The organism is Geobacillus proteiniphilus (genome assembly GCF_001908025.1).
In the GTDB taxonomy this organism is placed as follows: Bacteria; Bacillota; Bacilli; order Bacillales; family Anoxybacillaceae; genus Geobacillus; species Geobacillus proteiniphilus.
Map to the genome: position 1 here is coordinate 54845 of NZ_MQMG01000001.1, position 115343 is coordinate 170187.

Consider the following 115343-nt stretch of genomic DNA (forward strand, 5'->3'; position numbering starts at 1 on the left):
ACGTCTTGCAAAATCGAACACATCCGCTCTAAACCCATGCCGGTGTCGATGTTTTTCTTCGGCAGCGGCGTGTACGTGCCGTCCGGGTTATGGTTGAACTGCGAAAACACAAGGTTCCATACTTCCAAATAGCGGTCGTTTTCCCCACCCGGGTACAGCTCCGGGTCGTTCGGGTCGTTGCCGAACGCTTCGCCGCGGTCGTAAAAAATTTCCGTATTCGGACCGCTCGGGCCTTCGCCGATATCCCAGAAGTTTCCTTCGAGGCGAATGATCCGCTCTTCCGGCAAGCCGATTTCGTTGCGCCAAATGTTGTACGCTTCCTCATCCTCCGGATGGACAGTGACGGACAGCCGTTCCGGATCAAAGCCAATCCATTTGTCGCTTGTTAAAAACTCCCATGCCCAATGAATCGCCTCACGCTTGAAGTAATCGCCGATCGAAAAGTTGCCGAGCATTTCAAAAAACGTATGGTGGCGCGCCGTTTTCCCGACGTTTTCGATGTCGTTGGTGCGGATCGACTTTTGCGCATTGCAAATGCGCGGATTTTCTGGAATGATGCGCCCGTCAAAATATTTTTTCAACGTCGCGACGCCGCTGTTGATCCATAACAACGACGGGTCGTCGACCGGAATGAGCGATGCGCTCGGCTCGACCGTATGTCCTTTTTCTTGGAAAAACTGTAAAAACATGCGCCGCACCTCGGCAGATGTCAGCTTTTTCATGATGATCCTCCCCTTTCGTCTTTTATATAAAAAAACTCCCATCCCCTGCAGGGACGAGAGTCGTGCTCGCGGTACCACCCTGTTTATGGGCCAAAAACGCCCATCACCTCTTTGGCCGTAACGCAGCCTTGCGTCAGGTTTTGCCTGCGCTCCGGATTAGCCTTCTGTTGCCCTTCATCTGGAATTTCTTTCAGCCGCGGAAATTCCTCTCTGTGCGCGAGCTCGCGCGTTAAGATGGACTGCAACATACTCGATCCGTCATCGCGTTATGTATTCGCTTTTTTCATTGAAAGATTATAGACAAGCAGCAGCTGTTTGTCAATGTGGGGCGTAATGCTCTTTCCAATGAGCGATGGCCACTTTCAGCACCGCCGCCGTCGGAACGGCGAGAATGAGGCCGGGCACGCCGGCGAGCTCACCGCCGGCAAAGAGGGCGAGCATAATGACCAGCGGATGCATATGCACACTTTTGCCGACGATAAGCGGCGACAAGACGTTCCCTTCTAAAAACTGCAAGGCAAAAATGATGACAAGCACGATCACGACCATTTTCAGCGAGACGGTGGCAGCCAAAATGACCGCTGGAACGGCGCCGATCAGCGGGCCAAAATACGGGATGATGTTCGTCACGCCAATGACAAAGCCGAGCAACAGCGGATAATCCATGCCGGCAAGCCACAGGCCGAGCGCCGCTGCCAGACCGATCGCTGCACAGACGAACAGCTGGCCGCGGATGTAGCCGCCGAGCGACTCATCGACATCTTTTAAAAACGCCATCCCTGGTTCGCGCCATCGCTTCGGGGTCATATACCAGACCGCCTTTTTTAGCACGTCGATATCCTTCAACATATAAAAGACGATAAACGGAATCAAAAGAAATGTTGCCGCCGAACCGATCAACGCCTTGGCGGCATTGATCGCCATCGTGACGGCGGCGGCGGCCGCCTGCTCAAACTGCGCAAACATCGCTTCGATGCGCGTGTGCACCTCAAGCGGCCAATTCGACGTCTCGTCGTGGATGTGGCGCACCCATTGGCGGTATGTATTCATCAAAGACGGCAGCTGTTCATCCAGTTCACGCAACTGGGCGATGAATAGCGGCACGCCGCGGTACAAGCCGTAGCCGACCGAACCGAAAAACAACAAATAAATCAACAAAATGGCAAGGGCGCGCGGCATTCCTTTGCGATGGATGGATTCCACAAGCGGGTAGAGCAAATACGTAATAAACGACGCCAGCAAAAACGGCGTCAACACCGTTGCGATCAAATCGATGACCGGCCACCAAACGTCTTTCATCCGAACGATCAAATAGATGATTGCCGTCGTGAGCAACCATTTTCCGATGCGAAAGAACGACAGCCATTGTTGCTCGCCCATCGCCACACCTCCTACCGTTTAGTGTAGGAGATGCGGCGGGAAATATGCCTTCACCGCTTTTAGCACTATTTGACAACCACAAGGCGCCGCCCCCGCGCAAAGGCGAGGGCGGCAGCGTCGTCAGCGGATCGCTTGCATCAAGCGGCGGCGCATCCTCCGCATCGTGCGACCGTTCATCCAATCGTTTCGTTGGGCGAGCTGATAAGCGGCGACGCCTAATCCGACTGCTAACAGCGACGTCATCGTCCGGTTCATGCGTGTCCCCCCTAAAATTGGATCGTGCGTTCGTGGTCGTCAAACAAGTCGTCAAGAGAACTCAACGTTCCGTCTTCTTCCACTTGATGGGCGTGGATCATTCCTTTCGAGACGGACAGCTCAATAAAGCAATCCCAGCAGTAGTACTGGTTGACACCGATTTTCCCTAAATTTTTTCGTTTGCAATTCGGGCAAATGAGCATGGACAGCCACTCTCCTTACATCGTTGTTTCCACGGTGACCACGCCTTCTCTGGCGGTGAACGGAGCGAGCTCCATTCGTTTCTTTCCTTCGGTCAAATCGGAAAAAAATCCCTCGCTGATCTCGTATCCGTCAATTTTGCCCAATTGCCCGTCAAAATATACGTCCTCCAACAGTCCGATCGTTGTTCCGTCCGCGGCGACAACCATGCTGCCGGCGAGGCCGCGTTCGCCGTAAAGAGAGTGGCCGCTGTCAGGAGAAGGAAACGGCTGGAAGCTGTCTGCATCACAGATGATGACTCGGTCGTTTTCGAACGACTGCACGGCTGAAAGCGGCAAATAGCGGCGGCGGCCGAACAAGCCGCCCCGTTCCGCGACAAGCCCTTTGACCGCGCCGTGGCTGGTAAACCAAATGTCAGCGATCGTTCCGACCATTTTTCCCGTCGTTTGCTCATAAATGGGAAGTCCCTTGATGTCGGAAAACGTCCGCATCGTTCTCCCACCTTTCCAGCCACCTTTAGCTTGGCTCATCGCCCATAAAGTCATACGGCGTAACGTTTTCCATCCCCATGTTCGCCTCTTCAAGCGGCAGTTCGACCTCGACAAACGGTGCCACCGCCTCCGCCAGCTTCTCAGCGAGCGTCGTCTGACGCGCTCCGTCGCTTTGTTTTGCGACGCCGAATCGAAACGCCTCCTCTTCGCCGCATAAAATGAGAAACTGTTTGCTTCTTGTCACCGCGGTATACAACAAATTCCGTTTCAACATCCGGTAATAGCTTTTGACGACGGGCAAAATGACGATCGGGAACTCGCTTCCTTGCGCCTTATGAACCGAACAGCAGTACGCATGGGTGATTTGCCCTAAATCTTGCCGTGTGTACGTCACTTCAATGCCGTCAAACGAGACGACGAGCAAGTCTTGCTTTTCCGTATTTTCTTTGGCGTAAAAAATGGCGACGACTTCGCCCATGTCGCCGTTAAAAACGTTGTCTTCCGGCTGATTGACAAGCTGAAGCACCTTATCGCCGACGCGGTAGACGACCTCACCGACCGACAGCTCCCGCTTTCCCTCAGCCGGCGGGTTGAACAGCTCTTGAAGCGCTTTGTTCAATTGGTCAATGCCCGCTGGACCGCGGTACATCGGGGCGAGCACTTGAATATCTTTGACGGAAAACCCTTTTTTGCGCGCGTTGTCAGCGATTTGCCGCACGACATCGACGATTTGGCTCGCACGGCAGCGAATGAAGGAGCGATCCGCCTTTGGAGCGGTCAAATCGGCCGGCACGACGCCGCGCTTCATCTCATGAGCAAGCTCGATGATCGATGATCCTTCCGCCTGACGGTACACCTCGGTCAACCGAGCGAACGGAATAACGCCTGAGCGGAGCAAGTCTTTCAGCACTTGCCCCGGCCCGACGGATGGCAATTGATCCTCATCGCCGACGAAAATGACTTGCATGCTGTTTGGCACGGCTTTTAACAGCTGGTTGGCGAGCCACGTGTCGACCATCGACATCTCATCGATGACAAGCAGCTTGCCGGAAATCGGTTCGTTCTCGTCGCGGCTGAACCCTTCCGCCCCATTCCAGCCGAGCAAGCGGTGGATCGTCGCCGCTGGCAGCCCAGTCGCCTCGCTCATCCGCTTCGCCGCCCGGCCGGTCGGCGCGGCCAGCAGCACCGGAAACGGCTCGCCCTGTTTGTAGTCAGCCGGGTCAAGCGACAGACCGTTTAGGGCGGCGAACAGCTCGACGATGCCTTTGATGACCGTCGTTTTCCCCGTTCCCGGGCCGCCGGTCAAAATAAACAGCGGCGAAGAAAGCGCCTGTTGGATCGCTTCCCTTTGCTGGGGGGCATATTGCATGCCGAGCCGTTCCTCAAGCTCCCCAAGCGCCAACAAAAACTCCGACTCGGCAAACGCCGACGGCGGCGTCTGCCCGAGCAGCCGCTTAATGTTTGAGACGATCCCTTTCTCGGCGAAGTAAAGCGAAGGGAGATAATAGCGTCCTTGCTCGGCAATCAGCTTCCCTTCCTCGCTTAACATAAGAAGCGTCTGGCCGATCGCTTGTCCATCCACCGCACCGCTCGGCCTTCCGTCAAGCAGCCCCCCGATGCGGTCCATCAGCTCTTCCTCGCGCAAATAAACGTGCCCTTCCTGCAAGCACGCCTGCTCAAGGACAAACAACGAGGCGGCGCGCAGCCGGGCCGGATGGCTGCCGGAAATGCCGAGCTGGCGCCCGATTTCATCGGCGCGGCCGAAGCCGATCCCTTCGATATCCTCAACGAGCTGGTACGGGTTCTCGTGGATGATGTCAATCGCTTCTTCGCCATACGCTTGGTAAATTTTCATGGCCAGCTGCGGGCCGAAACCGAGCTGGGCGAGGGCGATCATCGTTTGCTCAAGCCCTTCGTGGGCGCGAAGCGCATCGTACAGCTGCTTCGCCTTTTTTTTCGTCAGCTTCGGCACACGCTCTAGCGCCTTGGGGTCGCGCAAAATCGCGGCGATCGCGTTTTCGCCGAGCGCCTCGACAATCGCGGCGGCCGTTTTTTTGCCGATTCCTTTAAACAAACCGCTCGATAAATAATGAATGACTCCTTCTTTCGTGTTCGGAAGCTGTTTACGGAACTGACTAGCCGCATATTGGCGGCCAAAACGCGGATGTTGGCGGAATTGTCCGTAAAAGACGTAGACGTCCCCTTCGTTTAAACGCGGGAAATAGCCGGTGACGACGACTTCCTCCTCAACGGGCGCTTCGTTCGTTTCCTCAACGCGCACGCGGACGACCGTGTACAACGTTTCCTCATTATGGAAAATAACAGCCAAGCACACTCCTTTAATGAACGTGCGTCCGTCAAGGGCGAGGATTTGTTGCTCTTGCAACAGCCATCTCCTGCCTTTTTACGGCGCAAGCCGCTTTTCCATCAGTTTCTTTCCGTATCCGGCAAGCACGTGATCTGGCTTAGCGTCCAAGGCGGCGGCAAACATGGCGCGGGCGGCATCAAGGTCATCTTTGTATGCATAAATGACGCCTAAATTGTAGTACGCATCAGCGTGGCGCGGATGGAGTTCCAACGTTTTTTCGAAATAGCGCTTCGCCTCATCGACATAATCGAGAGTGGCGAGGCAAAGGCCAAGCTGAAACAGCGCTTCGGCGTCCGTCTCGTTCAGCTCGGCCGCGCGCTGCAAATACGGCAGCGCCAGCCGCGGCATCTCGAGCCGCCATAGCGACATGCCGAGCATAAAATGCGTATCGGCATCGTCAAGACCAAGCCCCAACGCGCGCTCAAACATATCTTTCGCTTTCGCGAACTGCTCACGCTTATAATACACTGTACCCATGCCGTAATACGCGGCCGCCGCCCGCTCGTCAATTTTCAGCGCCTGTCGGAAACAGTCAAGCGCCTTCTCGTCTTCACCGGCAGCAACGAGAACCGTGCCGATGTTAATGTACCCGGCCGGATCGTCCGGATGCTGTTCGACCGCAGCGGAAAAACAGCGGATGGCTTCCTCATACTTCCCCTCGCGCATATACGCCAAGCCTTGTTCGTTGAAATTGGCCACCGCCCATCCCCCCTGATTCAACGTGATTTTCAAGCAACGGCCCCCAGCCTAAAGCCTGATTGAAGATCGTGCGCACCGGCACATCCGTCAACCAACATACCAAAGCTTTTCGCCGTTGCGGAACACTTCGTCGATCGTGCCGCCGCCGAGGCATTCCTCGCCGTTGTAAAAAACAACCGCCTGCCCCGGCGTCACCGCCCGCGCCGGCGCATCAAACACGACTTCCACCCCGCCGTCCGGAAGCGGGTGGACCGTTACGCCGACATCGGGCTGGCGATAGCGAAATTTCGCCGTGCAGCGGAACGGCGCTTCCGGCTTGCGGTCAGACACCCAGTTGACATCGACCGCTTTTAGCGAGGTGGAATACAAATATTCGTTTTCAAACCCTTGGGCGACATACAGCACATTTTCGCGCACATCTTTGCCGACGACAAACCATGGTTCACCGTTGCCGCCGATGCCAAGGCCGTGGCGCTGGCCGATCGTGTAATACATGACGCCGTCATGCCGCCCTTTCACTTCGCCATCGAGCGTTTTCATCACTCCCGGCTGGGCCGGCAAATAATGGCTCAAAAATTCTTTGAAATCACGTTCGCCGATAAAACAAATGCCGGTGCTGTCTTTTTTTCCAGCGGTGGCGAGCCCGGCTTCTTTCGCAATCCGGCGCACGTCCGCTTTCTGCAAATGGCCGATCGGAAACATCACTTTCGACAGCTGGGCTTGACCGAGCTGGTTTAAAAAGTATGTCTGGTCTTTGTTCGGGTCGGCTCCGCGCAGCATTTTATATTCGCCATCGCGAAACTCGACGCGGGCGTAATGGCCGGTTGCGATGTAATCGGCGCCGATCGACATGGCGTGCTCTAAAAACGCCTTGAACTTAATTTCTTTATTGCACATCACATCCGGGTTCGGCGTGCGCCCGGCTTTGTACTCGTCCAAAAAGTACGTAAACACTTTGTCCCAATACTGCTTTTCAAAGTTGACCGCATAATACGGGATGCCGATTTGGTTGCAGACGCGCACGACGTCTTCGTAGTCCTCGGTCGCCGTGCAAACGCCGTTTTCATCAGTGTCATCCCAGTTTTTCATAAAAATGCCGATCACATCATACCCTTGTTCTTTCAACAGCAGCGCGGCGACCGACGAGTCGACCCCGCCGGACATGCCGACGACCACGCGCGTTTCGTGCGGCGCTTTGTTCATACTGTTTCACCCCCTTAGCAGTTTGTAAGCCGCTTGACGATCTTCACCGTTTCTTCCGCGGCGCGCTCGATTTGTTCCATCGTATTGCCGAGCCCGAAGCTGAAGCGCACAGACGAACGGATGCGCTCCGACTGCCTTCCGCACATCGCGACAAGCACGTGCGACGGGTCGATCGACCCGGCGGTGCATGCTGACCCGCTCGAGGCAGCGATGCCGGCTAAATCCAAGTTCACGAGCAGCGATTCGACATTCGTTCCCGGGAAGGCAACATTCAAAATATGCGGCAGGCCATCCGGGCGGCCGTTGACCGCATAGTCGATCCCTGAGGAGCGGAAAATCGCAAGCATCGCCTCGCGCCACGCCGCATATTGCCGACGTTTCTCTTCTCTTGTTCGCTCAGCGATTTCCGCCGCCTGCGCCAAGCCGATGATGCCGGGGACGTTTTCCGTGCCGGCGCGCCGCTTCCGCTCTTGTTCGCCGCCGAAAAGGAGCGGAGTGATGCGGACCGTTTCCCGAACGTACAAGGCCCCGCTTCCTTTCGGGCCGTTGATTTTATGAGCTGAAAGCGACAGCAAATCGATCCCGTATTCATTCACATCGATCGGAAGAAGCCCGTACGCCTGGACGGCGTCGGTATGGAAATAGGCCGGGTGATCGCGAAGCAGCGCCCCGATTTCGCGAATCGGCTGGATCGTGCCGACTTCGTTGTTGGCAAACATGACCGACACCAAAATTGTCTCATCGCGCAGCGCGGCCTTGACATCCTCGACCGATACCGTCCCTTGTTCGTCAACTGGCAAATACGTAACCTCAAACCCTTGCGTCTCTAAATATTCACAAGCGCGCAGCACCGCATGATGCTCGATGGCGGTTGTAATGATATGGTTGCCGCGGCCGCGGTTCGCTATGGCCGTTCCGATGACCGCAAAGTTATCCGCTTCCGTGCCGCCGCTTGTAAACACGATCTCCGTCTCTTTCGCCCCAATCGAACGGGCGACAACGGCCCTCGCCTCATCGACCGCGCGGCGGCTCTGCCGGCCAAAATGATGGATGCTTGACGGGTTGCCGAACTGTTCCGTCATCCACTGGACCATACCGGCCGCCACGTCCGGATGGACCGGGGAGGTTGCCGCATGGTCCAAATAAATCCGTTCCAACGGTCATTCTCCTTTCCTTTCCTTTCCTTTCTGTTGCTTAAATATAAAACATATATGCCCCTTCATCCCCATCGCTATACTTCGCCAAGTCCTCGAGCGTCGTGCTGTCGAGCACTTCCTCGACCGCATCACGGATGCGAATCCATAGCTCGCGCTTCGCCGGCTCTTCCTCCTCGAGCTCCTCGACCGGGGTCAGCGGCCCCTCCAACACGCGCAAAATGTCGCCGGCGGTGATTTTCGTCGGATGTTCAGCGAGCACATAGCCGCCATACGCTCCGCGGATGCTTTTGACGAGCCCGGCGTTGCGCAGCGGCGTGACAAGCTGCTCCAAATAATGTTCCGATAAATTGTTCGCCTTGGCGATCGAGCGAAGCGAGATCGGACGATCGCCGTACTTTTTCGCCAATTCAATCATAATGGTCAGCCCATACCGGCCTTTCGTCGAAATCTTCATTCATATCCCTCCTAACGGCTTAACCATTGCACGCGAACGCTGGTCGTCCCAAGCAAGCGGCCCGTCATTTTCCGGCATTGCGGCAGCGCCAAACCGACAATCGAACCGATCGTCACACAAAAAAAGAGCGTGCTTTCGTTGCAGCCCGATATGAAGAACATCCCACGGCGCGCAGCCAACATCGGCCTTAATCGTCAAGACAATGCCCAACGACATGACGAGCGAACCGGCAAAATCAATGCCCCAGCGCAGCCATGGGAAACAAGCGCCTCCTCTGTTCAGTCAATCACTTGTGTTATTATACCATAAAAGCCTCTTGCGTTCACGGCCCAACCTTGCCCTCTTGTTTCAATTGCTCAAGCCGCCGGTACACCTTGGCGTAATATTTTTCCTCGCCATGCTCTTTCGGCTGGTAGTACCGGACGCCTTGAAGGCCATCGGGCAAATAAGACTGCGCCACCCAGCCGTTTGGGTAGTCGTGCGGATACAAGTAGCCTTGTCCATGCCCGAGCGCGGCCGCCCCTTTATAATGGGCATCTTTTAAGTGGGCAGGAATATCGCCGAGCTTGCCGGAACGGACATCGGCAATAGCAGCGTCCAGCGCCTTGTAAGCGCTGTTGGATTTCGGGCTTAAACAAAGTTCGATCGTCACTACCGCAAGCGGAATGCGCGCTTCCGGCAGCCCGAGACGTTCCGCCGCTTCGACCGCCGCCTGCACTTTCACGCCCATCATCGGATTGGCAAGTCCGATGTCTTCATAAGCCATCACAAGCAGTCTCCGGCAGACAGCCGCCAAGTCTCCGCCTTCAAGCAGACGGGCCAAATAATGAAGCGCGGCATCGGCATCGCTGCCGCGCACGCTTTTTTGAAACGCGGACAACAACGAATAATAATGATCGCCATATTTGTCATGGGTGAACCCGCGGTTTGCGGTGCATGAAGCCACGATGCCCTCATCAATATACAAGCGGCCGTGGCGTTCATCGGCCGCCGCCACCGCCGCCTCCAGAAGCGAAAGCGCGACGCGTGCATCCCCGCCGGCTGCCTCCGCAATGCGCCATAACAACGGCTCATCAATGACAACCGGTGGCTCGCCGACCCCTCGCTCCGGATCAGCGAGCGCCCGTTTCAGAATGATCATGAGGTCGTCCGTCTTGAGCGGTTTCAGTTGCTGGATTTGCCCGCAGCGGCTGCGGATGGCGGGATTGACCTCGTGAAACGGGTTTTCCGTTGTGGCGCCAATCAAGGTCACGAGCCCGGATTCCAGATGCGGCAATAACACGTCTTGCTGCGCTTTATTCAGCCGATGGATTTCATCGATAAATAATATGACATTGCCTGACCAACGCGCCGCTTCGGCTGCTTCTTCGATCTCCTTTTTGCCGGCGGCCGTCGCATTGAGGGCGACCCATTCGCGCCCGGCGGTGCGGGCAATGGCGTAAGCGAGCGATGTCTTCCCGGTTCCTGGTCCGCCATACAACAGCATGGACGGGACATACCCTTTTTTGATCATCTTATAAAGCGGCGTCCCCGGGCCGATCATGTGCTGCTGCCCGACGATTTCATCGATCGTCCGCGGCCGCATTCGCAGCGCGAGCGGCTCCGTCGTTTTGGGCATGCCGATCCCTCCTTAAGCTGGATGCTCTGTTTAGCAGACACCATTCAAGGCTAGTGATCCATTGGGCTTGAATGGGCGGTTGCGGCTGGAATGAGAGGAACGCTCCCAGCCATCGGCGCCTCCCCGCGGGGAAAGCGGGTTGCTTTACTCAAAATAGCGTTCAATGGCCTCCTTCAACTCATTGTACAGCGGAAGCGAGTGTTTCGCCAAATAGAGCAAGAGCGCTTCCACCATAAACGGCCTAGCCGCCTCCCCTTTCTCGATCTCTTCCTTCAATAAGTGCAGCGAGCGAAGAATGTCGTCTTCAACCGGATGCATCGCCGCCATGCGCTCTAAACAGCTGATGGCTCGTTCTTTCCATTGATTCCGCTCTTGGGTCGCCGCAGCAATGTAATCCGCCATCATCGTTTCATCGAGCAACCCCGTCTTGCCGTCAAGCAGGCTGGCAACGATGGCATCAAGCCGATCGAGCAAGAATGGGGCAAGCTTCTCAGGAAGCAGCGGCTTTCGGTCTACCGCCAAGTAAATCAGATACTCTTTCAGCATTCCGTTGAGCATCGCCGCGCAATCAAACGAAACCGGACGCACTTGTTCGCCGTATATGTCTTCAATCGCCCGGCGATACCAGTGGAGCGTATGGGCGCGGATGCGAAACACCAGATGCTTCACCTCATGGCTCACCTTCACGGCTTGTTCGCCCAACTGCATTTGCACCAGCTCTTTATGTTCGTCAAACAGCTGGATTTGTACAGTCAACTGGCGGCAAAACCGCTCGCGCGCGGTTAAGGCGGGATCAGTCTCGATTTGTTTAAGCTGCTGAAACAGCATTTCATAATGATAGCGGAAAATCGATACGGCCAACTCTTCTTTTGATTTGAAATAATTGTAAATCGAACCTTTGGCTACACCGCTCCGCTCGGCAATTTCCTGCATGGAGGTGGCGTGATAGCCTTTTTCGGCGAATAATTTCATCGCAGTTGCAATAATATCCTCTTTCCGTCCCAATGTTTTCTCCTTCCTTACCCCATCATTTATTGTCCATTATAGTCGATCGTACAATGAAAAAAAATGCCGGACGGCCCGTTATCCGGCCATCCAGCCCTGTCATTTCGCCATCGGTTCGCCTTTTGCCGTCCGGAAGAAAAACGCCTCATACATCGCAGGAATGAACACAAGCGTCAATAACGTCGACGACGTCAGGCCGCCGATGACCGTGATTGCCAGACCTTTGGAAATCAAGGTGCCGGCTTCATTCGTCAGCGCAAGCGGAATGAGCGCTGTCACGGTCGCAAAGGCCGTCATTAAAATCGGCCGCAGCCGCGTTTTGCCGGCTTCAATGATGGCGCTTCGCACCGTCATCCGTTTTTGTTCGCGGTTTTGCCCGATTCGGTCCACCAACACGATCGCATTGGTCGTCACAATGCCGATCAGCATCAACAAGCCGATCATGACGCTGATGGAAAGCGGCTCATCGGTCACATACAAAGCGAACAGCGAACCGATGGGAACAAACAAAAGCGAAGATAAAATGATCAGCGGCACCCGCACTTTGCCAAATGTAATCAGCATCGTCAAATACACAAGTCCGATGGCAGCCGCCATGGCCACGCCGAGCTCGCGGAACGTCTGCACCGTCTCGTCGCTTCCGCCGCCCGTTTTCACTGTGACATCGGATGGAAGCTTCAAATCGTTTACATGTTTGGTAACATCATTCGTTACTTTCTGGATGTTGTCACCGACAATTTGGGCGGATACGCGGGCAAACACTTTTCCGTCCAGCTTTTGAATGGATGTATACACTTGCGCCTCTTTCACTTCGGCGACAGCCGAAAGTGGAATCACTCCATTTCTCGTCACAATAGGAAGCTCTTTCAACTCATCGATCGATCCCAACGTTTTATCATACGAAAGTTCGACTTGCTCATCCTTGCCGCCGAGTTTCAGCGTCCCCACATCGACCGGTTTGGTCGCATCGGCCACCGCCCCGAGCAATTGCATGCCCGAAACGCCATAAGTTGCCGCCTTTTCCGGATCAATGGCGACAATCACTTGTTTTTGCTTTTCCGTCAAGTTATTCGTCACATCTTTGACATCATCGCGCTGTTTTAAATACGTCTCGACCTGTTTGGCTGCTGTTTGGAGCGCCTCCAAATCATTGGAGTATAAATCAATATTCACGTTATTATTCGTTGGCGGCCCTCCGCTCGACATCTCTTGCACGCCCACTTTGGCTCCTGGCGCGAGTTGATTCGCGATGCGGCGCATTTCTTTTTCGAAAACGGCCACGGTTTTCGCGGTGTCAGCGCTGTCCTTTAATAGAATATAATAGCTGGCTTGATTGGGCCGTTTCAATCCTGTGCGGAAATCGCGGCTTCCCACCGCGGCGGTGACGCTCTTGACATCGCTTCGTTTTAAAAACATCTTTTCCATCTCCAGCGACACATCATTCGTTTTGGCCACCGATGTGGAAGCTGGCAGTTCGATGCTCGCCACCAGCGTTTTCTGCTCTTCGTTCGGCAAAAACGTAAATCCAAGTTTCGGCACGAGCGCCAATGAACCAACCAATAGCACAACCGACAACACAAAGACAATCGCTTTATGGTTGAGCGCCCATTCAATGATTCGGCCATACAGACGCTGAAGCGCTCCTTCCTTTTCCTCGGGCGGAACACGACGAAACGAAAATTTGGCTAAAATGGGCACAAGCGTCACGGCCACCAACAGAGAGGCCAGCAGGGCAAACGTAATCGTCAAGGCAAATGGAAGGAAAAATTCCCCTGTAATGCCCCCAACAAGCCCGAGAGGCAAAAAGACGACAACCGTTGTTATGGTCGAGGACACAATCGCTTTGACAATTTCTTTCGTTGATTGCTCGACTAAATCATCGCTCATGCCTGTTTTCTCCCGGCGGACGCGGCGGAAAATATTTTCGATCACGACAATGCTGTCATCCACAACGCGGCCGACGGCGACGGCCATGCCGCCAAGCGTCATGACATTGAGGGTAATGTCCATCCGGTTGAGAAAAATGGCCGATACAAGCAGCGAGAGCGGAATCGAGACGATTGCAATCACGGTCGCCCGAACGTTGCGCAAAAAGAGCAATACGGCCAACGAAGCGAACAGCGCCCCGAGCAGCCCTTCACGGACAAGCGATTCGACGGATTGTTTAATGCCAGCTGACGAATCAAACCCGATGGAATAATCAAACTGATTTTTGTAGGAATTCAGCACTTTTATGACTTGGTCTGCCACTTCAATCGTATTGGCATCTTGTTTTTTCGTCACCGCCATCGACAGCGATGGCTTCAAATTATAGCGGGTGAATTCGCTTTGCTCGTTGACTTCCTCAATCGTCGCAATATCCCCCAACTTGACGGGCGCAACGCGCTGCAATCCATTTGCCGCCATAGGAACAGCCGTCGGCACGAGTTTCAGATTTTTCAACTCATGGATGGTACTCAATTTTTCTTCGACGCGAACCGGAATTTGCCATGTATCCGTTCGCAGTGTTCCAGCCGGGAACACCAACACCTTTTCGTTGATTTGGTTTTTAATCTCTGACAAGGTCAATCCCGCCTGAGCGGCCTTTTTCCGGTCGACTGTGATCCGGATGAGGCGCTCGCTGTCTCCGCCGATCGAAACGGAGTTCACCCCGTCGATTTTATTCAGTTCTGGAATCACTTCGGTTTCCAGCAACGTTTGCAGATCGGTTCCGTTTTTGGCGAACAAGGAAATGTTGAAAATCGGGATGGAACCAAATGAAAACCGATTGACTTCAGTTTGTACATTGTCGGGCAATCCTGCCTTATCAATGAGCGATTCGACCTGCCGCTCCATTTTCTCCATATCCGTCCGAAACGGAAATTCAAGATTAATAACGGCCATTCCTTCATAGGAAGAACTCTGCATTTGCTTAAGCCCGTCAAGGGACTTCAGTTTTTCCTCGAGCTTAGTCGTCACTTCCTCATTCATGTCTTGCGGAGAAGCCCCAGGATAGACCGCTTCAATCGACAACTGGGGAAATTCAATGTTCGGCAGCAAATCAACCTTTAAGGAGGAAAAGGAATACAGCCCTAAGAGCAACAACAAAAACGAACACACAAACACGGCTGCCGCATTTTTCAAACTGAACCTAGTCAAAAACGTCATCGTGCCACCTCTCATCCTACGATTTTGACCAATCAGTCTAATTATTTTGAACTGACCGGTCATACAAAACTACTTCTATAATACATGAAAATGGGAAAAATGAAAAGGGAGAAGTTTAAAGTGGAAATCAAACGGAAAAACTATGACCATATCAATATTACCATTTGATGGGGTGGACAACATGAAAACAAGACAGGATGCCTGGTCACACGAAGAAGATGTACTGTTGGCTGAAACGGTGCTGCAATATATACGCGAAGGAAAAACGCAACTTGCCGCTTTTGAAGACGTTGGGAGACAACTGCACCGCACAGCGGCAGCATGCGGATTCCGTTGGAACGCCGAGGTGCGCAAACGGTACCTTGAGGCGATTGAACAGGCAAAAAAGCAGCGGAAAGAACGGAAACGGGCGCTCGAAATGATGAAAAAGTGGCAAAAAGACAACACGGTTGCTGCTTGGAGTCCTTCTGGAGAACGGGACAACGCCGAAGGGTCATCGCCTTTTCTCCCGGCGGCCCCATTGACACTGGAGCAGTGCATTTCATTTTTGCAAACATTGCGGCGCGGCATCGAGGAGATGGAAGCGATCCGCCAGGACAACGAGCGCCTGAAACGCGAGCGGGCGGAATGGCAGGCGCGGAACGAACAGCTTGCTCAAAAACTCGAACGCCTTGAAACGAGGCAGACCACCGTGCAAGAAGATTATGAGGCGCTCGTGAAAATTATGGCCCGCGCCCGCCAGCTCGCTTCCGAAGAAGGCGACCGCTTCTCTCTTGCCCAGCTGTTTGCCACCGAGGCGAACGGATCGAACGAATCGCTCGCCCATTCATAAAAAAAGAAGGTGCCCCAACAAGCATCGGGACACGTTTTCACCGCTGGAACGACGGACAACGCCCGCTAACAAACCGGTGAATGCACCGATGTTCACAGGAATCTCCACCTTCCCATTTTGTTCGAAATGAAGGTGGAGTAGTTCAATCGTCGCCAACGCGCCTTATGGGAATTCCCTCTAATAGACGATGAATCACGTAGGAAGCCATAATGAGCCCGGCAACCGATGGAACGAAAGCATTCGAAGACGGCGGCATTTTCGCCTTGCGGATCGGCGAAGCGTCATTGCCGACGACCTGGCGGACATCTTCGCGGATTTTCACCGGCTTCTCGTCGGAAAAGACGACCGGAATGCCGCGGCGGATCCCTTCTTTGCGCAACTTGGCGCGGATGACTTTCGCGATCGGATCGGTGTGTGTTTTCGAAATATCGGCAATGCGGAACCGGGTCGGATCCATTTTGTTCGCCGCACCCATGCTGGAGATGATCGGAATGCCGCGCTTGAGGCATTGTTTCATCAAATGCACTTTGTACACAATCGTGTCGGACGCATCGATGACAAAATCCAGATCATAGGCGAAAAACTGCTCATACGTCTCTTCCGTATAAAACATTTGCAAAGCGATCACCTCGCACGCCGGGTTGATGTCGGCGATGCGCTCTTTCATGAGCTCCACTTTCGGACGCCCAATGGTCGAGAGCAACGCATGAATTTGCCGGTTGATGTTGGTGATATCGACGTTATCGCGATCAACAAGCACCAATCGGCCAATGCCGGAACGGGCGAGCGCCTCGACGGCGAACGACCCAACGCCGCCGACGCCAAGGACAGCGACGGTGGCGTTTTTTAAGCGTTCCAACCCTTCAGGGCCAATCGCGAGTTCATTGCGGGAAAATTGGTGCAGCATCGTTCTCCTCTCCGTTTGCTTCAAAATTGTTGTTTATGCCGCTTTTTATCCTACCATCAAGACAGCAAAAGAGGCAACGGCATTTTGCTGGCAAAACAAAACCCCTACACGGCCATCCGCATAGGGGAAATGTTGTTGACTCCTTGATGTATGCCAGTCCCAATCGTGCCGTCGATGCCTTCGTTTTGAACCCGCTCTCCCATAGGTGGGTGCCCTGTTCCAAGGTTTGCGCTTCCCCTGTGACGAAGAGGCGTGCACGCCGCTTGGAAACCCCGAGCTCCCGGATCATTAACTGTTCGGTCAAAACGATCGGTGATTCGACGAACACATTAGGACGGTTTGTTGCTTTGATTGTATCATATTTTTGAGAGTTTGTGAACACTTGCCGCCGATCTTTCCAGCAGCGCCATTATTCTTTTTCCGGAAGCACAACCGCCAAGTGCAACTCCTCGAGCTGCTTGGCGCTGACCGGCCCCGGCGCTTTGGTAAGCAAGCAGCTCGCGCTCGCCGTTTTCGGAAACGCGATCGTATCGCGCAAGTTCGTGCGCCCAGCGAGCAACATCACCAGCCGGTCGAGGCCAAGAGCGATGCCGCCGTGCGGCGGGGTGCCGTATTCAAACGCCTCAAGCAAGAATCCGAACTGGCGGCGCGCCTCTTCCTCGCTGAACCCTAAAGCGCGGAACATTTTTTCTTGCACGTCGCGCTCAAAAATGCGGAGCGAACCGCCGCCGAGCTCATAGCCGTTTAAGACGAGGTCGTACGCCTGCGCGCGGACGGCGCTTGGGTTTGTCTCTAACAGCGGAATGTCGTCGCGCACCGGCATCGTAAACGGATGGTGGGCGGCGTAATAGCGCCCTTCTTCTTCGTCATATTCCAAAAGCGGCCAATCGGTCACCCACAAAAACGCGAACTTCGCTTCGTCGATCAAGCCGAGCTCCTTGCCAAGCTTCAGCCGCAACGCGCCGAGCGCCGCGGCGACGACCGCTTTTTCGTCGGCGACAAACAAAAGCAAATCTCCGTCTTCGACAGCGAGCACTCGACGCAGCGCCGCCTGTTCCTCATCGGTGAAAAACTTGGCGATCGGTCCTTTCAGCTCTTCGCCTTCGGCTTTGAGCCAAGCGAGCCCTTTCGCCCCGTAGCGGCCGGCAAATTCGCCTAAGGCGTCAATATCTTTACGCGAATAGCAGGGGGCAGCGCCTTTCGCGTTGATCGCCTTCACTTGGCCTCCTTCTTTGACGGCGCGTGCGAACACTTGAAACGCTGAATCACGGACGATTTCCGACACGTCAACAAGTTCCAGGCCAAAGCGCACATCCGGTTTGTCCGAGCCGTAGCGGCTCATCGCCTCGTCATACGTGATGCGCGGAAACGGGCGCGGGATGTCGATCCCTTTTGCCGCTTTCACGACCGCGGCCATCATCCGTTCGGTTAAATCGATAATATCCTCTTGTTCGATAAACGACATTTCGATGTCGATTTGCGTAAATTCCGGCTGGCGGTCAGCGCGCAAATCCTCGTCACGGAAGCAACGGGCGATTTGGTAATACCGTTCCACGCCGCCGACCATGAGCAGCTGCTTAAAAATTTGCGGCGACTGCGGCAAGGCGTAAAATTCGCCCGGATGGACGCGGCTTGGCACTAAATAGTCGCGCGCCCCTTCCGGCGTGCTTTTCGTCAACATCGGCGTTTCAATTTCCAAAAAGCGTTCGCTATCCAAAAAGTCGCGCACCGTCTTTGTGATTTTGTGCCGAAGCGCCAATGTTTGAAACATCACTGGGCGGCGCAAATCCAAATACCGATATTTTAAGCGCACGTCTTCCGCCGCATCCGTGTCATCGGAAATCGCAAACGGCGGTGTTTTTGCCTCGTTGATGATCTCGATTCGTTCCGCCTGGATTTCAATGCGGCCGGTCGCGATGTTCGGATTGACCGTCTCCGGCGCGCGGGCGACGACCGTTCCTTCGACGCTTAAAACATATTCGCTCCGCACGCGCTCCGCTGCCGCCAGCGCTTCAGCCGACACGTCCGGGCTGGCGACAACTTGGACGATGCCCGTTCGGTCGCGCAAGTCAATGAAAATGAGGCCGCCTAAGTCGCGGCGCTTTTGCACCCAGCCTTTGAGCACGACACGCTCGCCGACGGCCGTTTCCGGCACTTCCCCGCAATAATACGTCCGTTCCATTCGCTCACTCCTCCTTCCCGATCCGTTCAAGCAAAAAGTGCGGCAATTCGCTAAGCGGCACGTTCGTTTGCTCGCCGCTCGCCATATGCTTCACCGCCGCCGCCTGTTTTTCAAGCTCTTCATCGCCGATGATGGCGACAAACGATGCCCCAAGCCGGTCGGCTGCCTTCAGCTGCGCCTTCAGCTTCCGATCCAAATAATCTTGATCGACCCTCAATCCGGAGCGGCGCAATGCATAGACGAGGCGAACCGCTTCATCTTTCGCCCGTTCGCCGACGGCGACGACATAGCAGTCAAGCCCTTTTTCCACCGGCAATTCCACTCCTTCGGCGTCAAGGGCGGCCAATAGCCGCTCGATGCTCAAGGCAAAGCCGATGCCCGGCGTCTCCGGACCGCCGATTTCTTGGACAAGCCCGTTGTAACGCCCGCCGCCGCACAGCGTCGCCGCCGCGCCGAATCCTTCGGCCTCGCTCATAATTTCAAACGTCGTGTGGTTGTAATAGTCAAGCCCGCGCACGAGCCGCGCATCGATGACAAACGGGATGCCGAGCGCTGTCAAGTATTGTTTCACTTTCTCAAAATAGGCGCGCGATTCGTCATTTAAATAGTCTAAAATCGATGGCGCCGTCGCCATCAGTTCGTGGTCGCGGTCTTTTTTGCAGTCGAGAATGCGAAGAGGATTCATATGAAGCCGCGTCTGGCAGTCCGGGCACAGCTCGTGGATGCGGTTTGAAAAATGGCGAACAAGCGCCTCGCGGTGCGCCCGGCGGCTGTCAAGATCGCCCAAGCTGTTAATGACAAGCCGAATCCGTTTTAATCCGAGCGCTTCGTAAATATGCATCGCTAACGCCATCACCTCGGCGTCAATCGCCGGGTCGCTGCTGCCGAGCGCCTCGACGCCGAACTGGACGAACTGGCGGAACCGTCCCGCTTCCGGCCGCTCGTAGCGAAACATCGGCCCGCTGTAATACAATTTCAGCGGCTGGTTTGGGCTGCCGTACAGCTTATGCTCGACAAACGCTCTGACAACCGGCGCCGTTCCTTCCGGGCGGAGCGTCAGCGCGCGGCCCCCTTTGTCTTCAAACGTGTACATCTCTTTTTGCACGATGTCGGTCGTATCGCCGACGCCGCGCAAAAAAAGCTCCGTATGCTCAAAAATCGGCGTCCGAATTTCCTGATACCCATACCGGCTGCAGAGGCTGCGGGCAATGTGCTCGACATATTGCCATTTTTCCGAGTCACCCGGCAGCACATCTTGTGTCCCTCTTGGAATTTGAAAAGCCATGCTCATCCTCCTTTGCCCAAAATAAAACGCCCTTGTCCCTGTGATCGATAGGGACGAGAGCGTCATTCCCGCGGTGCCACCCTAATTGAAGCCGATCCGGCTTCCGCTTGTCGCCATTAACGCATGGCACACGTTCCCCTTTACTGGCGCAAAGCGCGTTCAAAGGGAAACCTACGGAGTGTCTTTCGTTAAGCCATCATGGAGAAGCGCTCGCAGCCTTGGGCGCTTCCTCTCTGGCCATGTGGGCCTTAACTACTTTTCTCCATCATCGGTTGTTCCGTATGAGAAAGATGTAATTTTATATTACGGACAATCTCGCCCGTTTGTCAAGTTGTCCTAGCGGCTGCGATCCATGGTTTTTCGCAAAGAGAAAAACCTTGATGTCTTTTTTCACCTTGTAAAAAAGAGAGCCGATTCGTTGAACCGCCCCTCCATGGGATCGAAGAGGCGGTTCACCTTCGGCCCTCTTAATGGCGAATCAAATAATCGAACGCGCTTAACGCTGCGGTTGCACCCGAGCCCATCGAAATAATGATTTGCTTATAGGCGCTGTCCGTGCAATCGCCCGCGGCAAAGACGCCTTCAATGTTCGTCGCGCCGCGTTTATCGACGATGATTTCGCCGAAACGATTCCGTTCCACTGTTCCTTCGAGCCATTCGGTGTTTGGGACAAGGCCGATTTGCACGAACACGCCTTGCAATTCGATATGGTGTTCTTCCCCTGTTTCCCGGTCGATGTACGTCAAGCCGTTGACTTTGTCCGTGCCGGTAATTTCCGTCGTTTGCGCGTTTTTGATCACCGTTACGTTCGGCAAGCTGTACAAACGGTCTTGCAAAACAGCATCCGCCTTGAGTTCAGGGGCGAACTCAAGCAGCGTCACATGGCTGGCGATGCCAGCCAGGTCAATCGCCGCTTCGACGCCGGAGTTCCCGCCGCCGATGACCGCCACGTGTTTTCCTTCAAACAGCGGGCCGTCGCAATGCGGGCAATAGGCAACTCCTTTGTTTTTGAACTCTTCCTCGCCCGGCACGCCAAGGTTGCGCCAACGGGCGCCTGTCGCGATTACAACCGTTTTGCTTTTCAACACAGCGCCGTTTTCCAACTCGACTTCAATCAAGTCTTTTTTCTCGAGCCGTTTTGCCCGCTGCGAGCTCATGATGTCGACGTTGTATTGCTTCACATGTTCTTCAATGCTAGCCGCAAGCTTCGGCCCTTCCGTATATTTGACGCTGATAAAGTTTTCAATGCCGAGCGTATCTAAAATTTGTCCGCCGAAGCGCTCCGCGACAATGCCGGTGCGAATGCCTTTGCGCGCTGCGTAAATGGCTGCTGTCGCACCCGCAGGGCCGCCGCCGATCACCAACACGTCGAACGGCTCTTTGTCGGCGAAGGAAGAAGCATCCGGCGCGCTCCCTAATTTGGCGAGAATGTCTTCAATCGACATGCGGCCGCTCGCGAACAGCTTGCCGTTTAAAAATACCGTCGGTACGGCCATAATCCCTTTTTGCTCGGCTTCTTCTTTAAACGCCGCCCCGTCGATCATCGTATGCGAAATGTTCGGGTTTAACACGCTCATGATGTTGAGCGCTTGCACGACGTCCGGGCAGTTATGGCATGTCAGGCTGACGTACGTTTCAAAATGGTGCTTGCCCTTGATTTGCTGGATGCGGTCAATCACATCTTGATCGACTTTCGGCGGTCTTCCGCTGACTTGAAGCAGCGCAAGCACCAAGGACGTAAACTCATGGCCTAGCGGGACGCCGGCGAAGGTGATCCCCGTGTTTTCGCCGACCCGGTTGACGCTGAAGCTTGGCGTTCGTTCCAGCTTCGCTTTTTCGACTTTGATTTTCGGCGACATCGCCGTTAATTCATCGATTAAAGCAAGCATATCGCGGGAAACGTTGTCGTCTCCCGCGCTTACCGTCAAGACAATATCATTTTCAAGCAATTGCAAATACTGGGCTAGTTGCGCTTTAATGTCGGCATCTAACAGCATCGCCTAAGCCTCCTTAAATTTTGCCGACAAGGTCAAGGCTTGGCTTCAGCGTTTCCGCCCCTTCTTTCCATTTCGCCGGGCAGACTTCACCCGGATGGTTGCGCACGTATTGGGCCGCTTTAATTTTATCAATCAGTGTGCTGGCGTTGCGGCCGATGCCGTCCGCGTTGATTTCGACCGCTTGGATGACGCCGTCCGGATCGATGATGAACGTGCCGCGCTGCGCCAACCCTTGTTCTTCGTCAAGCACATCAAACATGCGCGACAATTGATGCGAAGGATCGCCGATCATCACGTATTCGATTTTGCTGATGGCTGGCGATGTATCGTGCCATGCTTTATGAGTATAATGTGTATCGGTCGAAACCGAGTACACTTCCACGCCAAGTTCTTTAAACGTCGCGTAGTGATCTTGCAAATCTTCGAGCTCCGTCGGGCAGACGAACGTAAAGTCCGCCGGATAGAAGCAAACGATGCTCCATTTCCCCATGAAGTCTTGCTCTGTCACTTCGATGAATTCACCGTTGTGATACGCTTGGGCACGGAATGGTTGTACTTTTTTCCCAACCAAAGACATTGTTTCATCTACCTCCTGTGACTGTTAGTTTATAATAATTTTAAACCAATACTTATTATCATATAGCGGCATATGTTTGTCAATACATATGCAATTGAATTTTTTCCTCTACCGAGCCGGATCGGTGTTGAGCGGAATGCGCAGCGCTCGCAGGGATGGGCATTTTTATTCGCAACTGTTTCGTCTGAACGGCCACACCGCCTCGGCCCATGAAACATCCGCACGCCGCGTGCGCTCCTTCCAACTCGCCATGTTTACGGACGGAGCTGCTGTTTTTTCAACATTTGTACGTCTTTCGGCGCCACACCGAATTCAGTTGCCAACTCAAACGCGCTATATTGGGCCTCGAGCCGCACCCATTCGTAAAAGTCGGCGGACAGCACATCATTTGTCCGGTGCGCCTGCTCGCCTCTTTTTGTTTGCCGCATCGCGCTCCTCCTTTCTCTATCGCCGCACTTGTTTTCATCTTTCCCATTTTTCGCCGAAAATAAAAAAGAAACCGGGAAACTTCATCTGTTTCCCGGTTTCTCGCTGCTGTCGATGATCAAGGTGACTGGCCCGTCGTTTGTGAGCGATACGTCCATCATCGCACCGAATACGCCGGTTTCTACATGAACGCCTCTTTCGCGCAAAGCTGCGTTGAACGCTTCATACAGCGGCAAGGCATGGTCGGGTTTTGCCGCCCCCATAAAGTTCGGGCGCCGCCCTTTCCGGCAGTCGCCATAAAGGGTGAACTGCGACACCGACAGCACCGCCCCGCCGACGTCGAGCAAGGAGCGGTTCATTTTTCCGTTTTCATCTTCAAAAACGCGCAAATGAGCAATTTTTTCAGCCAAATAGGCAGCATCGTCCTCCGTGTCCTCGTGCGTGATGCCAAGAAGGACGACAAAACCCGCATCAATGGCACCAACGACTTCGCCGCCGACGGTGACTTTTGCCTCTTTCGCCCGCTGGATGACCGCTCTCACTCGCCTTCCTCCTTTCGCCGCCCTTAGTTGTTCATCAAGCGCTGGACGGAATAAATGTCGGGAATTTGCTTGATTCGTTCGACGACTTTTTGCAAGTGGCTCAAATTATGAATGGCGATCGTCATATGGATCGTCGCAATTTTATGTCGGTGGTCTGAGCGTCCCGAGACGGCGGAAATATCGGTGCGCGTTTCATTCACCGCCTGCAGCACCTCATTCAGCAGCCCGCGACGGTCAAAGCCGGTGATTTCAATATCGACATTGTACTCACGCTCGCCGTTTGCTCCGCTCTCCCATTCAACGGCAATCAATCGATCGGCCGCTTCTTCGGTCTTGACGTTCGGGCAATCAGCGCGGTGGACGGAAATGCCGCGGCCGCGGGTGATAAAGCCGATGATTTCGTCCCCCGGCACCGGGTTGCAGCAGCGCGACAGACGGATGAGCAAATTGTCAACCCCTTGGACGCGGATGCCGCAGTCGCGTTTTTTTCCAGCCGGCAGCTTCGCTTCGGAGACCGCTTCCGCCAACTTGCGCTGCTGCTCCTCAAGGTCGCGCTGCTTCCGCCATTTTTCCGTCAGCCGGTGAGCGATTTGCGCGGCCGTAATCCCATGGTAGCCGACAGCAGCGTACATATCCTCTTCATTGGAAAAGTTGAATTTTTCCGCGACGCGCTTTACGTTGTCGGCCGTCATCACTTCTTTCGGCTCAAAGCCGAGGCTGCGCACCTCTTTTTCGACCATCTCTTTGCCTTTTTCGATGTTTTCTTCGCGCCGCTGCTTTTTGAAAAACTGGCGGATTTTGTTGCGCGCCTGCGACGTTTTCGCCAGTTTCAGCCAGTCTTGGCTCGGACCGTACGAATGTTTTGACGTTAAAATTTCGACGATGTCGCCCGTTTGCAGCTTGTAGTCAAGCGGCACCATTTTGCCGTTGACTTTCGCACCGATCGTTTTGTTGCCGATTTCCGAATGGATGCGGTAGGCGAAGTCAATCGGCACCGATCCGGCCGGCAGCTCGATGACATCGCCTTTGGGCGTAAAAACGAACACCATGTCGGAAAACAAGTCCATCTTGAGCGATTCCATGAACTCTTCGGCATTGCTGGCGTCATGTTGCCACTCCAAAATTTCCCGGAACCAAGACAGTTTTTCTTCAAATGAGTTGGGTTTGATCGTCTTTCCTTCTTTGTACGCCCAATGGGCGGCGATCCCGAACTCGGCGATTTGATGCATTTCAAACGTGCGGATTTGCACCTCAAGCGGTTCGCCTTTTGGGCCGATCACCGTCGTATGGAGCGATTGGTACATGTTCGGCTTCGGCATGGCGATGTAGTCTTTGAAGCGGCCTGGCATTGGCTTCCAGCACGTATGAATAATGCCGAGCACAGCATAGCAGTCTTTGATGCTGTTGACGATGATGCGGACAGCGAGCAAATCGTAAATTTCGTTGAACTGTTTGTTTTGCATCACCATTTTTCGGTAAATGCTGTAAATATGTTTCGGGCGCCCGGAAATTTCGCAAGGAATATGCACTTCGTTGAGCCGTTCGCGCACTTCTTGAATGACTTCCTCCAAATATTGCTCGCGCTCAGCCCGCTTTTTCTTCATTAAATTGACGATGCGGTAGTATTGCTGCGGGTTTAAATAGCGAAGCGCCGTATCCTCAAGCTCCCATTTGATTTTCGAAATGCCGAGCCGATGCGCGAGCGGAGCGAAAATTTCGAGCGTCTCATTGGCGATGCGCCGTTGCTTTTCCACCGGCAAATGTTTTAACGTCCGCATATTGTGCAGCCGGTCGGCGAGCTTGATCAAGATGACGCGAATATCTTGCGCCATGGCCAAAAACATTTTTCGATGATTTTCCGCCTGCTGTTCTTCCTGCGATTTATATTTAATTTTCCCGAGCTTCGTCACCCCGTCGACAAGCATCGCCACTTCCGCGCCGAACTCGCGCTCGAGGTCTTCTTTTGTCGCCTCGGTGTCTTCGATGACATCATGCAAAAACCCGGCGGCGATCGTCGTCGCGTCCATCTTTAAGTCAGCCAAAATGCCGGCGACTTGAATCGGATGGATGATGTATGGTTCGCCCGATTTCCGAAATTGATCGCGGTGGGCGTGCTTGGCAAACTCATACGCCTTTTTCAAAAAGGCGACGTCTTGTTCCGACAAATAACAGCTCGCTCGTTCAAACACTTGCTCCGCTGTCAGCACTTGTTCATTGGCCATAGGGTTGAATCACCTTTTTAATCGATTAAAATTGAAGCTGCAAAGCACAGAGGTCCGTTGCGTTCATACGGTTAATAAGAAAGAGCACTCATGTGTGAGTGCCCCTTTTTTCTTTATTGTATCCGAAGATGCGAACAATGTCGACTGTTTAAAACTGCATCAGCGTCAAAATGTCGTAGCCTTCCAACTTTTTGCGGCCGCCAAGCTCGGTGAGCTCAATCAAAAACGCCAATCCGGCCACCACTCCGCCGAGCTGTTCCACCAAATCGATGGTTGCCCGCATCGTCCCGCCCGTCGCCAGCAAGTCGTCGGTGATCAACACGCGCTGTCCTGGCTTAATGGCATCTTTATGCATCGTCAAGACATCGGTTCCATATTCGAGGCCATACTCAACGCGGACGACTTCGCGCGGCAGCTTCCCTTCCTTGCGCACCGGCGCAAATCCGACGCCAAGCGCATAGGCGACCGGGCAACCGATGATAAAGCCGCGCGCTTCCGGACCAACGACGATGTCGATTTGTTTTTCGCGCGCATATTGAACAATTTGGTCGGTCGCGTATTTGTACGCCGGACCGTTGTCCATCAGCGTTGTAATATCTTTAAACATGATGCCCGGCTTCGGGAAATCGGGCACAATCGTAATGTATTGTTTTAAGTCCATGATACGTTTGCCTCCTCGTGCGTTTGCGAACGTGTCATTTCCGCCAAACAGCGTTTCAATTGCTCGTAAGTGGAATAGACTAACTGATGCTCCGCCTCGAGCTCGTCCCGCCGCCGGCGGTACGTCGGCGATTCGTGCAAATCGCGCTTCGCCGGCTGATGAACGAGCGAAATGACGCCGTTTTGTTCGCTGATAAAGTCAAGCTCTAAAAATACTTTCGCCATAAAATGAACCGTCTCTTCCGTCCAACCGCGGGCGCGGGCCAGCTCACCGCCGCGCTTGGCGAGCGGAAACGAACGGTGTCGATGCAAAAAGGCGTAAAACCATTTAAAATGGTCGCGCGTCGGAAACGTGCGGAAAAATTGCGCCTCGGGCTGAGCAAACACCGCGTAAATGCGCGCCGGCCGCCCGTTGCTAAGAAGCGCCGACAACAAGGCCAGCCGCGGCGGCACGTCAAGCAGCACGACATAGCGGTCGTCAATCGATAAGGCGCCCGCCTCTTCTTCGGTCGGCACGCAATGAAGCTCCCTGCGAAATGGCGCCACGTCCGGGCGCTGCCCGGTTTCGCAGCGAAAGGAGACGACTAGCCACTTCTCTTTTGGCAGCCGCTCAAGAAGCGGACGGACGTCGCGGCAGCCGCGGACGTCAAACAGCTGGCAGTCGCTGACCGCCAGATCACACAACGACAGCTGCGGCTTGGCGAACCCGTTCCATTCGTTCACCGACAGCTCCCCGACCGCCGAAATGCGCGCATCCGGAGCGATTTCTTCGCATAACGGCCCGAGGCCGAAGCCGATGGCATCGATCGCGGCCCCGTCTTGGGAAAAGACGGCTTTCATATGGGCTCCGTTCGCCCCGACGCGCCGCATGGTTTCAACCGACGCCCCTTCAATGAGAACAAGCGGCCGCGGATTGCCGACGCCAAACGGAGCGAACCGCTCAAGGCCGCGGGCGGCCGACAGCGTCAACTCAGCAATCGAACAGGAAGCATCAATGAACGTCGGCGGCGTAAAATCGCCCTCAGACAACGTTTCGGCGGCGATGGCGTTCAGCCGTTGCCGCAATTCTTCGACATCATCAAGCGCCAATGTCATCCCCGCCGCCATCGGGTGGCCGCCAAAGTGCGGCAACAAGTCGCGGCATTGCGACAGGCTGGCGAATAAGTCAAACCCATGAATGCTGCGGGCTGACCCTTTGGCGATCCCTTTTTCCCGGTCGATCGAAAGCACGACCGCCGGGCGGTAAAACTGCTCGACAAGCTTGGAAGCGACAATGCCGACCACTCCGGCATTCCATCCTTCGCCTGCCACAACCAAGACGCGATGTTCCTCAGGAGGGAATTGGCGGCGCACCATGTCCACCGCTTCTTCAGCGATTTGTGCCACAAGCTGCTGACGTTCGCGGTTTAACTCGTCCATCTCCGCCGCCAGCTGCACCGCTTCGTTCTCATCGTCCGTCATTAAGAGCGCCACCGCCGGATCGGCGCCGCCTAGGCGCCCCGCCGCGTTCAAGCGCGGAGCGATGACAAATCCGACCGTCTGTTCGTTGATGACCGCCGCATCGACGCGGCATTGCCGAAAAAGGGCGCGCAACCCGATGCGATCCGTCGCCCGCAGCGCTTCAAGCCCTTGTGCGGCAAAGAGGCGGTTTTCCCCAACAAGCGGAACCAAATCGGCGATCGTGCCGATCGCGACCAAATCAAGCAAATGGCGCGGCACCCGCCCAAGCAAGGCATGAGCTACTTTAAACGCAACGCCGACGCCGGCTAAATCGCGAAACGGATATGTACTTCCCGGCTGCTTCGGATGAATGATCGCATACGCCTTCGGCAGCACCGGACCTGGTTCGTGGTGATCCGTTACGATGACATCCATCCCCCACTCGTTGGCGGCCGCAATTTCCTTGACCGCCGCAATCCCATTGTCGACGGTCACAATGACGGAAACGCCGCGCTCTTTCGCGGCGCGAAACGCCGCCATGTTCGGCCCGTATCCTTCCGTAAATCGGTTCGGAATGTAGAACTCGACCGACGCCCCCGCCTCCTTGAGAGCACTCACCATCACCGACGTGCTGCAAACGCCATCGGCATCGTAATCGCCGTATACCAACACGCGTTCACCCGCGTCGATCGCCCGCTTTAGACGCCGAATCGCTCGCTCCATCCCGTCAAGCAAAAACGGATCATGAAACGGTTGTTCAAGCGGATTGAGAAACGCCGCCGCCTCCGAGGCCGTCCGCACCCCGCGGCGGACGAGAAGCCTTGCCAATAAGGGCGTGACGCCGGCTTCCTCAGCCAGCCGCCTCACCGCCTGCTCATCGAGGCGCTCCACCTCCCAACGCGTTTTCGCTTTCAACATGTCTCCCACCTCAACTCTCCTTATTATACAAAAAGGAGAAAAGGGCAGGCAACGACATTACGGTTTTTTTTCCGGGTTGTACGGGTTGATGTGAACCATGACATTGCGGACGCGCGGCAGCGTCAGCAGTTTTTCTTTCACTTTCTTTCCGATCCGGTGCCCCTCTTCGACCGTCAATTGCGGATCGACGGCGATTTTCAAATCGACGATGACGTAATGGCCGTGCTCGCGCGCATGCAGCTCATTGATTTGCCGCACATCGGGAATGGACAAGACCGCCTCGCGCAAATAGCCGGCCTCTTCCTCGTGAAGCACATGGTCGATCGCCGTATGGACCGACTGTCGGCCAAGGTTCCATGCCATTTTCAGAACAAGCAGCGAGACGAACAATCCGGCGAGCGGGTCGGCGTATACAAGCCAGTCAATCTCCCATTTTCCACCGACAATGGCGGCGCCGACGCCGATGAGCGCAGCAAACGACGAAAACACATCCGATCGGTGCTCATAGGCGTTGATAATCAGCGCATCGCTGTTTAGCTTTTTCCCGAGCCGGTATTTATAGCGAAACATCGCTTCTTTGACAGCAATCGACAACAACAAGACGTAAATGGCGGCCGCCCCGGGCGGCGACAGTGGGGCGAAAAATGACAGAAACGCCGAGCGCCCGATCTCGATCCCAACGAGAAATAGAAGAACCGCCACAATAATGGCGGCGATTGATTCCGCTTTCCCATGCCCGTACGGATGATCCTCATCCGGCGGGCGCGCAGCGGCCCGCAGTCCGACCCAAACGGCGAACGAGCCGGCAACATCGGACGCTGAATGGGCGGCATCAGCGATCAACGCTTGGCTTTGGCTCCACACGCCGACCGCCGCCTTGACAGCAGCAAGCGCCATATTTCCAGCGATCCCGACGATCGCTGCCGTTTTCGCCTGCCTGAACCGCTGTTCGTGTTCCATGGCCATCTCCCCCACCTTTGCATTCAGCAGCCTCACGCGCTGCCTATGTTGCATCTGACGGTTAGTGTATCCATTTTCCGCCCTAAGCATTGCACCGAACAAAAAGGCGCCGGAAAAGCACATTCGCTTTTCCGGCGCGCTGTTACACTTGCGGTTCGGCCTCGGCCGCCGCTTTTTTGGCTCCTTTCCCTTTTTTGAGCTCCTGTCCTTTCCAAACCACCCAAAGCTGAGAAGCGATGCAAAGCGACGAATAGACGCCGCACACAAGTCCAACGAGCAAGGCGAGGTTGAAATTGCGGATCGCTTCGCTGCCAAAGATGAGCAACGCGATGACCGTAAACAAGACGGTCAAGACGGTATTGACCGAGCGCGTAAATGTTTGCTGCAACGCCCGGTTGACGATATGCTTCAAGTCGTCGACCGTTTTCACTTTCCGCTTTTTCATCAAATCCCGGATGCGGTCAAACGTGACGATCGTATCGTTGATCGAGTACCCGATGATCGTCAGCACCGCGGCGATGAATGTCAAATCGACTTCAAGACGCGTCAAGCTGAACACGGTAATGATAAAAAACGCATCGTGCAATAAGGCGACAATGGCTGCGAGCGCCATTCGCCACTCAAAGCGAATCGTCACGTAAAGAATGATGCCGATGGATGAAATAAACACAGCAATGAGCGCGTTGCGAGCCAGCTGCTTGCCGACGACCGGAGAGACGGTGCTGATGTTTGGTTCGTTGCCATACGCTTGCTTCAATTCATTTTTCAGCTTGGCAATTTCTTGCTTATCGAGCACGCCAATCAAGCGGACGACGCCTGTTTTCCCATCCGTGCCGGACAGGACGACATCTTCCGGCTTGTAGCCGAGCCGCTCGAAATAGCCGCTCAACTCTTTAGCATCGATCGGCTGGCTGCTCGTCACCTCAACGCGCGTTCCGCTCGTGAAGTCAATGCCAAGATTCAGCCCCAGGGCAAACAACGAGATGACGCCGGCGATCGTCAATGCGCCAGAGAAAATGAAAAACTTTTTGCTATGTTTGACAAAATCCCAGCGGTCAAACTTCGTCGGCACTTCCGTTTCCTCGGTCGTTTCGGCAATGTTTAAGATTTCCGACTTTTTGACGCCAAACCACTCCGGCTTTTTATCGAGCCAGCGGCTTGACACAAGCAGTCCGAGCAACAGCCGCGTGCCGTAAACGGCGGTGAGAAAGCTGACGACGATGCTGATGATGAGCGTCGTCGCAAACCCTTTCACCGAGCTTGTCCCGTAAATAAAAAGAACAGCGCCGGCGATGATCGTCGTAAGGTTGGCGTCAAAAATCGTCGCAAACGACCCGCGGTTGCCAGCACGGAACGCCGACAGCATCGACTTGCCGAGCTTCAGCTCCTCTTTGATCCGTTCGTACGTAATAATGTTGGCATCGACCGCCATCCCAACCCCCAAAATCAGGGCGGCAATGCCCGGCAGCGTCATAACGACGTTCATCCAATCAAACAAAAGCAAAATCAAATAAATGTATACCGACAGCGTAATGACGGCGATGATCCCGGGAAGCCGGTAAAACCAAATCATGAACAAGAAGATCGCCGCCACACCGATGATGCCGGCCAACACCGTTTTTTGCAGGGCGTTTTTCCCAAACTGAGCGCCGACGGACGTGGAGTAAATTTCATGCAGCTCGACCGGCAGCGCGCCGGCATTGAGCAAATCGGCCAGCTGTTGCGCTTCTTTGACCGTAAAATTGCCGACGATCGACACATCCGTCTGATTGAACACTTGGTTGACTGAAGCGGCGGAAATAAATTTCGGATCAGCTTTGCCCGCTTCTTTCCGGTAGGAGTCCACCCCTTCTTTAAAATCGAGCCAAATGACTAAAATGTTGTTTGGCGGCCCCATTTTATATACTTTTTCCGTCACCTGGCGGAACTTGTCGGCGTCTTTCAATTTCAGAGCGACGCTCGGCCGGCCGTTTTCATCAAACGACAGCTTCGCTCCGCCTTGGACGAGGTCGCTTCCGTCCATAAGCACGTTGTCATTGACATCGCGGAACGTCAATTTCGCCTGCGTGGACAAAATTTCGCGCGCCTCATTTTGGTCTTTCACCCCGGCGAGCTGGACGCGGATGCGGTTTCCTCCCTCGATGTCAACGCGCGGCTCGCTGACGCCAAGGACGTTGATCCGTTTATTCAGCGCGCTGACGGTGCTTTGCAGCGTCTCTTGGTCAATCTTATCGCCTTTTTTGGCCGGCTTCACTTCATACAGCACTTCAAAACCGCCTTGCAAGTCAAGGCCCAGTTTGATGTTATGTACAATTCCTTGAATCGTCGGCCCCATCACTCCGGCGAACAAAAGCAGGAGCAGAAAAAAGGCGACGATGCGGCTTCGTTTTACCATTCTCCTTAAGATCCTCCTTCAACTTGCCTCGGCGCCGTCCGCCGCAGCGCCAAGCAAAACATTGGCCTCGCCTTCCATTATGAAACAGCAGCCGGCAAGTGTCAATTTTCCACTATAACAATTCCTTTAAAACCCGCTCCAACTCATCATCGCCGGCCGCCTGCTGCTTATACGAACGCATCGTCAAAAACATCATATACTCGCTCGGCGAAAGAGAGAAAATGTCGCTGACCAACTCATGCAGTTTTTTTTCCGCCGGCCGATGCTTCCACTTGCGGGAACATAAACATTCCCACAGCCCGTCCATCGTCACTTGCGTATAGCCGAGAAGACGAAACTCATCGCACTTCGACTCGAGCGCCGGCATGAGCTGTTCGCGCAGCTTCCGGTTTTCATCCATCCCCCATACCCCCTTGTATCCATTGCCGCCTGCCAATCTTGTCATGCTTGGCCATGGGCCTTGCATATATTGTATAAAAGACGGAGGCATTTGAGAAGGCAGGGGGAGAAAATGTCTAAATTTTTACAAGGTACGGTCATTTTAATCGCCGCTGGCTTTATTACAAAAATTCTCGGCTTCATCAACCGAATTGTCGTCGCCCGCATGATCGGCGATGAAGGAGTCGGGCTGTACATGATGGCCGTGCCGACGCTCGTTTTAGCGATTACCGCGACGCAGATCGGGCTGCCGGTCGCCATTTCCAAACTCGTCGCCGAAGCAGAGGCGGCCGGCGACCGGCAGCGGGTGAAACAAATTCTCGTCGTGTCGCTGGCCACCACCGGCGCGCTAAGCATCGTGCTTCTGCCGGCGTTGATCGCTGCTGCGCCATGGCTCTCCCGGACGATGTTCACCGACCCGCGCACGTACTATCCGCTTCTTGCCATCGCTCCAATTGTGCCGATCGTCGCCATCTCTTCGGTGCTGCGCGGCTACTTTCAAGGACGCCAGCAAATGAAACCGTACGCCTACTCGCTCTTGATGGAACAAATCGTCCGCATCAGCTTGATCGCTTTATGCACACAGCCGCTTTTGCCGTACGGCGTCGAGTATGCCGCCGCCGGCGCCATGGCGTCTTCCGTTCTCGGCGAGCTGGCAGCATTATTGTATTTGCTGTTTTTATTTAAGGTTAAAAAATCGATTCGCCTGCGGACAAAGTTTTTTCACTACGTCCAAGCCGGCAAAGAGACGTTCGTCCGCCTCATGCGCATTGCCTTGCCGACGACCGGCGGCCGTTTGATCGGCTCGCTTTCTTGGTTTTTTGAGCCAATCGTCGTCGCCAACAGCTTGGCATTGGCCGGCATCGCCGCCTCCACTGCCACAAGGCAATACGGACAGCTTGTCGGCTACGCGCTGCCGTTGTTGACGTTGCCGTCGTTTATTACGTACGCGCTTTCGACCGCCCTGGTGCCGGCCATCAGCGAAGCAATGGCGCAACGCAAGCTGCTTTTGGTCGAATACCGGATCGCCCAGGCGATGCGCTTGTCGCTTGTCACCGGCGGCCTTTCCACCGTCGTTCTTTACTTGTTCGCCGAGCCGCTCATGCGCTGGATGTACGGCACAAGTGAAGCCGCGATCTTTATTCAAGTGATGGCGCCGTTTTTCTTATTGTATTATTTCCAAGGCCCGCTGCAGGCGGTCTTGCAAGGACTGGACTTGGCGAACGCCGCCATGACGAACAGCTTGATCGGAGCAGTGGTGAAGCTCGTGTGCATCTTCGTCCTTGCTTCCCGTCCAAGTTTGGGCATTATGGGCGCGGCGCTGGCGACTGCAGTCAGCACCGTTCTTGTGACGTTGCTTCACTTTGCCACGGTCGTCAAGGTGGTGTCTTTTTCCATCGATGCGCGCGAGTACATCAAAGCGCTTGGCGCCATCATCGCTGCGGGCGCAATCGGCTATGCGCTCTCCCGCCATCCGCTTTTGGCGGTGCCCGCACCGCTTTGGACGCTGCTTGCCATGGCCGCGACAGCCGCCCTATATGCCGCCTGCCTCGTTCTGTTCCGGCTCATCCGGCGCGAAGAGCTCGTCTACCTTCCGGGGCTGCACTGGCTGGCCGGCAAAAACAAGCGAAAATAAACGTCTAAACCTGTCCGGCGGTGAATATATTGTGGTAAAAAGCGTTTGGGCCAAGGAGGGATCGCGGTGTCACGGCTTGGCAGCGCACTGGTGTATGGAATCGCCACAGTTTTTGTGTTGGCGGCGCTCGTCAGCTTCATTTTTTCGTTGTTGCTCAAATGGACGGACATTCACGAATCGTCGCTCACCTGGATCGTGTTTGCCGCCTCGGTTGTCTCGCTGTTTATCGGCGGCGTTGTCGCCGGCGGAAAAAGCCAAGAAAAAGGATGGCTCGCCGGCGGGCTGACCGGCCTCTTATTTACGGCGATCATCTTTTTGTTTCAATTTCTTGGCATGGAAAAATCGTTTACCGTCGAACAATGGCTGTACCACCTTGCCTTTTTCGCCGCTGCTTCCTTAGGCGGCATCGTCGGCGTCAACTTGTCGCCGGCGCGCCGTGAGCGGGCGTAGACGGCAAGTCAGCAAAAGAGGGTGTCCCAAAAGGATCGGGACACCCTTTCTGATTATCGTATCACAATCTCTAAGATATGTTTTTTTAGAAAACACAACCTTTTGAGATAGCCTCTTTTTTGCTTCAGGCGCCACCGGCCGCGCTTTCGCTACGCCTTGCTTTCCGCCACCACTTCTCTCACCGCGGAGCGGTCGAACGTCAGACGCGTGCCATCGCCGGCGCGAACGATGATTTTGTCCTCATCGACCGAGTCGATGATGCCGTGCAATCCGCCGATCGTGATGATTTTATCGCCTTTTTTCAAATTCGCCTGCATTTGCTGGATGGCGCGTTGCCGCTTTTGCTGCGGACGAATGAGCAAAAAGTAGAAAATAATGAAAAACAGCACGATCGGCAGCAAGTTGGCGATCGTTGCGTTCATGCAATCCCCCTCCTTTCCGGCCGTCAAAAGTTTTTTGCATTCGGTTTATTGAAGCCGTAGCGTTCGAAAAATTCCTCGCGGAAATCGGCGAGCCGATCTTCGCGGATCGCTTGTCTCACCTGCTCCATCAATTTTATCAAAAAATAGACATTATGGTAAGACGTGAGCCGGATGCCAAATGTTTCATCGCATTTGATGAGATGGCGGATGTACGCGCGCGTATAGTTCCGGCACGTGTAGCAGTCGCAGTGCGGGTCCAGCGGCGAGAAGTCGCGGGCGTACTGGGCGTTTTTGATCACCACCCGCCCTTCGCTCGTCATCACCGTCCCGTTGCGGCCGATGCGCGTCGGCAAAACGCAGTCAAACATGTCGATGCCGCGGATCGCCCCGTCGATGAGCGAATCCGGCGAACCGACGCCCATTAAATAGCGGGGCTTGTCCGCCGGCAGAAGCGGCGTCGTAAACTCAAGCACCCGGTTCATGACCTCTTTCGGCTCGCCGACCGACAACCCGCCGACCGCATAGCCCGGGAAATCGAGCGACACTAAATCGCGGGCGCTCTGCCGGCGCAACTCCTCATACTCGCCGCCTTGGACGATGCCAAACAGCCCTTGCTCATTCGGGCGGCGGTGCGCCTTCAAGCAGCGCTCCGCCCAACGGCTCGTCCGCTCGATGGACTGTTTCATGTATTCATACGTCGCCGGATACGGCGGGCACTCATCAAACGCCATGATGATGTCGGCGCCAAGCGCATTTTGAATTTCGACTGCTTTTTCCGGCGATAAAAACAGCTTGTCGCCGTTTAAATGGTTGCGGAAATAGACGCCTTCTTCCTCGATGCGGCGGAATTCGCTGAGGCTGAACACCTGGAAGCCGCCGGAATCAGTCAAAATGCCGCGATCCCAGTTCATAAACGCATGCAACCCGCCCGCTTCCGCGACAATGTCATGCCCCGGGCGCAGCCAAAGATGATAGGTGTTGCTTAAAATGACGCCGGCCCCCATTTCCTTCAGCTCTTCCGGCGACAGCGTCTTGACCGTGGCGAGCGTCCCGACCGGCATAAACATCGGCGTTTCAAACGAGCCGTGCGGCGTATGGAGGATGCCGAGGCGCGCGCCCGTCTGCCGGCACGTTTTGATCAGTTCAAAGCGAATCGGTGTCGTCAACGTGCTCGTCTCCTTTCTCAAATGATGAGCATCGCATCACCGAAGCTGAAAAAGCGGTATCGCTCTTTGACCGCCACTTCATACGCGTGCAAAATATTTTCGCGCCCGGCGAGCGCACTCACGAGCATGATGAGCGTCGATTTCGGCAGGTGGAAGTTCGTCACCAGCCCATCAATCCCTTTGAACTCATAGCCTGGATAGATGAAAATGTCGGTCCAGCCGCTTTCCGCGACAAACCGGCCGTTATGTTTGCCGGCGATCGTCTCGAGCGTCCGTGTCGACGTCGTGCCGACGGCGATGATGCGACCGCCCTGCTCCCGGACGCGGTTTAATGTCTCGGCCGTTTCCTCGCTCATTTGATAAAATTCGGCGTGCATATCGTGCTTCTCGACTTCGTCCACTTGCACCGGCCGAAACGTGCCAAGCCCGACATGAAGGGTGATGAAGACGATATGCACCCCTTTTTCGCGAATGGCGTCAAGCAGCTCTTCGGTGAAATGCAAACCGGCGGTTGGCGCCGCTGCCGAGCCGATTTCGCGGGCGTAAACGGTCTGGTATCGTTCCGGGTCGTCAAGCTTTTCTTTAATGTACGGGGGCAGCGGCATCTCCCCAAGTTCGGCCAATACTTCATAAAACAGGCCGTCATACGAAAACTCAAGCACTCGCCCGCCGTGTTCCAGCGTATCGAGGCAGACGGCTTGCAGTTTCCCCTCGCCAAAAGTGAGTTTCGTTCCTGGCTTGACTCGTTTTCCCGGCTTGACGAGCGTCTCCCAACGGTCGCCGTCCAATTGCTTTAACAGCAGCACTTCGACCGTTCCGCCCGTTTCCGCTTTTTCGCCGTAAAGCCGCGCCGGCATGACGCGCGTATCGTTTAAAACGAGGCAGTCGCCTGGATTCAAGTACGAAATAATGTTGCGAAACGTTTCATGGCGAATGGCGCCCGTTCGTTTATCGAGCACCATGAGCCTTGATGCCGCCCGGTCTGGAAGCGGCGTTTGCGCAATCAACTCTTCCGGCAAATGAAAATCAAACAAATCGACTTTCATGCAGTTCTCCTTCCTTCAGCGAAATCGTCCGAGCACGTAAAAAATCAACGATAACACAACGCTCAGCAAGATGGATGTCACGATGGGAAAGTAAAACGTCATATTCCCTTTGCGGATGACGATATCCCCCGGCAAGCGGCCGAGTTTGACAAATTGCATGACAAACCCGACAATGATGAGCACAACGCCGATCGTCATGATCAACTTTGGCAAGCTGTTCACCGCTTCGGAACCTCCATTCCTAAATGGGTGTACGCCGCCGGCGTGACGACGCGCCCGCGCGGCGTACGCTGCAAGAGACCGATCTGCATCAAGTACGGCTCATACACTTCCTCAATCGTTTGCGCTTCTTCGCCGATGACGGCCGCCAGCGTTTCGAGCCCGACCGGGCCGCCGGCAAATTTTTCAATCATCGCTGAAAGCAGCTTATGGTCGATTTGGTCGAGCCCGAGCCGGTCGACTTGCAGCCGCTCGAGCGCCTCGACAGCAAGCGGCAGCGTAATTCCCCCATCTCCGCGCACTTGCGCGAAATCGCGGACGCGCCGCAGCAAACGGTTGGCGATGCGCGGCGTGCCGCGCGCCCGACGGGCAAGCTCAAGCGCCGCTTCGCGCTCGATACCGATTTGCAAGATGGCCGCCGCCCGCTCAATGATTTGGGCGAGTTGGTCGACGTGATAGTATTCGAGCCGGCTGATGACACCAAACCGGTCGCGAAGCGGCGCCGACAGCGCCCCGGCTCTCGTCGTCGCCCCGACGAGCGTAAATGGCGGCAAGTCGAGGCGAAGCGTGCGCGCATCCGGCCCTTTGCCAATCGCGATATCTAAGCAATAATCTTCCATCGCCGGATAGAGCACCTCTTCCACCGCCCGCGGCAGCCGGTGGATCTCATCAATAAAGAGCACATCCCCCGGCTCAAGCGAAGTGAGAAGCGCCGCCAAATCTCCCGGCCGCTCGAGCGCCGGTCCAGATGTCGCTCGCAGCTTGACGCCCATTTCATTGGCGATGATCACGGCGAGCGTCGTTTTCCCAAGCCCCGGCGGTCCGTACAGCAACACATGGTCGAGCGTCTCTTCGCGGAGCTTGGCCGCTTCAATGAACACTTTTAAGTTTTCTTTGATCTTATCTTGCCCGATATATTCATGCAAATATTGCGGGCGCAAACTCGGTTCAAGCGCAGTCTCTTCCCCTAAGACCTCCCCGGATACAAGCCGTTCCTCCACCGTCATTCCTCCCTTTGGCCGCTGTTTATCCCAAAAGCAGCGCCAGCGCCCGCTTCACATACTGTTCCGTCGACATCGCTTCTTCGCGGAGCGCCGGAATGATTTTCTCGATCTCCCGTTCAGCGTAGCCGAGCGCCTTGAGCGCCGCCACCGCCTCGACGAGCGCACCGGAAAGCGGTGCGGCCGAACGTGCAGCCGCCGGCGCCGCAAGCGCCCCGAGCTTCCCTTTTAAATCCAAAATCATTTGCCGGGCCGTCTTTTTGCCCACGCCTGGAAACTTGCATAAAAACGCCTCGTTTTCTTCCTCGATGGCCCGCGCCAGTTCATCCGGACGCCCGGCCGCCAAAATGGCGAGGCCGCCTTTCGGCCCGATGCCCGACACTTGCAGCAGCTTGGCGAACAAGTTGCGCTCCTCGCGCGTTGGGAACCCGTACAAGGCGTGCACACCTTCGCGCACATATTCGTATGTATAGACGGTCACCGCCGCCTCGCGGCTTTCCTGAAACGCAAACGGGTTCGGCGTAAAGATCTCGTAGCCGATGCCGTTATGGTCGATGACGATATATTCCGGGCAGACGTAATCGACATACCCACGGATAAACTCGATCAATGGATGCTCCTCTCCTTTTTTCGTCCTTTCATTGTATCATATGATTTCATTATAGCAAAAAGAAATCCCGCGATGCGTTTTGCACCACGGGCTTTCGCTTGGTTTATTGGACGACCGCAAAATGGCGGTACATTTCGATCACTTGTTCATACCGCTCTTTCGAGAGGACGCGAATTCCTTTCTTCAGCTTTTCTTGCTGGCGGCTTTCGAGCTTTTGCACGTCGATTTGGAAAAACGACTGGATGATTTCGCTCGACCGGCCCGGTTTGCCGTTGAAAATAGACAACGTGCCATCGTCCGTAATTCCGAAGTAGCCGTTTGTTTTTAACAACGGCGAAATGTCGTTGATTGTTTTGCGAAACACGATCGTCTGGTCATCGAGCGTCACGAGTTGCCAATCGCGATATTTTTCCCATATTTCTGTCATCGAATCGACGGTTTCGGTGACTTTCTCTTCGCTCATCTCTCCGTCCAAGTATTGCCGCTCAAGCACAATCGTCATCTTGACCGGTGCGGCGGAGGCCGAATGAACCGGCAACACGATGGCGGCGATCCACAGTATGAGGGAAAGAATTCGCATCGTTTGTTCCTCTCTTCTCGGATGATGGTTCCTTTACACCACTAGTTTCACCAGCGGACGCCATTTTATTCCTGATCCATCAGCTTTTTTGCCAAGCAAGCTGCCGCCGATCCAAAAAGTGGGGCGGGGATTCGAGCCAACGGCGCTCGATCATCATATTCGATTATGTTCCATGGTCTTCGAACGTATGTACAAAAAATCCGCCGGCTTCGCCGACGGACGTCGCTACTCCTCAAGCACCGATTCGTCCAAATTATGGTACACTTCTTGGACGTCATCATCATCTTCAAGCGTATCGATCAACTTCAGCATTTTTTTCAAATCGTCGCCCTCAAGCGTCGTATACGTTTGCGGAATCATCGTAATTTCCGCGCTGGCAAACGTGAATCCTTGCTGTTCCAGCTCGTCTTTCACCGTTTCAAACGATTCGGGCGCTGTATAAATTTCGAACGATTCGTCCGTTGTTTCCATCTCCTCGGCACCCGCTTCAATGGCCAACAGCAGCAATTCATCCTCATCAACGTTGTGCTGTTCGCGGTCAATCACGAGCAGCCCTTTGCGCTCGAACAAATAGGAGACGCAGCCCGTTTCCCCTAAATTGCCGCCGTTTTTCGAAAACGCCGCGCGCACGTTGGCGGCGGTGCGGTTTTTATTATCCGTCAGGCAAACGACCATGACGGCAACGCCGCCTGGTCCATATCCTTCGTAGCGAATTTCCTCATAGTTGGTATGCTCTTGGGTTCCAGTTGCTTTTTTAATCGCCCGTTCAATGTTTTCGCTCGGCATGTTGGCCGCTTTCGCCTTCTCAATGACAAGGCGCAGGCTCGGATTGGACGCTGGATCGCCTCCGCCACTTTTGGCGGCGACGTAAATTTCTTTCGCCAGTTTCATGAATAGTTTGCCGCGCTTCGCATCTTGGGCATTTTTCCGCCGTTGGATATTTTTCCACTTCGAATGTCCAGCCATCGACAGTTCCCCTCTCATCACAACGGAATGTTCCGACTATTACTATAGCAAAAAAAGCGGAAAATGTCAGCCGAGCCCCAGCGGGAAGCGGCAATGAAAGAAGGCGCCCCGACTTTTTTGGGACGCCTTCTTCGCCTTTGTCACCGATTGTTTTCCGGCCGTTCTTGAATCGTATCATCGATAAAAATGGTGCGTAAATCGCGGCGGATTTCTTCCATATTGATCGGAGCGCCGCGGCGAAGCGTGTTGTCAATCGTGCGGATGCGGTGGTACATGCTCGGATTCGAGGTGACGCGCACCCGCTTGCCGTCCGCGTACGGAGCGACCGCTTGCTCGACACGCTTCTCAAGCCGCTTGGGATGGCGGGCGTCTGTGGCAATCGCGATGAGCGCCTGATCGCCATACACAACCGCGCGGGCATCGTCGACTCCGTTCACCGCTGCGGCGCGGCGGGAGAGCTTCTCAGCCAAACCGCCGGCATAGCTTCGGTAGTACGACGGGTGCGGATCGACGTTTAGCGAGTGCAAATGCCCATGGTAGTTGTAGTCGCCATCGCCGAAATCAACATTGGGCGGAAGAGCCGGAACGTCCGTGTCAAACCGGGTCGCTGCTGGTCCTCCGAGGCGGCCGCCGTCCGTCAAATAATCGGTGACCGGACCGCGGCGCGCCCATATATAACGGTTGTCATAATTGAGCGCATTCGTCCCGTATCGGCCATAGCGGAAATCGTCGCCTCGCTCCGTCGAGTAAAAACCGATCGGTCTCGCCGCATCATGATAACGCTGCGCCCCTTCCTCATTCGCCCGGTAGTTGGTGCATGAGACGAGCAATCCGGCGGCCGACAGCACACCGATCCATTTGACCGCGTATCTCAATGGAAAACCCCCCTTGGTTTCCTTCGCCCAAGGCTGGCACGAAGCCAGCCTTACGTTTAGCTTGCGGCAAACGCGGGGGGTTTATCGCTGTCAGTTCACACCAATGAGGCAACGGCTAAAACTTCGGCGGCGCGATCGCCAATCGCCGTTTATGATGCGAACGTTCATGAAGCTGTTCAATAATTTTTCGATCGCGTTCCGGAATGTCTTCCCCTTTTAAATATTTATCGATCATTTCATACGTCGTGCCCATTTCGCTTTCATCCGTCTGCCCTTCCCATAATCCGGCGCTCGGCGCTTTCGCAATGATTTCTTCCGGAACGCCGAGCAGGCGGCCCATTTCGCGCACTTCGCCTTTTGTAAAGTGAATGAGCGGCACTAAATCGACCCCGCCGTCGCCGTATTTCGTAAAGTAGCCGGTATGCCACTCCGCGGCGTTGTCCGTGCCGACGACGAGATAGCCGTAATTGTTGGCGACTGCATACAACGTTGTCATGCGCAAGCGCGCCCTTGTATTTGCATCGCCAAGCCGCGCGCGCTCTTCCTTCCACTCCCCGATGGCTTTCAGCTCGGCCTCGATCGCGCCAAACAGCATTCGGTGCGCTTCGGTCAAATCGATGACCAAATGCCGGATGCCGCAGCTTTTCACCACTTTCAGCGCATCTTCCATATCTTTCGGATTGCTTTTGCACGGCATGATCAGCCCCAGCGAATCATCCGGAAAGGCGCACTTAATCAAATGGGCGACAACCGCCGAGTCGATGCCGCCGCTGATGCCGACGACCGCCCCGTTTAAGCCGGCTGATGAGACTTGGTCACGCAGCCATTGCACGAGTTTGTCAATTTTTTCTTGCATCCGTCCTCGACTCCTTTTCCAAAGATTCCATTCTTCATTGTAGCATAGCATAAAGGCGGCGGACAAACCGTTCTCTCCGCTTGCGGTCGAACACAAGGGGACGGCGGCGCGCGGCGGCTGACCGCCATTCGCGAAACACATCAGCCGGAAATAAGAGCGCATGCAAAAACCAGCGTTTTTCCAACCAACGGCGAAGCGGAGCGAAACGGGCGAGTGTTGAATATGACCAGCCGATATGCGGCAAGAGGCGATTGGCGTATTGGCAATAGTCAAGCCCGGGCGAGGCAAGGGCGGCCGCGTCATAGTCGATTAGGTAAATATGGCCTGTTGTGGTGCGCAAAAAATTATGGGAGGCGACATCACCATGAATGATGGCAGCAGAATCCGCCGTCAACTCTGGAGCATGCTCGCGGCACGTTGATAGACAGTAATCCGCCCAACGCAGCGTAAACAAAATGTCTTCTTTGTCCATGATCGTTTCAACAACGGGCAAATGTCGGCAAAACTCCTCATAGCGGCGCCGCCATTTGTCATACAGCTGCGCACGCGGCAGCCCCATCGCCTTCTGCTCACTTCTGGCAATGTTTTCCGTTGCGGTATGGTAACGTTCGAGCAAACGAAGTCCGTCGGCGGCGTCAGCCCAAGCGGCAAACGAGATTGGACGCGCTCCGGCCACATATTCCGTCAGCAGCCAATAGCATCCGCCGGCTTCAACCACTCCTCCGCGCCCGATCGGCATAGGGGCCGGCGCGGCGGAAAAACCGGCCTTCCTTAATACGGCAAGAAGCCAGGCGTGCCGCGCGGCCGCAACGGGCAAGCGATACGCCTTGGCGACAAACATTCCTTGCCGAGCGGCAACGACTAAGACATGCGGTTTCAATGCCACAACTTGTTGAATAACAAGCCGATATTGGCGGTCAAGAAGAAAAAAGAGACGGCCAGCGGCGTCTCTTTTCACTTGGTTATTGTTCCTCGCCATGCCCGCTCTCCTCATCCGGCGGTTCGCTAAACAAACGGGGGCCGGCAACCGGCGGGGCGGATGATGGCGGGTAGGATGGCGGCGCGTATCCCGCTGGACTTGTCGGATAAACGACGCCTGGCCACGGAAGCGGCGGCGCTGACTGCGGCGCATATCCGTATGGAGCCGGCAGGGCGTACCCTCCGTAGTACTGGGTCGGCGCATAGGCCGGCGCATATCCAAAAGACGGATAGCCAACGGGCGAGGGGTACGCCGCAGGCGGCGCATAAACTGGCGTTGCAACGCCGAGCGGGGGGAAAACAGTCCCCGCCGACGGGACAAACGGGTCGGCAGCCCCAGGCCCAGGAAGCGGCGGCTCTAATGATTCGCTGCTGCTTTCGCTAATGCCGGGAAACGGCGCTGAACCGCTTTCCGGACTTTCGCCGCTTTCCCCAACGGCCAGCGGCACAGGCGATGGCGGATAGGACGGCGTCATGACCGGCAGCGGCGGCACGTAAAATCCGCTCCCCGGCCAAACTGGCGGCACTGGCGTACATCCTTGGTCAGTGCCAAATATTGGGATCGTCGGCGGGGCGACAGGAACGTATGGAATGTTCGGCAGCGGCGGCGCGTCTTCGCTCTCAGCCGCCGGTTCCCCTTTCCATTCAGCTGGGCTTTCATTGTCCTCCTCTTTCATCATGTTGGGCAAAATATTGCTCGGCTTCGGCGGAATCGGCGGCACGTTGGCCAGCGATTGAGCGAACGAAAGTTGAGGAGGCGGGGCCACCGGCGGAATCGTATGCACAAGCGGCGGCACAGAGGCGCCTTTCGCTTTTGCCCCTTCTTTTGCCTCCGCTTTCGGCGTTTTTGGTGCTTCTTGTGCCGTTGCTTTTGGCGCTTTTTTCTCGACAGCCTTTGGCGTTTCGTTCATCGCCGCTTTCGGCGCCTCACCCGCCGGTGCCTTTGGCGCTTCATTGATGGGCGCATTCGGCGTTTCGTTCACCAGTACGTTCGGCGCTTCATTCACCACTGCTTTTGGTGCCGCTTTTGGCGCTTCCTTCTCGACGGCCTTTGGCGCTTCATTGATGGGCACATTTGGCGTTTCATTCACTGATACATTTGGCATTTCGTTCACCGGCACGTTTGGCGCTTCATTCACTGGCACATTCTCCGCCTTCTTCTCCGGCGCTTTCGGTGTTTCCTTTACGACTGCTTTGGGCGTTTTCTTTACCACTGCTTTCGGCGCCTCACCCGCCGGTTCGTTTACCGCTGCCTCGCCTTCCGGAGCAGGGGCGACAGCAGTGTCAAGCTCGGTATCAATGTGGAATGAGACGAACGGTTTCGCCTCCGCGTACGGGTGCTCTTTTACGTGCATTTTTTTGGGTGACACAGGCGCCTTCGTCTCTTTTTTGACCGGCACCCCTGCTGTCGGCACTTTGATTTTCATTCCAGGCATAATCATATTCGGGTCGCTCAAATGCCCATTTATTTTTTTCAATTGTTCAAAATCCACTCCATATTTTTGGGCGATGTTCCAAAGGGTGTCGCCCTTTTGGACAATATGGATTTTCACTCCGTTCCCCTCCTAAACCGAGACTGTTTACGCTCGATCGAACCGATGCTTGTTTCCCGTTATCGTCTTTCAACACAATGTATGACGATGATCGTTGATTTATGATAAAAAAATCCCTGACCGAACGAGGATCCCTCCTCGTCAAGCCAGGGAAAAAGCTAGGCAAGCGAAAGCATGCGGTCGAGCGCCTCTTTTGCCTCAAGGGCGATGTCTTTCGGAACGGTGATGCGGTTGACGATTGCTCCTTGCTCAAGCGATTCGAGCACCCAGACGAAATGCGGCAAATCAATTCGATTCATCGTTAAACACGGGCACATATATGGATTGAGAGAAACAATTTCTTTGTCTGGATGTTCGTGCTTCAGCCGGTTCACCAAATTCATTTCCGTTCCAATCGCCCACTGGGTGCCGGGTGGAGCATTGCGGATCGTTTCAATAATGTATTTTGTCGAACCGGCGTAGTCTGCTTGCTGGACGACCTCCCAGCTGCATTCCGGATGGACGATGACATGGATTCCCGGCTTCATCCGTCGAATATGCTCGATTTGTCGGACGGTGAAGTTTTCATGCACGGAGCAATGCCCTTTCCAAAGAATGACTTTCACCTTGTCGAGATCGTCCGCCCCTTGAAGCGTCTCATCGTGCGGATCCCACACCGCCATCTCGTCAAGACGGATGCCGAGCGCATAGGCCGTATTTCTCCCTAAATGCTGATCCGGCAAAAAGAAAATCCGTTCATTCCGTGAAAACGCCCAAGCCATCATCTTTTTCGCGTTCGACGAGGTGACGGTCGCTCCGCCATGGCGGCCGACAAACGCTTTAATCGCCGCGGTCGAATTGACGTACACAAGCGGCACGATCGTCTCGCCAAACCGCTCAATAAGCGCCGCCCATGCCCGCTCGACTTGAAAAATATCGGCCATATCGGCCATTGAACAGCCGGCGCGCAAGTCCGGCAAAATGACCGTTTGGTCGTCGCTCGTTAAAATATCGGCGGTTTCTGCCATAAAATGGACGCCGCAAAACACAATATATTCGGCTTCGCTGTTTTTTGCCGCGAGCTGGGCAAGCTGAAGCGAATCGCCGGTCGCATCGGCGAACTGAATGACCTCATCCTTTTGGTAGTGATGGCCCGGGATGAAAAGGCGCCGGCCGAACCGTTCTTTCACCGCGCGGGCGCGCGCTTCGAGCTCGCTTTGTTCCATCGTTTTATACCGTTCCGGCATCTCATCCAGCCGTTTCAACTGTTCAAGGACGTTCACGGTTCTCCCCTCCATTATCGCAAATTGAAACTCATATCGAGCGCCGGGGCGGAATGGGTTAAACATCCGAGCGAAATGTAGTCGACTCCGGTCGCGCCGTACGCCGCCACATTGGCGAGCGTAATTCCTCCCGACGCTTCCGTGATGATCGGCTTTGGCACAAGCCGGACAAACGCCCGCACCTCATCCGGCGTCCGGTTGTCAAACATAATGACATCCGCCCCGGCTTCGACCGCCTCGAGCACTTCGTCTTCCGTTTCGGTCTCCACCTCGATTTTCACCATATGCCCAAGCCGCTCCCGCACCGTTTTGACGGCGCGGGCGATCGATCCGCAAAAGGCGATATGGTTGTCTTTAATCATGACACCGTCGTACAAGCCAAAGCGGTGATTGTAGCCGCCGCCGCATGTGACGGCATATTTTTCAAGCATGCGCAGCCCCGGCGTCGTTTTCCGCGTGTCGCAAATGCGCGTGGAGCTATTGCCAAGCAAGTCAACGGCCTGCCGCGTCACGGTGGCAATGCCGCTTAACCGCTGCAGCAAGTTTAAAATGACGCGCTCACCGGACAACAGCGGCCCGACCGGTCCGGATGCGACGGCGATCGTTTCGCCGGCTTGGACCCGTTCGCCGTCCTGTTTCATGATGGTTACTTCGACGCGCGGATCCAGCAGCTGATAGCCCGCCGCAATAATGCCGACGCCGGCCACCACCCCGTCCGCTTTGGCCATAAACATGCCTGATGCCCGTTCATGAGCCGGAAAAATCGTCTCGCTCGTCACATCGCCGTCGCCAATATCTTCAAGAAAAAACTGTCGCAACAGTTGTTCGAGCTTCAACCGGTTCATCTTTCATACCTCCGTTTTCTTTGCCGCTTTACCTCCCAGCCCCAAGGCGGGCCCACTCTTCTTTCGTCCGCACAAGGCGCCGTCCCCGCCACTCCGGGCGTTCACGCGGAAAATCGCTCCGGTAATGGCCGCCGCGGCTTTCCGTGCGCCCAAGCGCTGATGAAGCGACAAGCCAGCCCACTAGCAGCATATATCCTGTTTCAATCTCCTCTGCCGACAATCGTTCAAGGTCGCCATCCAGCCAATCCGGCAACGAAAACTGTTCCAACCAGTCGACCGCTTTGCGAAGCCGATCGCCGTCGCGGACGATGCCGACAAACGTTGACAGCTGTTCACGAATCAACGCCCGCTCTGGCAGCCGTGGTACAATCAAACGACGCGGGCTGGATGAATCCGCTCGGTGAACCGTTTGCGGCCACGCCGCCTGACGGCGGATGGCGCAGGCCGCACGGAATCCAAAGACGATCGCTTCAAGCAACGAGTTGCTCGCGAGCCGGTTGGCGCCGTGCACACCGGTGCACGCCGCTTCCCCGACGGCGTACAAGCCCGGCACCGTCGTCTGCCCCCACTCGTTGACGACAACGCCGCCCATTAAAAAATGGGCGCCCGGCGCGACAGGAAGGCGGCCGGCTTCAAGGTCGACGCCATAGGCCTCACATAGCGCGGCGATCGTCGGAAAGCGGCGGCGAAAATGAGAAACGCGGGAAATATTCAAATAGACGCGGCCGCCGCGATCGAGTTCCGCCGCGATCGCTCGGGCGACGATGTCGCGCGGAGCGAGATCGCGAAGCGGATGGACGCCGTCCATCAGCGGCCGTCCGTCTTCCGCCTCAAGCACCGCCCCTTCGCCGCGCACCGCTTCCGAGACGAGCCCGACCGCTTTTCCGCCGGCAACGAGCATCGTCGGATGAAATTGGATAAACTCCATATCCGCCACCGCCGCACCGGCGCGGTACGCCATGGCGATGCCGTCGCCAGTCGCCGTCGGCGCGTTGGAAGTGAACGTATACAATCCGGCGCATCCACCGGTCGCCAACACGACGGCCGACGCCGGCCAAATGGACACCGAACCGTCTTCCCGCTTCGTTTTCACCCCGACGCAACGCCCCTCTTCCACAAGCAAATCAATCACCTGCTCGCCTTCTTCCATCCACACGCGTCCCTCGAGCCGCTCAAGCAAAAACGAAACGAGTGCTTTGCCCGTCTGGTCGCCTCCAGCGTGCAAAATGCGGCGGCGACTGTGTCCCCCCTCGAGCCCGAAGCAAAGTCGGCCGTCTTCATCCCGGTCAAACGCCATGCCGGCGTTGATCCATTCTTGCAGCCGCCTCGGCCCTTCGCGGACGAGCCGTTCGACCATTCGTTCATCATTATGAAAGCAGCCGGCGACCATCGTATCGCGGAAATGAGAGCGCCAATCGTCGCTCTCTGCCAGCGCCGCGGCCACCCCTCCTTGCGCCCGCCATGAATTGCTGTCGGTACGGCGCTTTTTCGTGAAAATGATCACATGTTCATGTTGCGACAAATGATCGGCGACCGTTAAAGCGGCCAGCCCGCTGCCAACAACAATGACGCCACCTTCCTTCACTCTCGGACGCCCCTTTCTTTTCACCTGTCTTGACATCTATATTTACACATATTTAAACTAATGGCAAGAGGTTTGGCGAAAAAAATGATGCAAAGGCGGGGGAATATGATTTATTTGGATTACGCGGCAACGACGCCAATGTGCCAAGAGGCGATCGCCGCTTACGCTGAAGCGGCGTCCGTTTACTTTGGCAACGAAAGCAGCCTGCATGACATCGGAACGAAAGCGAAACAACTGCTTGCCTTATGCCGGCGCGAACTCGCCGCCATGATTAACGGAGAAGCGGAAGGGATCTATTTCACAAGCGGCGGAACGGAAGCGAACATGCTCGCTATCCGTTCGCTAGCCGCCGCCTACCGGCATCAAGGAAACCACTTGATCACGACCGAAATCGAACATGCCTCTCTCCATCACTTGTTCAAACAGCTGGAAACAGAAGGATATACGGTCACGTATTTGCCCGTCGACCGATTCGGGCGCATTCGGCTTGCGGATTTGGAGCGGGCGATCACGCCGAAGACGATCCTTGCTTCCATCCAGCACGCCAACTCGGAAATCGGCACGATCCAGCCGCTTGCCGACATCGGCCGCCTCCTGCGGGCGCACGGCGTCCTTTTTCATAGCGACTGCGTGCAAACTTTTGCTAAAATACAGCTAGATGTTCAAGAGATAGGACTAGACAGCCTATCCGTTTCCGCCCATAAAGTGTACGGTCCCAAAGGGGTCGGCGCTGTGTACATCAACCCGCGTCGGCATTGGAAGCCGGTGTTTCCGGGAGCGACGCACGAATCAGGCTTTCGGCCGGGAACGGTCAACGTACCGGGTATTGCCGCCTTCATTACGGCCGCACAGCAGCTCCATCGACGAATGGCGGACGAACAGTCGCGTTTGGAACGACTGCGGAATCGGTTGCTTCACGCCATCGCCGCCAAACAGCTGCCGGTGGCGGTGGAAGGCCATCCCGATTTCCGGCTTGCCCATATTATCGGTTTGTCCGTCGCTGGGTACGAAGGGCAGTTTGTGATGCTTGAATGCAACCGCGCCGGCATCGCCATTTCCACCGGCAGCGCCTGCCAAGTCGGGCTGCAGGCGCCGTCGCGGACGATGCTCGCCGTCGGGAAAACGCCCGAAGAAGCGAAGCAATTCATCCGCGTCTCATTGGGCGCGGCCACGACCGAAGCGGAGATCGACCAGTTCGTTTCCACCCTGGAACGACTTACATCGGCATGAAAGGAGGAATGGCAGGTGAAAGAGGAAAAGAAAATTTTAGGGGAAAGGCGGCGCCAGCTCATTTTGCAATGGTTGAAAGAAAGCGAAGCGCCGCTCACGGGGGCTGAGCTGGCGGCGAAAACGAACGTCAGCCGCCAAGTGATCGTCCAAGACATTTCACTGTTAAAGGCGCGCAACGAACCGATCATCGCCACAAGCCAAGGCTATTTGTATTTAAAGCCGGTCGAACCAGCCAAAACGTACACGAGGACGGTCGCCTGCTTCCATACGCCGGAACAGACGAAAGAAGAGTTGTATTTGCTCGTGGATTGCGGCGTGACGGTCAGGGACGTCAAAATCGAGCATCCAGTCTACGGCGATTTGACCGCCTCGATCATGGTGAGCAACCGTTTGGAAGTCGACCAATTCATCGCCAAAATCGAGGCGACAAAATCGTCGTATTTGTTGCAGCTGACGGACGGAACGCATTTGCATACGCTGGAAGCCGATTCACCAGTGAAGCTTGACGCCGCTTGCCGCGCCTTGAAACAAGCCGGTTTTCTCATCGAAGCGTAAACTGGACCTGGCCGCGCATCGGCTCATTCCCTGCAGAATACTGCGCGGCGGGCCGTCTAAAAAGGGAACAAGCGGACGGCAGCAGACCGCCCGCGTTTTTGTCTGCGTCAGGCAAAATAATATGGATAGCTGCCCAACAGCTGCACCGTGCAGCCGAGCGCCTCAATTTCCGCGATCGCCCCCGGGATGAGGACGTCATCCATCGGCGCGTCGATGTCAATAATAAAAAAGTAGTTGCCAAGGCCTGTTTTGGCTGGGCGCGATTCGATTTTCGTCAAGTTGAGCCGCCGCCAGGCAAACGCTGATAACACTTGGTGGAGCGCGCCCGGCCGGTCTTGCGGAAGCATGACGACCACGGTCGTCTTGTCGCCGGCATAAAGGGGCGAATCAGGCAAAAGCGGCTCTTTGCGCCGGCTGACGACAATAAAGCGCGTATGGTTGTAATCGTAATCGTGGACGTTTTCCTGCACGATCACTAGCCCGTATTTTTCCGCCGCCAGCCGGTTGGCGATCGCCGCCGCCGGCAAGTGCGGATGCTCGCTCACAAATTTCGCGGCGGCGCTCGTTGACGTCATCGGCACTTGCTTCGCCCCTTTCAGCACCGTATGCAAAAACTTCCGGCATTGGGCAATGGCGTGCGAGTGGGAATACACTTCTTTCACTTCGCGCCAATGCGGGGTGAAATATGGGTGCACCATCAAATGTTGCTCGATCGGCACAACGATTTCGCCGATGATCGGCAACGGCTGTTCGTGAATTAAATAGTCGAGTGTCAAATTGACCGATCCTTCCAAGGCGTTCTCGAGCGGCACCACGGCCGCTTCAATCTCTCCGGCCGCCGCGGCGTCAATGCAATCGGGAATCGTGTCGTACGGCTCCCGCGGCTGCGACGGAAAAAGGAGAGCAGCCGCCGCTTCGGTGAACGTCGCCTTCGGTCCTAAATAACCGATTTTCATCTCGTTTGCCTCTCCCTTTCTTTAATACACTCCCGAACCGACAATTTCAACTTTTTCGACAAATTCAAGCTGTTTGAGCTTAGCGAGGAGCTCATCAATCTCCTCGTTCATATCGTTCGTGCTGACCGACAGCGTCACGTTCGCCCTCCCTTGAAGCGGAATCGTTTGATGGATGGTCAGCACGTTGCAGCCGGCCGCCGCCACAACGCCAAGCAGCTGTGACAACGTTCCGGAGCGGTCTTCTAAATGGAAAAAGAGCGTGACGATGTTTTCTTTCGTCACCGCTTGGAACGGAAAAATGGCATCGCGGTATTTGTAAAACACACCGCGGCTGATGTTGGCGAGCTGCGCCGCCTCGGCGACCGAGGCGGCTTTTTTCCGCTCAAGCAGCTGTTTAGCGAGCACGACTTTTTTCATCGCTTCCGGCAGGACGTCTTCGCGCACCAAATAAAATTTTTTCTCCACCGCACCTTCCCCCGCTCTATTCATCCCAGTCGTCGACAAACTCGAACTCGTAATCAAGCAACCGAATCGTGTCTCCGTCTTTCGCGCCGCGCTCGCGCAGCGCATCATCCACCCCCATCGCTTTAAGCTGGCGGGCGAAGCGGCGCACCGATTCTTCGCGCGAGAAATCCGTCATCTTAAACAACTTTTCAATTTTGTCGCCCGCCAAAATGAACGCTCCGTCGCTGGCGCGGGTGATCGTAAACGGCGGCTCCTCTTTTTCATATTTGTACACGACGCGCTGCACGGCCGGATCTTCCCGTTCATGAAGCGGGAATTCCGGCGTCGTTTCCAACAGGTCGGCGATGGCAAACAACAGCTCGCGCACTCCTTGCCTTGTCGCCGCAGAAATCGGAAAGACCGGCACCGCATCGCCAACTTTCTCTTTGAAGCGGCGCAAGTTTTCTTCGGCGTTCGGCATGTCCATTTTATTGGCGGCAACAATTTGCGGCCGCTCGGTCAAGCGCAAGTTGTACTGCTTCAGCTCTTCGTTGATGACGAGGTAATCGTTGTATGGGTCGCGCCCTTCGACCGCCGCCATGTCGATAACATGGACGATGACGCGCGTCCGTTCGATATGGCGCAAAAACTGATGCCCGAGCCCGACTCCTTGATGGGCCCCTTCAATCAATCCCGGCAAGTCGGCCATCACAAAACTGCGGCCGTCTTCCGTTTCGACAACGCCCAAGTTCGGGACGAGCGTCGTAAAATGGTACTCGGCGATTTTCGGACGGGCTGCGGAGACGACCGACAGCAGCGTCGATTTGCCGACGCTTGGAAACCCGACCAGCCCGACGTCAGCGAGAAGCTTCAGCTCTAAAATGATGTTGCGCTCTTCGCCCGGTTCGCCGTTTTCCGCAATTTCCGGCGCTGGGTTGGACGCCGTCGCAAATCGGGTGTTGCCGCGCCCGCCGCGCCCGCCTTTGGCGACGACAAACCGCTGCCCCGCCTCGGTCAAATCGGCGAGCACTTCGTTCGTATCCGCATCAATGACAACGGTGCCTGGCGGCACTTTGACAATCAAGTCTTCCGCATTTTTGCCATGCTGGTTTTTCGACATGCCGTTTTCGCCGCGCGGCGCTTTAAAATGGCGCTGGTAGCGGAAATCCATCAACGTCCGCAGCCCTTCATCAACGACAAAGACGACATCGCCGCCTTTGCCGCCGTCTCCGCCGGCCGGCCCGCCTTTTGGGACGTATTTTTCCCGGCGGAACGCGACCATGCCGTTGCCGCCGTCCCCGCCTTTCACATAAATTTTCACCTGATCAACAAACATGGCTGTTCCTCCGATTCGCTTCCATCATGGTATCATGGCGAAATGAGTATGACTAATACTTATTATTGTATACAGAGTCGATTCCATGATGTCAATATGTACGCAAGCACCGGCCGTCTGCAGGCTGGCGGGCGGTTCAAGCCCAGCCGCCGCTTTTCGGTCCGATTGGATCGATCCGTTCGCACCTCTTAGGGCAAAATAAGCTTTGCCTTCCATTTTCCTTCGTCCAACCAATGGTCAAGATTCCGCCGTCAAAAGCTCAAGCTCCACCGTCAATTCGCCCTCGCCAACGGCAAACGACGCGAGCCGAAGCGGCGGTGATGGTTCGCAGCGCTCAAGCCAAGTGCGAATGGCTTCGCCGTCCCTAAACGTGCCGCGGTAATCAAAAAACAGCGCCGCCCGTCGGCCGGACAGCTCAATGGACAAACATAAATGGTTTTCTGTCCGCTCATCGGCTTGCGCTTCGAGCAGGCGAAAAAATTTGCGGCACCATTCAGCCAGCTGTTCATCGCACCGCGACCAATCAGCTTCGCCGTCCGTGATTTCATACTCAAGAAAAAGCGGGCGCGGCTCCCAGTTATAGGTCATGACAAGCTCAGCGAACCGCTCGGCCTTCAAGTTCGTCAACCGCGTTTCCTGATGCATCTCGCCGATAATGTCTTCAATGATTTCCTGCACCCGTTCGATTTTATTGAGCGCCAAATGCCCTTTGATGAGCTGGATTTTGTTCAGCCAGTCATGGCGGGCATGGCGCATCACCTCAACGACAGTCCATCGCTTCTCCATCCGACGCTCCCCTATCCACTAAGCGCAGGCTCCCCGCCCCGCTCGGACTTCCGCCTCCCGGCTATGGGGGAGGCATGTACTTTTACTATAACATTTTTTGACATTGAACGGGAACGATTTTTCTACGCCAAAAAGAAAAAACCCTAACCGAACGGTTAGAGTTTTTTCCACATCGATTACGCTTCTTGGCTGACCGGGTAGACGCTGACGCGTTTGCGGTCGCGGCCGAGCCGCTCGAAGCGGACGATGCCGTCGATTTTCGCATACAGCGTATCGTCGCCGCCGCGGCCGACGTTCAAGCCCGGATGGACTTTCGTTCCGCGTTGACGGTACAAAATCGAACCGCTGGTGACGAATTGGCCGTCAGCCCGTTTTGCGCCAAGACGTTTCGCGATCGAGTCGCGGCCGTTTTTCGTCGAACCGACCCCTTTTTTCGAAGCAAAAAATTGCAGGTCAAGTCTCAGCATGGCAGTCACCTCCCGCTAGATGGATGTCACGCGGATAAATGTTCCGTAATCGCGTTCGATCGTCTTTAGCGAAACGACCATCGCTTCCAACAACAACTGCACTTTCTCTGCCGCCGCTTCTTCCAGCTCCGGAAGCTCGCAGCGGAGGTAGCCGCCGTCTTTGCCGAGCGAAACATGCGGGCGGACGCCGGCGAGCGCCTCAATGGCGTTGATCGTGCCGAATGAGACCGCCGAAGCGCCGGCGCATACGATGTCCTGCCCGCGTTTCGCAAAATGGGCATGCCCTTCCATCGTAAACGCGCGGATGCGGCCGTCCGCTTCCCGTTCAATCGTGACGCGGATCATCTTTACGCGTTGATTTTTTCGATGATGACTTTCGTGTACGGCTGACGGTGGCCTTGTTTGCGGCGATAGTTCTTTTTCGCTTTATATTTGAAGACGATAATTTTCTTTTGTCGGCCGTGTTTTTGCACTCTCGCCGTCACGGTTGCGCCTTCGACCGTCGGGTTGCCGATTTTCACCGTTTCCCCGCCGACGAACAGCACTTTGTCAAACGTGACCGTATCGCCTTCATTCGCATCCAATTTTTCGATGTAAATTTCTTGGCCTTCTTCGACTTTCAATTGTTTGCCGCCAGTTTCGATAATTGCGTACATGCATCGCACCTCCTTCATGGACTCAGACTCGCCAGCGCCAAGGCGGCCCAAGACGGAGCGCTTCATCGCCCGCGCTGAGCGGTTGTAGTGCGGGTGCGTCTTTTTGCGACAGCCGCCCTCTTTTGCCCTTGTTGGCAGGACAAAAAGTCTACAACGTCATCTATCGTAACATAGAAACGGCCGGCCGTCAACCGTCATCTTCGTCTCCCGGCGGGCGATGATGAAACGGTGCAAACGACTATATAGATGCCATTTGAAGCTTTCACATTTGTAGCTTTTACCGAACATTGGATCGACTGTCGAGCGATCGAACAACGCCGCTTTCAGGCCCATGTATGGGTCTGTGAAGCGAGCGGTTGTTCGGCCTCCCGTCACGCCTTGGCGTGACGGGGGCAAGCCACAGGCTTGCCCTCGACAGTCGAAAAATAGATAAGCAACTTTTCCGTCCAGGATATGTTAAACTTTTTCGTTGCATCTATATATAGCCACGATCAATAGATGAGAGCGCCAAGCGGCGCATCGGCTTGCTTTTCGGCAAAAAACGCATGCAGCAGCTCGTTTTCATCGAGCGTCGCCCGTTCGCGCCCGTCGCGAACGACGATGATCGCATGCTTTTGTCCGCGGTAAAATCGCTGCAGCACGGCCGAGATGCGTTCGTCCGCCGGCGCCGTAATCGTCCGCAGCTTTGTATAGCCGCCTTTGTTTCCATAATACCGCTCAAGCAAAAAGCGCATAACGACATACGGATGCTGCTTTTGCTCCTGCCAAAGAGCATGCGCCAAAAAGGCGGCGATCACCCATAAATCAAGCTGGCGCGGCGCCAACACAAACAAAAGAACGACGCCGACAGCAAGCGCGGCGGCTGATATGGCGACCGTGTTCCGGTGCGCTTCGCTGAACGGGCGGCGGTAGGACAGCAGCAAAAACAATAGCTTGCCTCCATCCAGCGGCCAGATCGGCAGCAAGTTCAAAGCGAAAATGGCCGCATTGTAGCGAAAAAAGAGCTCCCAGCTCCCGCCATCCATCATGCCGGCCTTCCACAAAAAAAATGCCGCCGCTACGAGCCACAGATGCTGGGCCGGCCCGGCGAGCGTCACGATCCACTCCTCGCGGAACGGCCGGTTGCCGTGCTCTTCGACTTCCGCCACTCCGCCGAACGGCAGCAGCAAAATCCGCTTCACCCGCCAAGAGAAAAACGCGGCCGCCGCCGCATGGCCGAGCTCATGAACGAGGACGATGAAAAACAACAGGCAAAGCTGCTTGAAATGGGCGGTAAGCACCGCGATGCCGCCGATCAGCCATAACAGCGGGTGGACGTGCAGCTTCCCAAGCAGCGCCATATACTTATTCAAAGGAAATCACCTGAATCGGATCGATAAATTCATCTCCTTGTTTAATAGCAAAATAAAACAGCCCTTTCTGTTTATTTGCCTCGCTCGCCTCGGCCGTGCCAACTTCCTGCCCCATTTCTACAAAATCATACAATTTCACCGAAATGGCCCCCAAATGTCCATACCACGTCTCCGTGCCGTCCGCATGTTGGATGATGACCGTTTTGCCGAGACGGTCTTTCGTACCGGCAAAGGTGACAATCCCTTCTTTCATCGCTTCCACTTTGGCTCCATTCTCGGTTTCGATCGTCACGCCCTCCCCGTTTTTTTCAAAACTTTCGAGAATCCGTCCAGAAGCCGGCACTGCATAGGATGAAGCCGTTTTCACCTTTTCTTCCTTTTTCGGGGCAAAAAAGGCGAGCGGCTCACCGAACGTTTTTTCATACCAGGCTGAGACGGCCGCAAACTGAAACTCGGTTTCCATCGTCCGGGCAATAAACTGCCGCGCCGGCTCGAGGGAAGCGGACGGATGCCGGAACAAAATGGCCGTCACTAGCACGAGACAGGCAGCGATGAGTATTTTGAATAAAAACCATTCTTTGCGGAACAACGGATGGGGAGCGGCTTCAAACGAATAGCGGTCATACGTGACGACCGGCAGCCCGTACCGCTCCTCATCAGCGGCGCTCCATCTGGATTCTTTTGGATCCTTCCCCTTATATTGACGTTCCCTTCTTCGTTTTTCAATGCGTTTTTTCATCTCACGGACGCGTCGATCCATACGTCCCCCCTCCACCTTTCCAACAACGTTTGTACTAATTTATGAGACAACCTCATGGAATATGAACGAGCGTTTTTCGCCGCGCCTCGCCGAACACGTCCGCGAACAAATCCCGCAAACGGTTTCACACCAACGTTTCGGCTGAGCGCCGCAACCGATCGATACCATCTGCTTCCGTTGTTACAGATCAGGAATTCCAAACAGCACAACAATATGAATAAAAAAAGAAGGCCCATTCAACGGCCTTCTTGCGCCAACTCCATTATTTCAAACTAAATATTTTCCGAATCTTTGAAAACAGCCCCTTCTCCTCTTCCTCAAGCGGCGGCAGCGGCACCGACTCGCCGAGGATACGGCGGGCAATGTTGCGGAAGGCGATCGACGCTTTGCTGTTTGGGTCCAGCACAATCGGCTCGCCGCGGTTCGACGCTTTGATCACGTTTTCATCGTCGGCGATAATGCCGAGCAACTCGATCGATAAATGCGAGATGATTTCGTCGACATCCAACATATCGCCGTTTTTCACCATATGGCTGCGAATGCGGTTGATGATGAGGCGCGGCGGTTTGACGTGCTCCTCCGCTTCAAGCAAGCCGATGATGCGGTCGGCGTCGCGGACCGCTGACACTTCCGGCGTCGTGACGACAATCGCTTCGTCCGCGCCGGCGACAGCGTTGCGATAGCCTTGTTCGATTCCGGCCGGACAGTCGATGAGCACATAATCGTATTCCTGCTTCAGCTCCTCAATGAGCTGTTTCATTTGCGCGGGGGTGACCGCCGACTTATCGCTCGTTTGCGCGGCCGGCAACAAATACAAATAGTTATCGAACCGCTTGTCTTTCACAAGCGCTTTTTGCACCGTGCAACGCCCTTCCACGACATCGACCAAATCATAAATAATTCGGTTCTCAAGCCCAAGCACGACATCGAGGTTGCGCAGCCCGATGTCGGTGTCGACAAGGCACACCCGCTTCCCGAGAATGGCGAGGGCCGTCCCAAGGTTCGCGGTCGTCGTCGTTTTGCCGACGCCGCCTTTTCCGGAAGTGATGACGATCGCTTCTCCCACGTTCACATTCTCCTTTCTAAGCGCGTCAAATTCGGCCGCAAATGCATAAGCAGCTGAAGGCGGTCGACAACAATTTGGTTATGTTCATCAATATAAGCGCATTCCATTTCATTTCCTTCATCCGTTTTCGAATCGGGCGCCCGGCTCATGATGTCGCCGATGCGCAGCTGCATCGGTTTCATGACCGATGCAGCGATGATCGCCTGTTTATTGCCGGCATACCCGGCATGGGCGATGCCGCGCAAGGCGCCGAGAATGAAAATGTTGCCTCCGGCAATGACCGTTCCACCAGGGTTCACGTCGCCGATCAGCAGCAAATCCCCTTCGACATGAAGCACTTGTCCCGAACGGACAATGCGCGAAACGGGCACAATTTCCGTTTTTCTCATCCATTCTATCGCTTCTGCTTTCGACATGACATTGCTTTCGATCGAATCGACGACCAAATTTTTTGAACGGCGAATGAGCGCACGCACCTCTTCCTCTTGGGCAGGCGTCAAATAGCGGTTCCCAATTTTCAGATGAACAGAGACAAGGGGGCTGTCTGGCGCGACGCCAGCTTGTTTGACAAGCCGCTCCTCGATTTCTTTCAATAAATCGTCATACGAGCAGCGGTCGTCGAGATGCAGCGTCAGCCCATCTTTCGTCCCTTTAATCGTCACGTACTGCTGCTTTTGTTTCGCCACAACGTTCACCCCAACGAATAATTCTACAAAACGGGCCGTTTTTCCTCTTTTATTCTTCCTGCTCAAACCGGCGAATTTTTGCCAATCGCCGTTCGAGCGGGTACGAAAAGACGAGCAAAAACGCGACGTTCAGAAGCAGCGTCGGCCATAGACGGCGGTCCCAAAAAACAGAAAACGACCAATCGGTCCGCCCGATCAACAGCTGGATGCCGTAGACATAACTGTCAAGCAGCACAATGGAAAGCAGCGACAAGAGCGATGCAATGAACCAGTTTTGGTGGAACCATTTCATCGCTTTGCCCGCCAAGTAGGCAATAAGCGTATAGGCAAACGCATAAACACCGAGCAGCTCTGTGTAGACGCAGTCATACAGGAACCCGAAGATGAACCCGTACCCCATCGCCCGCGTCCCGCCGAAATGCATCGCTGTGAACACGAGAAAAACAAGAAAAAACCGGGGAACAAAAAAATAGTGGACATACAAGTCGCCTTTTGGCCATACATCAACAAAAAGGCTCTCACTCACAAAACATAACACCGCAAGGAAAGGGAGACGCCACTTGTTCACTTTGCCTCCTCCTTTTCCTGCAGTGCTGCATCGATGGTTCGTTTCACAATCATGACGTCGTCAATATCATACAAGTTGGCAAACGGCTTGACATAGACGACTTTCGTCAATCCGTATTGGTCCGGCTTGACTTCGGTCACCTCACCGATCGGCAGCCCTTTCGGAAACACGCCGCCAAGGCCGGAAGTCAACACTTTTTGCCTTTTTTCCACTTTGGCGTCAATCGGAATTTCTCCGAGCAGCAACTCGCGCCGCTTCTCATCGTAGCCTTCGATCAACCCAAACACGTTTTCCTTTCCTTGGATATAAGCGGAAATGCGGTTGTTTTGGTCAAGCGCGCTTAACAGCTGCACAGTGGACGTAAATTGGGAAGCGTGCTGCACCTTGCCGACAAGCCCCGCTGGGGTGATGACTGCCATATCTTTTTTCACGCCATGTTGCTCGCCTTTGTTGATGATGATCGTTTCCCGCCAACGATCCGGGTTCCGCCCGATCACCGTCGCCTGAATCGAAACAAAATCACGCAAGCTCTCTTTTTTATCGAGCAACGCGCGCAGCCGTTCGTTTTCTTGCCGCAGCGCCTCGACCTCGGTCTCAAGCGCCGCATATTCCTCAAGTCTTGCCTTCAGCAGTTCGTTTTCCTTATATGTACGGCGAAGATCGCTCACATTTTCAAAGAAGCCCGCGATCTCCTGGGCGGGCTTCCCGAACAGAAGCTGAACAAAACCGACCGTATCTTTTACGAACTGCTCCGGCCACGTCAACTCTTCGCGGCTGCGCAGGGAAAAGCCGATCAACATGACAAGGATGACGATGCTGACGAGCAAAAAAATGAGACGCTTATTCCCGAAAAGCTGTGGCATGCGTCACACCTTCTTACCGTCAGCGATGGTCTCTCGCCTTGTTTTTAAACAAGTCGATGTGGTCGAGCGCTTTCCCGGTGCCAATGGCCACGCAATCAAGCGGATTTTCCGCGACGATGACCGGCATGTCCGTCTCTTTGCTGATGACCTTGTCCAAATTGCGCAACAAAGCGCCGCCGCCTGTCAGCACGATGCCCCGGTCCATAATGTCAGCCGCCAGCTCCGGCGGTGTTTTTTCGAGCGTGTTTTTCACCGACTCGACGATCGCATAGACCGTATCGTGCAGCGCCTCAGCCACTTCTTCGGCGCTGATTTCGATCGTTTTTGGCAGCCCAGTGAGCAAGTCGCGGCCGCGAATTTCCATGTTTCCGATTCCTTCCGGATTTCCGGCTGAGCCGATTTCGACTTTAATCGCCTCCGCCGTCCGTTCTCCGATCATCAAATTGTACGTTTTTCGGATGTATTGAATGATCGCCTCATCCATTTCATCGCCGGCGATGCGAATCGACTGGCTCGTCACGATGCCGCCGAGCGAAATCACGGCCACTTCAGTCGTACCGCCGCCGATGTCGACGACCATGCTCCCGGTCGGCTCCCACACCGGCAAATTGGCGCCGATCGCGGCCGCAAATGGTTCTTCAATCGTATAGGCGTCGCGTGCTCCAGCCTGGCGCGTCGCATCGATGACCGCGCGCTCCTCCACGGCCGTGATGCCGTACGGCACGCATACCATCACATACGGCTTGCTGGCAAACAACCCTTTCGTTTTGACGGCCTTGCGAATGAAATATTTCATCATCGTCGCCGTCGTTTCATAATCGGCGATGACGCCGTCTTTCATCGGACGAAGCGCCACGATGTTGCCCGGCGTGCGCCCGATCATGTTTTTCGCTTCATTGCCGACGGCGACGATTTGCTTCGTGTCGCGCTGAATGGCGACAACCGACGGCTCGCGCAAAACGATCCCTTTTCCCTTCACATAAACGAGCGTATTCGCTGTTCCTAAATCAATCCCGAGATCTTTCGTCCCAATTCCAAACATATGATCGATCTTCCTTTCCGAAACGAAATGCATATGATTTTCTATTGACAACATGGATCGGATGTCAAGTCATTTATAAGATGTCAAGTCATTTATAAATTGTACAACACCGCCCGAACGGATTCGGAAAAACCCATAGTTGATATTATAACTGATTCGACAAAAAATGAGAACCGTCAGACATAGCCTTTTTCTTTCAAACTGACGAATTTTTGATCGCCGATGATGAGGTGATCCAAGAGCTCGATGCCGATGATGCGGCCGCATTCCGCGAGCCGTTTCGTCACATCGATGTCTTCGCGGCTTGGAGTCGGATCGCCAGAAGGGTGGTTATGCACACAAATGACTGAGGCGGCGGAACGTTTGATCGCCTCTTTAAACACTTCGCGCGGATGGACAATCGAGGCGTTTAAACTGCCGATGAACACCGTTTTGCGGTAGATGACTTGATTTTTCGTATTTAAATAAATGGCGACAAAATGTTCTTGCGATAAAAAGCGCATATCTTCCATGACGTATTTCGCTCCGTCTTCCGGGCAACGAATCACATAGCGGTCGGCGCAGCCGGACTGGTGGATGCGTCGGCCGAGCTCCAACGCCGCCAAAATTTGCACGGCTTTCGTCGGCCCGATCCCTTTGATGTTCGTCATTTCTTCGACCGTTGCGTCTTTGAGCGACCTCAGCCCCTCAAAATGGCGAAGGAGACGCTGGGCGAGCTGCACGACCGACTCCTCCTTCGTGCCCGTGCGCAACAAAATGGCGATCAGTTCATGGTCGGATAAACTTTCCGGCCCTGATGACAGCAGCCGTTCACGCGGCCGGCTGTCTTTCGGCACATCGCGGATCATCCACGCCATCATACTCCCCCTTTTTTTGTTTTGCTTCATCGAAAGACGGAGAGGCTTGAACCGCCCCTCGGTACGACAGCAGAATCCGTTTGCGGGCGCGTTCTTTTGCCAAAAAGGCGCCAGACGGCGGCCGCTTTTGCTTTTATCTATGCTGGCGGCCACCCGAGCCGGCGCAATTCCCTGACCGTCCGCGACAGCGGCAGGCCGACGACCGTCAAATAGTCGCCTTCGATCCGTTTGACAAACAGGGCGGCGCGGCCTTGGATGCCATACGCCCCCGCCTTGTCCATCGGCTCCCCGGTCGCAATATAGGCGGCGATTTCCTCGTCATCGAGCTCCCAAAACGTGACTGCTGTTTTTTCCGCAAACGATGTGATTGATCCATGAGGGAGTGCGATGGCGACGCCGGTCCATACGTCATGCGTTCGCCCGGACAAGAGCCGCAACATGGCGAATGCTTCTTCTTCCGTGCGCGGCTTCCCTAACAAGCGGCCGTCGCACACAACGATCGTATCAGCGCCAAGAACGTACGCATCAGGGACAGACGGCGCCACCGCCTCCACTTTCCGGCGGGCAAGCAGTTGGACAGCTTCATCAGGGGGCGTTCCGGGGGCGATCGTCTCATCGGCTTGACTTTCTTGAACGTCAAACGGCCAACCGGCCAGCTCGAGGATCTGCCTGCGGCGCGGGGAGCGGGAAGCAAGCACGAACCGTGGAGGCATCGTTCATTCTCCTTTCACTCGTTTCGGCTCGGAAGATTCATTTGTATCGTAGCAAATTTTGCGGTGAAAGGCAATTTTCTGTATAGATGCAATTTGAAGCATGAACATTTGCAGATTTTACTAGGCATTTGATCGACTGTCGGGCGACCGAACAACGCCGCTTTCAGACCCATGTATGGGTCTGTGAAGCGGGTGGTTGTTCGGTCTTCCAAGCCACAGGCTTGCCTTCGACAGTCGAAAAATGGACAAACGGCTTTTCCGTCAAGGATATGTTAAACTTTTTCATTGCAATCTATATGCAAATGGGCAAAAAAAAAACGGGGCTTCTAGCTCCCTAGCGGCACCAATTCGATATAAGCGGCGAGCGCCTCGAGCAGCTGTTGCTGGGCTTTGGCCAACAGCGCTTCATCCCGTTGCTCTTTGTATGCGGCAAGGGCGGCATACGCCTGCTTCAGCGCTTCAACATACCGACCGACTGTTTTGTCGCTTGAAGCGTTGCTTTTTTCTAACGCGTCATACGCCTTTTGAAGCGCCTGCCAGTCATCTTCTCCTGCTTTCCTGCCGCCAAGCAAAGCCGCGGAGACCGCTGCCATGTTTTCATACAAAACCTCCCCTTTTTGGATGGCCTCCGACCGGCGCGCCGCCGCTTCGGCGGCAAACGACAGCTCTTTGACATACGTGCTTGGCACCCTTTGGCGATATTGGTCGTTGACCGTCCGCAACGTTTCCTTATCCGCGCCGACGGCGATATAGAGCGCTGCCGGTTTTTGCCCCGCGACGACGACCGGCACGCCTGCTGTTTTGATCGATTCGGACGCCTGCTTGGCCGCCGCCGCATTCGAATAGACGCCAGCTTGAATGACCGCAATGGAAAACGGCGCTCGTATGACGCTTTCTCTCCCTTCTCCTCCCGCCGCCGTTTCAGGCTTTGTCAATTCCGTCATCGCTTCAGATGCCGGCGACGAAGCAGATTTTTCCTTCGGAATGATGTGCAGCACCGTCATGCCAAACGCCATGCCGACCAACGCAGCGACCAACGCGGCGGCAAGCAGCGACTTGGCTTGAGCCGGGAGCCGCCATGGCCGACGTCTGCCGCTTTTCTTTTGTTGCATCGCCTCGGAAATGACCCGTTCATCCGCCTCAAGGGCGGCCGCCTCTTCCCAACCCGTCGTTTCAACATCTTCCCGAACTTGCCCATCCTCCGTAAACCACAGGCCTGTTGATGGCTTGCCTGCGGATGGCCCGCCTTTTTGAAACGCGCTCACTTGGCGGCTGTCATCCGCCTCGTTTTCTGCTCGCTGTCCTTTCCCTAGATGGCTGTCCAACGGATATCCACCCGACTCCTCGGACGGCCGTCCTTCCGACGAACGCTCCACGGTAAATGGGCGGGGCTTGCCGTTGATATTCACCGTAATGCGCATGCGCTGCTTGTCCATTTGGCCACCGTCCTTCTTCACACTTCGATTTCTTTCGCCTATCTTACCACAAACGGAAAAAAAAAGAACAAGACATTTGTCGTCTTGTCCCCGCTTCTGTTCTTCATTTTCCGACATCAACGGTTGCGAATCGCCTCGGTCCCCAGCGCTTCGACAGGAATCGGCTGCTCGCGCCCCTCATAGGTGCAAAGCTGCTTTGTCTCGCCTTTCAAGCAAACGGCGTAATCGATCCCGCCGTCTTCCCGCTTCGTGGCAAGCACGTACGATGGATTCGTTTCCGGCGGCAATACATTTCCGGTGAACGGATCTTCGATTGGATCCAGCAAACCGTTGCCCACCAATTCTCCATACGACAATATGGCAGAAGAACGGGCTGGCAAAAATTCCACTTTCTCGGCGCCGACATACAGCCGCGCCGCTTCATACAAGCCATAAGCATCAGAAACAAACGCCCGCTCGCGCGCCCGATCAATCACCGTCCACATGGCAAGACCGACGATCATCGCCACAATGCCGATGATCACCAACACAGCCAAAAGCTCAATGAGGGTCATCCCTCGTTTCATGCGAATGATCATCGCGTGTCCTCCTTTGCCGGCTAGGAAGCTGGCGCCGTTTCGGCAAACGGATTGTCTTTGCCGCTTGGCGGGGGAACATCGCGAACGGGAGACAACTGTTTCCATTTCTCAAGCTTCGGAGCATAAAACGCACGAACGGTCACCGAATACGTCAACGGTTGGACTTCATCAGCGATGGACATCAGCTCCGGAGGCCCAGTGACGGTCAACCCTTCAATCGCCACGATGCGCTCCGACTGCTCCAACACCTCTAAAAACCGTTCAAGCTGATAATAGGAAGGCGACTGCACGGTCAGTTGGGCGGTGATGGATTGAATGCTGCTTGGCGGAGAAACCGCTCGATTTCCTTCGCTTCCGTTGTTCGTTCCACTGTCGTTCTGCTGTGAAGATGCTGCTCCTTCATCAGAAAAATTGACGCTCACCAGCTGGCTGTCAGCGATATATTCCGCTTTCTGAAACAAGAGCAACAACTGGTCCGTAAGCGGATGGACAGGGACTTTTTTTTGCAATGAAGCAACGGTTTGTGCTGTTTCCTCTGAAGAAGGAGGCAGCTTTTGCTTCAAAGCGGCGAGCACCTTTTTCTCGCTTTGCACCGTTTGCTCCATCTGCTCGAGCTGGCTGTAGCGAGGCATGACCAGCCATGAATAGGCGGCCGCAAACAAAAGCGCGGTGACCGCAGCCATTGCCGCAACAAGAAGCGGCCATTTGCCAAAGCGGCTCATGATTTTTTTCCCTCCCCATCAGCCTGTTGCAGCTCCAGCTCATATTGCGCCATATATCTTGGCACGACTTGATGATCTTCCGGTTCGCCACTCGTCTCGCTATTGGCCGCCACATTGACCAGTTTGACGTTTTTCACCATTCTCACTTTTTCTAATCGATCCAAATAATAGGCCGCCTCTTCCGGCGCATCAAACTGCACCACCATGGTCATCTTTGTCTGATCCGAGTACGTCACATTCATCATGAATCCGCGTTCGGGAAGCTGCTTTGTCAATGCCCGCAGCAACGGCACTGATTTCAGCGGATAGCGTTCCGCCCATTTCACCGCCTTCGCCAGCTCTTCTTGCTCCTTCTGTTCGTCTATATTTTTCATTTTCGCCGCCAGTACATCTTGCTCCGCTCGCACTTTTTTTAATTCCGCCTCCAACATGGCCTGGCGATGATCCGCACGATCGATCAACCAATACAGCACCGAACCGGCTAGGAGAAGCAGCGCCGCCCCGAACAACAAAACGAGACGGATCGGCTGCCTCGTTTCTTTTTTCGGCAATAAATTGATTTCAGCGATCATCGTCAGCCCTTCCTTCTTTCAACGCCAATCCCCAGGCGAGATGAAAGCGGTCCGGCAGCGGATCAAGAGACGCGCTGAGCCGTTCTACAGGCACTTCAAGCCGCTCTGTCAAAGCCGTGAACACATGGCCCAACTCTGGATGATCGCCGGCGAGAAACAGGCGTGTGATGGACTGTTTGCCTTGTTGGAGGGAAAACGAATAAAAGCTCATGATCCGTTCCATTTCCTTATACACATCGACGAACGGATCCACAATCGCCGCCGTCCGGTCACGATAGGCTTCAAGCGGCAAATGGCGCATAAACAACGGCAAATGACGATGAAACACGCTCAAATTCACGGCGGATTCGTCAAACTGCACAAGCAAAATATGATCGTCCGGCGCAGCTTGTCCCGCCGCATAAAACGGACGATAAGCGCAAAGCGGCGATACATCCGCGGCCACCGGGCGCAAATCGGCTTCTTCCAAAAGCGCCGCGTATTCCGACACCGCCTCTTCCGGCGCCGCAAACAGCAAAATCGACACCGCCTCGCTCGTTCTCTCCATCACCACATAATCAAACACCGGATCGGCAAAAGGAAGCGGAATCGACTCGCCAAGCTCCAGAAATAAATAGCCGCGAATCTCTTCATCCGACAAATGAGAAGGAAGGGGCAAACTGCGGATCATGACGAATGGATCAGGGACGACAAAGCGCGCGCGATGGCCGTCTATTTTCCATTCCTCCACGCATTCGTCCAAAATCATGGCCAATGTTTCCCCATCGACGATGCGGCCGTCGCGAACAACCCCTACTGGCAATGCCCGTTCGCCCCATCGTTTCACTTCAGGCGGATGCCCTAGCTTGACTTCCACATAGCGAATGGCATGGTCTTTTACGACGATGTTCACATATTTGGACTTTCCCCACCATAACGCCATTCTCGTTCGCCCCCTTTCTTCCCATCCTTACACAAAAAGATCCATATACGCATCGACAAGCTGATCACCGAAAAACAGCGCCGTCAATGACCCGAGCGCAATCGCCGGCGCAAACGGCATCGGCTTGCCGCGCCGCACGCGCCCCAGCGCCATGCCAATCAGCCCGATGATCGTTCCATACAACGTCGCCAAAAAAAAGGCGAGCAACACCATTTTCCAGCCAAGCACCATTCCCAAAACCGCAAACAGCTTCACATCGCCGCCCCCCATCCCGCCATTGGACAAAACGGCAATCAGCCATAAAAGCGAAAATCCGACCGCCGCCCCAAGGAGCATATCGACCCACGGCAAAAACGGGATCACAAGCCGCTCCATCAAAAACAAACCGGCAAACACCAAAAGCACCCGGTCAGGAATGAGCATATAACGAAGATCAGACACAACGATGATGGCCAACAAGCTGATGAGCGTCCACGCCACAATCAGCCGTCCGCCCCAGCCGATCCACATCGGCGCGGCCGTCAACAAAGCGGCGGTTGTCAATTCCATCAAAGGGTAAAGGGGGGAGATGCGCCCCCCGCACCCTTTGCATCTTCCTTTTTGCGCGACATACGAAACAACCGGGATGAGCTCCCCAGCCGATAGCGTCCGTCCGCACGCCGGGCAATGCGACCGCGGCCTGATGATTGACTCCCCGACCGGCACCCTCAGCCCGACGACGTTAAAGAACGAGGCGAGGAGGAGGGAGTAAAGGAAAAGCAATAAATGCATCATCACTTACTCAAGATCTACTTTGTCTCTAGTTAGTTGCTCAACATCCACATTATCTATATATTTAAAACCTTTCGTATCGATTAAGGATACCTTATAATGAATAGCCTTTACCTTATCGGTATTGTTACCGGTATTGTCTTTAACCATTTCTTTTTCAACCGTCACCTTACTTTGATTTGGATCATATTCATCTTTTTTCCCGGGGGATTTCGGAATATTTTCTAAATATCCCCCATCAAACAACTCTTGCATCGTATATGATGTTTTTGTGTTCTGATCATTTGCAATCGCCAAACGCACAGCACTGACCATTTGCTTCGCATTGGCGATATGGGCGTCTTTTTTCGAGTTGTCCATAATGGCGCCGATGGCCGGAATGGCGATCGCCGCGATAATCCCTAAAATGACAATGACGGCGAGCAGTTCGATGAGCGTCAAGCCGCGCTCGTTTTTGATGATGCGTTTCAACATCACTTTCCTCTCCCTTTCTTTTTTAATGTTTTAGCACGATTTCCCTATTATTCTACAATATAGTCCAAAAAATAGGAAGATATTCTTAATATAAATTATTATTGTTGAATGTGATTAAAGATGTCGTACATCGGGACGATGATGGAGGTGACGATCGTCCCCACGACGCCGGCAAGCAGCACAATCATCAGCGGCTCGATGAGCGACTTGAGGCGATCGGTGCCGGCGTCGACTTCCGCTTCGTAAAAGTCGGCGACTTTGCCAAGCATGGCGTCAAGCGAACCGGTTTGCTCGCCGATCGTGATCATTTGCGCCACGAGCGGCGGAAACGCCCAATGGCGGCGGAGCGGCTCGGCGAGCGACTGGCCGCGCTCAAGAGCGGTTCGCGCTTCATCAAGGACGGACGCGATCACTTCATTTTCTACGACGCGCTCGGAAATGGACAGCGCCTCTAAAATCGGCACGGAGCTTGACACGAGTGAGCTCAATGTCCTCGTGACGCGCGCCAATGCCGCTTTTTGGACAAGGGTTCCGAAAATGGGCAGCCGCATGGCCGCATAGTCCAAATAATATTTCGTGCGCTTTTGCCGGCGCAGCGCGGTGAACAAAAGGAACACCCCGATCGCCAGCAACGTTATCATCCACCAATAATGCTGCATAAATGCGCTCGCTTTCAGCACAAACTTTGTGATCGCCGGCAATTCGGCGTGAAAATCGGCAAACATGTCGACAAACGTCGGCACGACCGAGACAAGCAAAAAGATGACAACCGCAACGGCGATGATGGCGACAGCCACTGGATAGGCAAGCGCCGAGACGATTTTTTGCCTTGTTCGATGCACTTTTTCAAAATGGTCGGCAAGCCGGTCGAGCGTTTCATCGAGCGTGCCGCTCGCTTCACCGGCGCGCACCATATTGACAAACAATGGCGGGAAAATGCGGGGATGCTTTGCGGCTGCGGCAGAAAGCGGATTCCCTTCTCGGAGATGCTGTTCCATATCGTCGAGTGCACGAGCAAGCGCTTTGCTTTCCGTTTGCTCCGCCAAAATGCGGATCGAATCAACGATCGTCACCCCGGCGCGCACAAGCGTTGCGAACTGGCGCAAAAAGACGACGAAGTGCTGCAGCTTGACGGCTCGTCCTATGGAAATTTCTTTGTTCCAAACAGATGACGGCACCTCGGCGATCACAATGGGGCGAATGCCTTTCTCCCTCAATTTCAGGACAGCCTCACGGCGGGAGTTTGCGGCAATCGTCCCGGATTTTTTCCGTCCGCTTCGGTCGCGCCCCTCATACTTAAATTGCGCCATCCGCTCCACGCTCCCTTGTCAAATACGCTTCCGCGGCCAATGGATCAATACGGCCAGCGGCCACAAGCTCCCTGACGCTCATTTCCATCGTCTGCATGCCCACACTGCGGCCCGTCTGCATAATATTGATGATTTGATGCTCTTTTTCATTGCGGATCAAATTGGCCACTGCGGCATTGTTGATTAAAATTTCCATAGCCGCCGTCCGTCCTCTCTTCCGACCGTCGGGAAATAAACGTTGGGCCATGACGGCAACAAGGACGGAAGCGAGCTGCAGCCGAATTTGCGCCTGCTGGGCTGACGGAAAGACGTCAATCATCCGTTCGATCGCCGCTGGGGCGCTCGCCGTATGAAGGGTGCCAAGCACTAAATGACCCGTTTCCGCGGCAGTGATCGCGGTTTGGATCGTTTCCAAATCGCGCATTTCCCCGACTAAAATCACATCCGGATCTTGACGAAGCGCAGCGCGCAATCCGGCGGCAAAACTGTTCGTGTCAAAGCCAACTTCCCGCTGGTCGATGATCGATTTTCCGTGCTGATGCAAATATTCAATCGGATCTTCCAGCGTAATGATATGTCTGGACATCGTTTTGTTCATGTAGTCGATCATCGCCGCCAATGTGGTCGATTTGCCGCTGCCGGTCGGCCCGGTGACAAGCACAAGCCCGTGCGGCTTTTCCGCGATGTGCTTTAACACGCTTGGCAAGCCGAGCTCTTCTAATGTCGGAATGCGCGGCGGGATGAGGCGCACGGCAAGCGACACGCACGACCGCTGCTTAAACACATTGATCCGGAAGCGGGAGACACCCGCAATACCGTACGAAAAATCAAGCTCCCCCGTTTCTTGAAACTGCTGCCAAAGCGGCGGCGGAATGATGGCTTTCGCCATTTGTTCCGTGTCCTCCGGGTTCAGCCGTTCTTGCCCATACGCCTTCAGTTCCCCATTCACCCGAAAAATCGGCGGCGCCCCGACCGTCAAATGTACGTCAGACGCACGGTATTCAAAAGCCGCACGCAACAACGCCTCAAGCTTTTCCTTCATCCGTCTCACCCATCAATGCAAAATGGCCACTTTCAGCACTTCTTCAAGCGTCGTCAACCCTTGCTTCACTTTCAACAGCCCGTCATCGAGCAAAAAGATCATTTTGTTTTGAATGGCGAGTTCCCGCAACTTCGAAAACGGCTCATTGTTTAAAATGACGCGGCGCATCTCGTCCGTCATGACAAGCAATTCGTGGATCGCGAGTCTCCCGCGGTAACCGGTCATATTGCACGTCGGGCAGCCGCGGCCACGGACGAGTTGGCGGATGTCGATGCCCCGACGGGCGAAAATGTCCCGCTCCCGCTTCGTCGGCTCATACACCTCCTGGCAGTCGCGGCAGATGCGGCGCACAAGCCGCTGCGAGACAACGCCAGCGAGCGATGTGGCCACTAAAAACGGCTCAATCCCCATATCGATCAGGCGGGTGATCGTGCTTAACGCATCGTTCGTATGGAGCGTGCTTAACACTAAATGCCCGGTGAGTGAGGCGCGGATCGCCACTTCCGCCGTCTCGCGGTCGCGAATCTCCCCGACCATGATGATGTTCGGGTCTTGGCGCAAAATCGAGCGAAGCCCTTGGGCAAACGTTAAGCCGACATTCGGGTTGACTTGAATTTGGTTGACGCCTTCGATCTGATATTCAACCGGATCTTCGATCGTAATGATGTTGACATGTTCGCTGTTTAAATGATTGAGCGCCGCGTAAAGCGTCGACGATTTCCCCGAACCGGTCGGCCCGGTGATCAAAATGATGCCGTTCGGACGCTCGATCAAACGGATGAACCGATCTAAATTGACCGGGTTGAAGCCAAGTTTATGAATATCGTTTAACGCCGCACCCAAATCGAGGACGCGCATCACGATTTTCTCCCCATACACCGTCGGCAATGTCGACACGCGCAAATCAACGGGATGAAAATCGATGTTCATTTTGATCCGCCCGTCTTGCGGCACACGATGCTCGGTGATGTCCATGTTGGCCAAAATTTTGATCCTCGCCGTCAACATGCTTTGCATATGTTTCGGCAGCGCCCTCTCCGTTCGAAGCAAGCCGTCAATTCGATAACGGATGAGCACTTTTGTCTCCTGCGGATCGATATGAATATCGCTTGCCCGCTGTTCGACAGCAAGCTGCAAAATTTGGTTCACTAGGCGAACAATCGGGGAATCGTCCTCGGCCGTCCGCCCGTCTTCGCGCATCTCCGTCGGCGGCGCTGGCAGCAAATCATCAAACGATTCGTCCATGTCATAATATTTATTGATCGCCCGCAAAATATCATCCTTTGAAGCGATCGCTGTTTCGATCTGAAACCCCGTTGACAAGCGCAAATCATCAATAGCAAAAAAATCCATTGGATCAGCCATTGCAACGAGCAATCGATCGTCTTCCACCTTAAGGGGCATGATCAGATGGCGGCGAGCAAACTCTTTTGGCACTAGGCTCGTCGCTTTCGGATCAATCGGGTAGCGATACAAGCTGACATGAGGAATGCCGAGCTGAAACTCAAGCGCCTCAATGAGCTGCTGCTCTGTGATGTAACCTCGCTGCAGCAACGCATCGCCAAGCTTTTGCCCAGGCGTTTTCTCACGCAACGCTTCAGCCAGCTGTTCTTCCGTAATCAGCCCCGCTTCCACCAACAAATCACCGAGGCGTTTCCGCTCACGTTTTTTGTTCATCGGCTTCCCCCGCTTTCCCCGCTTTGCTTCGATTCGGTTGAAGGGGCTGCGTTGGTCTGGTCGCTGCCGCTTTGCCCTTCGCCGTTTTGGACTTCTGATTTCTCTTGACCGCTTTCCGCTTCAGTCTGACCGCTATTCGTTGCATCAGACGGTGAAGATGGCGTTTCGCTTCCTTCCCCCGTTGTATTGGATGAAGATTCTGGGACTTCAAGCCCTCTTACCTCAACCGCATACGTCGGAGGGTAAAAATCCTCGCTCACCGTCTCTTTGCGGATCAGCCGGGAGCCATCGCGCACTTCGCGTTCGACTTTTACAAGCAATCCAGAACGGCCGACTTGTTTCGTCACGGTTTCATCCGGCGCCAACCGGGCATCGTATTGAATGATTTTGCGCGGTTCGATCCGCTCTAGCCCGCTCGTGCGCACGATATATTGATACGCAAACGGCCAACCGTACACTAACGCTTTCACTTGGCGGCCATCGTAGCGAAGAATGAGCGTATAGTCCGTCGAGTTCGGATTCAACCATTGTAAATCGCGTTTGTCATCCACCTTGGCCTCAAATCCCGGAGGAATGCCATCTGGAAGCGAACTTCCCGCATACCGTTCCATCAACAAAAAATTCGTCGACAGCACAGCACGATACACCGCTGATGCCAATGCGTCGACAGCCTGATTCGACAGCCCGCCACCAGCCTGCTGAATCACGGCGCGCAACGAGACCAATTGATTGGCGCGGAGGACGACGCGGCGTTCCGAAGCAAGAAAACGGGAGAGACTTTGATCGCGAACGGCAACAGCCGCTTCACTCACGACCGTCTGCCCCTTCCCGGAAGAGGGAAGATAATGGGCCAAGTCGAGCGGCTTGTTCGGAACGGCAAGCTGGGACGCCGCCGCCTCCAAATCCGCTTCCAACGCTTTGAGATCCAAGGCGGGGACTGCCGCCGGCGGGAGAAGGCGTTCAACGGTTTCCATGCAAGCGCTCATGTCAGCCAACACAAGAAGCGGCGAGGAACGGCCGTTGACCACGTTTTTTGTGCTTTCCGACAAGCGAAATGTAAAGATGTCAGCCGGCAGCTCGGCTTTCTTTTCTTGATAGCGGACCGAAATCGAAGCTGTCGATCGCCAGTCGCTCACCTTGTCTGCCACCGCCTGTTGGGCTTCCGCTCTCGTCATCCCAGCAAGCGAAATCGGCCCGACGTACGTCCCGGAGCGATAGCGGTCTTGATCAGGGCCAAACGACTCATAAGCCAAAACGCCCAAGCGGGCAAAGGTGAGGAAATAAACGGTGCAAACCGCCATCACGATAAACAGTTTTCCTATGGAAGCCGCTCTCACCTCGAGCTCCCCCTTTTTCACTCAGCTTCGATGTTCATCGACACATCGACAATGACGCTTGGACCCGCCTCTTGCGCTTTTCTCACATCTTCTTCGCGAAGCGTCGTTCCCGCTGGAAACAGAAGTTCGCCGTTCAAATCATAAATATCCTTGGTCACCCGTTTCCCCGCAAGAAGCGCCACTTGCTTTTCACGGAGCGATTCAAGCGCTTCGACATTTTCCGCTGTCTCCGACATAGCTTGGATCTGTTCAGGAATGTTGCTGGCCTCTGTTTCTTTTTCATTCTTTTGAATGAGCATCGACGCATCGGAAAGGAGAGCTCCCGAAGCGTCGTCGCTGACGATCAATATATCCTTTCCATAAGTCAACACTTGGGCGGATGGCAACACCGCTTCTCCACTTTCAAGGCGAAGGGCGATGCCGATAATATCCCCTGTCTCTTCGTTTAGGAAAAACTCATGGACTTCCCCCAAAAGCTGTCCTTTGCGCGTGATGGCTTTTGTATTTTTGATGCGGATTTGCTTGTTGACAAGCTGGTTGGCAATCGGAATTTCCGCCAAATCAATGACATCATGGCTGCTTGCCACCGTAACGGCGAATTCGCCGATTCCGACGATTTTTTTAAACGGAATCGCTTTTAAACTGAGTTGCACATCTTCTTGCTCGACAGTCAAAAAATCGATGGAACCTTTATCAGGATTAATGACAAAGCTTTTCACGGCGCCGATTTGCATCCCATCCGCAATGCTGATGATCGGCAATCCGATGATTTGCGCGCTCGCTTTCATCCTCTTCACCTCAACCATTTGCTAATGTAGCGGCGATTTCCCGCCAGAGTGCCAGTTCAGCCGCGATAGCTGGATAGTTTGAAAAACGTCGCTCGAGCTGGTCAACCCACGCACGAAGCTGTTGGCCATTTTGTTCCAGTGCATAATGCTCCAACAGCAGGCGGGCGAATACGTAGTAATCGCGATCGGAAAGCGGGGCTTGCAAACATTGATGCAGGCATTGTTCATACGCATCGGCCGTCAAACGGCGGCGGCTCAGCATCAATTCCGCTGCCGCCATTTGCGCTTTTTCCGAAGCAACCAAATGCATTGGTTCTTCAGCAAACGGCTCATCTGCCGCCTCGACGCATTCTTCATATTGAGGATTCTCTTCGGAATCCGCCTTTTGTTCCTCTTGCTGCTCGGAAGCGTCCGCTGTTTTTTCGCTGACCATCGCTTCAGCAGCTGATCTCAACGAAACGGCATCATCCACGAGCCGATCCATCCAATCGACCGCACCGCTGTCTTGATCATGTCCAATCTCAAGGCCATCAGCAAACATCACGCCATCGTCCTCGAAGCTTTCCGCCTCCACGCGTTGTCCTTCTTTATGATGCCAGATGTCATGGATTCCGGCAAATCCATCCTCATCCGGAGCCACGGCCGCCTCGAAAAAGACGCCTCCGTGCTCCCGTTTGACGCTGTCCGTTGAAGAGAACTCGTATTCTCCGCCTTCCACGCGCTCTGAGAAACGATCATCCATGCTCATCCATGCATCCCATTCATTCTCGCCGCGGCTCTCACCCTTAACGATTTCTGCTGCATTCAGAACCGGCTCATCGGCTTGCGATCCTTCATTTCCGCTCTCTTTTGACACTTCATCAAGCACCGCTGTCTCAAGGTCCGGCGTCACAGCGCCCGGCCACTGATCCAACCAATCGGAAACACGCCGCAGCGGTTCGGACGCTCCAACGATTTCTTCCGCTTGCTCCCACGGTGGAACAGTTTCTGCCGCTGCCTCCATCAACAAGTCAGCGGGAGAATGGTTCACTTCTTCCGACCGTTCTGCTGTCTGCTCTATCGATGATGATTCATTAGGTTCAGAAAGGGGCGGCGCTTGATCAAACTGGATCGACGGCAACGGCGCCTTTGGCAAAACAGGGACAGAAGCCAAAGATTCCGGCGCCGACCGCTCCTCTTTTTCTTCTTTTACAAAACTTGATTCACGAGAAGCCCCGGCGCGGTAAAGAGCAGCGCCAAATCGGCGGTCAAGCAAATACGATGCAGCCGCCAACAACAAAAGAACAAGAAGCCCGGCCTGCCAAAGCGGAATGATCGAACTAGCAAATTCGGCCAAAAGCGCAGCCAACAGCGCCATAACAACCGCTGTAAGCCCCCCAAGCCGGCTGAAGCCAAGCGGAAGAAGCCAAATCAGCAGCAGCGCCACGACAAAAGCACCGGCATACATGAGCGCCTCTTTCATCATGCCCCCCCGTTTCTTCTATGACAAAAGACCTCTTTTATACTAAAAATCTGCAACATTCGACTCTTACTTATTGTATAATAAAGTTACATATTTTGAAAGAAGGTTGTGATCAATGACGGACAAGAATTTTTTTTCCTGCCGACGCACTTTAGGGTTCACCCTTATCGAGACATTGTTGTCCATCACGCTGTTGTCTGCGGTGGCGATCGGCTTGTTTTCCTTTTTCACCCACGCTATGACGTATACAGCCGATAACGAACGACGAACGGTGGCCATCAACGTGGCGCGTGGAACGATGGCGTACTTTGAAAAAAATGTTCTCTTTTCTTCCTTATCGAATTACATGACAGAGAACAATCTTTCATTTCTTAAAGTAGAGAAAAACAGCTGCAGCCATGAAGCCTTGTCCTCTTTATTGTTTCCAAGCGGAAATCAGGGCGAAACGATAAGCTCTCAACAATCATGCACCGCCCAGCTCGCCCCAACAATCAATGATGTTCAATACGAAACAACGGTGTACATCATCCGCTGCGATCAAGAAGGATGGGACGGATTCCTCACCTCCTCTGAATTTGCGTCATTGCCGGAGCGGCTCAAAGAAGAGATCCGTCGTGAACGAAACAACATGATCTCCTCCGAAGCCGGCACCTACATGGCGAAACTGTACGCCGTTGTCCGTTGGGGAGAACGAAACGGCGACATCACATGGGTGGAAGGAGTGGTGACCGATGAGACGATCCGTTAACACCCAAGATGGGATGACGCTTGTCGAGCTGTTGGCCGCCATTTCCATTTCCATGTTGATCATTGGCGCCATCTATACTGTTTTTCTAGCGGGCATTCGCGTTTATCAGCACATCGGCATTGAAAGTGAATTGCGGAGCGAGGCGGATTACGCGGTGGCACGCATCATGAATGCCTTGTACATGTTCTCGCCGGACGGCCTTGAAGCCGATCGGAGCCAAGAAAACAAAACGCTTAGTCAACTGTCGTTTGTCAAAAACGAGCAATTCAAAACGAACAACCAAGTCGGTCTTGTTTCCCGCGAAACCGCGGCGCAATCGGTCCATCGAATCATTTCGATTAAAGACGGAAAACTGATGATGGACGGGGAAGCGATTACATCCACACGCCTTTTGCTGGACGATTCTTCCTCCTTTTCGTTCCGTTGCGCGCGCAGAGACGGAGAAATTTGCCGAAGTGGGGTTATCACCATCATCTTAACGATCAAAGATGGGAATAACAACGGGATGCTTTCAATAAAACCTTTCACTTTACAGACGGAATTCGGTTTTTAGGGGGGAGGCCCTATGCGCCGAGATCAGCGAGGATATAGTTTGATTACAACATTGTTGGTCATCACCGTCTTTTTATTGCTAGGTCTAACCATTGTCACCACCGCCGTCGAGCACGCCCAATTCACCACCGTGCGCGTGGATGACGTACAATCGCTGCATGAGGCGAAGACGGATGTCAACGAGGCGGTCGCCGATCTGAAAGCAGAGTTATCGGATCCAAATTTTTTGGTCCGCCATCGTATTTTTGCGCCTGACCAATGGGATCAGTTTCTCGGGCTTGGCAGCTCGTCTCCTGGAGAAGACACGATCGCCGGCCGCCTGCGCGACCGCTACGGGGTGATCATGGAAGATGAAAGCGAGCAATATGATATTCCCAAAAACCAAGTGTTTCTTCGCGCCCTTCGTTTAACGAAAACGTTCAATGACGGCCATCGGACGCGAACCGTCAAGCGGCTCGTCTTTGTGACCAATACGCCAAGCTTTTTGAAATATGCGCTTGGCTCAAAGGAAACAGTGGTCCTCAACGGCGGGGTTTATGTCGAAAACGGGAATGTATACACAGGGCAAAACGCCTATGCCAGCAACGCGACCAACTATGTGAAGGCAAACGGACAGCTGACCGTCAATTCGTCTAACGCCGGCATGCCGCTTTTATCCTCTTCCTCGATTTGGTATACAAACGACGGACAATTGAATGCATGCGGGCAAACGACCGGTTGCTGGGAAGCATCACAAGGCCGTTTTCGCATGAAGACCAATTGGGCGCCTCGTTGGCCGACGGATGTGCCAGAACCGGCGCCAACCATCAGGCAAGAAAACGAAGATTTTATCGATGTCGATTTTGACCTTACTGTGGCCGACAAACTGTTGCAAGCATCGGGAATTTTGCCCCCGTCATCCGATTACATTGAGCGAATGGAATCCATTCAAGAAGCCGGGGACAAAAATAGCCAACTTCACACGTTAGTGGCAGAGTTGTCCAATCAATGGACCTCGATCCAATCGAATCAACCGGATCCAAACGATCCACGTAAAACGCTTGAAGAAGTGATCAAAGAGCAGTCCAAAACCAAACCGCTCTACCTCGATGGAAACAGCGTTTTGAGAGGAGATGTCGATATTCAGAACAGCGGAGTCAACCAATGGCTCATTGTCAACGGCGATCTTCGCCTTGATGGGCCGACAAATCCCAGTACATTTGTCAGCGTACGCGGAAATTTTATCGTCCTCGGTGATTTAACTTTGACAGGCAACTTGCGGCTTGACGCAAGCATCTACGTCACCGGGAGCACGAAAATTTACCAAAGCCGGATCGAACGGGCGCTAAACAACAAAGGTGTTGTGTTGCTGTCGAAAGGTCCGCTCGATATTTCCCGTATTAATGAATTCAATAACCCAACCATTCCGACACCGAATTTGAAAGGATACTTTTACACAGACAGCAGCGCCACGATTTATGCCGTTGGATCCTACTTGTATATCGAAGGCGGGCTGTTCGCCCGCGGAAACGGAGCAACAGCTCCAGACACAGACATCAATGGGCTTGTCGTCAACGCATTCCGCGGTCAAGTCAATGGGGAAAACGGAGAACCGGACCGGTTTACGCCAGGAAGTGATCCGTTATCCTCACGCCTCGTCGTCCGCTATCGTCCTGAAATGCTTGTTGAACAAGGGACAGGACTTCCTTTTGTCAATCGCATTTCGCTCGTGGTCGACCGATTGGAAGTAGAATGAAGGAGGCATTTTTGATTCAAAACGGAAAGCGGCGCTCCCGAAAGGGAGGCCGCGCTTTATTCATGGCTACCATTTGCCGCCGTTCCCGCCATTTTGGTTGGTGGAAGGCGATCGGACAATGACGGTCGCCTCAGCTTGAATATCCCGGCCATCCAGCGCTTTCACCTTGGCTGTCGCCGTGATGGTGGCATATCCGACATCAACCGCTTGCAAATACCATTTCCCGTTTTCTTGAACCACCTTGACAAACCGATCGTCAGACGTTGCAACAGAGCGAAGCGCCTTGTCCGTTGCATTTTCCGGAATGAAACGGAGTTCTGGCGCCACTTCGAGTTGATCGCCGACATTCATGTATAGAATCGGATTGCGGAACGCCATGCCTGTAAGCGGTACGTACGGATCAATCACACGAATCGTTGCCGTCGCTGACGCATTTCCTCCGTCTGTCGAGCGGACAGTGATGGTGACCGTTCCAGGCTTTAGCGCTGTCACGGTTTCGTTTTGCACCACGGCGATCGTATTGTCGCTCGATGACCATGCCAACGTTTTGTTCGTCGCATCGCTCGGAACGATCGTCACTGGAATCGTCTGCGTATCTCCGACATTCATCGTCGCCTGATATGAACCAAGCTTCAGTTCTGTAATCAGCTTTGTATACGTAAACGCTGCGCTCGTTAAACCCGTTCCTCTCGTCAATCCTCCTGACGCCTGCACATTCACCGTGTAGGAACCGTCATTGGAAATGGCAACAACATACGGCGACGAGAGCGGCGTCCAAGCGGATGCCACCCCATTTCGCACTGCTTGGTACTGATATGACACCCCTTCACCGGCTACCAACCCGGTTATTTTAACGGTCGGCGCCTCATAAGTCGTCGCTCCGTTTGGCACGACTCCATTGGCTGTCACAACGGAAAGATGGGGTTTAATGTACACCGGTACCGTCTGGCCGTTGCTGTACGTGACAAGCAGCACGCCATCATCATTCGGGTCATATTGCAGCGCTTTGACAGGTAACGGCAATAATCCATATGAATTGGAATTAGAATTGGGATTCGCCTGTCCGACAATGTCGTCTGATAAAGCAGAAAATTTGTGTTTTGTGATAGTACCCTTTCCATCCCCTTCATAGTAAAAGTATGGAAAATCATCCAAACGAACTGTCATGCCGATTCGTTCCGCCGGCGGAACGAGCGTCGATGTTTGGGCGCCATAACGGCTGTCGGTGAATGTCACCGAAGCTGGCGGCAATTGAACACTGTTCATGGCAAAGTCCGCCTGCATCACCCATTGCGCCGAGAGCGTCAGTTTGTTGAGCTGGCTGTAGTCGAACGTTTGATTGGTGAAAGACCATTTGGCATAACGCTTGCCATTCTCCACATAGGTTGTGACTTTGTCATCGGGAACAACGGAGATGCCATCGGGCAGTTCTTGGACAATGCTCACATTGCTGATCGTCCCGGTCGCATTGCCGACATACCCGACAAGCGACAACGAATACGTAGCCCGGAAGCGGTTGTCGTCGCCATCGGTGGCCCCGCGTTTGATTAAGCTCGTGACATCATTGGTCAACCCTTGCAGCTTCACCGTTCCAGTAAACGACGGCGGCGCTTCATCTTTGACAGTGACGGTCACCGTTTTCGTCACAGCCGGCTGTGGTTGGCCATACACATCCCGATACGTCAGTTCAGCATTGAACGTATATGTCCCTTTTGCTTTAAATGACACGGGAATCGGAACTGTCACCGGCGCCGGTGTGCCCTGGCCAACTTGGTATGGGATGGAAAACGAAATATACGCGTTTTGCTTGTTTTCATCCAGCCATACTTGGCCGTTTTCCGCAACGGCGACATTGCCGCCAAACGACGAAAGCGGGATGCGGATCGTTCCGGTGATCGCCGGCGTGGTGGCAAGCTGGGAAAACTGTTGGAACAAGGCGGTCAAATTTTGCGTCGTTCCTTGCCGCGCCTCGCCGCCGGCAGTCGCTGAAAGCGACCGTAAATAGTCCATATCGACTTCATCATTGTCGCCGAAGCCGATTGAGTAAAGAGTGATATTGTTCATCCCGAGCGTTTTCGCCACCGCTGTGGCATCGGCTCGGATTTTCCCTTCGATGCCGCTGTAAGTGAACGAATAGCCGTTATCCCAAGACACCCGCCATCCATTGACATAATCTTGCCCGTCGCTGTAAAATTGGCGAGAATATCCTTTGTTGTCGGTAAAACGGATACCGGCAGTCCGTCCATCGCTGTACAATTCGTATGTGACCGAAAGAGAATCGGTTACTCTATTCCCTGTATACTGATATCCGCCCCAAAATTTCGGTTTAACCTCCCGGTACGTAATCGTATCGACTGTATTCAACACCGTCGGCATGCCATCCGTTAAGAAAATGATATACTTTTTCCTCGTTGGGTCCGTGAAATACGACTTAGCAAGAGACAAAGCAGCCGAATAGTTCGTTCCGCCGCCGGCGGTCAAGCTGTTGCCGGTATTGAGAATGGCATCAAGCTGACTTGCAACATTCGAGTACTTCCCAAACGGAACCACACTTGCTTCCCGCACTCCATCGGAAAACGGAATAAGAGCAAAGCGGTCATTTTGGTTGTAATTGGACTTAAAGTAGTTGACCGCCGCTTGCAGAGCGGATTTGGCGCTTTGCAGCTTCATTGCCGTCATCGACCCCGACACGTCCATGACAAACACGACATCGATCGGCGGGCGGATGATTCCTGAAACAGCGCCTTGTGGAACGAGCGTCACATCGAGCCGGCCTTGGGCATCGCCGTTTGGCGGCTTGGCGTACTCTGATTGTGACGAAGAAAACTGCAATTGAAGCGATGGCAGAGAGGAAGAAGCGGCTTGAACGGCAACCTCCTTCCCACCTGTGCAAAACATGAGCAAAAATGCCCAGACCGACGCTGTAAGAGCTTGGAAAAACCTCCTTTTCCTCATGTTCCTCTCCCCGTTTCATGACAAATTGCCTATTTTTCTTTATCTTCATTATACCATTTCAAAGACGTTGTTGATAGCAAATTTTTCTTACGCAAGCCGTTTTTTTACTTCGGAAATAAAGTACAAAGACCCCGTAATCAGCAACATTTCTTGAGCCGACAAACGTGTTTTCTGCTCACCGATCCACTCCTTCCAACGATGAACAGTCGCCTTATGCCGATGGGATGAAAGAGCAGCCAACTGTTCCGCCGCTGCCGCGCGCGGAAAATCAAACGTGGTAAACGTGATCGTATCCGCGAGCTCATCAAGCCGTTGAATCATCCGCTCAAGCGGCTTGTCTGTCAGCGCGGCGAACAAGACATGGACGCGTTTGTCGGGATAATGGGTGCGCACCGTCTCCACAAGAGCGCGGATGCCCGCTTCGTTATGGGCGCCGTCGAGGATGATCAGCGGATGGTCGCTCACCCGCTCAAACCGGCCGGGCCAAGCGGCTGTGGCCAGCCCATCGGCGATATGCTCCGGATCGATCAAAAACGAATAGCCAAGGCGCAATAGTTCTGCCGCCATCACCGCCACCGCCGCGTTTTCGACTTGATGGGCGCCGGGCATAGAAATGCGCAAATTGGGATACTCGGCAAACGGCGTCATGACGGAAAACTGCTCCCCTTCCGCCGTCGCCTGCCGGTCGGAAACGGTGAAATCGACGCCGAGACGATATGTTTTCGCTTTCCGCTCCGCCGCCGTCTTGGCGATCACATCCCACGCCTCAGGCTCGTTGACCGCTGTCACAAGCGGAACCCCTGATTTAATGATCCCCGCTTTTTCCGCGGCGATCTGATCGAGCGTATCGCCTAAGATGTTCATATGATCGTAGCTGACGTTCGTAATGACGGAAAGGAGCGGATAAATGATGTTGGTTGAGTCCAAGCGGCCGCCGAGACCGACTTCAATGAGCACGATGTCTTGAATGTTTTTTTTGCCAAAATAATCAAGCATCATCGCCGTGATCACTTCAAATTCGGTCGGTCCGCCAAGTTCCGTCTGTTCCAATTCGTCCGCAAGCGGTTTGATCGTTTGCACAAGCTCCACGATCTCTTCATCGCGAATCGGTTCGCCGTTTATGCTGATTCGTTCGTTAAACTGCTCGACATACGGCGAGGTGAACGTGCCGACCGAATAGCCCGCCGCTTGCAAAATGGAGCGCAAATAGGCGACCGTTGACCCTTTGCCGTTCGTTCCCCCGATATGGACGGCGCGGACGCGGCGTTCCGGATGCCCGAGTTTTTCCATCATCCATTCCATCCGTTTCAATCCTGGTTTCATGCCAAGCCGCAGCCGCCCGTGAATCCAAGCGACCGCTTCTTCATACGTTCGAACCATGTCCATCATCCTCCTTTTTCCATTGGTGTCTTGCCGCCCCCTGCCGGCTTCATGCGGCGGATGCGCCACACATCGAGAAGCTTGGCGAAAGCGAGTATATGTTGACAACAAACATTTTCTCAGAATATGCCAACCTTCCATCATGATCCATCGAAAAAGACGAATCCACAGGAAAGCGGATTCGTCTTCATCATAATCAACAGCAAGATCGTTTGTCTACCGTTTGAGCTCGGCGAGGCGCGCCTTGACGGCTTCGCGTTTTTCCATGTAATCTTGCCGCTTGCGCCGCTCTTCTTCGACGACATGAGCCGGCGCTTTCGCCAAAAAGCCTTCGTTCGCCAGTTTCTTTTCGACGCGCTCGACTTCTTTGTTCCATTTGTCAATCTCTTTTTCAAGCCGCTTAATTTCTTCCTCAATATTGATCAACCCTTCAAGCGGCATGATGAGCTCGGCGCCGGTGACGACCGCCGTCATCGCTTTGTCCGGCGCGGGAACGTTTGTATCGATCAAGAGCTCGCTCGGGTTGCAGAACCGCTCAAGATAGGCGCGGTTTTTCATGAGCGCCGCCCGCACTTGTTCATCTTTCACCTTAATATAGAGCGCAATCGGCTTGCTCGGCGGCGTGTTCACTTCGGCGCGGACGTTGCGGACGGCGCGGATGATGTCGACGAGCATCCGCATTTCTTCCGCCGCTTCTTCGTTCGACAGCTCAGGGCGCACTTGCGGCCACGGAGCGACGGTGATCGATTCGCCTTCATGCGGCAAGTTTTGCCAAATTTCCTCGGTAATGAACGGCATGAACGGGTGAAGCAGGCGCATCGTGTTGTCGAGCACATACGCCAACACGGAGCGCGTCGTCTTTTTCGCCGCTTCGTCGTCACCGTAAAGCGGCAATTTCGCCATTTCAATGTACCAGTCGCACAAGTCGTCCCAAATAAAGTTGTACAGCGTGCGCCCCGCTTCGCCGAATTCGTATTTCTCAGCAAGCTTCGTCACCGTGTCGATCGTTTCGTTGAGGCGCGTTAAAATCCAATGGTCGGCGACCGTTTTTTCGCCGCTCAAATCAAGCTCCTCGTACGTCATGCCGCCCATGTTCATCAAGGCAAAGCGCGAGGCGTTCCAAATTTTGTTGGCAAAATTCCACGTCGCTTCAACTTTTTCGGTGCTGAAGCGCAAGTCTTGCCCCGGCGAGCTGCCGGTCGCCAAGAAGTAACGGAGCGCATCGGCGCCGTACTGATCGATCACATCCATCGGATCGACGCCGTTGCCGAGCGATTTGCTCATTTTCCGCCCTTGGGCATCGCGGACAAGACCGTGGATGAGCACGTCTTTGAACGGGCGCTTCCCGGTGAATTCGAGCCCTTGGAAAATCATGCGCGACACCCAGAAGAAAATGATGTCATAGCCGGTGACAAGCACATCAGTCGGGTAGTAGCGCTTGTAATCCGACGATTCCACATCCGGCCATCCCATTGTCGAGAACGGCCAAAGCGCCGAGCTGAACCACGTATCAAGCACGTCGGGGTCTTGCTCCCAGTTTTCAATGTCTTTTGGCGGTTCATGGTCGACGTAAATTTCACCCGTTTCTTTATGGTACCATGCCGGGATGCGATGCCCCCACCAAAGCTGGCGCGAAATGCACCAGTCGCGGATGTTTTCAAGCCAATGCAAATACGTTTTTTCAAAACGCTCCGGCACGAACTGCACTTTGCCGTCGGTTTGCTGGAGCTTGATGGCGGCTTCGGCGAGCGGCTTCATTTTCACAAACCATTGCGTCGACAAATACGGCTCGATAACAGCGCCGCTCCGTTCACTGTGACCGACTGAGTGCACGTGCTCCTCGATTTTAAAGAGGACGCCTTGTTCTTGCAAATCGCGGACGATCTGCTTCCGGCATTCAAACCGGTCAAGCCCTTGGTATTTCATGGCGTTTTCATTCATCGTGCCGTCTTCGTTCATGACAAGAATGCGCGGCAAGTTGTGGCGGTTGCCGATTTCAAAGTCGTTCGGGTCGTGCGCCGGCGTAATTTTGACCGCCCCGGAGCCGAACTCCATATCGACGTATTCGTCGGCAATGATCGGAATTTCGCGGCCAACGATCGGCAGTTTTACCATTTTGCCGATCAAGTGCTTGTACCGCTCGTCATCGGGGTGCACAGCAACGGCCGTATCGCCGAGCATCGTTTCCGGACGGGTCGTCGCCACTTCAATGTAGCCGGAGCCGTCAGCGAGCGGATAGCGCAAATGGTAGAGCGCGCCTTTTACTTCTTTATAAACGACCTCAATGTCTGACAAAGCGGTTTTCGTCACCGGGTCCCAGTTGATGATGTACTCGCCGCGGTAAATAAGCCCTTTCCGGTAGAGCGAGACGAACACTTCGCGCACCGCTTTTGAGAGCCCTTCATCGAGCGTGAACCGCTCGCGCGTGTAATCGAGGCCAAGCCCTAACTTCGCCCATTGGCTGCGAATATGGCCGGCGTATTCTTCCTTCCACTTCCACGTTTCTTCTAAAAATTTTTCCCGGCCTAAATCGTAGCGCGACAGCCCTTGCTGGCGCAGCTTCTCTTCCACTTTCGCCTGGGTGGCGATGCCGGCGTGATCCATTCCCGGAAGCCACAGAACGTCATACCCTTGCATCCGTTTCATGCGCGTAATGATGTCTTGCAGCGTCGTATCCCACGCGTGCCCCAGATGCAGTTTGCCGGTGACGTTGGGCGGCGGGATGACGATCGTAAACGGTCGTTTGTTCGGATCACCGGTCGCTTCAAAAAATTTTCCTTTCAGCCACCATTCGTAGCGCCCCGCTTCGACCGCGCGGTGGTCGTATTTGGGCGGCATCGACACTTCGTGCTGTGCCATGTTTCATTTCCCTCCTTCAACATGATGGACAATGCGGCCGACGGCGGCTTCCCACTGAGCAATGCCGCGCAGCCGGCAAGCAAAAAAGCCCCTTTCATCCAAAAAGGACGAAAGGAGCTGCTTTCGCGGTACCACCTTTTTTCTTAAGCCCAAAGGCTTAAGCGCTTCATTGGCATAACGGCATGATGCCGGCTTCCTCTACTCGGCAGCAGCGCCTTTCAAAGAAGCAGCTCAAGGGCGACCTTCCAGCAGCCGTCATCCTAGGAAATCTCGCAGCTTCTGATTTCCCTCTCTGCAGGCGCGGACCGCTGTACTCCTCCCCGTCTTCGCTTTTGTCATCATTGTTCGATTATTATACTACCATTGTCCATCATCTTTGCCAAGTTTTTATTTATTTATTCCATCCGTGTGCATTTGGTGACAAACAATCGCACGTTTCATATTGTATAGTAAACCGGAGAAGGAGGGAATGTCGATGCGGCGATTCAACCCGTATTCGTGGCCGCCGTGGCTTCGGCAAGTGCGCGCCGTCTGCGCCCAAGTGATCATCCCGCTCACCATTTTTCAAGCGATCCGCACCATTTTTCTGCCAACGACGTTTGATGTCATTTTATTGGCCATCTTCGTTTTCATTGCCGTGGCGCTCCATTTGGAATGGATTTAGTGCGACGCCGTTTTGTTTGGCTGGATTCAAAATCCATTTAATCATTGCTGCTTTCATCCGCCGGCGGTTCGTTGTCCACCGCTTCTTCCTGCTGCCGCGCGGCGTCGCGTTGGACAAGGTGCATAACGAGCGCCTCCGTATTTTTGAACGCCAAATAACGACGCTGCAACGCGGCCACATATTCCCGTTCGTTCCGCTCGTTCCGCGAAGCGGCCTCATACCTCTCCAAACAGCGGACAAACCCGCGCGGCTCCGCCAAATGGCTGTATAAAAACGCCCGCTCTCCGTCGGACAGCGGCAGCTCCTTCTCGTACTCCTCCATCCCTTCAAGCCACTCGCGCCCAAGCGGCGGCATTGTCTGTACGTGAAAACGGAGCGCGGCGATCACATCAAAGAGCGGTGAATTCCAATGCGCCCGCTCCCAACTGATCCAATACGGCGGGATATAGTGGGAGAGGCGCGCTTTGCCGTGCACCCAGGCGATGCGCCATTGCTTCGTCTCTTTGAGCGTCTCTTCCCACACATCGAGCCGTTCTTCAGCGAACGAGTACGCGCGCATCACCTCATGGAAATATGTGCAGCATTGAAGCTGAAACGGAGACATGTACCACGCCGCTTCGTACCGCTCAATCCGTTCTTCCCACACCGTCCGCGCCCGTTGCCATTCGTCCTTTTTTTGCTTTCGGTACGCCGCCGCCTCTTCCTCACTCACCTCGATCGTGCGGACGGTGGCGCGATGGAGGCGGGCGAGTTCGCGAAAAAAGGAGCGAACGGCATCCTCATCCGCTCTCGCTTCGCCATGATGCCAGGCTTGCAAATAATAAAGACGGCCGCCTTCTGTGGCAAACAGCGACCGCCGCCGCGTCAGGTAAAGCGGGAGACAACGGGGACCGCCATGCTGAAGAGACTGCCAAACGGCGGCGGCTTCTTGCTCGCTTTCGAGCGGCTTTAAAGCAAAAACGCCGCGGTTCGTGTATACCTTGACGGCTTTGCCTCGCTGCTCAATGCGCACTGGTCGAAGCCCATACTGGACGAGCACAGCATCATATCGGTCAGACTGTGCGGCCATCGTTACGCCCCCTTATCAGCAAAAGAAACGGAAAGCGTCCCTTTCATGAGAAAGGACGGCTTCCCGCCATGGCCGGAATATATAGCAGCTGCCCCTCGTGCACGTCATCTGGGCTTTCCAAATCATTGGCGCGCAAAAGCTGCGAGACGGTCACATCATACCGTTCGGCAATCTTGTCCAATGAATCTCCTTGCTGGACGATGCAAATTTTCAGTTTCGTAAACTCTTCCGCCTCGCTTTTCGCAAACAATTTCGTCAAGTAAAGCGCATTTTCGCTTTTTGTTTTCGTTTCTTCTTCCTCTTCTTCCTCAACCGCCTTTTTCGCCGCCCCGATCGATACCTTCGCCTCAGTTGGCGGCAGCAGCGAAGCGATGTCTTCCTCCGTCTGTGCGCTGACCACCTTCGTTTCCGTCTCAAGCGGCAAAAACGGCTCTTTGGCCTCCTCTTCTTCAGCCCCCGTTTCTTCATGACGCAAGGCGGCTGGCTCCATGACGGAAACCGTCGTTTCGCCGGCGGCCAAAGCCGGCTGTTCATCCGCCTCATCGGCGAGATCATCCACGGAAGCAAACGCTTCCTCACCGGCCGCTTCCTTGCGGGCGATCGATTCAAACGGGGCAAACAGCGGCTCATCGTCCTCCTCATCGTCCGGCAAATCATCGCCAAGCGGCGCTTCACTGATGCCGCTGATCGAAATGTCGGCAGTGATCAGCAATCTTCCGTTTTCATCCAAATCATAATCAAACGATTCAACCGTCACGTACACATCCTCAAGGGAACGAATGCGGTTTTTTGGAATCGTAATATCGATTGGAAAACGGTGCGACAGTTCGCTGATCCCGTCTTCGCGCACCGAAATGTGCTGAATGAACCGATAACCAGCCAGCTCAAACACGTCGTCATCCGCCTCGACGAGCCCTTCGCCCGCCTGACGAAATTCACCGTTTAGCTCGAGCGCCCCACGGATCGTAATATATTGGTCGTACTCATCGACGGAAATGACCGGATCAAGAGAAATGGATAAAAACTCGGCGACTTCCTGTCCTCTTTTAAACCAGACCGATTCTTCCAATGAAAAACGCAAATACGATTGCTCCAACCGGGCCTCCTCCTTCCGTCCCTTCGGCAAATGGTTTTGATGACATTATCCATTGTATGAACGGAAACGAGGCGGTATGATAAAAAATTGGGCTGCCGACGGTCGGCAGCCCCTTTCCTTATCCGCGCAGACGGGCAAACACCCGCTCAGCAGCGGCAATCGTATATTCAATATCATCATCACTGTGCGCCGTCGACAAAAACAGCCCTTCAAATTGCGACGGCGGCAGGAAAATGCCTTCATTCGCCATTTCCCGATAATAGGCGGCAAACAGCTCCAAGTCGGACGTTTTCGCTGTCTCGTAGTTGACCACCGGCTCGTTCGTGAAGAAAAAGCCGATCATCGACCCAGCGCGGTTGATCGTATGCGGGATGTCGTATTTCTCTGCTGCCTGATGAAGCCCATCCGCAAGGCGCGCCGCTTTGCGGCCAAGCTCTTCGTACGTTTCCGGCGTCAGCTGGCGGAGCGTCTCGTACCCGGCCGTCATGGCGAGCGGATTGCCGGAGAGCGTGCCGGCTTGGTACACCGGTCCGCTCGGCGCGACAAGCTCCATGATCTCGGCTTTGCCCCCGTACGCCCCGACCGGCAAGCCGCCGCCGATCACTTTGCCAAGGCACGTCAAATCCGGCTCAACGCCGTAATACCCTTGGGCGCAATGGTAATCGACGCGGAACCCGGTCATGACCTCGTCGAAAATCAATAAAGCGCCGTATTGTTTCGTCACCTCGCGCAACCCTTCCAAAAAGCCAGGCACTGGCGGAACGACGCCCATGTTGCCGGCGACCGGTTCGACGATCACCGCGGCGATGTCTTCGCCAAACCGCTCAAACGCATAGCGGACGCTGTCCAAATCGTTGTACGGCACCGTGATCGTATGCTGGGCGACCGATTCCGGAACGCCCGGGCTGTCCGGCAAGCCGAGCGTCGCCACGCCGGAGCCGGCTTTAATGAGCAGCGAATCGCCGTGGCCGTGGTAGCTGCCTTCGAATTTCATGATTTTGTTGCGCTTCGTATAGCCGCGCGCTAAGCGGAGGGCGCTCATCGTCGCCTCCGTACCGGAATTGACCATCCGCACGATTTCCACCGACGGCACCCGCTCAATCACGAGCTTGGCGAGCTCATTTTCAAGCAATGTCGGAGCGCCAAAGCTCGTCCCTTGTTCCGCCACCCGCTTCAACGCTTCAACGACTTGGGGATGGGCATGCCCTAAAATGAGCGGCCCCCATGACAGCACGTAATCAATGTACTCATTGCCGTCAATATCGTAAATTTTCGATCCTTGGCCGCGCGCCATGAAAATCGGCGTCATCCCGACCGACTTGAAGGCGCGCACCGGGCTGTTCACCCCGCCCGGCATCAATTTCACCGCTTCTTCGTAAGCGGTTTTTGACCGTTCGTAGCTTCGCATGCTTCCGCCCTCCTCTCTATTCAGCCAGCCAGCGGGCGACATCTTTGGCAAAATACGTAATGATCAAATCCGCGCCCGCCCGTTTCATCCCTGTCAACATTTCCATGACAACCGGCTTCTCATCGATCCAGCCGTTTTGCGCCGCCGCCTTGATCATCGCATACTCGCCGCTCACGTTATAAGCGACAAGCGGCAGCGGAAAACGGTTTTTGATGTCGCGGATAATATCCATGTAGGCAAGCGCTGGCTTCACCATCAAGAAATCAGCGCCTTCTTTGACATCCGACTCCGCCTCGCGAAACGCCTCAAGGCGGTTGGCCGGATCCATTTGGTACGTCTTCCGGTCGCCAAACTGCGGCGCGCTGTCGGCGGCATCACGGAACGGGCCGTAAAACGCCGAAGCGTATTTGATTGCATACGACATGATCGGCACATACTCAAACCCTGCTTCATCAAGCCCACGGCGAATGGCGGCGACAAAGCCGTCCATCATGTTCGACGGCGCGATGATGTCGGCGCCGGCTTGCGCTTGGCTCACCGCCGTTTTGGTGAGGAGCTCGAGCGACGGGTCGTTCAGCACACGCTCGTTTTCGACGACGCCGCAATGGCCGTGGCTCGTATATTCACATAAACACGTATCAGCAATGACGACTAGATCTGGGTGTTCGGCTTTGATTTGGCGGATCGCCCGCTGAACAATCCCTGTTTCGCAATACGCCTGCGAACCGACTTCATCTTTTTCATTCGGCACGCCAAACACCATGACGGCGGGAATGCCAAGCTTGGCGATGTCGTCCACTTCCTCGGATAAGCGGTCAAGCGATAAATGGTAAACCCCTGGCATCGACGGCACTTCCCGCTTAATGCCGCTGCCCTCGACCACAAACAGCGGGTAAATGAGATCCTCGACACGAAGATGCGTCTCGCGCACCATCGCCCGAATCGCAGCCGTTTGCCGCAAACGGCGATGGCGGTCAAATGACAGTGCCATTCATCGTCCCTCCATGGAAAAATATTGTTCCATCGCTTTGATTATACCATCCGTGGTGTAATCCGTCGGACAAATATGGACTGGAATGCCCGCCCGCTCGGCCGCTTCTTTCGTCACCGGTCCGATGCAGGCGACCGCAACACTGGAAAGAAGGGCATCCGCTTCTTTGTCGAGAAGGCGGACAAGGCTGTCAACCGCCGACGGGCTCATCAAGGTGACCGCATCAAGCTCCCGCCGGCGCAACAGCGACAACAACCGCTCCCGGCCGCTTTCGTCAGACGCGGTCTCATACACCGTGAGCTCGTCGACCGCGGCGCCGGCGTTTCGCAACGCCTCAGGCAAGGTCGGGCGCGCCAAATTGCCTTTGACAAACAGCACCCGGTCGCCTTGTTTGACGCGCGGCATGAGCAAGTCAGCCAGCCGTTCGGCGGTGTAATCATCCGGCACGAGCGCCGGGGAAAGACCATGCTCGGCGAGCGCCGCCGCTGTTTTCCGGCCGACGACAGCCATCTCCGGCAGCGGCCGCGGCAACGAAACATGCGGAAAAAAGAAGCGGACGGCGTTCGCGCTTGTGAAAACGAGCCAACGGTATTCGCCAAGCCGCTCAACCATAGAAGCGATTTCTTCCGGCGCCGTCGCCGGTCGAATGACAATGAGCGGAAGCTCGACTGGAACGGCGCCAACAGCACGCAGCTTGGCAGAAAATGACGCGGCCTGCTCCTTGCCGCGCGTCACGAGCACCGTTTTGCCGGCGAGCGCGCTGTGTGTCATGATTGGCTCAACTCCTGTTTCACCCGCTCGATAAGCGCTTTCGCCCCTTGTTCGATTAAGACAGCGGCCGCCTGCCGGCCGACGGCCTCCGGATCGGCGCCCGTGACCATTTCTTTATACTTTTCTTTTCCATCCGGCGAAGCGACAAGGGCCGTGAGGCGCACCATACCGCCGTCTGCTTCGGCGTAGCCGGCAATCGGCACTTGACAGCCGCCTTCCATTTGCTGCAAAAAGGCGCGCTCCGCCCGAACAGCCCGCTCGGTTTGCTCGTCGTTTAACCGGCTGAGCCATTCGCGCAATTCGTCATCATCCTCCCGGCATTCGATCGCCAGCGCCCCTTGGCCGACCGCCGGAACACAGACATCAAAAGGAAGATAGTCGCTGATGACGTCATCGCCCCAACCCATGCGCGCAAGACCCGCCGCCGCCAGCACGATCGCATCGTACTCTTCGCTTTCGAGCTTCGCCAACCTTGTGTCAATATTGCCGCGAATCCATTTGATCGTCAAATCCGGGCGATAGGCAAGCAGCTGCGCCGAACGGCGCAAGCTGCTCGTGCCAATGACCGACCCAGGCGGCAAGTCGGAGAGCATCCGGTTTCCTTTGCTGACAAGCACATCGCGTGCATCTTCGCGGCGCGGAACCGCGCCGATCACTAAACCTTCGGGCAGCACGGCCGGCATATCTTTCATGCTATGGACCGCCATATCGATGCCGCCGGCGAGCAATTCATGCTCGATCTCTTTCACAAACAACCCTTTGCCCCCGACTTTCGAGAGCGTAACATCAAGCACCCGATCTCCTTTCGTGACGATTTCTTTCACTTCAAACGTAAACGGCGCCCCAAGCTGTTTCAATTCGTTGATCACCCACTTCGTCTGGGTCAAGGCAAGCTTGCTGCGCCGCGAGCCAACGACAATGTTCCGCATCTCGTTCCACCTCAATTACGAATACCAAAAATGAAATTTTGACAAACTGCCAAACAAGAAAAAGTTGACAAGCAAAAATAAAAACGAACCGATGTTCCATAGCGCGATCGCCTTCCCTTGCATCTGCCGGACGGCTCGCTTGTAAAAATAGACGCCATAGACGAGAAAAACGACAAACGACCCGAGCACTTTCGCATCATACCAATGGAAATGGTCGATTTGAATGTACGCCCAAATCACGCCAAGGATGAGCCCTAATAACAACATAGGCAAGCCGAGCACATTTAAAACATACGACAAAAAATCAAGCCGTGACAAATCCGCCATGCGCCAAAGGCGCGCCCCCCACTTTTTCTTTTTCAGCAAACTGTACTGCAACATGTAAAGCACCGAAAACAGAAACGACAGCGTAAACGCCGCATACGCTCCGAGCGAAAGGGTGATGTGGATGATAAGCAGCTCCGAAACGAGCCGCTCCGCAACAGCCGGCGACTGCGAAGACGGTGCGAACGTATGAATGGCCAAAATAAAAAAAGCAAGCACGTTCGTAAAAAAGACGATGAAATCGACGCGCAGCAGCCGATTGATGACGAGCGACAGCGTAATGAGCAGCCAGGCGTAAAAATAAAGCCCTTCCGACATCGTTAAAATCGGAAAGCGCTTCGTCTCAATGATGCGAGAAACAAACGTCACTGTCTGCAAAAGCCAAACAATAGAAAGCAACCAGAAGGCGATGTCGTTCGCCTTCCGGTTTTGTTGCAAAAAATCGATGAAATAGAAAAGGATCGAGGCGATGTAAAGCAAAATGGACAGCTCATACAACAGCGCCACCATCCATCCCACCTTACAGCTGCCATGATGGGCGGGCGGCACGGACCGCTTCCGCGTCTTGTTCATCGCGCTGCTCGGATTTCGCCTGCTGCATGCGCCGCTCGGCTTTCACCGCATCTTCGATATTGAAAATTTTCATAAACAGCTGAAGCGCCTCCTCGGCATTCGGGCCGGCGGCGAGTTCCTTCGCCTGCAAAATCGGATCGCGGAGCAGCTGGTTAATAATGCTTTTCGTATGTTTGTTCAACACTTTCCAATCGCGCTCCGACAAATGCGGCAGTTTCCGCTCCAAACTTTTCATCGTTTCCGCTTGGATGGCCAGCGCCTTTTCGCGCAATGCGGCGATGACTGGCACGACGCCGAGCGTCTGCATCCATTGGCTGAACGCCATAAGTTCCGCTTCGATCATCGTTTCAATGCGAGCCGCTGCCTTTTGCCGTTCCGCCAAGTTGGCCGCCACCACATCTTGCAAATCGTCGATGTCGTACAAAAACACGGTTTCCAAATCAGCCAACGCCGGATCCAAATCGCGCGGCACCGCGATGTCAACCATAAAGAGCGGGCGGCCTTTGCGCATTTTCTCAAGCGGCGCCACCATTTCCTTCGTCAAAATATAGCCTTTGGCTCCCGTCGAGCTGATGACGATATCCGCTTCCAGCAAAGCGCATGACAATTCGCCGAGCGGCTTCGCCTCGCCGGCAAACTGCTTAGCAAGCTGTTTCGCTTTTTCAAGCGTCCGATTGACAACCGTCACCTTCCCGACGCCGCTGCCGCACAAGTTTTGCGCCGCCAGCGTCCCCATTTTGCCGGCCCCGATAATCAAGACGTGCTTGCCGGCAAGGCGGCCGAAAATTTTCTTCGCCAGCTCAACCGCCGCATAGCTGACCGATACAGCGTGCGCGCCGATGCCCGTTTCCGAGTGGGCGCGCTTCGCAAAGGTCACTGCCTGCTTGAACAGATGGTTGAAAATCGTGCCGCTCGTCCCGATCTCTTGAGCGAGCAAATAGCTGTCTTTCACTTGCCCTAAAATTTGCGTTTCCCCAAGCACCATCGAATCAAGGCCAGCCGCCACGCGGAACAAATGCTGGATGGCCGCCTCTCCTTCAAGCACACGCAAATACGGAGCAATCGCTTCCACTCTAACGCCAAACCATTCGGCTAAAAATGCTTTAATATAGTAACGGCCGGTATGCAGTTGATCGACCACTGCATAAACTTCCGTCCGGTTGCACGTCGAGACGATCACATTTTCGAGCACGCTTTTTTGCTTGGCGAGCTGTTTCATCGCCGCACCGAGTTCCGCTTCCGCAAACGCGAGCTTTTCGCGGATTTCTACAGGGGCGGTTTTATAGTCGACGCCAACGACTACGATTTGCACGATGCCATCCCCCTTATTGACCGAATCCCTTCTATCATTATATCACAACCGTCCATCGTTCCGGTTTGAAAAAATTGTGAACATGCCTCCAAAGCTATGCTAAACTGTAGACAGTGATCATTCTATCATAAACATGTCCAAAAGGGAAACGGAGGACGCGACGATCATGAAAACCCGAACGGTATTCGCCGGCATCTTGTTCATCGGCCTCGGGCTGTATTTTCTCGCCGGACAGTTGGAATCCCCCCTTTTCCATTTCTTCCAAGGGTGGCCGGCCTTGCTTGCCATTTGCGGCGCGGCTTTGCTTGGCCAGGCGCATTCAGCGCGCGAATATGCTTACCTTTTCCCCGGCTTTCTTTTACTCGGATTTGGCGTTGAGTTGCTCCTTGCGGGTGCATTTTCGTTCTGGCCCCGCGGCGTGAACATGTTTTTTTTCCTCATCGCGCTCGCTTTTTTCGCCAGCAGCCGCAAACAAAAAGGCGGGGCCGGCTTTGGCGTGCTTTTTTTGCTTCTCGCTGTCTTGCTGACGTTTTCCGGGCGCGGCCAGCCATTCTTTCACCTCGTCCAAGCCGGACTTTCCTCTGTCTGGAAGTTTTGGCCGCTCGGACTCATCGCCATCGGTATCTATATATTATGGGCTAGGCGAAAATAGCCTTGGAAGCGAAAACACCAGCCGAATCGCTGGTGTTTTCGTCATGAGGCCACAAACGGCAAAAGCGCCGCCCATGCTTCATCTTTCCCTTGCCCGGTCTCGGCGGAAAACAAAATGAGCGGGTCGCCGTCAGCCATCCGCAGCGTCTCGCGCGCGATTTTCGCGTGTTTTTGATGCTTGCCGCGCGGCACTTTATCCGCTTTCGTCGCGATGACGATCACCGGGATCTCGTAATGTTTCAAAAACTCGTACATCATCACATCGTCTTTCGTCGGCGGATGGCGCAAGTCAACGAGCAGGACCGCCGCCTTGAGCACCTCGCGCGTCGTAAAGTACGTCTCCATCATTTTCCCCCATTTTTGCCGCTCCTGCTTCGACACGCGGGCGAAGCCATAACCTGGCACGTCCACAAAGTAAAACGAGTCGTTAATCAAATAAAAATTCAACGTCTGCGTTTTGCCTGGCTTTGAGGAGGTGCGCGCCAAATTTTTCCGGTTGATCATTTTGTTGATGAATGATGATTTGCCGACGTTCGAACGGCCGGCGAGCGCCACCTCCGGCCGTCCGCCGTCCGGATATTGTTCCGGCTTGACGGCACTGGTCACAAGCTCTGCTTTCTTCACATTCATCGCTTCCACCCCACCAACGCGTGCGGCAGCACCTCATCGAGATGGGAGACGAGCACAAAGCGCAAGTCGCGCTTCACCGTTTCCGGAATGTCAGCCAAATCTTTTTCATTGTCTTTCGGCAAAATGACTGTTTTCAATCCGGCACGGTGGGCGCTTAACGTTTTCTCTTTCAGCCCCCCGATCGGAAGAACGCGGCCGCGCAGCGTAATTTCCCCGGTCATGCCGACAAAACGGCTCACCGGCTTGCCCGTCAAAGCGGAAATGAGTGCGGTCGCAATCGTAATGCCGGCCGATGGCCCGTCTTTCGGCACCGCGCCTTCCGGAACGTGGATGTGAATATCATATTTCTCATGGAACTTCGGATCAATGTCAAGCTCCTCAGCGCGCGACCGCACGTAGCTGAACGCCGCTTGCGCTGATTCTTTCATGACATCGCCGAGCTTGCCGGTCAGCACGAGTTTCCCATTGCCTGGCGCGAGCGACACTTCGATTGCGAGCGTATCGCCGCCAAACGCCGTATACGCCAGCCCGGTCGCCACGCCGACTTGGTCTTCCGCCTCCGCTCGGCCGTAGCGGTATTTTCGCTTCCCTAAAAATTCCTCAAGATTGTTTTCTGTGATCACCACCCGCTTTTTCTCGCCGGAAACGATGAGGCGGGCCGCTTTTCGGCAGATAGCGGCGAGCTGCCGCTCAAGCTCCCGCACCCCGGCTTCGCGCGTATAATGGCGGATGATATCGAGCATCGCGTCATCGCGAATTTGCAACGCCGCCTTTTTCAGCCCGTGCTCGGCGATTTGTTTCGGCAGCAAATGCCGCTTGGCGATATGCAGCTTCTCCACTTCTGTGTAGCCTGGTATGTGGATCACTTCCATCCGGTCCAAGAGCGGCTGCGGAATCGCCGCCAAATGGTTGGCCGTGGCGATAAACATGACTTTCGATAGATCGTACGGCTCTTCAATGTAATGGTCGCTGAACGTATGATTTTGCTCCGGATCAAGCACCTCCAGCATGGCCGCCGATGGATCGCCACGGAAGTCGCTCGACATTTTGTCGATTTCATCGAGCAAGAAGACGGGGTTGATCGTGCCTGCTTTTTTCATCCCCTGGATAATGCGTCCCGGCATGGCGCCGACATACGTGCGGCGATGGCCGCGAATTTCCGATTCGTCGCGGACGCCGCCGAGCGAAACACGGACGAAGCGGCGGCCGAGCGCTTTGGCGATCGAGCGGGCGAGCGACGTTTTGCCGACCCCCGGCGGTCCGGCGAGGCAAAGAATCGGGCCTTTTAACGATTTCGTCAGCTGCTTGACGGATAAAAATTCAAGCACCCGTTCTTTCACTTTATCGAGCCCGTAATGCTCTTCGTTTAAAATCGCTTCCGCCCGCTTAATGTCGTGGATGTCTTCCGTTTCTTTCGACCACGGCAAAGCGATGAGCCAATCGAGGTAGTTGCGAATGACTGCGCTTTCCGCTGAGGTCGCCGGAATTTTTTCATAGCGGTCAAGCTCCTTCAATGCTGTTTGTTTCACATGCTCCGGCATGCCGGCCGCCTCGATTTTTTCTTTCAGCTCCTCGACTTCGCCCGTTTTTCCTTCCTTTTCGCCAAGCTCTTTTTGAATCGCCTTCATTTGCTCGCGCAAATAGTACTCTTTTTGCGTCCGCTCCATCGACTGCTTGACGCGGGCGCTGATCTTTTTCTCAAGCTGGAGCACTTCTTTTTCGTTGTGCAAAATTTGGATGATTTTATTGAGGCGCTCTTTCACGTCGATCGTTTCTAAAATGCGCTGCTTTTCCTCAAGCTTAAGCGGCAAGTGCGAGGCGATGATGTCCGCCATTCGCCCCGGCTCATCGATGTCGACGATCGAGGCGTAAATGTCGACCGACAGCCGCTTGGACAAGTTTATGTACTGCTCGAAATATTCAAGCATCGTCCGCTTGAGCGCCTCATCTTCCAAATCTTTCGCCGCCCGATCAGCAAACTTTTCGACTTTGACGAGAAAGTACGGCTCCTCGCTGATCACTTCCGTGATGAGCGCCCGGGCGACGCCTTCGACAAGCACGCGGAACGTGCCGTTCGGGAGTTTTAGAAGCTGCTTGACGCGCGCGATCGTTCCCATTTTATATAAGTCATCCATGTCCGGTTCGTCGATGGCAACGTCTTTTTGCGACGTCAGCAAAATCATATGATCCTCGACCATGGCTTGCTCGAGCGCTTTGACCGATTTCTCGCGCCCGACATCCAAATGGAGCACCATCGTCGGAAACACGAGCAGCCCCCGCAGCGGCAAAAGCGGAACGACCGTCTCCTTTTTCTTTCCGTTCACGCCGAACACCTCCATCTCTCGCTTCTATTCGTTTATTGTATAGTACGGTAGCCGGGTTTGTAAAATTTGACGAACGAAAAAGCGCGCGGCGCTCCGTCTGCAGGCAAAGAAAAACCGACTTCAGCGACGATCCGCTTGCGCCGAAGCCGTGCATAAAAGAGGCCGGGCGGGCCGCCCGCTTTCGTTGCCACTCGTTCGCCTTGCCGCCGTTTCCCTTGGCTAGACGAGCTTTTTCTCCGAGCGGTCCATAGCCGCTGGCAGCAGCGCGGGGCCGCGGCGGAGCGCCTCTTCGCCGAACACATGGACGAACACTTCCTCGAGGCGGCGGACGGCGATGATTTGAATGCCGCTGACTTCGCCTAGCAGCGATTGCATATTCTCAATCGGGATGATGACTTTTTTCGCCCCAGCTTGTTTGGCCGCTTTGATTTTGGCGAACACGCCGCCGACCGGTTTCACGCAGCCACGGATGCTGATTTCTCCGGTCATCGCGACCGTATGATCGACTGGCAGCTGGTAAATGGCGGAATAAATGCCGACCGCAATCGCCACCCCGGCTGAAGGGCCGTCAACCGGCGCCCCGCCCGGAAAGTTGACATGAATGTCGTAGCGGTCCGCTGGCACGCCCATCGCCCGCAGCACCGTGATGACGTTTTCCGCCGAGCCGCGCGCCATGCTTTTGCGCCGCACCGATTTTTCTGCGCTGCCGATGCTTTCCTCCTCGACAATGCCGGTGACATTGATCGATCCTTTTCCTTTCGCCGGCAAGGCGGTCACCTCAATTTCCAACAGCGCGCCGGTGTTCGGGCCGTACACGGCAAGGCCATTGACGACGCCGACCGCCGGGGCAGACGCGATTTTCTTCTCATAGCGCGGAGTCATTTGGCTCGATTGAATGACCCATTCAATATCTTTGTCCAAAATGTTTTCTCGGTTTTCCGTGATGGCCAGGCCAGCGGCAATTTGCATCATGTTGACCGCCTCCCGCCCGTTGCGCGCATAGGCGGCAAGGAGGCGAATGCCGCTTTCTGACACGTTCAAGCGGACTTTTTCCGCCGCCTTTTTAGCGATGAGGGCAATTTCATCTTGGTCCAATTCACGGAAAAATACTTCCAGGCAACGGGAGCGAATGGCCGGAGGAATTTCGTTCGGGGTGCGCGTCGTCGCCCCGACAAGACGGAAATCAGCCGGCAGCCCATTTTGGAAAATATCGTGAATATGGCTTGGGATTTGCGGATTTTCTTTGCTGTAATAGGCGCTTTCAAAAAATACTTTCCGGTCCTCAAGCACTTTCAACAACTTGTTCATTTGGATCGGATGAAGCTCGCCGATTTCGTCGATGAATAAAACGCCGCCGTGGGCGTTCGTCACCGCCCCTTGCTTCGGCTGGGGAATGCCGGCTTGCCCCATCGCCCCGGCCCCCTGGTAAATCGGGTCGTGCACCGAACCGATGAGCGGGTCGGCGATGCCGCGCTCGTCAAAGCGCGCCGTCGTCGCATCGAGCTCCACGAACACCGCATTTTTCTTAAACGGGGAGAGCGGATTTTTTTTCGCTTCCTCAAGCACGAGCCGAGCAGCCGCCGTCTTGCCGACGCCGGGCGGCCCGTAAATGATGACATGCTGCGGGTTCGGGCCGCATAAAGCCGCTTTTAACGCCTTGATGCCATCTTCCTGACCGACGATGTCGTCAAAACTTTTCGGCCGTACTTTTTCCGCCAGCGGCTCGGTGAGCGAAATCGAACGCAGCTTGCGGAGCTGTTCCATCTCTTTGCGCGACTCTTTATCAATCGAAACTTTTTGTACGCGCTGCCCTCTTAGCAAATTCCAAAAATAAAGGCCGATGATGACCCCGAAAAACAGCTGGATGACCAGTACGATGTTCGTCCAATCCATGCCCCGATATCCTCCTGCCTTTAGATGGTATGTAGTATGATAGTATCTCCGCGAACTGGCGGGAATAAACAAAAAAAGCGCCGGCCGGCGCCCAGGGCATGGGCGGCAAAAAAAAGAAACCGCCGAAAAAAGGCGGTTTTCCCATCAGGCAGATGTTTTCCGTTCCAGCTCGATCACCGTGCCATCATGGCGGATCAGCGTCGGCGGCTTTGTACCGCGCACCGTATCAAGCGTAATGATGCACTTTTGCACATCTTCGCGCGACGGCAGCTCAAACATCACATCGAGCATAATGCCTTCGATGATCGAGCGAAGGCCGCGCGCCCCCGTTTTCCGCTCAATCGCTTTTTTCGCGATTTCGCGGAGCGCCGCTTCTTCAAACTCGAGCTCAACGCCGTCAAGCTCAAGCATTTTTTGGTATTGCTTCACAATGGCATTTTTCGGTTTCGTCAAAATGTCAATCAACGCCTGTTCGTCGAGCGGCTCGAGCGTCGTAATGACCGGCAGACGGCCGATGAACTCCGGAATGAGTCCGAATTTGAGTAAGTCTTCCGGCAGCACTTTCGACAACAAGTTTTTCTCGTCGACATCCGTCTGGTTCATTTCCGCGCCAAAACCGATCACTTTTTTGCCAAGACGGCGCTTGATGATCGGCTCAATGCCGTCAAACGCTCCACCGCAAATGAACAAAATGTTCGTCGTATCGATTTGAATGAATTCTTGATGCGGATGTTTGCGGCCGCCCTGCGGCGGAACGCTGGCAATTGTGCCTTCCAAAATTTTCAACAGCGCCTGCTGCACCCCTTCGCCGGATACGTCGCGGGTGATGGAAGGGTTTTCCGATTTGCGGGCGATTTTGTCGATTTCGTCAATGTAAATAATGCCTTTTTCCGCCCGTTCGACGTCATAATCAGCCGCTTGGATGAGCTTTAACAAAATGTTTTCGACGTCTTCGCCAACATAGCCGGCCTCCGTAAGCGAGGTGGCATCGGCGATGGCAAACGGCACGTTCAAAATGCGCGCCAATGTTTGCGCCAGCAGCGTTTTCCCGCTCCCGGTCGGCCCGATCATTAAAATGTTGCTTTTCGACAGCTCGACATCATCGATTTTGCTGCCGGAATTGATCCGTTTATAATGGTTGTAAACAGCAACGGCGAGCGATTTTTTCGCCTCATCTTGACCGATGACGTACTCATCTAGAATTTCCCGAATTTCCAACGGTTTCGGCACGTCTTTAAATTCAAATTCCTCTTCATTGCCGAGCTCCTCTTCAACAATTTCCGTGCATAGCTCAATGCACTCGTCGCAAATGTAAACCCCCGGACCGGCAACGAGCTTTCGCACTTGATCCTGTGTTTTGCCGCAGAACGAGCATTTCAACTGCCCTTTTTCATCATTGAATTTAAACATATCATTCACCCCTTGCCAACGAAATCGCGCCTGCTTATGTATCCATTTCCGCCATCTCTTATGTCGTAAAAACGTATGTATTCGCTATTTTACCATAAATGTTCCTGAAAAAGCGAATGAAAAAACCGTTATCTGTTTAGAAAAGTTTGAAAATTGCCGCTCAGGCGCCATTGTTGTGGATAAAGAACAAGGCACGAACGTCTCGCGCCTTGTTCTTTCCTTAAGATATATTATGCCGCAACCTTGCTGTGCTCTACAAGAAAATCGACTGTTTTCCGCCATTTCAAATCTTCTTTGACGCCATCTAAGCTGCCGAGCAGCTCTTTCAGCTTGTCCACGCTCAGCTTGTAGGCTTCCGCCATTTTTTCGAGCTCTTTGTTTACTTCCTCGTCGGTTACTTCAATGTTTTCGGCCTTCGCGATCGCCTCGAGCGTCAGCGCCGCGCGCACCCGTTTTTCCGCATCCTCTCTCATTTGCTCGCGCAACGCGGCTTCGTCTTGGCCGGAGAATTGATAATACAACTGCAAGTTCAAACCTTGCATTTGCAGGCGTTGGTCAAATTCGCGAAGCATCCGGTCGGTTTCGTTTTTGATCATAACCTCCGGAATATCCATTTCGGCGTTGGCTGCCGCTTTTTCGACAACCGCATTGCGCAAGGCAGCTTCGGCTTCGTTCTTTTTCGCCTCTTCCAAACGGGCGCGAATTTTCGCCTTCAGTTCGTCAAGCGTTTCGACTTCTTCATCGACGTCTTTGGCAAACTCGTCGTCCAAAGCCGGCAATTGCTTCGCTTTCACTTCATGCACTTTCACTTTAAACGTCGCCGGTTTGCCGGCCAATTGCTTCGCGTGGTATTCATCCGGGAATGTGACTTGGATTTCTTTTTCCTCGCCGGCTTTCATGCCGACAAGCTGTTCTTCAAACCCCGGAATGAACGTTCCAGAACCGATTTCAAGCGAATAGTTCTCCGCCTTGCCGCCTTCAAACGGCTCGCCGTCGACAAATCCTTCGAAATCGATGACGACCGTATCACCGTTTTCCACTGTCCCGTCTTCTTTCACGACAAGTTCAGCGTAATCTTCTTGCAGGCGTTTCAGTTCGTTTTCGACATCTTCGTCCGTCACGGTTGTATCCATTTTTTCCACTTCAAGCCCTTTGTATTGACCGAGCTTCACTTCCGGCTTTACGGTCACTTTCGCTTTGAAAATTAAGCTTTTGCCTTTTTCCATTTGCTCAATGTCAATCTCCGGCATTGACACCGGTTCGATGCCTGCCTCTTCGACGGCTTTGGCATACGCCTCTGGCAGCAAAATGTCGAGCGCATCTTGATAGAGCACTTCGACGCCGAAGCGTTTTTCAAACAGAACGCGCGGCACTTTCCCCTTGCGGAAGCCCGGAAGCGTGATGTTTTTCACCACTTTTTTAAACGCGGCGTCCAAGCCTTTGTTCACTTTCTCGGCGTCGACCTCAACGGTCAATACGCCTTCGTTCCCTTCAAGCTTTTCCCATTTGACTGACATCCTTGTTCCCTCCACCTGAAATCATTGCTCGGACCATAGCGCACTCCGCTTGTCCAGATCTTTTTATGATGCCCGATTATGTAGACAAGTATGCGAAAACAGATACATAGCACAGCCATTATATTATACCATACAACAGCCATGTTTCAACAGAGAACGAGCCATTAGAGGGAGGAAAGTTCCTCTATTTCATATAGTTTTTGGCAAAGCCTTGCCATCTCCGCCGCCTCCACACCGTAGCGGTCGGCCAAGGCGGCCGCGTCAGCATCCAAGCCTAAAAACCGGCTCGCCATCCAATGGAGAGCAGCAAGCCAGGCCGCTGCATCCGCCGGCTCCGGCGGAAACGGGTACAACACATATGCATAGCGAAGCCAAATGTCCGCCGCCGTTTCATACAAACTCGGGCTTTCCGCCGCGAGCTGCTGTTCAAGCCGACCCAGCAACGATGAAGCAAATTCCGTTTCCGTCTGTTCGTCCAACGCTGACGGGACGACCTCCATGCAACGGCCAAATTTCTCAACCGTCACCGTTTCGTTGACTCGCTTCCCTGTCAACAGGCGAAGGAGCATCGTTTTCGCCATCGGGCTTTTTTCCGGTGCGCGTAAATATTGCTTGAGCAACGGCAGCACCGGCTCGATGTCTTCTTTTTCCAGTTGTTTAATCAGTTGCAGCTGCTCAGCAATGTCCCCGGACTCAAGCAGCCGTCTCACCCGCTTCCACTCCGCGGGCGGAAGCGTGCGGGCATTCATTTTTTCACTGAATCGAAGCAGCTGGTGAAGCTGTTCGCGCAGCGAAACGGATAGCGACGGACGGCGCAAGGCGTGGCGGATCACGGTTTCGGCCTTGCTGTATCGATTCGTTTGCAACAATATGGCAATATACATTTGCAACAGTTCACCGTTGCCCGGTTGCTCGTCAAGCAAACCGGCAAGACGCCGCTCCGCCTCATCATATTCCCCAAGCTCATAGCAACAGACAGCCAGCCCAAGCCGAACCGGAAAGCTGTGGTCGCCAAGCTGTTCGGCGGCGCACAAAAAGCGGAGCGCTTCTTTATATCGCTTCGCCTCGAGCGCAGCAAACGCCTCTTCCATCAGCCGTTCTTTTGTTTGCGGAAACATGATGATTTTTCCTTTTTTCCCGGCCATCTTCGCCCGCTCCCATTTGCATTTACCATCAGTGTAACAAGTTTTCCCTCGCGAAACAACCCGCGTCTTGCTGGGTAACACAAGCCGCTTGTTTGCCGAAAAGCAGCCGGCCTCTGGACGCAGACGCCGTCAAACGCGAAAAAGGCTGCTCCCGCCGATTGGCAGAGCAACCCATCTCTCCTTGCCGCCCGGAACACATGGCGCTTACGGCCGTGGACAATGCCGTCGTTCGTAGGCGGCGATATGCGCTTCGTACACAAACGTCAAATCAATTTCGTCCCATCCTTTTAGCAACAGCTGTTTTCGATACGGGTCGATGTCAAACGGACGCGAAAATCCTTCATCGTCAAATACCCGCTGTTCTTCAAGCGAAACCGTCAGTTCATAGTCTGCGCGCTCGCTTTGGCGCAGCAAGTAGCGGACATCCTCTTTATCCAGCCGGATCGGCAACAGCCCATTTTTTAAGCAGTTGTTGTAAAAAATATCGGCAAACGATGGGGCAATGATGACGCGGAATCCGTAATCTTGCAGCGCCCACGGCGCATGTTCGCGCGATGAGCCGCAGCCGAAGTTTTCATCGGCGACTAAAATCGTCGCCCCTTCGTTTTCCGGGCGGTTGAGCTCAAACTCCGGATTTGGCGTGCCGTCGCTCAAATACCGCCAATCGTAAAAGAGAAACTGGCCAAAGCCGGTGCGTTCAATCCGTTTCAAAAACTGCTTTGGAATGATTTGATCGGTATCAATATTCGCACGATCGATGCCGGCGGTTTTTCCGCGATGGATCGTAAACGGCTTCATCGTCCTTTCCCCCTTCCGTTATGGATGTCACTGATGGCAAAGGAGCTCGGCTTCCTAGGATGCCGCGCCGCCTCTTTTGCCATCACGATCGTCAATTTAACAGACCGGCTCGGCTTCAAGCTGGCGCACATCGACAAAATGTCCGTAAATCGCAGCCGCCGCGGCCATCACCGGGCTGACGAGATGCGTGCGCGCCCCTTTTCCTTGCCGCCCTTCAAAGTTGCGGTTCGACGTTGACGCACAGTGCTCGCCTTCTGGGATGATGTCCGGGTTCATGCCCAAACAGGCGCTGCAACCGGAGTCGCGCCACTCAAAACCGGCGTCGATGAAAATTTGCGCCAACCCTTCCGCCTCGGCTTGTTTTTTCACTTGCTGCGATCCAGGCACGACGAGCGCCCGTACACCCGGAGCCACTTTTTTCCCTTTCACGATGCTCGCCGCCGCGCGCAAATCGCTGAGGCGTGAGTTGGTGCACGAACCGATGAAGACGTGCTGCACCGGAATATCCGTAATCGGCGTGCCCGGCTTGAGCCCCATGTACTCAAGCGCCCGGCGCACCGCGTTTTGCTCTGTTTTGCTTTCAAATTGCTCGGGATGCGGCACGACGCCATCGACGGAAGTGCTCATCGCGGGGTTCGTCCCCCACGTCACCATCGGAGCGATCGTCGACGCATCGATTTCAATCGTTTTATCGTATTCCGCCCCCTCATCGCTTGCAAGCGCCCGCCACCGTTCCACCGCCTTGTCAAACTCCTCGCCTTTTGGCGCATATTTGCGGCCGCGCAAATAGGCAAACGTCGTTTCATCCGGGCTGATGAGGCCGGCTCTCGCCCCAGCTTCAATCGACATGTTGCAAATCGTCATTCGCTCTTCCATCGACATGCGTCGGATCGCTTCGCCTGTAAATTCGATAATATAACCGGTGCCGACGCCAACGCCATAGCGGCCGATAATGGCCAAGATGACATCTTTGGCGGTCACTCCTTTGCCGAGGCGGCCGTTGATGCAGATTTGCAGCGTTTTCGGCTTATGCTGCCAAAGCGTTTGTGTAGCCAATACATGCTCGACTTCGCTCGTGCCGATGCCAAACGCCAAGGCGCCAAACGCCCCGTGCGTCGACGTATGGCTGTCGCCGCAAACGATCGTTTTCCCCGGCTGGGTCAACCCGAGCTCTGGGCCGATGACGTGAACGATTCCTTGCTCTTCGCTGTGTAGGTCGGCGAGCGGAATGCCGAACTCGCGGCAGTTGCGCTCAAGCGCAGCGATTTGGTTGCGCGCCACTTCGTCGGTAATCACAAATCGGTTAACGGTCGGCACGTTATGGTCCATCGTCGCAAAGGTCAAATCCGGCCGCCGCACCTTCCGCCCTTTTTGCCGCAATCCTTCAAACGCTTGCGGCGAGGTCACTTCATGCACTAAGTGCAAATCGATGTACAATAAATCCGGTTTGCCCTCCTCACGGTAGACGACGTGGTTTTCCCAAATTTTATCGATGATCGTTTTCGGCTTCATTGGCTTTCACCTCGCACGTCTTAGGCATAAACGGTCATAATTTGAGCAATGGCCGTATAATCCAGCACCGCCGTTTTGATTTCTTCGACCATTTCGTTCGTGGATACGATGCGGCCGCCGCTTGGCGCCAAGTCGGCGGTGCGCAAACCTAGGGCGAGCGCCTGCCGCACCGCGTGCTCTACCGCCTCCGCTTCCGCGGTGAGCCCGAACGACAGGCGAAGCATCATCGCGGCCGACAAAATCGCCGCAATCGGATTGGCTTTGTTCATGCCGGCGATATCAGGCGCTGAACCGTGCACCGGCTCATACAAGCTCGGACCGGAAGCGGATAAGCTGGCTGACGGCAGCATCCCGAGCGAACCGGACAACATGGAGGCTTCATCGCTTAAAATGTCGCCAAACATGTTTTCTGTCACAATGACATCAAACTGCTTCGGCGCACGGATGAGCTGCATCGCGGCATTGTCAACAAGCATATGCTCAAGCGTGACGTCCGGAAACTGCTTCGCCACCTCTTCGGCCACTTCCCGCCATAGACGGCTTGACGAAAGGACGTTCGCCTTGTCGACCGAAGTCACTTTTTTCTTCCGCCCGCGTGCGAGTATAAACGCCATGCGGACGATCCGCTCAATTTCTTCCTTTTTATATAACAAGGTGTCCACTGCTTTTTCTTCGCCGTTTTCGACGACGCGGCCGCTCGGCTGGCCGAAGTAAATGCCGCCGGTCAGCTCGCGGACGATGACAAAATCGACGCCTTGCACGAGATCCGGTTTTAACGGCGAAGCGGAAACCAAACTGTCATAGCAAACAACCGGCCGCAAGTTGGCATATAAGTCGAGCTGCTTGCGAATGGCAAGCAATCCTTTTTCCGGGCGCAAATGCGGAGGGTTGTCATCCCACTTCGGACCGCCGACCGCCCCAAGCAGCACCGCATCGCTTTCTCGGCAAAGGCGGAGCGTTTCCTCGGGGAGCGGCGTCCCCGCCTCATCGATCGCCGCTCCACCGATCAATCCATATTCAAACGTAAACTCGTGGCCAAACCGGATGCCGACCGCTTTTAATACCTCGACCGCTCCGGACGTCACTTCTTTGCCGATGCCATCCCCTGGCAAGACGGCAATCCGATAGTTTCCCATTCTGAATCCCCCCGTTTTTATGGTGTTGCCACTTTCTCGTTTTCGCCGCGCATCGCTTCGATCATAAACACACGGTTGATGGCGTTGATGTACGCTTTCGCCGATGCTTCCAACACGTCTTGTGCAGTGCCGCGCCCGCTCGTCTCGATGTCATGGGCGCGCACTTTGACGAACACTTGGGCCAACGCATCGCGGCCGCCGCCGACCGATTCGATCCGGTAGTCAAGCAGCGTCACCGGCGTTTGGAAGCAACGTTCCAATGTATTGTACAGCGCCTCGACGCTGCCGGCGCCGGTCGCCGCTTCTTGGATTTCATTCCCCTTCCCGTCTTTCAGTACAACTACCGCTGTCGGAATTTGATTCGTCCCGTATTGCACTTGAATGGAAGACAATTGGTAAAAATCTTTAAAGTGGTCGAACTTCTCTTCGAAAATCAACGCGATTAAATCGTCGTCGGTAATGTCCTTCTTTTTGTCCGCCAATTCTTTAAAACGGACAAACAGCTGATTGATTTCTTCATCGGACAACGTGTAGCCGAGCTCCTCAACCCGGTTGCGAAGCGCATGGCGGCCGGAATGTTTGCCGAGCACCATCGAATTCGACGGCACGCCGACGAGCTCCGGCGAAATGATTTCGTATGTCGTTTTTTCTTTTAAGACGCCGTCTTGATGGATGCCCGATTCATGCGCAAACGCGTTTTTGCCGACGACCGCTTTGTTGGGTGGAACGACGACCCCGGTCAGCTTGCTGACAAGATTGCTTGTGCGCTTAATTTCCTGCAAATTGAGGCGCGTTTCCACTTGATAGTAGTCTTTGCGGATGTGAAGGGCGACAGCGATTTCCTCAAGCGCCGCATTGCCGGCCCGCTCGCCGATGCCGTTGATCGTGCACTCGACCTGCGTCGCTCCATGTTCAATGGCCGACAGCGAGTTCACCACCGCCATGCCCAAGTCATCATGACAATGAGCGGAGAGTGAAACCTTTTCAATATTCGGAACATTGTTTTGCAAATAGAGGAAAATTTCCCCGTATTCTTTCGGCGTAATATAGCCGACCGTATCCGGAATGTTGATCACCGAGGCGCCGGCTTTGATCACTTCGGCGACGATTTTCGCCAAAAACGGCAACTCGCTTCGGCACGCATCTTCCGCCGACCATTGGACGATCGGGAAAAAGCGCTTCGCGTATTTCACCGCCTCAACCGCCGCTTCAATCACTTGTTCCGGCGTCATCCGCAATTTATGCACCATATGGATCGGCGAGGTGGCGATGAATAGGTGGAGCCGCGGCTCCGCGCCGCCTTTTAACGCCTCCCACGCCGCATCAATGTCGCTTCGGACCGAGCGCGACAGCCCGGTGACCGAGCATGTTCTCACCGTTTCGGCAATTTGTTTGACCGCCTCAAAATCGCCTTTCGATGAGGCGGGGAAACCCGCCTCGATGATGTCAACCCGCAGCCGTTCAAGTTGACGGGCAATTTCCAACTTTTCTTGCAAATTCAAGTTCACACCAGCGGATTGTTCCCCATCACGCAATGTGGTATCAAAAAACTTAATTTTTCGCACCTGGCACCACCGCCTCGATTTGTTTTGCCTTCACAAACGGCATCATGCTTCGCAGTTCGCGTCCGACAATCTCAATCAAATGCTCATTCTCACGCCGGTTGATGGCGTTGAACTCCGGACGGTTCGCTTGGTTTTCCAAAATCCAGCTCTTCGCGAATTTGCCGGTTTGAATGTCATCGAGCACCTTTTTCATTTCCGCTTTCACAGCGTCGTTAATAATGCGCGGGCCGGTGATAAAGTCGCCCCATTGCGCCGTATCGGAAATCGAATAGCGCATCCACGACAAACCGCCTTCGTAAAGGAGATCGACGATGAGCTTCATCTCATGCAAACACTCAAAATAGGCGACTTCCGGCTGATACCCGGCTTCAACGAGCGTTTCAAACCCGGCTTTGATGAGCGCCGTCAGCCCACCGCACAGCACCGCTTGTTCACCGAACAAGTCGGTTTCCGTCTCTTCTTTGAACGTTGTCTCCAACACCCCAGCTCGAGCAGCGCCGATCGCTTTCGCGTAGGCGAGCGCCGTTTCTTTCGCGTGTCCGGTCACATCTTGGTAGACGGCGATGAGCGCCGGCACGCCCGCTCCTTCCGTATATGTGCGCCGCACGAGATGGCCTGGGCCTTTCGGCGCAACCAAGAAGACGTCAACATGATTCGGTGGGACAATTTGGCTGAAATGGATGTTAAAGCCGTGCGCAAACACAAGCGCATTGCCTGGCTCGAGTTCCGGCTCGATTTCCTCTTTGTACACGGCCGGCTGCTTCTCATCCGGCAGCAGCACCATGACGATATCAGCCTGCTTCGCCGCTTCGCGGACTGAATACACCTCAAATCCGTCTTGTTCTGCCTGCTCCCACGATTTTCCTTTTCGCAGTCCGACGATGACGCGAACGCCGCTGTCGCGCAAGTTTTGCGCATGGGCGTGGCCTTGCGAGCCGTAGCCGATGATCGCGACCGTTTTCCCTTGCAAATATTGTTCGTTTGCATCCCCGTTATAGTAGACTTTTGCCATGATTACCCTCTCCTTTGTTCTGTAGTTTGACAATCCCTACGCTTGGCCGCCCCTTGTTTGGCGGTTCCATGAAGCAATCAGCGCTGTTTTGTATGATAGCTGTTAAATAATGAACGCCGTTTTCTGATTCGTCGTCGCTTTTTGCGCCCCGCGGGTGAACGCGGTCGTTCCCGTGCGCGCCACTTCCTTAATGCCGTACGGGCGCAATAATTCAATCAACGCCTCGACTTTCTCCGGCTCGCCGGTCACTTGAATGACGAGGCTGTCTTTGCTTACGTCGACGATCGAGGCGCGAAACGGCTCGATGAGCGTGTAAATTTCCTGGCGGACCGCCGGAGGAGCGGCAACTTTAATGAGCGCCAGCTCGCGGGCGACGATCGCTTGGTCGGTGATGTCATTCACCTTCAACACATCAATCTGCTTGTTCAGCTGCTTAATGATTTGCTCCGCCGTCCGTTCATCGTCAACGTTGACGACGAACGTCATCCGCGAAATGCCCTCGATTTCCGTATGCCCGACCGTAATGCTTTCGATATTGTAATGCCGCTTTGTAAACAACCCGGTAATGCGGTTTAAGACGCCGGGGCGGTTGTTGACTGTCATCGTGATGATTCTTCGCATGCTTTCACCCCCACCATTTCATGAAGCCCTTTGCCGGGCGCCACCATCGGATAGACGTTCTCGTCGGCGCGGACATGGAAATCAAGCAGCACCGGCCCATCCATCGCAAACGCTTGTTTTAACACTTCGGCCGCTTCCGCCTCCGTCTTCGCCCGCAGACCTGGCATCCCGTATGCTTCGGCAAGCTTGACGAAATCCGGCTGGTTCGGAATGAGCGAATGGGAGTACCGTTTGTCATAGAACAGCTCCTGCCATTGCCGCACCATGCCGAGCGCCTGGTTGTTGACGATGACGATTTTGATCGGCAGCCGTAGCTCCTGGATGACCGACAGTTCTTGGAACGTCATTTGGAAGCCGCCGTCGCCGACGATCGAAACGACCGTAGCGCTCCGATCGGCGAGCTGGGCGCCGATCGCTGCCGGAAGCCCGAAGCCCATCGTGCCGAGCCCCCCGGACGTCACCCACCGGTGCGGCCGGTTGAACTTGTAATATTGCGCCGCCCACATTTGATGCTGGCCGACGTCCGTCGTCACGATCGCCTCGCCGTTTGTCATTTCATAGATCATCTCGATCAGTTTTTGCGGTTTGATCGTGCCGGCTTCCGGCTCATAATGGAGCGGGAAGCGCCGCTTCCATTCATCAAGCTGCGCGAGCCACGCCGCCGTGTCCGCCGGCTTGCCTTGCTGGGCGATCAGCTCTTGCAAGGCGGCTTTTGCATCGCTGACGATTGGAATTTTCGTCGGCACGTTTTTGCCGATTTCCGCCGGATCGATGTCGATATGGGCGACGGTCGCTTTCGGCGCGAAATATTTTAAATTGCCGGTGACCCGGTCATCGAAGCGGGCGCCGATGTTGATGAGCAAATCGCATTCACACAGCGCCATATTCGCCGTATACGTACCGTGCATGCCGGCCATGCCTAAAAACAGCGGATGGTCGGCCGGGAAACCGCCAAGGCCAAGGAGCGTATGAATGACCGGAATGTTTTGCTGCTCGGCGTATTGCCGCAATTCATTGGACGCATTGGCGTGCAAGATGCCGGCGCCGGCTAAAATGACCGGCCGCTTCGACTGGCTGACCGCCTCGACAAGCCGACGGATTTGCCAATGGTTCGGCTGCGTCGTCGGTTGATAGCCAGGCAAATGAACGTCTTGATCGTAATCAAACTCCCCTTCGGCCGTCGTAATGTCTTTTGGAATGTCGATCAACACCGGTCCGGGGCGCCCGGTCGTCGCAATGTGAAACGCCTCTTTAATGATTCTCGGCAGCTCGCTGATGTCGCGCACTTGGTAGTTGTGTTTCGTAATCGGCATCGTAATGCCGACAACGTCCGCCTCCTGAAACGCATCCGAGCCGATGACGCTCGTTGCCACTTGCCCGGTAAAGACGACGAGCGGCAGCGAATCCATCATCGCGTCGGTCAACCCGGTGACGATGTTGGTCGCTCCCGGGCCGGAGGTGGCGATGACGACCCCCGGTTTTCCAGAAATGCGCGCATATCCTTCCGCCGCATGGATGGCCCCTTGCTCATGCCGCGTCAGCACGTGGAACACGCCGGCTTTATACAACTCGTCATACAGCGGGAGCACCGCCCCGCCCGGGTAGCCAAAAATGACTTCGACCTTTTCCGCCTTGAGCGCTTCAATCAGCATCAGCGACCCGCTCATTCTCGCCTTCGTCTTCGCTTTTTCTTGTTCCTCGACTTTCATTTTTGCCATCGTCGATCCTCCCTGTGATTTGTCATCCATATAAAAAACCTTTCCGCCCACGATGGCTGGTATTTCCAGCCAAAGGGGCGAAAAGGTTTCCTTTCCGCGGTACCACCCTTCTTCACGGCCATGACGGCCGCCTCAGGAGCGGCCAGCCGAAGCCGGCCGCTCATTTTGGTAACGAGTGAAGCGCGCGTCTCCACTCGTCCAGCCCTACTAGCCGTCCGGCGTTCAGGCTGGCGCTCAGAGGTGAGTTCATCAAGCGGCAACATCACCGGTTCGCAGCTACCCCGGCTCTCTGTGGATGTTGATCCCGCTGACTACTTATCCTCGTCAACGCTTTTTCGCTATAAAATTGTCATGTGCAATCAACCGACATTGGCGTTCGTCGGATACACCTTCACTCCTTCGACGACCACGCGGCGGCGAAATTCTTCAAGCAACCGCTTTGTATGCGGTCCCGGCGTCCCGTCGCCGATCGTCCGGCCATCGACTTTAATGACGGAAATGACTTCGGCCGCCGTCCCCGTCAAAAACACTTCATCAGCAACATACACATCATGGCGGGTAAACGGCTCCTCTTTCACCGTATAGCCGAGATCCTCCGCGATTTCGATGATCGCTTGGCGCGTGATGCCTTCAAGCGCCCCGACATACCCAGGCGGCGTGTAAATGACGCCGTTTTTGATGATGAAAACGTTGTCTCCCGAACCTTCCGCGACATAGCCTTGATCGTTTAAGATCAGCGCTTCGCTTACATTCGCCAAATGCGCCTCAATTTTGACAAGCACGTTGTTTAGGTAGTTGAGCGATTTGACTTTCGGACTCAGCACATCAGAGCGGTTGCGGCGCGTCGCCACCGTCACCACTTCGATGCCGGTTTCATATAAATGTTTCGGGAAGAGCGCGAGCGGCTCGACGATAATAACGATTTGCGGCGTTTTGCATTTGTACGGATCAAGTCCTAAATCGCCGACCCCGCGCGAAACGACCAGGCGGATGTACGCATCTTGATAGCCGTTGCGGCGGATCGTTTCGAGCACGTGGCCAATCATTTCGTCCTTCGTGTACGGAATGTCGAGCAAAATCGACTTCGCCGAATTGTATAGCCGATCTATATGTTCTTCAAGGCGGAATACGTTGCCGCTATAGACGCGAATGCCTTCAAATACCCCGTCGCCATACAAAAATCCATGGTCATACACGGAAATTTTGGCGTTTTCTTTTGTCACAAATTCTCCGTTTAAAAAGATCCATTGTTCGCCCACTTCGGTTCCCCTCTTCCTTGATCAGTCAACAGTTGCTTTGAACGGCTCGATGATGTGTTTGCATCGTTTCTCTTATTTGAAAATTATAATAATCCGAAACCTCCGCGCCGTCAATAACGTTTTTTGAAAATTTCGATTGATCAAACTATTTGAATGCGCTTACATTATGATAGAATCAAGGTTTTGCCGATTCAAAAAATTTTTTTCTTTCTTGGCCGGCTCATAGAAGGCGGACGCGCTCTAACCGCCAAAGACGAAAAACAAAAAATAGCGGACGTTTTGTCCGCTTAGATCGAAAAGGTTCGTTCCATTCCAGGAACGGGCCGCCCATCCACTTCATAAAATTGGACGTGCGCCCGCCCGCCGCCGATGGTCAACACCGCGTACGTTTTTTCTTTTCTTCCGCGCGGCAAAGCAATGCTGCCGGGGTTGATGAACAACACCCCATCCATTTGCTCGGCGCCGGCCAAATGCGAGTGGCCGAAACAAACGACGTGAGCCCCTGTTTCTTGCGCGCGATAGGATAAACGCAAAAGCGACGTTTTCACCCCGTATAAATGGCCGTGGGTGACAAACAACCGAACGCCGCCCACCTCTTCGATGCGCTCAGCAGGAAACGCGGCGAAATCGCAGTTGCCGCGCACGACGGCAAACGGGGCGATCTCGTCCGCCCCCACCTCCAGCTCCGAGTCGCCGCAATGGATAAACAAATCCGCTTCATGGCGATGACGGTTGACAATTTCAGCAAGTTCGGCAGTCAGCCCATGGCTGTCGCTCACAATCACCGCCTTCATTCCGGCCGCCCCTTTCCACCGACGATCTCATCC

At 54.6% G+C, this 115343-nt stretch carries 108 protein-coding genes, 1 other RNA gene, 1 pseudogene and 4 other annotated features (2 of these 114 running past the window's edge); of the genes and pseudogenes, 10 read left to right on the plus strand and 100 right to left on the minus strand.

What is annotated here, in order from left to right:
* The 14 genes and pseudogenes from alaS to BRO54_RS00415 form a co-directional block, all read right to left on the minus strand.
* On the minus strand, positions 1–722 hold the 5' portion of the coding sequence (gene alaS, locus BRO54_RS00355; RefSeq protein WP_074042754.1) for an alanine--tRNA ligase. 1915 nt of this gene lie to the left of the window's left edge; the window shows 722 of its 2637 coding nt (coding positions 1–722); it begins with the start codon at positions 720–722; its stop codon lies off the left edge, out of view.
* A 318-nt stretch (positions 723–1040) separates the two neighbouring features.
* On the minus strand, positions 1041–2102 hold the full coding sequence (locus BRO54_RS00360) for an AI-2E family transporter (RefSeq protein ID WP_074042755.1): 1062 nt from the start codon (positions 2100–2102) through the stop codon (positions 1041–1043).
* Between the two features lie 120 nt (positions 2103–2222).
* The gene (locus tag BRO54_RS00365) at positions 2223–2357 is read right to left on the minus strand and encodes a YrzQ family protein (RefSeq protein WP_020960688.1); all 135 of its coding nucleotides are present in this window, start codon (positions 2355–2357) and stop codon (positions 2223–2225) included.
* An 11-nt stretch (positions 2358–2368) separates the two neighbouring features.
* Complete coding sequence (locus BRO54_RS00370) at positions 2369–2560, minus strand: hypothetical protein (RefSeq protein WP_008881018.1); 192 nt, start codon at positions 2558–2560, stop codon at positions 2369–2371.
* A gap of 15 nt (positions 2561–2575) precedes the next feature.
* The gene (locus tag BRO54_RS00375; protein ID WP_074042756.1) at positions 2576–3049 is read right to left on the minus strand and encodes a PRC-barrel domain-containing protein; all 474 of its coding nucleotides are present in this window, start codon (positions 3047–3049) and stop codon (positions 2576–2578) included.
* A gap of 25 nt (positions 3050–3074) precedes the next feature.
* Entirely contained in the window at positions 3075–5435 is a 2361-nt protein-coding gene (recD2, locus tag BRO54_RS00380) for an SF1B family DNA helicase RecD2 (RefSeq protein WP_074042757.1), read from the minus strand.
* A gap of 18 nt (positions 5436–5453) precedes the next feature.
* The gene (locus BRO54_RS00385; RefSeq protein ID WP_074042758.1) at positions 5454–6116 is read right to left on the minus strand and encodes a tetratricopeptide repeat protein; all 663 of its coding nucleotides are present in this window, start codon (positions 6114–6116) and stop codon (positions 5454–5456) included.
* A gap of 87 nt (positions 6117–6203) precedes the next feature.
* Positions 6204–7319: a tRNA 2-thiouridine(34) synthase MnmA gene (gene mnmA / locus BRO54_RS00390; protein ID WP_074042759.1), complete on the minus strand. Its 1116-nt coding sequence runs from the start codon at positions 7317–7319 to the stop codon at positions 6204–6206.
* Positions 7320–7333: 14 nt separating this feature from the next.
* Positions 7334–8476, minus strand: coding sequence for a cysteine desulfurase family protein (locus BRO54_RS00395; RefSeq protein WP_074042760.1), 1143 nt, complete (start codon positions 8474–8476; stop codon positions 7334–7336).
* 37 nt (positions 8477–8513) lie between these two features.
* A complete protein-coding gene (gene cymR / locus BRO54_RS00400) occupies positions 8514–8930 on the minus strand; it encodes a cysteine metabolism transcriptional regulator CymR (protein ID WP_074042761.1) in 417 nt (138 codons plus the stop codon).
* A 123-nt stretch (positions 8931–9053) separates the two neighbouring features.
* Positions 9054–9146: pseudogene (locus BRO54_RS20320) on the minus strand (YitT family protein); the annotation flags it as partial.
* Between the two features lie 106 nt (positions 9147–9252).
* The gene (locus BRO54_RS00405; protein WP_074042762.1) at positions 9253–10548 is read right to left on the minus strand and encodes a replication-associated recombination protein A; all 1296 of its coding nucleotides are present in this window, start codon (positions 10546–10548) and stop codon (positions 9253–9255) included.
* A gap of 144 nt (positions 10549–10692) precedes the next feature.
* Positions 10693–11553 (minus strand): TetR/AcrR family transcriptional regulator, encoded by an 861-nt coding sequence (locus BRO54_RS00410; RefSeq protein ID WP_074042763.1) that lies wholly within the window; start codon positions 11551–11553, stop codon positions 10693–10695.
* 99 nt (positions 11554–11652) lie between these two features.
* Positions 11653–14700, minus strand: a complete 3048-nt coding sequence (locus tag BRO54_RS00415) for an efflux RND transporter permease subunit (RefSeq protein WP_074042764.1) — start codon at positions 14698–14700, stop codon at positions 11653–11655.
* Between the two features lie 181 nt (positions 14701–14881).
* Here BRO54_RS00415 and BRO54_RS00420 point away from each other — a divergent pair, with 181 nt between their 5' ends.
* Positions 14882–15532 carry an RsfA family transcriptional regulator gene (locus tag BRO54_RS00420; protein WP_074042765.1) on the plus strand — a complete coding sequence of 217 codons (651 nt, stop codon included), beginning with the start codon at positions 14882–14884 and terminating at the stop codon, positions 15530–15532.
* Positions 15533–15674: 142 nt separating this feature from the next.
* Here the strand turns inward: BRO54_RS00420 and BRO54_RS00425 are convergent, their stop codons facing one another.
* The 14 genes from BRO54_RS00425 to BRO54_RS00485 all read right to left on the minus strand — a co-directional run bounded on the left by BRO54_RS00425 (position 15675) and on the right by BRO54_RS00485 (position 32443).
* Positions 15675–16439, minus strand: a complete 765-nt coding sequence (locus BRO54_RS00425) for a tRNA threonylcarbamoyladenosine dehydratase (protein ID WP_014196406.1) — start codon at positions 16437–16439, stop codon at positions 15675–15677.
* Positions 16440–16591: 152 nt separating this feature from the next.
* A non-coding RNA gene (gene ssrS, locus BRO54_RS00430) (6S RNA) lies at positions 16592–16778 on the minus strand.
* Positions 16779–16848: 70 nt separating this feature from the next.
* Positions 16849–18621, minus strand: coding sequence for an aspartate--tRNA ligase (gene aspS / locus BRO54_RS00435; protein WP_074042766.1), 1773 nt, complete (start codon positions 18619–18621; stop codon positions 16849–16851).
* A 4-nt stretch (positions 18622–18625) separates the two neighbouring features.
* Entirely contained in the window at positions 18626–19906 is a 1281-nt protein-coding gene (hisS, locus tag BRO54_RS00440) for a histidine--tRNA ligase (RefSeq protein WP_074042767.1), read from the minus strand.
* 46 nt (positions 19907–19952) lie between these two features.
* Positions 19953–20184 (minus strand) — a binding site (T-box leader).
* A gap of 189 nt (positions 20185–20373) precedes the next feature.
* Positions 20374–21903 carry an alkyl hydroperoxide reductase subunit F gene (ahpF, locus tag BRO54_RS00445; protein ID WP_074042768.1) on the minus strand — a complete coding sequence of 510 codons (1530 nt, stop codon included), beginning with the start codon at positions 21901–21903 and terminating at the stop codon, positions 20374–20376.
* Between the two features lie 13 nt (positions 21904–21916).
* Positions 21917–22480, minus strand: coding sequence for an alkyl hydroperoxide reductase subunit C (gene ahpC / locus BRO54_RS00450; RefSeq protein ID WP_074042769.1), 564 nt, complete (start codon positions 22478–22480; stop codon positions 21917–21919).
* Between the two features lie 254 nt (positions 22481–22734).
* A complete protein-coding gene (locus tag BRO54_RS19940) occupies positions 22735–22908 on the minus strand; it encodes a hypothetical protein (RefSeq protein WP_167367362.1) in 174 nt (57 codons plus the stop codon).
* Positions 22909–22989: 81 nt separating this feature from the next.
* Positions 22990–23448 (minus strand): D-aminoacyl-tRNA deacylase, encoded by a 459-nt coding sequence (gene dtd / locus BRO54_RS00455; RefSeq protein ID WP_074042770.1) that lies wholly within the window; start codon positions 23446–23448, stop codon positions 22990–22992.
* A 23-nt stretch (positions 23449–23471) separates the two neighbouring features.
* Positions 23472–25670: a RelA/SpoT family protein gene (locus BRO54_RS00460; protein ID WP_074042771.1), complete on the minus strand. Its 2199-nt coding sequence runs from the start codon at positions 25668–25670 to the stop codon at positions 23472–23474.
* A 148-nt stretch (positions 25671–25818) separates the two neighbouring features.
* On the minus strand, positions 25819–26331 hold the full coding sequence (locus tag BRO54_RS00465) for an adenine phosphoribosyltransferase (protein WP_013144641.1): 513 nt from the start codon (positions 26329–26331) through the stop codon (positions 25819–25821).
* The gene (recJ, locus tag BRO54_RS00470; RefSeq protein WP_074042843.1) at positions 26322–28688 is read right to left on the minus strand and encodes a single-stranded-DNA-specific exonuclease RecJ; all 2367 of its coding nucleotides are present in this window, start codon (positions 28686–28688) and stop codon (positions 26322–26324) included. Before recJ ends, BRO54_RS00465 begins: the two co-directional genes overlap by 10 nt.
* Positions 28689–28745: 57 nt before the next feature.
* The gene (locus tag BRO54_RS00475) at positions 28746–29654 is read right to left on the minus strand and encodes a cation diffusion facilitator family transporter (protein WP_082218536.1); all 909 of its coding nucleotides are present in this window, start codon (positions 29652–29654) and stop codon (positions 28746–28748) included.
* A 136-nt stretch (positions 29655–29790) separates the two neighbouring features.
* A complete protein-coding gene (secDF, locus tag BRO54_RS00480; RefSeq protein WP_023633726.1) occupies positions 29791–32043 on the minus strand; it encodes a protein translocase subunit SecDF in 2253 nt (750 codons plus the stop codon).
* A 112-nt stretch (positions 32044–32155) separates the two neighbouring features.
* Positions 32156–32443, minus strand: coding sequence for a post-transcriptional regulator (locus BRO54_RS00485; RefSeq protein ID WP_013524218.1), 288 nt, complete (start codon positions 32441–32443; stop codon positions 32156–32158).
* 111 nt (positions 32444–32554) lie between these two features.
* Here BRO54_RS00485 and spoVB point away from each other — a divergent pair, with 111 nt between their 5' ends.
* Together spoVB and BRO54_RS00495 are read left to right on the plus strand one after the other, a co-directional pair.
* The gene (spoVB, locus tag BRO54_RS00490) at positions 32555–34117 is read left to right on the plus strand and encodes a stage V sporulation protein B (protein ID WP_033025909.1); all 1563 of its coding nucleotides are present in this window, start codon (positions 32555–32557) and stop codon (positions 34115–34117) included.
* A 66-nt stretch (positions 34118–34183) separates the two neighbouring features.
* Entirely contained in the window at positions 34184–34567 is a 384-nt protein-coding gene (locus BRO54_RS00495; RefSeq protein ID WP_074042772.1) for a TIGR04086 family membrane protein, read from the plus strand.
* A 149-nt stretch (positions 34568–34716) separates the two neighbouring features.
* On the opposite strand, the gene yajC is transcribed toward BRO54_RS00495, so the two are convergent.
* From yajC to nadB, 15 genes are all read right to left on the minus strand, one after another.
* Positions 34717–34989 (minus strand): preprotein translocase subunit YajC, encoded by a 273-nt coding sequence (gene yajC, locus BRO54_RS00500; RefSeq protein ID WP_066228708.1) that lies wholly within the window; start codon positions 34987–34989, stop codon positions 34717–34719.
* A 23-nt stretch (positions 34990–35012) separates the two neighbouring features.
* Complete coding sequence (gene tgt / locus BRO54_RS00505) at positions 35013–36155, minus strand: tRNA guanosine(34) transglycosylase Tgt (protein WP_074042773.1); 1143 nt, start codon at positions 36153–36155, stop codon at positions 35013–35015.
* 17 nt (positions 36156–36172) lie between these two features.
* Complete coding sequence (gene queA / locus BRO54_RS00510) at positions 36173–37201, minus strand: tRNA preQ1(34) S-adenosylmethionine ribosyltransferase-isomerase QueA (protein WP_074042774.1); 1029 nt, start codon at positions 37199–37201, stop codon at positions 36173–36175.
* A 15-nt stretch (positions 37202–37216) separates the two neighbouring features.
* Entirely contained in the window at positions 37217–37423 is a 207-nt protein-coding gene (locus BRO54_RS00515) for a DUF2905 domain-containing protein (RefSeq protein ID WP_031408043.1), read from the minus strand.
* Positions 37420–38421 carry a Holliday junction branch migration DNA helicase RuvB gene (gene ruvB, locus BRO54_RS00520; protein ID WP_074042775.1) on the minus strand — a complete coding sequence of 334 codons (1002 nt, stop codon included), beginning with the start codon at positions 38419–38421 and terminating at the stop codon, positions 37420–37422. Before ruvB ends, BRO54_RS00515 begins: the two co-directional genes overlap by 4 nt.
* A 25-nt stretch (positions 38422–38446) precedes the next feature.
* On the minus strand, positions 38447–39031 hold the full coding sequence (gene ruvA / locus BRO54_RS00525; protein ID WP_074042776.1) for a Holliday junction branch migration protein RuvA: 585 nt from the start codon (positions 39029–39031) through the stop codon (positions 38447–38449).
* A 103-nt stretch (positions 39032–39134) separates the two neighbouring features.
* The gene (locus BRO54_RS00530) at positions 39135–39611 is read right to left on the minus strand and encodes an intercompartmental signaling factor BofC (protein WP_074042777.1); all 477 of its coding nucleotides are present in this window, start codon (positions 39609–39611) and stop codon (positions 39135–39137) included.
* A gap of 225 nt (positions 39612–39836) precedes the next feature.
* Entirely contained in the window at positions 39837–40577 is a 741-nt protein-coding gene (locus BRO54_RS00535) for a YebC/PmpR family DNA-binding transcriptional regulator (protein WP_014196414.1), read from the minus strand.
* A gap of 140 nt (positions 40578–40717) precedes the next feature.
* Positions 40718–41452, minus strand: coding sequence for a YhcN/YlaJ family sporulation lipoprotein (locus BRO54_RS00540; RefSeq protein ID WP_074042778.1), 735 nt, complete (start codon positions 41450–41452; stop codon positions 40718–40720).
* Positions 41453–41567: 115 nt separating this feature from the next.
* The gene (gene nadE, locus BRO54_RS00545; RefSeq protein ID WP_074042779.1) at positions 41568–42308 is read right to left on the minus strand and encodes an NAD(+) synthase; all 741 of its coding nucleotides are present in this window, start codon (positions 42306–42308) and stop codon (positions 41568–41570) included.
* Positions 42309–42342: 34 nt separating this feature from the next.
* Positions 42343–43287 (minus strand): phosphotransferase, encoded by a 945-nt coding sequence (locus tag BRO54_RS00550; RefSeq protein ID WP_074042780.1) that lies wholly within the window; start codon positions 43285–43287, stop codon positions 42343–42345.
* Entirely contained in the window at positions 43271–44839 is a 1569-nt protein-coding gene (gene safA, locus BRO54_RS00555; RefSeq protein ID WP_074042781.1) for a SafA/ExsA family spore coat assembly protein, read from the minus strand. Before safA ends, BRO54_RS00550 begins: the two co-directional genes overlap by 17 nt.
* 158 nt (positions 44840–44997) lie before the next feature.
* Positions 44998–46101: a quinolinate synthase NadA gene (gene nadA / locus BRO54_RS00560; protein ID WP_074042782.1), complete on the minus strand. Its 1104-nt coding sequence runs from the start codon at positions 46099–46101 to the stop codon at positions 44998–45000.
* Positions 46102–46115: 14 nt separating this feature from the next.
* Entirely contained in the window at positions 46116–46946 is an 831-nt protein-coding gene (gene nadC, locus BRO54_RS00565) for a carboxylating nicotinate-nucleotide diphosphorylase (RefSeq protein ID WP_013524231.1), read from the minus strand.
* Between the two features lie 28 nt (positions 46947–46974).
* Complete coding sequence (gene nadB / locus BRO54_RS00570; RefSeq protein WP_176202372.1) at positions 46975–48567, minus strand: L-aspartate oxidase; 1593 nt, start codon at positions 48565–48567, stop codon at positions 46975–46977.
* 69 nt (positions 48568–48636) lie between these two features.
* Here nadB and BRO54_RS00575 point away from each other — a divergent pair, with 69 nt between their 5' ends.
* A complete protein-coding gene (locus BRO54_RS00575; RefSeq protein WP_074042784.1) occupies positions 48637–49761 on the plus strand; it encodes an IscS subfamily cysteine desulfurase in 1125 nt (374 codons plus the stop codon).
* A 15-nt stretch (positions 49762–49776) separates the two neighbouring features.
* Positions 49777–50316 carry a transcription repressor NadR gene (locus tag BRO54_RS00580; RefSeq protein ID WP_074042785.1) on the plus strand — a complete coding sequence of 180 codons (540 nt, stop codon included), beginning with the start codon at positions 49777–49779 and terminating at the stop codon, positions 50314–50316.
* 107 nt (positions 50317–50423) lie between these two features.
* On the opposite strand, the gene pheA is transcribed toward BRO54_RS00580, so the two are convergent.
* From pheA to BRO54_RS00735, 29 genes are all read right to left on the minus strand, one after another.
* Positions 50424–51272, minus strand: coding sequence for a prephenate dehydratase (gene pheA / locus BRO54_RS00585; protein WP_074042786.1), 849 nt, complete (start codon positions 51270–51272; stop codon positions 50424–50426).
* A 21-nt stretch (positions 51273–51293) separates the two neighbouring features.
* Entirely contained in the window at positions 51294–51737 is a 444-nt protein-coding gene (locus tag BRO54_RS00590; protein ID WP_011232081.1) for an ACT domain-containing protein, read from the minus strand.
* Positions 51738–51753: 16 nt separating this feature from the next.
* Positions 51754–53052, minus strand: a complete 1299-nt coding sequence (obgE, locus tag BRO54_RS00595; RefSeq protein WP_011232082.1) for a GTPase ObgE — start codon at positions 53050–53052, stop codon at positions 51754–51756.
* Positions 53053–53289: 237 nt separating this feature from the next.
* Positions 53290–53838: a sporulation initiation phosphotransferase B gene (locus tag BRO54_RS00605; protein ID WP_074042787.1), complete on the minus strand. Its 549-nt coding sequence runs from the start codon at positions 53836–53838 to the stop codon at positions 53290–53292.
* A 176-nt stretch (positions 53839–54014) separates the two neighbouring features.
* Positions 54015–54305, minus strand: a complete 291-nt coding sequence (gene rpmA, locus BRO54_RS00610; protein WP_011232084.1) for a 50S ribosomal protein L27 — start codon at positions 54303–54305, stop codon at positions 54015–54017.
* A 15-nt stretch (positions 54306–54320) separates the two neighbouring features.
* Entirely contained in the window at positions 54321–54650 is a 330-nt protein-coding gene (locus tag BRO54_RS00615) for a ribosomal-processing cysteine protease Prp (RefSeq protein WP_074042788.1), read from the minus strand.
* 2 nt (positions 54651–54652) lie between these two features.
* Positions 54653–54961, minus strand: a complete 309-nt coding sequence (gene rplU / locus BRO54_RS00620) for a 50S ribosomal protein L21 (RefSeq protein ID WP_074042789.1) — start codon at positions 54959–54961, stop codon at positions 54653–54655.
* A gap of 14 nt (positions 54962–54975) precedes the next feature.
* Positions 54976–55055 (minus strand) — a sequence feature (ribosomal protein L21 leader region).
* A gap of 397 nt (positions 55056–55452) precedes the next feature.
* On the minus strand, positions 55453–56313 hold the full coding sequence (locus tag BRO54_RS00625) for a site-2 protease family protein (protein WP_074042790.1): 861 nt from the start codon (positions 56311–56313) through the stop codon (positions 55453–55455).
* Positions 56306–57073 (minus strand): M23 family metallopeptidase, encoded by a 768-nt coding sequence (locus BRO54_RS00630; RefSeq protein ID WP_074042791.1) that lies wholly within the window; start codon positions 57071–57073, stop codon positions 56306–56308. The genes BRO54_RS00625 and BRO54_RS00630 overlap by 8 nt, the downstream gene beginning before the upstream one ends.
* A 262-nt stretch (positions 57074–57335) precedes the next feature.
* Complete coding sequence (minD, locus tag BRO54_RS00640) at positions 57336–58139, minus strand: septum site-determining protein MinD (protein WP_074042793.1); 804 nt, start codon at positions 58137–58139, stop codon at positions 57336–57338.
* A 2-nt stretch (positions 58140–58141) separates the two neighbouring features.
* Positions 58142–58834, minus strand: a complete 693-nt coding sequence (gene minC / locus BRO54_RS00645) for a septum site-determining protein MinC (RefSeq protein ID WP_013144614.1) — start codon at positions 58832–58834, stop codon at positions 58142–58144.
* A gap of 40 nt (positions 58835–58874) precedes the next feature.
* A complete protein-coding gene (gene mreD, locus BRO54_RS00650) occupies positions 58875–59393 on the minus strand; it encodes a rod shape-determining protein MreD (RefSeq protein WP_074042794.1) in 519 nt (172 codons plus the stop codon).
* Positions 59390–60256, minus strand: a complete 867-nt coding sequence (gene mreC / locus BRO54_RS00655) for a rod shape-determining protein MreC (protein WP_013144612.1) — start codon at positions 60254–60256, stop codon at positions 59390–59392. The genes mreD and mreC overlap by 4 nt, the downstream gene beginning before the upstream one ends.
* Positions 60257–60275: 19 nt before the next feature.
* Positions 60276–61298, minus strand: coding sequence for a rod shape-determining protein (locus BRO54_RS00660; protein ID WP_011232093.1), 1023 nt, complete (start codon positions 61296–61298; stop codon positions 60276–60278).
* Between the two features lie 176 nt (positions 61299–61474).
* Positions 61475–62155, minus strand: coding sequence for a RadC family protein (radC, locus tag BRO54_RS00665; RefSeq protein WP_013524237.1), 681 nt, complete (start codon positions 62153–62155; stop codon positions 61475–61477).
* A 137-nt stretch (positions 62156–62292) separates the two neighbouring features.
* Complete coding sequence (locus BRO54_RS00670; protein WP_013524238.1) at positions 62293–62868, minus strand: Maf family protein; 576 nt, start codon at positions 62866–62868, stop codon at positions 62293–62295.
* A 326-nt stretch (positions 62869–63194) separates the two neighbouring features.
* On the minus strand, positions 63195–64304 hold the full coding sequence (locus BRO54_RS00675) for a stage II sporulation protein D (protein ID WP_074042795.1): 1110 nt from the start codon (positions 64302–64304) through the stop codon (positions 63195–63197).
* A gap of 116 nt (positions 64305–64420) precedes the next feature.
* Positions 64421–64882, minus strand: a complete 462-nt coding sequence (locus BRO54_RS00680) for a type II secretion system protein (protein ID WP_025949367.1) — start codon at positions 64880–64882, stop codon at positions 64421–64423.
* Between the two features lie 20 nt (positions 64883–64902).
* Entirely contained in the window at positions 64903–65604 is a 702-nt protein-coding gene (locus BRO54_RS00685) for a hypothetical protein (protein ID WP_049626510.1), read from the minus strand.
* A complete protein-coding gene (locus tag BRO54_RS00690; protein ID WP_011232099.1) occupies positions 65601–66176 on the minus strand; it encodes a DUF2681 domain-containing protein in 576 nt (191 codons plus the stop codon). Before BRO54_RS00690 ends, BRO54_RS00685 begins: the two co-directional genes overlap by 4 nt.
* Positions 66166–67098: a type IV pilus biogenesis protein PilM gene (gene pilM, locus BRO54_RS00695; RefSeq protein ID WP_011232100.1), complete on the minus strand. Its 933-nt coding sequence runs from the start codon at positions 67096–67098 to the stop codon at positions 66166–66168. The genes BRO54_RS00690 and pilM overlap by 11 nt, the downstream gene beginning before the upstream one ends.
* A gap of 27 nt (positions 67099–67125) precedes the next feature.
* Complete coding sequence (locus BRO54_RS00700; protein WP_074042844.1) at positions 67126–67872, minus strand: prepilin peptidase; 747 nt, start codon at positions 67870–67872, stop codon at positions 67126–67128.
* A 3-nt stretch (positions 67873–67875) separates the two neighbouring features.
* The gene (locus BRO54_RS00705) at positions 67876–68343 is read right to left on the minus strand and encodes a prepilin-type N-terminal cleavage/methylation domain-containing protein (RefSeq protein ID WP_074042796.1); all 468 of its coding nucleotides are present in this window, start codon (positions 68341–68343) and stop codon (positions 67876–67878) included.
* 98 nt (positions 68344–68441) lie between these two features.
* The gene (locus BRO54_RS00710) at positions 68442–69653 is read right to left on the minus strand and encodes a type II secretion system F family protein (protein WP_021321856.1); all 1212 of its coding nucleotides are present in this window, start codon (positions 69651–69653) and stop codon (positions 68442–68444) included.
* A complete protein-coding gene (locus BRO54_RS00715; RefSeq protein ID WP_074042797.1) occupies positions 69640–70695 on the minus strand; it encodes a type IV pilus twitching motility protein PilT in 1056 nt (351 codons plus the stop codon). The genes BRO54_RS00710 and BRO54_RS00715 overlap by 14 nt, the downstream gene beginning before the upstream one ends.
* 12 nt (positions 70696–70707) lie before the next feature.
* Positions 70708–72372, minus strand: coding sequence for a GspE/PulE family protein (locus BRO54_RS00720; protein ID WP_011232105.1), 1665 nt, complete (start codon positions 72370–72372; stop codon positions 70708–70710).
* A complete protein-coding gene (locus tag BRO54_RS00725) occupies positions 72369–73709 on the minus strand; it encodes a VanW family protein (protein WP_033025925.1) in 1341 nt (446 codons plus the stop codon). The genes BRO54_RS00720 and BRO54_RS00725 overlap by 4 nt, the downstream gene beginning before the upstream one ends.
* A 17-nt stretch (positions 73710–73726) precedes the next feature.
* Entirely contained in the window at positions 73727–74497 is a 771-nt protein-coding gene (locus BRO54_RS00730) for a PRC-barrel domain-containing protein (protein ID WP_033025927.1), read from the minus strand.
* Positions 74498–74507: 10 nt separating this feature from the next.
* Positions 74508–75959, minus strand: a complete 1452-nt coding sequence (locus BRO54_RS00735; protein WP_011232108.1) for a hypothetical protein — start codon at positions 75957–75959, stop codon at positions 74508–74510.
* A 115-nt stretch (positions 75960–76074) separates the two neighbouring features.
* On the opposite strand from BRO54_RS00735, the gene BRO54_RS00740 reads away from it, so the two are divergent.
* The 3 genes from BRO54_RS00740 to BRO54_RS00750 are packed head-to-tail and all read left to right on the plus strand — an operon-like array spanning position 76075 to position 78994.
* Positions 76075–76707, plus strand: a complete 633-nt coding sequence (locus tag BRO54_RS00740; RefSeq protein ID WP_021321853.1) for a type IV pilus modification PilV family protein — start codon at positions 76075–76077, stop codon at positions 76705–76707.
* Positions 76691–77260 carry a PilW family protein gene (locus BRO54_RS00745; RefSeq protein WP_021321852.1) on the plus strand — a complete coding sequence of 190 codons (570 nt, stop codon included), beginning with the start codon at positions 76691–76693 and terminating at the stop codon, positions 77258–77260. The genes BRO54_RS00740 and BRO54_RS00745 overlap by 17 nt, the downstream gene beginning before the upstream one ends.
* Before the next feature lie 12 nt (positions 77261–77272).
* Positions 77273–78994, plus strand: a complete 1722-nt coding sequence (locus BRO54_RS00750; RefSeq protein WP_033025928.1) for a hypothetical protein — start codon at positions 77273–77275, stop codon at positions 78992–78994.
* Positions 78995–79060: 66 nt separating this feature from the next.
* Here BRO54_RS00750 and BRO54_RS00755 read toward each other — a convergent pair whose 3' ends face one another.
* From BRO54_RS00755 to BRO54_RS00765, 3 genes are all read right to left on the minus strand, one after another.
* Positions 79061–81949: a VWA domain-containing protein gene (locus BRO54_RS00755; RefSeq protein ID WP_033025929.1), complete on the minus strand. Its 2889-nt coding sequence runs from the start codon at positions 81947–81949 to the stop codon at positions 79061–79063.
* Between the two features lie 87 nt (positions 81950–82036).
* A complete protein-coding gene (locus BRO54_RS00760; RefSeq protein ID WP_074042798.1) occupies positions 82037–83329 on the minus strand; it encodes a bifunctional folylpolyglutamate synthase/dihydrofolate synthase in 1293 nt (430 codons plus the stop codon).
* A 216-nt stretch (positions 83330–83545) separates the two neighbouring features.
* Positions 83546–86188: a valine--tRNA ligase gene (locus BRO54_RS00765; protein WP_074042799.1), complete on the minus strand. Its 2643-nt coding sequence runs from the start codon at positions 86186–86188 to the stop codon at positions 83546–83548.
* A 100-nt stretch (positions 86189–86288) separates the two neighbouring features.
* Positions 86289–86524 (minus strand) — a binding site (T-box leader).
* Between the two features lie 139 nt (positions 86525–86663).
* On the opposite strand from BRO54_RS00765, the gene BRO54_RS00770 reads away from it, so the two are divergent.
* Complete coding sequence (locus BRO54_RS00770) at positions 86664–86852, plus strand: hypothetical protein (RefSeq protein WP_011232115.1); 189 nt, start codon at positions 86664–86666, stop codon at positions 86850–86852.
* Positions 86853–86889: 37 nt separating this feature from the next.
* Here the strand turns inward: BRO54_RS00770 and ysxE are convergent, their stop codons facing one another.
* The 8 genes from ysxE to hemA all read right to left on the minus strand — a co-directional run bounded on the left by ysxE (position 86890) and on the right by hemA (position 95325).
* Positions 86890–87921, minus strand: a complete 1032-nt coding sequence (gene ysxE, locus BRO54_RS00775) for a spore coat protein YsxE (protein WP_074042800.1) — start codon at positions 87919–87921, stop codon at positions 86890–86892.
* Between the two features lie 43 nt (positions 87922–87964).
* Entirely contained in the window at positions 87965–89017 is a 1053-nt protein-coding gene (spoVID, locus tag BRO54_RS00780; RefSeq protein ID WP_033025933.1) for a stage VI sporulation protein D, read from the minus strand.
* 118 nt (positions 89018–89135) lie between these two features.
* Positions 89136–90425, minus strand: coding sequence for a glutamate-1-semialdehyde 2,1-aminomutase (hemL, locus tag BRO54_RS00785; protein WP_033025934.1), 1290 nt, complete (start codon positions 90423–90425; stop codon positions 89136–89138).
* 16 nt (positions 90426–90441) lie between these two features.
* Positions 90442–91416 carry a porphobilinogen synthase gene (gene hemB, locus BRO54_RS00790; protein WP_033025936.1) on the minus strand — a complete coding sequence of 325 codons (975 nt, stop codon included), beginning with the start codon at positions 91414–91416 and terminating at the stop codon, positions 90442–90444.
* Positions 91417–92187, minus strand: coding sequence for a uroporphyrinogen-III synthase (locus tag BRO54_RS00795; RefSeq protein WP_033020289.1), 771 nt, complete (start codon positions 92185–92187; stop codon positions 91417–91419). It abuts the gene before it with no gap.
* Complete coding sequence (hemC, locus tag BRO54_RS00800; protein WP_033025938.1) at positions 92184–93116, minus strand: hydroxymethylbilane synthase; 933 nt, start codon at positions 93114–93116, stop codon at positions 92184–92186. The genes BRO54_RS00795 and hemC overlap by 4 nt, the downstream gene beginning before the upstream one ends.
* Positions 93117–93131: 15 nt before the next feature.
* Positions 93132–93950, minus strand: a complete 819-nt coding sequence (gene ccsA, locus BRO54_RS00805; protein ID WP_033025939.1) for a cytochrome c biogenesis protein CcsA — start codon at positions 93948–93950, stop codon at positions 93132–93134.
* Between the two features lie 10 nt (positions 93951–93960).
* Positions 93961–95325 carry a glutamyl-tRNA reductase gene (gene hemA, locus BRO54_RS00810; RefSeq protein WP_033025940.1) on the minus strand — a complete coding sequence of 455 codons (1365 nt, stop codon included), beginning with the start codon at positions 95323–95325 and terminating at the stop codon, positions 93961–93963.
* A 166-nt stretch (positions 95326–95491) separates the two neighbouring features.
* Here hemA and BRO54_RS00815 point away from each other — a divergent pair, with 166 nt between their 5' ends.
* Positions 95492–95977 carry a LiaI-LiaF-like domain-containing protein gene (locus BRO54_RS00815; RefSeq protein WP_033025941.1) on the plus strand — a complete coding sequence of 162 codons (486 nt, stop codon included), beginning with the start codon at positions 95492–95494 and terminating at the stop codon, positions 95975–95977.
* A 41-nt stretch (positions 95978–96018) separates the two neighbouring features.
* Here BRO54_RS00815 and yihA read toward each other — a convergent pair whose 3' ends face one another.
* The 17 genes from yihA to BRO54_RS00900 form a co-directional block, all read right to left on the minus strand.
* Positions 96019–96606 (minus strand): ribosome biogenesis GTP-binding protein YihA/YsxC, encoded by a 588-nt coding sequence (yihA, locus tag BRO54_RS00820; RefSeq protein ID WP_014196452.1) that lies wholly within the window; start codon positions 96604–96606, stop codon positions 96019–96021.
* Positions 96603–98945: an endopeptidase La gene (gene lon / locus BRO54_RS00825; protein WP_031206390.1), complete on the minus strand. Its 2343-nt coding sequence runs from the start codon at positions 98943–98945 to the stop codon at positions 96603–96605. The genes yihA and lon overlap by 4 nt, the downstream gene beginning before the upstream one ends.
* Before the next feature lie 17 nt (positions 98946–98962).
* On the minus strand, positions 98963–99121 hold the full coding sequence (locus BRO54_RS19745) for a hypothetical protein (RefSeq protein WP_156773254.1): 159 nt from the start codon (positions 99119–99121) through the stop codon (positions 98963–98965).
* Positions 99122–99149: 28 nt separating this feature from the next.
* Positions 99150–100823 (minus strand): ATP-dependent protease LonB, encoded by a 1674-nt coding sequence (gene lonB, locus BRO54_RS00830; RefSeq protein ID WP_069304434.1) that lies wholly within the window; start codon positions 100821–100823, stop codon positions 99150–99152.
* Positions 100824–100967: 144 nt separating this feature from the next.
* Complete coding sequence (gene clpX / locus BRO54_RS00835; RefSeq protein ID WP_011232128.1) at positions 100968–102233, minus strand: ATP-dependent protease ATP-binding subunit ClpX; 1266 nt, start codon at positions 102231–102233, stop codon at positions 100968–100970.
* 230 nt (positions 102234–102463) lie between these two features.
* Complete coding sequence (tig, locus tag BRO54_RS00840; protein ID WP_074042801.1) at positions 102464–103750, minus strand: trigger factor; 1287 nt, start codon at positions 103748–103750, stop codon at positions 102464–102466.
* A 164-nt stretch (positions 103751–103914) separates the two neighbouring features.
* Positions 103915–104895 carry a tetratricopeptide repeat protein gene (locus BRO54_RS00845; RefSeq protein ID WP_074042802.1) on the minus strand — a complete coding sequence of 327 codons (981 nt, stop codon included), beginning with the start codon at positions 104893–104895 and terminating at the stop codon, positions 103915–103917.
* Positions 104896–105099: 204 nt separating this feature from the next.
* Positions 105100–105693, minus strand: coding sequence for a 3-isopropylmalate dehydratase small subunit (gene leuD / locus BRO54_RS00850; protein ID WP_011232131.1), 594 nt, complete (start codon positions 105691–105693; stop codon positions 105100–105102).
* Between the two features lie 96 nt (positions 105694–105789).
* A complete protein-coding gene (gene leuC, locus BRO54_RS00855; protein ID WP_021322168.1) occupies positions 105790–107205 on the minus strand; it encodes a 3-isopropylmalate dehydratase large subunit in 1416 nt (471 codons plus the stop codon).
* 20 nt (positions 107206–107225) lie between these two features.
* Positions 107226–108341 carry a 3-isopropylmalate dehydrogenase gene (gene leuB / locus BRO54_RS00860; RefSeq protein ID WP_074042803.1) on the minus strand — a complete coding sequence of 372 codons (1116 nt, stop codon included), beginning with the start codon at positions 108339–108341 and terminating at the stop codon, positions 107226–107228.
* Positions 108342–108358: 17 nt separating this feature from the next.
* Positions 108359–109906, minus strand: a complete 1548-nt coding sequence (locus BRO54_RS00865; protein ID WP_014196460.1) for a 2-isopropylmalate synthase — start codon at positions 109904–109906, stop codon at positions 108359–108361.
* Positions 109893–110918: a ketol-acid reductoisomerase gene (ilvC, locus tag BRO54_RS00870; RefSeq protein ID WP_014196461.1), complete on the minus strand. Its 1026-nt coding sequence runs from the start codon at positions 110916–110918 to the stop codon at positions 109893–109895. Before ilvC ends, BRO54_RS00865 begins: the two co-directional genes overlap by 14 nt.
* Positions 110919–111020: 102 nt before the next feature.
* Positions 111021–111539, minus strand: a complete 519-nt coding sequence (gene ilvN / locus BRO54_RS00875) for an acetolactate synthase small subunit (protein ID WP_011232136.1) — start codon at positions 111537–111539, stop codon at positions 111021–111023.
* On the minus strand, positions 111518–113257 hold the full coding sequence (gene ilvB, locus BRO54_RS00880) for an acetolactate synthase large subunit (RefSeq protein WP_074042804.1): 1740 nt from the start codon (positions 113255–113257) through the stop codon (positions 111518–111520). The genes ilvN and ilvB overlap by 22 nt, the downstream gene beginning before the upstream one ends.
* A 70-nt stretch (positions 113258–113327) precedes the next feature.
* Positions 113328–113594 (minus strand) — a binding site (T-box leader).
* 22 nt (positions 113595–113616) lie between these two features.
* Positions 113617–114516: a branched-chain-amino-acid transaminase gene (gene ilvE, locus BRO54_RS00890; protein WP_074042805.1), complete on the minus strand. Its 900-nt coding sequence runs from the start codon at positions 114514–114516 to the stop codon at positions 113617–113619.
* Between the two features lie 287 nt (positions 114517–114803).
* Positions 114804–115310 carry a metallophosphoesterase family protein gene (locus BRO54_RS00895; RefSeq protein ID WP_074042806.1) on the minus strand — a complete coding sequence of 169 codons (507 nt, stop codon included), beginning with the start codon at positions 115308–115310 and terminating at the stop codon, positions 114804–114806.
* Positions 115307–115343: the end of an XTP/dITP diphosphatase gene (locus tag BRO54_RS00900; RefSeq protein WP_074042807.1), read on the minus strand. 578 nt of this gene lie beyond the right edge of the window; only the last 37 of its 615 coding nucleotides appear in the window; its start codon lies off the right edge, out of view — the gene reads right to left on this strand; its stop codon occupies positions 115307–115309. Before BRO54_RS00900 ends, BRO54_RS00895 begins: the two co-directional genes overlap by 4 nt.

Excerpts from the sequence above, each read along its gene's own strand:
- BRO54_RS00360 (WP_074042755.1), bottom strand. The coding sequence starts at position 2,102 with ATGGGCGAGCAACAATGGCTGTCGTTCTTTCGCATCGGAAAATGGTTG.
- BRO54_RS00365 (WP_020960688.1), bottom strand. The coding sequence starts at position 2,357 with ATGAACCGGACGATGACGTCGCTGTTAGCAGTCGGATTAGGCGTCGCC.
- BRO54_RS00370 (WP_008881018.1), bottom strand. The coding sequence starts at position 2,560 with ATGCTCATTTGCCCGAATTGCAAACGAAAAAATTTAGGGAAAATCGGT.
- BRO54_RS00375 (WP_074042756.1), bottom strand. The coding sequence starts at position 3,049 with ATGCGGACGTTTTCCGACATCAAGGGACTTCCCATTTATGAGCAAACG.
- mnmA (WP_074042759.1), bottom strand. The coding sequence starts at position 7,319 with ATGAACAAAGCGCCGCACGAAACGCGCGTGGTCGTCGGCATGTCCGGC.
- cymR (WP_074042761.1), bottom strand. The coding sequence starts at position 8,930 with ATGAAGATTTCGACGAAAGGCCGGTATGGGCTGACCATTATGATTGAA.
- BRO54_RS00405 (WP_074042762.1), bottom strand. The coding sequence starts at position 10,548 with ATGCCCAAAACGACGGAGCCGCTCGCGCTGCGAATGCGGCCGCGGACG.
- BRO54_RS00415 (WP_074042764.1), bottom strand. The coding sequence starts at position 14,700 with ATGACGTTTTTGACTAGGTTCAGTTTGAAAAATGCGGCAGCCGTGTTT.
- BRO54_RS00420 (WP_074042765.1), top strand. The coding sequence starts at position 14,882 with ATGAAAACAAGACAGGATGCCTGGTCACACGAAGAAGATGTACTGTTG.
- BRO54_RS00425 (WP_014196406.1), bottom strand. The coding sequence starts at position 16,439 with ATGCTGCACCAATTTTCCCGCAATGAACTCGCGATTGGCCCTGAAGGG.
- aspS (WP_074042766.1), bottom strand. The coding sequence starts at position 18,621 with ATGGAACGGACGTATTATTGCGGGGAAGTGCCGGAAACGGCCGTCGGC.
- hisS (WP_074042767.1), bottom strand. The coding sequence starts at position 19,906 with ATGGCTTTTCAAATTCCAAGAGGGACACAAGATGTGCTGCCGGGTGAC.
- ahpF (WP_074042768.1), bottom strand. The coding sequence starts at position 21,903 with ATGCTGTTAGATGCCGACATTAAAGCGCAACTAGCCCAGTATTTGCAA.
- ahpC (WP_074042769.1), bottom strand. The coding sequence starts at position 22,480 with ATGTCTTTGGTTGGGAAAAAAGTACAACCATTCCGTGCCCAAGCGTAT.
- BRO54_RS19940 (WP_167367362.1), bottom strand. The coding sequence starts at position 22,908 with ATGCGGCAAACAAAAAGAGGCGAGCAGGCGCACCGGACAAATGATGTG.
- BRO54_RS00460 (WP_074042771.1), bottom strand. The coding sequence starts at position 25,670 with ATGGCCAATGAACAAGTGCTGACAGCGGAGCAAGTGTTTGAACGAGCG.
- BRO54_RS00465 (WP_013144641.1), bottom strand. The coding sequence starts at position 26,331 with ATGGACTTAAAACAATACATTACGATTGTGCCCGATTTCCCGAAGCCG.
- recJ (WP_074042843.1), bottom strand. The coding sequence starts at position 28,688 with ATGTTGAAAGCGAAAACGCGTTGGGAGGTGGAGCGCCTCGATGAGCAG.
- BRO54_RS00475 (WP_082218536.1), bottom strand. The coding sequence starts at position 29,654 with ATGGCCATGGAACACGAACAGCGGTTCAGGCAGGCGAAAACGGCAGCG.
- secDF (WP_023633726.1), bottom strand. The coding sequence starts at position 32,043 with ATGGTAAAACGAAGCCGCATCGTCGCCTTTTTTCTGCTCCTGCTTTTG.
- BRO54_RS00485 (WP_013524218.1), bottom strand. The coding sequence starts at position 32,443 with ATGGATGAAAACCGGAAGCTGCGCGAACAGCTCATGCCGGCGCTCGAG.
- spoVB (WP_033025909.1), top strand. The coding sequence starts at position 32,555 with ATGTCTAAATTTTTACAAGGTACGGTCATTTTAATCGCCGCTGGCTTT.
- yajC (WP_066228708.1), bottom strand. The coding sequence starts at position 34,989 with ATGAACGCAACGATCGCCAACTTGCTGCCGATCGTGCTGTTTTTCATT.
- queA (WP_074042774.1), bottom strand. The coding sequence starts at position 37,201 with ATGAAAGTCGATTTGTTTGATTTTCATTTGCCGGAAGAGTTGATTGCG.
- BRO54_RS00530 (WP_074042777.1), bottom strand. The coding sequence starts at position 39,611 with ATGCGAATTCTTTCCCTCATACTGTGGATCGCCGCCATCGTGTTGCCG.
- BRO54_RS00535 (WP_014196414.1), bottom strand. The coding sequence starts at position 40,577 with ATGGCTGGACATTCGAAGTGGAAAAATATCCAACGGCGGAAAAATGCC.
- nadE (WP_074042779.1), bottom strand. The coding sequence starts at position 42,308 with ATGCAAGAAAAAATTGACAAACTCGTGCAATGGCTGCGTGACCAAGTC.
- BRO54_RS00550 (WP_074042780.1), bottom strand. The coding sequence starts at position 43,287 with ATGGCGAGGAACAATAACCAAGTGAAAAGAGACGCCGCTGGCCGTCTC.
- nadC (WP_013524231.1), bottom strand. The coding sequence starts at position 46,946 with ATGAACCGGTTGAAGCTCGAACAACTGTTGCGACAGTTTTTTCTTGAA.
- nadB (WP_176202372.1), bottom strand. The coding sequence starts at position 48,567 with ATGTCAAGACAGGTGAAAAGAAAGGGGCGTCCGAGAGTGAAGGAAGGT.
- BRO54_RS00575 (WP_074042784.1), top strand. The coding sequence starts at position 48,637 with ATGATTTATTTGGATTACGCGGCAACGACGCCAATGTGCCAAGAGGCG.
- pheA (WP_074042786.1), bottom strand. The coding sequence starts at position 51,272 with ATGAAAATCGGTTATTTAGGACCGAAGGCGACGTTCACCGAAGCGGCG.
- obgE (WP_011232082.1), bottom strand. The coding sequence starts at position 53,052 with ATGTTTGTTGATCAGGTGAAAATTTATGTGAAAGGCGGGGACGGCGGC.
- BRO54_RS00605 (WP_074042787.1), bottom strand. The coding sequence starts at position 53,838 with ATGGAGAAGCGATGGACTGTCGTTGAGGTGATGCGCCATGCCCGCCAT.
- rpmA (WP_011232084.1), bottom strand. The coding sequence starts at position 54,305 with ATGCTGAGACTTGACCTGCAATTTTTTGCTTCGAAAAAAGGGGTCGGT.
- BRO54_RS00615 (WP_074042788.1), bottom strand. The coding sequence starts at position 54,650 with ATGATCCGCGTCACGATTGAACGGGAAGCGGACGGCCGCATCCGCGCG.
- rplU (WP_074042789.1), bottom strand. The coding sequence starts at position 54,961 with ATGTACGCAATTATCGAAACTGGCGGCAAACAATTGAAAGTCGAAGAA.
- BRO54_RS00630 (WP_074042791.1), bottom strand. The coding sequence starts at position 57,073 with ATGGATCGACGCGTCCGTGAGATGAAAAAACGCATTGAAAAACGAAGA.
- mreC (WP_013144612.1), bottom strand. The coding sequence starts at position 60,256 with ATGCCACAGCTTTTCGGGAATAAGCGTCTCATTTTTTTGCTCGTCAGC.
- BRO54_RS00660 (WP_011232093.1), bottom strand. The coding sequence starts at position 61,298 with ATGTTTGGAATTGGGACGAAAGATCTCGGGATTGATTTAGGAACAGCG.
- radC (WP_013524237.1), bottom strand. The coding sequence starts at position 62,155 with ATGGCGTGGATGATCCGCGATGTGCCGAAAGACAGCCGGCCGCGTGAA.
- BRO54_RS00670 (WP_013524238.1), bottom strand. The coding sequence starts at position 62,868 with ATGCCTCCACGGTTCGTGCTTGCTTCCCGCTCCCCGCGCCGCAGGCAG.
- BRO54_RS00675 (WP_074042795.1), bottom strand. The coding sequence starts at position 64,304 with ATGGACAAGCAGCGCATGCGCATTACGGTGAATATCAACGGCAAGCCC.
- BRO54_RS00680 (WP_025949367.1), bottom strand. The coding sequence starts at position 64,882 with ATGATCATTCGCATGAAACGAGGGATGACCCTCATTGAGCTTTTGGCT.
- BRO54_RS00685 (WP_049626510.1), bottom strand. The coding sequence starts at position 65,604 with ATGAGCCGCTTTGGCAAATGGCCGCTTCTTGTTGCGGCAATGGCTGCG.
- BRO54_RS00690 (WP_011232099.1), bottom strand. The coding sequence starts at position 66,176 with ATGATCGCTGAAATCAATTTATTGCCGAAAAAAGAAACGAGGCAGCCG.
- pilM (WP_011232100.1), bottom strand. The coding sequence starts at position 67,098 with ATGGCGTTATGGTGGGGAAAGTCCAAATATGTGAACATCGTCGTAAAA.
- BRO54_RS00700 (WP_074042844.1), bottom strand. The coding sequence starts at position 67,872 with ATGATGCATTTATTGCTTTTCCTTTACTCCCTCCTCCTCGCCTCGTTC.
- BRO54_RS00705 (WP_074042796.1), bottom strand. The coding sequence starts at position 68,343 with ATGTTGAAACGCATCATCAAAAACGAGCGCGGCTTGACGCTCATCGAA.
- BRO54_RS00710 (WP_021321856.1), bottom strand. The coding sequence starts at position 69,653 with ATGGCGCAATTTAAGTATGAGGGGCGCGACCGAAGCGGACGGAAAAAA.
- BRO54_RS00715 (WP_074042797.1), bottom strand. The coding sequence starts at position 70,695 with ATGAAGGAAAAGCTTGAGGCGTTGTTGCGTGCGGCTTTTGAATACCGT.
- BRO54_RS00720 (WP_011232105.1), bottom strand. The coding sequence starts at position 72,372 with ATGAACAAAAAACGTGAGCGGAAACGCCTCGGTGATTTGTTGGTGGAA.
- BRO54_RS00730 (WP_033025927.1), bottom strand. The coding sequence starts at position 74,497 with ATGAAAGCGAGCGCGCAAATCATCGGATTGCCGATCATCAGCATTGCG.
- BRO54_RS00735 (WP_011232108.1), bottom strand. The coding sequence starts at position 75,959 with ATGAAAGAGGCGCTCATGTATGCCGGTGCTTTTGTCGTGGCGCTGCTG.
- BRO54_RS00740 (WP_021321853.1), top strand. The coding sequence starts at position 76,075 with ATGACGGACAAGAATTTTTTTTCCTGCCGACGCACTTTAGGGTTCACC.
- BRO54_RS00745 (WP_021321852.1), top strand. The coding sequence starts at position 76,691 with ATGAGACGATCCGTTAACACCCAAGATGGGATGACGCTTGTCGAGCTG.
- BRO54_RS00750 (WP_033025928.1), top strand. The coding sequence starts at position 77,273 with ATGCGCCGAGATCAGCGAGGATATAGTTTGATTACAACATTGTTGGTC.
- BRO54_RS00755 (WP_033025929.1), bottom strand. The coding sequence starts at position 81,949 with ATGAGGAAAAGGAGGTTTTTCCAAGCTCTTACAGCGTCGGTCTGGGCA.
- BRO54_RS00760 (WP_074042798.1), bottom strand. The coding sequence starts at position 83,329 with ATGGTTCGAACGTATGAAGAAGCGGTCGCTTGGATTCACGGGCGGCTG.
- BRO54_RS00765 (WP_074042799.1), bottom strand. The coding sequence starts at position 86,188 with ATGGCACAGCACGAAGTGTCGATGCCGCCCAAATACGACCACCGCGCG.
- BRO54_RS00770 (WP_011232115.1), top strand. The coding sequence starts at position 86,664 with ATGCGGCGATTCAACCCGTATTCGTGGCCGCCGTGGCTTCGGCAAGTG.
- ysxE (WP_074042800.1), bottom strand. The coding sequence starts at position 87,921 with ATGGCCGCACAGTCTGACCGATATGATGCTGTGCTCGTCCAGTATGGG.
- hemL (WP_033025934.1), bottom strand. The coding sequence starts at position 90,425 with ATGCGAAGCTACGAACGGTCAAAAACCGCTTACGAAGAAGCGGTGAAA.
- hemB (WP_033025936.1), bottom strand. The coding sequence starts at position 91,416 with ATGGCACTGTCATTTGACCGCCATCGCCGTTTGCGGCAAACGGCTGCG.
- BRO54_RS00795 (WP_033020289.1), bottom strand. The coding sequence starts at position 92,187 with ATGACACACAGCGCGCTCGCCGGCAAAACGGTGCTCGTGACGCGCGGC.
- hemC (WP_033025938.1), bottom strand. The coding sequence starts at position 93,116 with ATGCGGAACATTGTCGTTGGCTCGCGGCGCAGCAAGCTTGCCTTGACC.
- ccsA (WP_033025939.1), bottom strand. The coding sequence starts at position 93,950 with ATGGTGGCGCTGTTGTATGAGCTGTCCATTTTGCTTTACATCGCCTCG.
- BRO54_RS00815 (WP_033025941.1), top strand. The coding sequence starts at position 95,492 with ATGAAAACCCGAACGGTATTCGCCGGCATCTTGTTCATCGGCCTCGGG.
- yihA (WP_014196452.1), bottom strand. The coding sequence starts at position 96,606 with ATGAATGTGAAGAAAGCAGAGCTTGTGACCAGTGCCGTCAAGCCGGAA.
- lon (WP_031206390.1), bottom strand. The coding sequence starts at position 98,945 with ATGGAGGTGTTCGGCGTGAACGGAAAGAAAAAGGAGACGGTCGTTCCG.
- lonB (WP_069304434.1), bottom strand. The coding sequence starts at position 100,823 with ATGGATTGGACGAACATCGTACTGGTCATCCAGCTGTTTTTCGGGGTC.
- clpX (WP_011232128.1), bottom strand. The coding sequence starts at position 102,233 with ATGTTTAAATTCAATGATGAAAAAGGGCAGTTGAAATGCTCGTTCTGC.
- tig (WP_074042801.1), bottom strand. The coding sequence starts at position 103,750 with ATGTCAGTCAAATGGGAAAAGCTTGAAGGGAACGAAGGCGTATTGACC.
- BRO54_RS00845 (WP_074042802.1), bottom strand. The coding sequence starts at position 104,895 with ATGGCCGGGAAAAAAGGAAAAATCATCATGTTTCCGCAAACAAAAGAA.
- leuD (WP_011232131.1), bottom strand. The coding sequence starts at position 105,693 with ATGAAGCCGTTTACGATCCATCGCGGAAAAACCGCCGGCATCGATCGT.
- leuC (WP_021322168.1), bottom strand. The coding sequence starts at position 107,205 with ATGAAGCCGAAAACGATCATCGATAAAATTTGGGAAAACCACGTCGTC.
- leuB (WP_074042803.1), bottom strand. The coding sequence starts at position 108,341 with ATGGGAAACTATCGGATTGCCGTCTTGCCAGGGGATGGCATCGGCAAA.
- ilvC (WP_014196461.1), bottom strand. The coding sequence starts at position 110,918 with ATGGCAAAAGTCTACTATAACGGGGATGCAAACGAACAATATTTGCAA.
- ilvN (WP_011232136.1), bottom strand. The coding sequence starts at position 111,539 with ATGCGAAGAATCATCACGATGACAGTCAACAACCGCCCCGGCGTCTTA.
- ilvB (WP_074042804.1), bottom strand. The coding sequence starts at position 113,257 with ATGGCAAAAATGAAAGTCGAGGAACAAGAAAAAGCGAAGACGAAGGCG.
- BRO54_RS00895 (WP_074042806.1), bottom strand. The coding sequence starts at position 115,310 with ATGAAGGCGGTGATTGTGAGCGACAGCCATGGGCTGACTGCCGAACTT.